The following is a 115,343-nucleotide window of genomic DNA, read 5'->3' on the forward strand; positions in this document are numbered from 1 at the left end:
GACATGCTGAACCTCGCCAATCTGATCGGCGACCGCACCTTCGAATATCTGGTGCCGCTGTCGATGGTTGGCCTGATCTTCCTCATCCTGACACTTATCTGCTCGGCGCTCATACGCCTGCTCGAACGCACACTTCCAAAGAACGGGATCGCTCTCAAATGACCCAGGAAATTATCCGCTTTCAGGACGTAGCCAAGCGTTTCGGCGCACTGACTGTGCTGGATCAATTCAATTTCTCGGTCAAGACAGGCGAGAAAGTAACACTGATCGGCCCATCAGGATCGGGAAAATCGACGGTGCTCCGTATTCTCATGACACTGGAGCCGTTTCAGGAGGGTACGCTCGAACTCGCAGATATGTCCTATCACCAACCAAACGGCAAAGGACAGTTTCGGGCGAGCGAAGCCCACTTGCGTAGAATCAGATCGCATGTCGGTATGGTGTTCCAGAGCTTCAACCTGTTTCCGCACATGTCTGTGCTGCGCAATATCATCGAAGCGCCAGTACACGTTCTCGGTATGAAGCGGGACGAAGCCGAGGCACGTGCACTCGATCTTCTCGCTCTTGTCGGCCTGACAGACAAGAAAGATCACTACCCTTCACAGCTGTCAGGTGGCCAGCAGCAGCGCGTTGCGATTGCGCGTTCATTGGCTATGCGTCCGCGTGTTCTACTCTTTGACGAGCCTACATCGGCACTTGATCCGCAACTTGTCGGCGAAGTTCTGGCGGTCATTCGCAGTCTGGCACAAGAACATGATCTGACAATGCTCCTCGTCACCCATGAGATGCGCTTTGCACGCGAAGTGTCTGATCGTGTCTGTTTTTTCGACAAGGGACGCATCTGCGAACAGGGCACGCCCGAACAGATATTCCAGTCTCCGACCGAAGAGCGGACGAAAGAGTTTCTGCAGTCAGTTCTATAGCGCTCAGGCTATAGAACTGACATCATAGACCGGCGGCAGTTGCGCGAAGGTTTCGCGAATAGTTTCAAGAGCTGTCTGCAAGGCAGATCGCGAAAGCCTTCCGCCGAGGCAAATGCGGATGCCCCCATCCCCCCGCTCACCGCCCGCCACGAACGGATCAGAAGGTGTGACAGCAACGCCTTTGCTTGCCAGAGCACGGACCAGACCATCCTCCGACCAGTTGCGCGGGATCTTCAACCACGCACAAAGCGACAGCGGATTGCTGCCTGCAATGTGCGGTTCAAGAATATCGGCTACCAATGTCTGCCTTGAACGCAATTCGCTACGCTGAATATCCAGAAGCCCGGTCGCCGTTCCGTCCTCGATCCAGCGGCTGGCCATCTCTGCAACGAGATTAACGCCGCTCCAGCTCGTGACGCGCAAAATCGACGTTACGCGGATGGAATAATGCGCAGGCACCACAAGATAGCCTGTCCGCAAGCCGGTCATAACCGTCTTGGTGAAGCTGGTTACGAAGAAGCCCAGTTCTGGCAGCAGTTCCGGCATTGATGGCAGAGGCTCTTCAAGGATCGGCTTATAGACTTCATCCTCGATGACACAAACGCCGTATCGCCGGGCAATATCCGCAACAGCAATGCGCCTTTCAGCGCCCATCAAATGACTGGTCGGATTGCCAAGTGTCGGGATGAGCACCAACGCCCTTACATCTCCCGCCTTACATGCAATTTCAAAAGCATCGGGCAGAATACCTTCTCTATCCGTCGGCAGCGCACGCAGCGTGAAGCCAAGCACATTGGCAAGACCAATGATTCCATGGTCGGTCAGGCTTTCCGTCAGTACCACCTCTCCCGGCTGGACGACAGCAGCGACGGCAAGAAACAAGCCATGAGCAGCGCCATTCGTAATGATGATCCGGCCCGGATCGACATCCACGGAAAGACCACGCAACCAGTCCCGCGCGACAGCACGATGCCGATCCAGCCCCGCAATCGGACGGCAAGGGCGCATGAAGCTCGCATTGTCCGACTGGCTCATTTCCTCCAGCAGACGACGCGATGCATTCTCGTGGGCTTCTGTATAGACGGCGCGAATGATCGACAGATCCGCCGTCCCGCTCGGATCCCGATCAAGCATGAAGCGATCAGCCCGCTCCGTCACCCGGTTACAAACATAGGTTCCCCGGCCGACTTCGCCGCGCAAATAGCCGCGCCGCTCGGCTTCCTTGTAGCTGATACTGACCGTCTGTACCGAAAGCCCGAGTTTGTGTGCCAGATCGCGATGGGTCGGCATACGCGTGGCGGGCAAAAGAACACCCTTCTCGATGTCGTCGACAATTTTATCTGTCAAAAGCCTATGCTTGGTGACGCCCTTGCGCATTTCCAACATGGGTTCCCACATGCGTCTACCAACTCCATCATGACATATCCAGAATTGTCCTATTATACTGAAATTTATTCATGACAATCTAGTCAAAACAGCGTTCAAGGAGAAGTTCTTATCGCTGGCAATGACAAGCACCGAGACGATGGAAAGCATGCCTCAGCGAGTACGTGCGGAGCGCAATAAAAACCGTTCGAAATGGTATCTGAAAATATCGATTCAACATCATAAAAGATGACAAGTCCGTTAAAACAAGCTATTGATAGATAAAGCGAATTCTAGCTTTTTCCCGTACACATCGTTCCTCGCTGCCGGACGAAATACGCATGAATGAAAAACGGAGCCCGCAGGCTTCCAAGCCGCAAAATCCAGCCAAATCGTTCTTTGAAAATGAACGTCCAACGCTGAAGACAATTGCATTCATGACCGGCCTTGGCGTGACCACGGTTTCGCGTGCTTTAAAGGATGCACCGGAAATCGGTCCGGAAACACGAAAACGCGTACAACTGATCGCCCGACAGATCGGCTATCGTCCCAATCGTGCCGGTGTGCGCCTTCGAACCGGCAAGACGAATGTCATTGCCCTTGTCCTGAACACACAGGACGAGATCATGGGCTTTACCAGCCAGGTCATTCATGGCGTCGCGGATGTTCTTGCCGAAACGCAATACCATCTCATTCTGACACCCTATTTTCATTCGCGGGCACCAATCGAACCAATCCGCTACATCGTGGAAACGGGTTCAGCCGACGGTATTATTTTTTCGCGTACAGAACCGGACGATCAGCGCGTTCATTATCTGACGGAACATGATTTTCCGTTTGCCACCCATGGTCGCACTGATACGGGCATTGAGCACCCTTTTCACGACTTTGATAATTTCACTTTCGCGCTGGATATGGTTGGCAAACTGGCGGCGCGCGGACGAAAGCGGCTCGCTTTACTGACTCCACCCGCGCATCTCACCTATTACCGGCATATGGTAGGTGGATTTTATGAAGGTCTGCGTGCCTTTCACTGTGGTGGATCGCCGCTCGAAGACGTTGATCTCGATACACCGCTTGAGGATTTGCGACAGCATATAGCTCAATTGATGAAAAGACCTGATCGACCGGACGGTATCATCTGCTCTGGCAGTGCAGCCGCTCTGGCAATTGTTGCCGGTGTAGAAGATGCGGGATTGAGTATCGGTAATGAAGTCGATGTCGCAGCCAAACAATCGACGCAGATTTTGCATTGGTTTCGCCCGGGGCTGATTGTCGTCGAGGAAAGTTTCAAGCTGGCCGGGCAGCAGCTTGGCAAAGCCATTCTGGGCCGGATTAACGGCATCGATGTGAGGTCCTTGCAGACCATCGGATAAGAATGGGCGGAGGCCACTCCGGACCCGTGAGCCCTGAATAGCCTCCTATCGCTCGGGAGGAGCGATGCAAAATCAGTTCGCCGCCCGTTTTTCTCGGTTTTCTGCTGGTCGAAGCAAAGCTTCTGCCGCGGCAATATCCAGTGCCTCCGGGCGCGTACAGCGCGTTTCGATGTCAATGAAACGCTTTTCCTCGCCTGATCTCAAAATAGCCAGCATGACATCGACCCCATGCAGTGCACGCTCCAGTGAACAACGTATATCGCGGCCATTCAGAATAGCAGCCGCCATATCTGCCAGACCAGCCGTTCTATAGTTAGCCATCATACCTTGAGAATGCTGTTCATTGGCAACACCAAATGGATGCTCCCAATTTTTAACTGGCTCTACTGGTTCGCCCGGCTTAGCCATTTGAACTTCTCCGCCAAAAAAATTGGGATCGGGCAGGTAAAGCGATCCTTCGGTGCCATACAACTCCATGTTCGCATGGCGATGCGCCCAGACATCCCAACTGGCTGATAGTGTTACTGTTGCGCCCTGTTCGAATTCCAATAATGCGTGAATGGTCGTCGGCGTCTCCACAGGAATGGCTTCGCCCTTGCGTGGTTCAGAGCTAATCGTCCGCGTCGGTGTAGCTGCAGAAGTCAAAGCGGCGACGCGCTTCACGGGGCCAATCAGATTAACGAGATTGGCGATGTAATACGGTCCAAGATCAAGGATCGGCCCACCGCCCTTTCGGAAGAAAAAGTCGGGATTCGGATGCCAATGTTCCATGCCATGGCTCATGACATGGCATGTACCGGAGGTGATGCGACCGACATTACCATTATCGATTTCGCGCCGCGCAAGCTGATGGGCTCCACCCAGAAACGTATCCGGCGCGCACCCCACTTTCAGGTTGCGACCGTCAGCAAGCGCCTTCAGTTCCAGCCCCTGCTCCATCGAGAGAACCAAAGGTTTTTCTGAGTATGCATGTTTGCCTGCGGCCAGAATTTGCTTCGTGACAGCATAATGAGCATCGGGAACTGTCAGGTTGACGACGATATCAATGCCGTCATTCTGAAGCAGCTCGTCGATAGTCTGCGCCTTTACACCAAACTCGTCTGCGCGCGCTTTTGCTGCAGCAGGATTTATATCCGCGCACGCCATTATTTCGATACCTCGAAACATGGGAGACAGTCGCAGATAGGCAGCGGATATATTACCACAACCGATAATGCCGACACCAAGTGTCTTGGTCATTTCGTTCTCCAACTCAGAAATTCTTTACGGTTTCGATGGAACGGCTCGCAAATCGGGTGTCGTCCGACGGATTATCGTGTTCCATGATGAAATAGCGGACGGGCGTCTTGCGCAAAGCCGTAAACAATTCAGCCCAGTCCACAGTGCCATGTCCGACGTCTTCCCAGCCGTCTTCGTCGGTTTTTTCACCGGCTATGGCGATATCTTTGACATGGACCGCAAGGATTCGGTCGCCATAGCGCCTGATCCATTCAAGCGGGTCGGCACCACCTTTGATAATCCACGCAATATCCGCCTCCCATGCAAGATCGGGGGAAGCATCGAGGATATGTTCCTGTGGTACGGAACCGTCGGCCAACGGGCGGAATTCGAAATCATGGTTGTGCCAGCCAAATGCATAGCCCGCCTTGCGATAATGCTCTCCAGCGATAGCAAGGCGTTTTCCGAACTCCTGCCAACCGGCAACACTATCCGGGCGGCGGTCTGCATCGAGATATGGGCAGAAAATAGCCTTCATATCGGCGACCTTGGCAATCTCCAGAACACGGTCGACTTCGTTCTCCAGCATATCCAGACCAAAGTGCCCGGTAGGCATGGAAAGTCCCAATGCGTCGAGGTCCTTCTTTAATCGAACAGGATCACCATAAATCCCCCCATAGCCTTCCACCCGACGATAGCCGAGATCCCGCAGCATGGTGAGCGTTCGTTCCAACGGTTGGAAGTTGCGGGAGCTGTAAAGTTGATAGGAATATCCGTTCATGTCCTCGTCCTCAGAACTCTATCCAGAATTGTGTCGGGCCTTGTTGCGAGCAAAAAATCCCCGCACGGTCCGAGGCAAGCCCTCGTGCCGTCCATTGAAAGCCAATAGCCTCGCCTCTCGCAGGAGAGGCTCTTAAGGGGAGCGTTCTTCGCTATTCATCTAAAGCCTCTCCTCCGTTTGCGCATCGAAAAGCGACAGGGCATCCGGCTTGAAACCGATCCTGACCTTCTCACCTGCCCGATAGCGCTTCCCCGCTTCCACCCGTGCGGATAGCGAATGTCCGTTCAGGCGAAGCCAGACCAAACTGTCGGCACCCATCGGCTCGTCCAGATCGACGGTCGCCTCAAAACCATCTTCGACATCAAGTCTAGTATGCTCAGGACGAACCCCGAGAGTGGCCTTACGTCCGGGTGTCAGCCCACCGTCATATCCATCAAGCTGAACGGCGGTCTCGCCAACATGGAAGACTGGCTTGCCATTTGTAGCCGTAATTTCTCCCGTAAAGAAATTCATCGACGGCGAGCCGAGAAAACCCGCTACGAACCTGTTCTTTGGGCGATTGTAAATCGTCGACGGATCAGCCAGTTGTTGGACCACCCCACCTTTCATGACTGCGATGCGGTCCGCCAATGTCAGGGCTTCGATCTGGTCGTGCGTGACGTAGATCATGGTATTGCCGAGTTTCTGGTGAAGGCGCTTGATCTCAACGCGTAACTCAGAACGTAATTTTGCATCCAGATTGGAAAGCGGTTCATCGAACAAAAACACGTCGACATCGCGCACCAGCGCACGACCGATCGCAACACGCTGACGTTGTCCGCCGGACAGGGCTGAGGGTTTACGTTGCAGCAAAGGTTCGATCTGGAGAATTTCAGCAGCACGCTTGATACGCTTATCGATCTCTCCTTTGGGCAGCCCGGCAACACGTAAACCAAAGGAAAGGTTCTTTTCGACAGTCATCTGCGGATAAAGCGCATAGGATTGAAACACCATGCCGATACCGCGATCCTTCGGTTCTTCCCACGTAACGTTACGCCCCTTGATGAAGATGCTGCCTTCCGAAATATCGAGAAGGCCCGCCACGCAATTGAGCAGCGTAGACTTGCCGCAACCGGAAGGCCCAAGAAGCACGAGGAATTCACCCTCCCCGATCTCCAGATTGAGATTTTGCAGCACATTGACCGAGCCGAAGCCGAGCGATAGGTCCTGGATGGAAACGCTGGAGTTCATCAGTTCATCCTTTCACTGCGCCAGCGGCAATGCCGCGTACAAAATACCGACCAGAAACAAAATAGACGAGCAATGGCACAGCCCCGGTAAGAATGGTGGCGGCCATATTGACGTTGTATTCCTTCACGCCCTGCATGGCGTTGACGATATTGTTCAGCTGGACGGTCATCGGAAAATTCTGGGTTCCCGCAAATACCACGCCGAACAGAAAGTCGTTCCAGATACCGGTCACCTGCAGAATGATTGCAACCACGAAGATCGGCAGCGACATCGGCAGCATGATCTGAAAGAAAATGCGCCAGAACCCGGCTCCGTCGACACGCGCTGCCTTGAAGAGTTCCGGCGGCAGGCCGGCGAAATAGTTGCGGAACAACAACGTCAAGATCGGCATTCCAAAGATGGTATGGATGAAGACAACGCCTGTCAGTGTACCGAATATGCCAAGCTCGCGGGTTATGATCACGAGCGGATACAGCATGACCTGATACGGAATGAACGCCCCAAACAACAAGACTGAAAAGAATATTTCCGATCCTTTGAACTTCCAGTTGGCCAGCGCGTAACCATTGACCGAAGCAATGGTGATGGAAACGATCACGCTCGGCACGGTGATCTTGATCGAATTCCAGAAACCCGCGCTAATGCCTTCACAATAAAGGCCGGTACAAGCCTGACTCCATGCCTTGACCCATGGCTCAAAGGTGATTTCGACTGGCGGTGAAAAGATGTTGCCGAGCCGGATCTCCGGCATACCCTTCAGAGAAGTGACTACCATCACGTAAAGCGGCAACAGATAATAGACGGCAGCAACGAACAAAATGCTGTAGAGCATGATGGTGGCCGGTGCAAAGCGCCGTTTTGGCTTACGACCCCACGGCTGCGAAGCCCGCTTTTGTGCCGGACGAGCCTGGGCTGCTACAGCCTCAGTTTCGGCTGGCCTCTTCCTGTTGAGGACAGCTTCAGTCATCGCGCTTTCCTCCGACTATATTCCAGCATTGTCCAAGGAACGAGAATGATCAGAACCGTGGTCAGCATGACGGTAGAAGCAGCAAGCCCCTGCCCCAAATTGGCCCAGCCGAACATGAAGTCGTAAACATATTTTGCTGGTACTTCCGACGCTATGCCGGGTCCGCCATTGGTCATGGCAACCACCAGATCGTATAGTTTGACGATGCCTGTCGCGATAAGAACGACGGTCGTCACCAGAACGGGGCGCATCATCGGCAGGATGATGAAGAGATAGGCTTTCCACTTCGGAATGCCGTCAACTCGTGCAGCCTTCCAGATTTCATCATCGACATTGCGCAGCCCGGCCAGCATCAGAACCATGACCAACCCCGTCATCTGCCAGAGCCCGGCAATGACAATTGCATAGATGACGTAGGTGCGGCTCGACAGGATAGCCATCTGGAAGTTGTCGAAGCCTATATCGCGAATGACTTTCTCCAGTCCGAGTTGGGGATTGAATATCCACTGCCAGACAAGGCCCGTCACAATGAACGACAGGGCATAGGGATAGAGGAAAATCGTGCGAAATGTGTTCTCGAAGCGGATTTTCTGGTCCATCAGGGCAGCAAGGACAAACCCCGCCACAAGGGAAAAGCCCATGCAGAGGACGCCATAGATCGCCAGATTGCGGACTGACACATGCCAGCGGGTCGCAGAAAACAGGCGCGTATATTGATCGAAGCCGACAAAATTCAACATAGGCAGCGATTTGGAGGACGTGAAGGAATAAACAACCGTCCAGAGCGTGCAGCCAATGAAGACCACGAGAACCGTCGCGATCATCGGAAGTGCTGCAACCTTTGCATTCAGATTGCGAAATATTCCCGACGGCTTTCCACGACTGCCCTCTTCCATGACGGCCATGATACTCCTCCCTGTTCCGGTTCTCGGAGTGTCCTGTACCGTCGTCCTCATCGACAGCGCAGGACTTGAACGTGACTATTGTGCCTGTTCGATAATCTCCGCAAAACGTTCCTGAATATCATCGACCGTCATGTCTGGATTGGAGAAAAACTCGGCAGCCAGACTTTCGATTTGCCCTTGGGTATCCGGCGCACGCAACTGCTCCACAGAGGGAACGATGTTGTCCGGGTTCTTCAGAATATCGATACCCGCACGCATGCAGCTCGAGGCTGAATCGAGATCCACATCGCCACGGATCGGCAGCGAACCCTTGGCCAGATTGAAGGCAACCTGCGTCTCCTTGGAAACGAGCATGCTTGCCAGCTTGAGCTGTGCCTTGGTGACTTCCTGATCCTTGTTCTTCGGGAAGTAGATCGCATCACCGCCAGTATCCAGATATTGATGAACGCCGAGTCCTGGCAAGCAGTCATAATCCTTGCCTGCAACCTTGCCTGCTGTCCCAAACTCGCCTTGCGCCCAGTCTCCCATGATCTGCGTACCGGCGCGGCCGGTCAGCACCATGTTGGTCGCCTCGTTCCATGAACGGCCCACATAACCCGGGTCAGCCAATGAGCGCGCCTGAGCCAGCGCTTCAAAAACCTTCTTCATTTCAGGACCGCGTGCCGCATCGGCGTTCTTGTCCTTATTGACCTTTAGATAGAGGTCCTTACCGCCAATCGCAGTTGTCAGGACAGTCAGCATGCCATTCACCTGCCAACCGTCACCGGTCGCCAACGGCACAATGTTCTTTTCCTTCAGCTTGGGAGCTGCAGCTATAAGGTCATTCCAGTTCTTTGGAGGTTCGGTTCCGGCCTCGCGAAAGGCTTGCGGATTGATCCACATCCATTCCCACGAGTGAATATTCAGCGGTACACAGTAGAGGCGCCCTTCATAAGTACAGGATTCCAAGAGACTCTTCGGGCGAATGAAGTTGGCCCAGTCTTCCTTTTCGGCGAGCTCGGTCAAATCCGTCATCAATCCGCCCTGAACCAGTTCTTCAGCCTGCCGTCCATGATTGAGCTGGGTCGCTCCCATTGGATTACCGCCGAGAATACGGCTGATAATGATCGGGCGGGCTGTAGCGCCGCTACCGGCAATCGCCCCATCGACCCACTTGTCGCCGCCGAGCGCATCATATTTTTCAGCGAGAACTTTGACAGCTGCCGCTTCACCGCCAGATGTCCACCAATGCGTAACTTCAAGATTAGCCGCAGAAGCTGAAGCTGCCATTGTCAACGTTGTCATAGCGAGACAAACGGATGTGGTGAGAACTTTTGCTCTTTCTGGTAACATTCCATATCCTCCCAAATCTGAAACGTTACAGATATGGTATTCAAAACGATTTCGCTTGCAAGTCCTTAATTTCCAACGAGTGGAATCTAGCGCTCAGGAAGAGTTTAACATATTGATATTCTGTTATTTTCCTGAAAGAGATTTTTCGGCGCGAAAGGATCATCTTGTGTTTTATATCGTTTGATATTCAGTATGAAACACTCAAGATCTATGAATCTGTAACGTTACAGTTTGAAACAATCACAAACGAAAAGGGCGCTCGTGAGAGCGCCCTTCCTGCATTTCGAAATCGACTTGAATCAGGCCACCTTGCTCAAAAGGCCATGCGGATCGAGAACGAATTTCTTCGCAGCGCCCTGATCGAAACTTTCATAGCCCTTCGCCGCGTCTTCAAGTGAAATGACCTGAGCGTTTACGATCTCGGCGATATTCAGGCGCCCATGCAGGATCGCCTGCATCAGCTGGCGATTGTACTTCAGAACCGGTGTCTGTCCGGTATGGAATGACTGCGCCTTGGCCCAACCGAGGCCAAAGCGTAACGACAGGCTGCCTTGTTTCGCAGCATTGTCGACAGCACCTGGGTCTTCGGTGACATAAAGCCCCGGAATACCGATTGCCCCGGCGGGACGAGTTATCTCCATCATCTGGTTCAGCACGATCGCCGGTTGCTCGCCACCGCTATGACCGCGCGCCTCGAACCCAACAGCATCAATAGCACTATCCACTTCGTTGCTGCCTGTGACTTCTGCAATCATGTCGCCGAGACGATCACTTGCCGAAAGATCGATTGGTTCGAAACCCACTTTCCGCGCGTGATCGAGCCGTTCCTTGTTGAAGTCACCAACCATAACGACCGCAGCGCCCAGAATGCGAGCGGATGCCGCAGCAGCAAGCCCCACCGGTCCCGCACCCGCGACATATACAACCGAACCAACCCCGACGCCGGCTTTCACCGCACCGTGAAAGCCGGTCGGCAAGATGTCAGAAAGCATCGTCAGGTCGCGGATTTTTTCCATCGCCTGCTCGCGATCGGGGAACTTGAGCAGATTGAAATCGGCATAGGGCACCGTGACATAGCGGGCCTGCCCACCAATCCAGCCTCCCATATCAACATATCCATAGGCGCCCCCGGCACGCGACGGGTTGACCGTCAGGCAAACACCTGTGTCCTGGGATTTGCAGCAGCGGCAGCGACCGCAAGCGACATTGAACGGGACTGAAACGATGTCGCCCACATCGAGCATCTCAACATCGCTGCCTTTTTCAATAATTTCACCGGTAATTTCATGCCCCAGCACGAGACCGGGCATCGCAGTCGTGCGTCCGCGAACCATATGCTGGTCGGAACCACAAATATTTGTCGAGATTACCTTCAATATAACGGCGTGGTCCAGCTTCCTCCCGTCCGGTGCCGCTAACGCTGGATCTTCAATATCGCGTACTTCGACTGTCCCGGGCCGCAAATAAACGACGCCACGGTTCTTGCTCATGTCTACCTCCTCCAGGTCGAACAACACTGACAGATTTCAAACAATGCAATGATCGATGGTCTCCGGACGCAAATTGACAACGCCCGTTTCAGGGAGGTTACAGACGGAAAGCGAGCGGCTCAGTCCCAATCGCGACACGTCTCATTCAAATTGAACTTGAGGATTTGGTGCATCACCGTCAGTGTGCAGTAAGCTTCATGTTTCCCGCGCCGTCATCAAAAATGAAGGCAGGGCCGACAACACGTACACTACGGTCTGTTATGGGAGCAAAAGACGCCGCTGAAGCAGCTGTGTCATCACTACGAGTCGGTCGAGCATTTGGCATGGGAACAACGACATTTTTGAGCGCGCGACCGCCCTTGCTACTGGCCCGCAGCTCACTGATCTTGTCGACATAACCGGCCCAGTTGCATCTTCTGAAATCGCCGCTTCCCTGATAGTTATATGCGGTAGACAACTCGACATAGGGCTTACCGTTCGAGACCGACACCATATCGGCCGTTTCGCCGTTCGGATCATTCAGAACGTAGAGATCGACATTCTCCCCCTGACAAATAAAACGGCATTGTGCCACTGTTTCCGTCACGCTGTCGGACTTCTGAAACTGTGAATGCGGAGCTGGGAAAAGATAACCATCCGACAAACGCACACAATAAGTCAGGGCGCCTTTGATACCATTCGGCACCCATGGCTTGTCGTTCGTTGCGACAGACGCAACTTTGGGACGGTCAAGTTTCACTTTTGCTGCCGGACTGGCAGCCGGTTGCTCTACGCATGATCGGGAAGAAAGCGAACTGGATGAAAGCTGCCGCTGTATTTCAGCTATTCTTTGAGAAAGATCGCGGCAAGGATTGAAAAAACCGCCGCGTTCGTCGCCACCCTTGCAACCACGGCTGCGTTCCAGCGCGCGCAGTGCCGAAAGCTGGCGCTGCGTCATCATATCCGCAGCACCGGCTGCACGCGTGCAGGACGCGGCAGCCAATTGCGGGAAACAGAACAGTCCAATCAAAAGAAGCAAGGCGAAAGATTTTGCCACCACAACACCTTTGAAACCCATAACTTTTGATGATCACCTCACCGACAAGAGCTGACGAGGTGCTTCCATTTCTGAACTCCCTCGTTTGGAGTTCAGCACTTGATCCGGATCCATTTCCGATACCAAAGCGGCCAATGCCAATCGAAGATAAAGCGGCGCATCAGTGCGATCTATCGCTTTCAGCGCAACTCGCGAAATACCGAGAGAGTGGGCCAGCTCCTGCTCGGATGTGTTTAGGGATGCACAGATTCTCGCGAGCTTTTCGTATGCACGTCTACCCATTACCGTTGTTCCCTCCTCTGTCATTACAGCGATCATCTCCGATCGCCATTGCCTTCACCATTTTATATTCAGCCCCAAGTTACCCTCCCATATCCGGTTGCGTTCGCCACCAAGATTGGTCGTGTAGTCCGCAGTCGCAAACAAACTGGCTTTCTCGGTAATATCCAAGGTCAGCCCACCACCCAGTTCCAGCGATGTGCCCTTGAGATCAGTCACAATCGGATCGGTGGCAAAACGCACAGTCTGATCCGATGAAAAATTCTGCCAAAGATTGGCTTTCAGATATGGCCGTAATTTCCCGACCGAAGTTTCTTGTTCACCCTGCAATCTGAACCCGATCCGGCCCGTCCACGCATTATCTGTATCAAACGCTACCGAGGAATAACGATCAGCTTGATCATCAAGCGAGAGATGCTGCCAGATCAGTTGCGCCTGCGGCTCCAGTGTCCAGCTTTCGCTTAGGGCGACAGGATAGCCTCCTTCGAGCGAAGCCGTAACCCCATGCCCGTCGAGGTCAATACTCTGACCTTCATTCGAGGTTGCATCACCACCGAACCACGTTCCCATAAGTATGGCGTCGAGATACCAGCCTTGCGGCCCGATATGAGTCCAGTACCCGCCGAAACTCGTACCCGTAACTTCGAGATCGCCAACAGCGAGATCGTTCCAGCCGAGCGCTTGCCCGGTGATATCACCTGTTGCGCGGGCATAACCGAAAAACAGACCGAAACGGTCAAAATGTCCGCCATCCGTTTCGCGACCCAGAATATCCTGTCCCGCCTGAATACCAAAGAGCTTTCCGTCGAGACCCGGTGCAACCGTTCCTCGCCATTTCATATCAATATCCTGCCCGAAGACTCTGCCCCAGCTCGCAGGCAGATATCCGGCAGTTTTCAGCAAATCCTGCTCGCCACGACGTTCATGAAACGTACCGAGAGTAGAAAGCGCCAGATGGTACGCCACAGGCGGCAATGCTGAATAAACCGGCACTTCCTTGCGATAGAGAGAAATCACGTCGCCCTTAACCCTCGTTGCACCAGGTGAAGGCGGAACTGCTCCGTCGAATGGAAGGACAACATTCCGTTGTTGACCCGTCGTATTGTCGGGTGGATTAGGAGCCTCCGCCGATACGGGAGGTGGAGGCGCATCGGGAGCAGAAGCATCTTCTGTTACCGGCGTTTCTGTATCCGGGTCGACAGGCAAAGCCGCTGGAGGCTGCTCGAGTGCGGGTGGCGGCGCAGTTGTTTCGGGCTCTTCCGGCGAAACGGATGTTCCCCCCGTCGAAGCAGGCGGCTCGCTTCCACGAACCAAAGTTGATCTCAGATACCAGTTCTCGGTGGTATTCGCCGTTACCCCGCCCTTGAACAGAAAATATTCGTAGGCACCGGCAGCAGCACGACCGTTCAGCGAAAAAGCATTCTGACTGGTGGAACCACCATTCAATGCTTGTACGACCATAATGCCGTCCGCATTTGTTGCAGCGCCTGCCCCACCCGCGTTGGTAACCGCAATGGCGGTGTTACCTGATGCAACACCTGTATCGATCACAAGCTTGTCCGAAGGAGCGCCATCAGAAGCCAGAACGGTATCTAAAAACAGAAGACCGTTCTGCCCGACGTAATTGCCCTTGATCGTAAATGTGTCAGTAGTGCTCGTCCCTCCATTGGTGAGGTCAATACGCCCGGCGTTGAAGACACTAGCCAGTTGGCTTACTGCGAACGGGTTCACACTACCCATTGCAGCACCGCCATAGACGGTGCTCGTCGCATCGATATTGAGCGTCCCCGTTCCCGTTCCGGCGTCGCCCAACGTAAGAGCGCTGTCGAAAACAAGGCGCGTATCGTCAGTAAGGTTGATTGTTTCCCAGCTGTCAAAACGGGAGACTTTTCCTGTTTTCACATTATTGAACGTGAGAACATCATTCCCCTCGCCGCCGCTAAGCCGTGCAGTAGCGCCTATATTGGCATCGGTAAGGTTGGCAAGAACGGCCGTATCGTTATCCGGGCCAAGATCAATCTTCCCATAGATTATGCCGCCACCACTCCATGAAAACTGATCATTACCGAAACCGAGCAGAACATCACCTGCAACCGTGCCGCCCGTCATGGTTACACTGTCGGTTCCACTACTGATGCTTATATTGCCGCCGATCATACCGCCAGAAACGATAATCGTATCATTACCAAGTCCGGCAATCAGGTTGCGGTCAATTGTTCCGCCAGACATGTTGAAATAATTATCATCTAGCTTGAGATTGACGCGTCCGATGCGTCCATCCGTCATCACTGCATAATCGCCATCGTCAAAGGCATCGACGATACGTCCACCCGACATAAAAAATTGGTCGTATCCGTTACCCTGATTGAGCGAACCAATCTCGCCGCCCGTTATACGGAACTCGTCAATATCATTTCCCTGACGAACATTGCCTGTAACGCTTCCGCCCGTAATGAGAAAGCTGTTGAGACCATCGCCCTGATTGACATTCCCTACAATCGAACCGGAATGGACTTCCACGCGGTCCACACCGGAGCCGAACGCTACATCTCCGCTGACGGTGCCTGTCCCTCCAGTCGGCAAAAGCAATGTATTGTTACCATTGAGGTCGGTAAGACCGCCGGGAGATGTGCCGCTGTCGCAAATGAATGTGTCATCACCTAGCGTCGGCGAAAACGAACATGCAGCCATGCCGGGAGTGCTTTGTAGCAAAACCGTTCCTAAGGATATGAGCGCTGTGCTGGACAGAAAACGGATGGCGCGCGAGCCGATGTTGCGACAATGCATTGAAACCCCTCAGCTCTTTGCAGTGCTCTACTCAAAACAATAGAAGGGTATTTTCTTTCATTAGGCAACGTAAAATATCACTTCAAAAGTGAAACTACTTCCACAAAACAAAGATAATCAAAAGTTCAAAGCAACCATATCGATTACCAAAATATGACACCTTTTCTTCCGAGTAAAATAGTATGAAATATATTTTATAGCGTAAACTGCTAATTTTGCTCATATATTCGCCTTGCCCCCCCTGAATAGGGGGATTCACACGCTACCGCACACAGCGCGCTCTGGTTGAAATTGGTGTAAGCAACCGAATACCAACTGAATGTGATCGAAACCTTCTAAAAGAGCCCAATATTAGCTTTATCTACGAAACCCCTGTCAGCCGGACAGATTTGAACGTCTCTTGACCCAGAATCCGAGAAGCGGATTCATTAACAATTAAATCAATGTAGATTCGCGGGCGAGATGAACGGCAGCACAATGACGAGCAAAGCGGACTTGATCAGAATTAGAACATTCCAGACGGGCGACGCGGACAGTGTTTTTGCTGTAATCTTGCCAATACAACAATGCGAGTTCGACATTCCGATCAGCGCAGACGACCAACCTGATATACGAGACGTGGAGGGGTTCTATCGTCAGGGAAGCGGTGAATTTTGGGTAGCCGAAGCCGATGGTCACATCGTCGGCACCATAGCCCTCAAGGATATAGGGCAAGGTCAGGCTGCTTTGCGGAAAATGTTTGTCGCCAAGGCTTATCGCGGTTCCGAATTCGGTACTGCGCACAAATTGCTTGCAACGCTCATTTCGCACGCTCACGAACGAGGCGTTACCAAAGTATTGCTTGGAACGACCGAGAAGTTTCTGGGCGCACATCGGTTTTATGAAAAGAACGGCTTCGTGGAAATCTCCCATACAGATTTACCGGAAGATTTTCCGCGGATGGCTGTCGATACAAAATTCTATGCAATAGAATTATCTTGAAGCACGCGACCACTCGCCTGCTTCAAGATAAGAGCAGCTTTCCGTCAGCTATGCTTGCGTTCTAGAAGTCGTCCCTATGCCGTATCGATTGCACATAAGCGTAGGCAGTGCCCAGAAGCACAGGAACGATTACCAAAGCGGTCCAGAATAGAATGTTGCTCATCTCTGCCCTCCCTCCCGTGGTGCGTAGCGATGTGCTTTCTGCATTTCTGCAGGCTCTATTCTAACACGTAAGAAGCCATCTTGTTCCAAATTCTTAATGAGGGGTTAACGGCCTCAATTGTTCTGACGGGCGAGTATCATGGCAATCCAGTCGATAAATACCCTGACCCGGGGAGAAAGTTGCCGATCGCGCGGATATACAACAGATACCGGTGAGGAGCTGGGCGGATAAGCGTGGAGTATCTGTACTAATTTTCCATCCGCAATATGTCGTATCGCATGATAGCGAGGTATCTGAATGATCCCAAGGCCCAAGCTGGCCGCAGCCGTATAGCTTTCAGCGGCATTGACCGAAACCGGAGCCGGTATCGTCACTGTTCGCAATTTGCCGTCGACCATAAACTCCAGGGGCATACGGGCTATGCTGCCGCTGGCTCGGAAGCCGATCATCTGATGGCCATCAGTCAGTTGATCTGGATGTCGGGGTTCCCCAAATCGTGCAAGATAGGCAGGAGATGCGACGGTAACCTCATCCAGCATCGCAACACGCCGGGCAATCATGTCGCTATCCTGCAGGAGACCCACACGCAGAACGCAATCGATACCTTCCCGAACCGGATCAACGAACCGATCGCCCTCGGTCATATAAAGTTCAATATCCGGATACTTTTCCAGAAAAGCTGGCAATTCCGGTAGCAGAAAATGCCGCGCAAGCGTGCCCTGCACTTCCACCCGAAGCAAACCTCTCGGCATTGCGCCAGAAAATCCGCCTTCGGCATCCTCGATACTAGCTATGATTTCTATGCAGCGCTGATAATAGGCCTGACCATCAAGCGTTGGATTAACGTGACGCGTAGTGCGCAAGAACAATTGCGTGCCCAATCGTCTTTCGAGCTGCTTGATCGCGTCGGTGACGGTTGAACGCGGGATCCCTAGATCTTCCGCCGCCAATGTGAAACTGCGTCGTTCCAGTACACGGGTAAAAACCCGCATCGCATCAAACCGGTCCATCTGATTGTTCGCTACTTTCGGATAGTAATGACAAATAATGCCGGATTAAACGGTGTTAGGAAAGTGCGATCTTGCTGTGGGTTGTACAAACCCAAACCACCGGAACGGAGCAGACAATGTCCGATATGAAAAACAAGGTTGCCATCGTCACTGGAGCATCGCGCGGCATTGGCGCTGCCATTGCCGAAAGACTGAGCCACGACGGTTTTACTATCATCGTTAACTATGCAGGCAATGCCGCTCTCGCCGACGCCGTCGTCAACAAGATCGAGGCTTCGGGCGGCATTGCGCGAGCAGCACAGGCTGATGTTGCCGATCCTGCCGCAGTAAAGAGAATGTTCGATGCGGCCGAAGACGCTTTCGGCGGCGTGGATGTTCTCGTCAACAATGCCGGTATCATGACCCTGTCGCCTCTCGCCACAACAGAGGACGTAGATTTCGACAAGCTCGTTTCGGTCAACCTCAAGGGCACCTTCAATACCATGCGGGAGGCTGGTAAACGACTGCGCGACAATGGGCGTATTATCAATTTTTCCACCACTGTCGTCGGCCTGAAATTGGAAAACTACGGTGTTTATGCCGCAACCAAGGCCGCAGTCGAAACCTTGACGGCGATCATGACCAAGGAAATGCGCGGTCGAAACATCAGCGTCAATGCCATTGCGCCCGGCCCCACTGCGACCGATCTCTTTCTCGATGGAAAATCCGAAGAGCTGGTCGCACGCATGGCCAAGATGAGCCCGCTCGAACGTCTGGGGACCCCGGAAGACATTGCAGGGGTGGTTGCGTTCCTGGCCGGACCCGACGGTGCATGGGTAAATGGCCAGATATTGCGCGCCAATGGTGGGATCATCTAGATTACCCGTGCACGCTCTGCGAGGCATTTACCTCGTAGAGCGTATTATTCCCTAAACTTATCCTAATAGTTGTAGATAATCCCTATTCGCCTTGACAGTTTGTCGCGGTGAGGCTTCACATGAGCCGGATTCTTTTCGCCTTTTCTAATAGAATTGGAAATGGCACCGGTCGTCGTGAGGGGATGCAAATGCTTATTGGTTTCAACCGGCTTTTCTGGGCCTTTGCAGTCACAGCTTGCCTGTCGGCAGCTCCACACACTACACAAGCGGCCGAAACCCGGCGGATAGAGATCACCAAAGATAGCGATTATTTCGGCTTCGACTTGCGTACGGAAAAGAATGTCTCGCTCGACCAGTGCAAAAACATTTGTCTGGGCGACAATGCATGCCTCGCCTTCACCTATAATCCGAAGGTCAAGTGGTGTTTCTTGAAATCCGATTTCAACAAGCTCAATCAGTCCGTTGGCTCTATTGCGGGTAAGGTCGTCACGCAATCCGCTGCAGCCCGCGAAGTAGAAGATATTGGCGCTCCGCCCAGCATCTCGTTCTTCGCCGCCAATCTGATTGACGAAGCCCGTCGTCTGAAGCGCGCAATCAATGGCCTTGAAAGCTCCGACAGCCTGCGCACTTTGCGAAATGAAGCAGGTGCAGCGGGCCTAAATGGCGATCCGCGCACGGCAATGGAAAAGTTCCGCCTGGCTGCCAGCATGTCGCCGGATGAAAGCGAAATCTGGACCGGATATGCGCTTGCAGCGCTTGCGACCGAGCCGTCCAACGGTCAGGAACGTTCCAAGTTCCAGCGCGATGCGACGTCGGCCTCGTGGTTTGCCTACCAGACCTCACGCACCAAGGATGAGCGCGCGCAAGCGCTTGCCGTCATGGCGCAGGCACTGGAAAAGCGCGATGCATCGCGCCCGGCTTTGCAGGCTTATGAAGCGAGCCTTGATCTCGTCAATTCCGCATCTGTTCGTGCAGTCTATGAAGATCTGAAAGCCCGCAAAGGCTTCCGCATCGTCAATAATACGGTCGATAATGATAATGCCGCGCCGCGCATCTGCGCGCAGTTCTCCGAAGAACTGGTGAAAAGCGGTGTCGATTATTCGAGCTTCGTTACACTCGATAATGGCGCGCCAAAAGCTGTTGACGCCAAGGACCGCCAGATTTGCGTCGAGGGTCTGGAACATGGCCGCAATTATACGGTGACTTTTCGTCAGGGTTTGCCATCGGCTGTTGGCGAAGTGCTACCAGCTCCGGTCAATCTTTCGATCTATGTGCAGGACCGCGCGCCATCGGTGCGCTTTACCGGCGACAGCTTCGTGCTGCCTGCGAAAGCCCGTCGCGGCATTCCGCTGGTCAGCGTCAATTTGAGTGCAGCCAAGGTCAAGCTCTACCGCGTCGGCGACCGTTCGCTGGCACAGCTTCTCTCCGGCTACCAGTTCCTGCGCCAGTTGGACAGCTACGACATCAGCACGGTTTCCGATCAGATGGGTGCGCCTGTCTGGGAAGGTGAAATCGAGGTTGCAGGCAATGAGCTGAACAAGGAAGCAACGACCAGTTTCCCGGTTGATGAAGCACTGCCGGAACGCAAGCCCGGCGTCTATGTGTTGACCGCTGAACCTCTGGTTCAGAAGTCCGATGACGAATATGGCACCAAGGCAACGCAGTGGTTTGTTGTTTCCGACATCGGCCTTTCGACCTATACCGGACAGGACGGCATCAATGTGTTTGCCCGTTCGCTGGAAAGCGCAGAGCCGCTTAAAGGCGTGAAGCTGACGCTGCTTGCACGCAACAATGAAGTGCTGGGCGAAGCGACCACCGACAGCGATGGCCGTGCGACGTTTACGCCGGGACTGACACGCGGCACGGACGGCATGGTGCCAGCGGTGCTGATGGCAAGTCAGCATGATGAGGATTTCACATTCCTCGATATGGCGCGCGCCGGTTTCGATCTTTCCGATCGTGGTGTGACGGGCCGTGCCGTGCCGAAAGCGCTTGATCTTTATGCATGGACAGAGCGCGGTATCTACCGCGCTGGCGAAGTTGTGCATGTAGGCGCGCTTGCGCGTGACGACACCGCAACCGCAATTGAAGATCTGCCGCTCACCTTCATCTTCACGCGTCCCGATGGCGTGGAAGATCGCCGTCTCGTTTCCGACAGCAAACTGGCCGGTGGTCATGCCATCGACCTGACCTTGCCGTCGAACGCCATGCGCGGCACCTGGTCTGTATCGGTCTATACCGATCCCAAGCAACCAGCGATTGCCACGCAGATGTTCCTGGTTGAAGATTTCGTGCCGGACCGGATCGAGTTCGATCTGAGGTCTGACAAGCCGGAAATCGCTGTTGGCGAAACCGCCAGTATCACCGTGGACGGTCGTTTCCTCTATGGTGCGCCAGCCGCCGGTCTTGCGCTTGAAGGCGAAGTCACGCTTTCGACCAAACGCCAGTGGGACCGCTTCAAGGGCTATTATTTTGGCCTCGCCGATGAAGAACAGGGCGAAGCCACACGTCTGCCGCTCGATGGTCTGTCGAAGGTTGATGACAACGGCAAGGCGACTTTCCCGGTTGCAGTCGATGAAATGCCGTCAACGACGCGTCTCGTCAATGCAGCCGTCACCGTTCGTATGCGCGAAACCGGCGGTCGTGCGGTTGAGCGTAAGATCGATGTTGCCATTCAGCCGGAAACCGATCTCATCGGCATTCGTCCGGATTTCGCTGGCGATGAAGTTCCGCAGGGTGGCACTGCAAAGTTCAGCCTGATCGCCTCTGACAGCAAGGGTGATCGCAAGGCGCTTGATGGCGCACAATGGTCGCTGGTCAAGATCGAGCGTAATTATCAGTGGTATCGCAGTGGCAACAGCTGGAACTACGAGCCGGTCACTTTCACCAAGGCGATTGCCAACGGCAAGATTGACCTTAAAACCGATAGCGAGGCTGAAATCAGTCTGCCGGTCGATTGGGGTCGTTACCGTCTGGAAATCGAAACAGCTGATGCTTCGGGTCCGGCCACAAGCTATGAATTCGATGCGGGCTGGTTTGTCAGCTCAACCTCGACCGAAACGCCGGACGGGCTGGAAATCGCGCTCGACAAGGAACATTATGCGGCGGGTGACACGGCAGAACTGAAAATCTCCCCGCGTTTTGCCGGTGAGTTGCTCATCACCATTGGTGCAGAAAAGCTGCTCCAGACCATCACCGCCAGCGTGCCGGAAAGTGGTACGACCATCGATATTCCGGTGGGTGAGGATTGGGGTGCCGGCGCCTATGTTACGGCAACGCTGTTCCGTCCGGGTGAGGCGATTGAAAGCCGTATGCCTGCGCGTGCGATTGGTCTTAAATGGCTGAAAGTCGATCCTGCCGACAAGCAGCTTGCAGTCAAGCTGACCCCGCCTGAAAAGATCGCGCCGCGTTCCACACTTTCCATCCCGGTTTCGGTTGAAAATGCGGGTGGCGAACAGGCCTATGTCATGGTCGCGGCAGTCGATGTCGGCATTCTTAATCTGACACGTTATCAACCGCCGAACCCTGAAAACTGGTTCTTCGGCCAGCGTCAGCTGGGCCTTGAAATGCGCGATATGTACGGTCGCCTGATCGATGGCTCGCTCGGTGTCACCGGCAAGCTGCGCACAGGTGGCGATGGTGGCAATATGGCAGCCGAAGGCAGTCCGCCCACCGAAAAGCTGGTTGCGCTGTTCTCCGGTCCGGTTGAACTCGACAGCGACGGCAAGGCAACAGTCACTTTCGACATACCGCAGTTCAACGGCACCGCGCGCGTCATGGCGGTTGCATGGACCAAGAAGGCAGTCGGCCATGCGGTGACCGATGTCATCATCCGCGATCCGGTGGTCATCACCGCTGGTCTGCCACGCTTCATGGCCCCTGGCGATCAGGCCAATATCCGCTTCGATATTGCCAATACGGATGCACCGGACGGCGATTATCGTGTGAGCCTTGAGACCACCGATAATCTCGGTGTCGAGGTTGGCTCCTACCCTGAAAGCATCGCGCTTAAAGGTGGCAAACGACAGTCGATCACCGTTCCGCTCAATGCTGTGGCAACGGGTGCCGGTGGTGTGACGATCCGGCTTTCCAACGATGCAGGTCTCAATGTTGAACAGGCTTTGGCATTGCCGGTGCGTCCGGTCGATCTGCCGGTCACGAGCCGCCATGTCGTCAATCTCACGGCCAATGGCGGAAGTGTGCGAGTCGATGGCGGCCTTCTATCTGAAAGTCTGCTTGATGGTGCTTTTGTCAGCGTTGGTGTGACGCGAAGTGCCGCATTTGATGTGCCAGCTTTGTTGATGGCGCTCGACCGCTATCCGTATGGCTGCACCGAGCAGACCACCAGCCGCGCGTTACCGCTGCTCTATTTGAGCGAAATGGCGGCAGGCACAAAAGCCGCAGCGGGTCTGGAAAGTCAGGAAGAGCTCAAGAAGCGCGTACAGGATTCGATCTTCCGCGTGCTGAACAACCAGTCTTCAAGCGGTTCGTTTGGCCTGTGGTCGCCGGGGTCGGGCGATCTCTGGATGGACGCCTATGTGACCGACTTCCTCACGCGTGCCCGCGAAAAGGGTTATGACGTGCCGCAGCAGGCGATGCTGTCCGCACTTTCTAATCTGCAAAATGCGCTCGGCTATACCACCGACGTCAAGGAACGTGGCAACGACATTGCCTATGCGCTTTATGTTCTCTCCCGCAACAAGAAGGCTTCTGTTGGCGATCTGCGTTACTTCGCCGATACCCAGCTCGAAAACTTCGCAAGCCCGATGGCCGTCGCCCAGCTGGGTGCAGCATTAGCACTTTATGGCGATCAGCCGCGCTCGGAACGAGTGTTCAATGCGTCGCTCCAGCTTGCAACCAACCAGTCCAGCTACGACTATAACCGCTCCGATTATGGTTCGCCGCTGCGTGACGGTGCGGCCATGCTGGCGCTTGCTGCGGAAACCAAGCCTGCACCGAAAGTGCTGCCGTCGCTGATTACGCTGGTCGAGTTCCAACGTGAGCGCGCGCGTTATCTGAGCACGCAGGATCAGGCATGGATGCTGCTTGCAGCACGTGGGCTTCAGGATGACAGTGGTGTAATCAGCCTCGACATCAATGGCACCGCGCATGAAGGTGCGTTCTCCGAGCGCCTCAATGGTGCAGCCCTTGAAGCGCAGCCTCTCGTCGTCACAAATATCGGCAAAGGCTCGGTCGATGCGGTCGTCACGGCTGTTGCTGCACCCGCTCAGTCACTGCCTGCGGGTGGTGAAGGTTTCAACATCGAGCGCACTTATTATACGCTTGATGGCGAACCGGCCAATGTCACCGGCGTCAACCAGAATGAGCGCTATGTTGTTGTTCTGAAAATCGACGATCTGCAGGAATGGCAGTCGCGTCTGCTTGTGACCGATCTGCTGCCAGCCGGTTTTGAGATCGACAATCCGGGCCTTGTTTCCAGCGCTGATCTTGGCAATTTCTCATGGCTCGAAAGCACGCAAGCGGCCCATCTCGAATTCCGCAATGATCGTTTCGTGGCTGCTTTCGACCGCTCCGCAGGCGAGAAGAAGCCGATCACACTCGCTTATGTGGTGCGTGCGGTGACGCCGGGTCTTTACACGCATCCGGCGGCAACGGTTGAGGATATGTATCGTCCGCAATTTGCAGCGCGCACGGCAACGGGCATGATGGAGGTGGCCGCGCCATAGCGCGGCCAGACGAATGAAAAGGCGGTGGAAAATAGTGATTGGCGGTGCCGTGTTTCTCGGCATCGCCGCTGTAGGAACGGTTGCTGGGCTTGACTGGCTCGACCGCGCTTATCCTCCGCCTTTGCCGGAACGGCTGACCATTTCCATCGAAGTCATGGATCGTGACGGCGCTTTGCTCCGCGCCTATGCAACGCCGGACGGCTATTGGCGGCTCAATACACGGATTGAGGATGTCGATCCGAAATTCGTGAAAATGCTGATCGCCTATGAGGACAAGCGGTTCTACGATCATGGCGGTATTGATGGCTGGGCGCTGTTGCGTGCCGCTTATCAGCTTGCAGGGAGTGCTCGTATTGTTTCCGGCGGCTCCACACTGTCCATGCAACTTGCCCGCCTGATAGAACCGCGCGAAAGCCGCAGCTTCGGCTCCAAGTTCCGGCAGCTGGCGCGTGCAGTTCAAATTGAGCGACGGCTGAGCAAATCTGAAATTCTCGAACGTTATCTGACACTCGCGCCCTATGGCGGCAATCTGGAAGGCGTACGGTCGGCATCATTAGCCTATTTTGGCAAGGAGCCGCTGCGCCTCACCATATCGGAAGCAGCGCTTCTTGTGGCTTTGCCGCAATTGCCGGAGCGCCGCCGCCCGGATCGCGAGATGGAGAACGCGGTTGCTGCGCGGGATCGCGTTCTAAAACGCATGGTTTCGTCTGATGTTTTCACGAGCGAAGAAGCCGAGCGTGCATCGCGTGAGCGCATATCCGCGACGCGTCATCCCTTGCCTTCATTGGCCGCTCACTTTGCCGATCTCGCTTTGAAACAGGCGCCGACCGAGGCCCGGCATCAGCTGACGCTTAAGAAGTCGGTGCAGGCTGGGCTTGAAGTTGTGGCACGCGAAGCTGCTGCGAAGCTTGGGCCAAAAGTATCGGTCGCCATGGTGCTGGCCGACAGTCGCAACGGCAATATCTTAGGCGAAGTCGGCTCCGCTGATTACTTCGATGGCAAGCGGCAGGGCTGGATCGATATGACCCGCGCCGTGCGCTCGCCGGGTTCAACGTTAAAACCTTTCATCTATGGGCTGGCCTTCGAGCAGGGACTGATTGCGCAGGAAACCATCATCGAGGACCGCCCGCAGGATTTTGCGGGTTATCGTCCGCGTAACTTCGATATGAGCTATCAGGGCGATGTCAGCATCCGCCAGGCGCTGCAAATGTCGCTGAATGTGCCGACCATCAGCCTGCTCGATGCAGTCGGTCCAGCACGGCTCACCGCGCGTATTCGTCAGGCGGCGGTTAATCTCCAATTGCCGAAAGGCGAAGCGCCGGGCCTTGCCATCGGACTTGGCGGTGCGGGCATCAGCCTGCGCGATCTGGTGCAGCTTTATACAGGCCTTGCCAATGGCGGTCGCAGTGCAGCCCTTCGTGACGGCACCGAAGGCTCAGAGCCGGTGCAGCCATCGGCCCCTATTCTCACCGAGCAGGCATCGTGGCAGATTGGCGATATTCTGGCCGGTGTCGTGCCGCCGCAGGGTGCTAAACGCCTCGGCCTCGCTTACAAGACCGGCACGTCCTATGGATATCGTGATGCATGGTCGGTCGGTTATGACGGGCGTTATGTGCTGGGTGTCTGGGTCGGGCGTGCCGATGGTGGCTCGGTGCCGGGCCTTGCCGGTTATGTTTCGGCAGCACCCATCCTGTTTGAAGCCTTTGTGCGCTCAGGCGTTGTTTCCGTGCCGTTACCGCGTGCGCCTGCTGGCGCATTTCGCACAGCACGCGCCGATCTTCCTGTAACGCAGATACGCTTTTCGTCTGCGAGCGATCCGCTGCCGGTTCTCAAAGCCACGATTGAGCCTGCGCCGCGCATCGTGTTTCCACCTGATGGCGCGCATGTCGAATTGAAAGCCCTGACCGATAATGCCTCGCCATTGGTGCTGAAATTACAGGGCGGACGCGCACCGTTTCGCTGGCTTGCCAATGGCAAGCCCATTGCTGAGATTGAGCGGCGGCGGACAACAAACTGGCAACCGGACGGAACCGGATATTCGACGTTGACCGTGGTCGACGCTGCCGGACGGGCCGCCAGCGTCAACATTTTCGTAGAATAACAGCTACTGGGCCGCTTCTGATAGAACAGCGCTTACAGCAGCCTTCTTCTCCAGCGACATGACTTTCAAATTGCCGGAAAACAGGATGCCGGTTATCGGAAGCACCGGCTCCACAGGCAGTTCCTCGTGATGGGCACTATCTTTGGGAACATGCAGCTTATGTTCCACGCCCTCTTCGGCACCAGATAGAGTAAGCGCCACATTCCCGCGTGCTTCCAGCAATTTAGTGCCGTAAAGAAACTCGAAACTCAGCATCGAAACCAGAAACTTGTAAGTTCCGTCGCGTACGCCGCCCTTCATCATTGCCGCGCGATGCACCTCCCCGCCCATCGCCACATCGAGCGGTGGAATGCGCGGATCACAGACATAGCCAAGCGCCAGCAGTTGTCCGTTATCAACTTCAAAGCGCATTCTGTCTGAACCGAGATCGAGAGCCGAAATCGAGAATCGGCGATTGCTGTATTGGACCGGCACGCGCCCCAGCCGCTTGCAAAGCTGCTCGCCGCTCAAAGCGCGTGCATTGGCGAAATGGTCCGGGTCGATAGCGAACGGCAGCGCTTTTGGACGATGTGGAACAGACAAGGCCGGTTCGAGAACATCTGCAATCAAGTTCGCAACGATGGTTGTCGAAACTGGGCGCGCATAATGACCCTGATCGAGATAGAAAGCCGGATTGCTTACGACATCACGGCCATATTGTTGCATCAGCATTCGCGAGACATCGGCTGAGATCGTTCCATACCATTGCGAAATGTAGTTGATGCCTGCATCAATAGAGGGAACGGAATTCAGAAATGAGCCATTGCGTGCGCCGAACACAAGCGTTGCAATACGCAAGTTTGGGTTGCGCTCAAGCGCGTAACGAATGATCCCTTCGTAAAACCGTGCCCAATGACGGAATGGACGCCGTTCATCGCCATAAACGAAGGCATCATTGATCGCATATTCGATCAGCAACAGCTCACACTCTTCGAGCTGTTCGAACTGCTTGAGCTGATAAAGGCCAAGAGCACTCGTCGTGCCCCCAACCGCGAGATCAGCGACGATGTCGAGTTCCACGCCGCGTTTCGCCATCGTCGATAAAAGCGTCGGCAGATAGCCGGGCAGCATGACGGTGTTTGAACCACCGATGATTACAGTCTTGAGTTTCATTTCGTCACCGTTGCAGCCTTACCGGCTGGCGTTAGCGAACCGCAACGCCACACACCGTAAGTGCTTGCATCCCAATCAAAATAATAAGCGGCTGCGATCTGGCCGCTATCCATCATCTGCCGAAAACGGTCGCGTGCTTTCTCGACCAGTTGTTCGCGATTATTGTCATTGGCCGGGCAGGCCTTGGACGTATTGGCAAAGCCCCATTCCGTGATCCAACAAGGCTTGCCATCCGCCCCACCGCAGAACGAAAGCGCATTGCTGATGTGCTTTGCACGTGCGGCCCGCGTGCCACTGCTGCCCGGATAGATGTGAATGCCGTAGCCGTCTGCAGCGCCATCCAAACCATACTTCTTGAGAAGATCAGTAAAGGCGGCGGGTTCGACAGTGTCGATTCCGCGCCGGTCGGCATCGATGAAGGGGATGTCGGACAAACCCGCAGATACAACCTTTGCCTCGGTGCTATGCTTGGTTTTCGCCAGCTCTGCCCGGACAATACGCAAAAGTTCAACGTATTTCTCTGCGCCTTTTTCGACCAGAGGAATCTCCTCCATCTCGCTTAAAGAGCGGGCAGTCTTCATCTTTTCCTTGGGCAGAATGGCAAGATCGCCATTATAAGCACCCCAGTTGATCTCATTGCCGGGTTCAATGGCAACGAGCGGAACCCCCAGCGCATCAATCTTTTGCAAGGCGGCACCCATTACCTGCTGAAAGTGCTCGGGGGATATGTCGGAAAGCCGATACATGTCCCAGATACGCCCACGCCCGGAACGGGGCTTCGTTCCTTCAGGATAGAAGTCTGCATTGTTGAGCGATATTTCGAGCAGAATAGCGAGGCCTTTTTCATGGGCAAGGCGTACGGCATCGATGCTTTGATCGAGCGGTCGTGTGAGTGACAGCCGAACCGCCACCACACCGTTCTCAATCATCTGATTGAAAATCAGCTCGCGCTCTGCCGGCTTGAGCCAGGCCATGTTGACCCTGTTGACGCCAAAGCGCGTATCGGCAAAAGCGCTCTCAGATTGGGCTGCTAACAACATGCCGCCTAAAAGCGCCACCGCTGCCACCACCCCACTCCCGATGCTCTTGCAGGTTTCCATCATCGGATACCGATATCCTTCAGCACGCCGTTGAAATTGGCTTCACATTCCGAATAACGATTGATGGCCGCTGGCACATCGATCCTGGAAAGGAAGTCGCGCAGATAGGCTTTTTTCTGCGGCTCGCGATTCCAGACGCTCGCATCGATATGCGGGAAGCCAACAAAACCGAGCATTTCGCGCATGCGATCATCGACAGCGATCATCAGTCCCGGGACACCCGACTGCATTCCGATGATCGTGCCGTGGAAACGGCGGCTCAGGCCGAAATCCTGACTGGAAATCCAGCTGCGCCATTTGTGCGTATCAAAGAACACCAGCAGCTCGTTCTTGCGCTGCCATTTTTCCATGTGTTTGTAATCGACCGGCGCCGTGATGCGGCTTGCGGCCTGATCATAGGCTTCGGAATGATCTTCACCCGCCATGTTCATGTTGTAGACGATGACCTCATCCTGAATGACATAGCTTGCAACGCTGTCCTTTTCGAGCAGTGCATGGGCATCAACAATCGTATCCGCCACACTGCCAAGATAGCCGCCGAAGGAAATTTTCTGCGCGTCTGCAAGGCTGGGATCGGCAAGGCGGCTCAGCGAGAGCTTCATCTGATCCGGCGCATAATAAAGCGATGGGCAGCCCGTCGGACGGACATATTTCATGCCCGCATCTTTCAGGAACTCTTCGGTGAAATGCCCGCGCGTGAGGAAAAAGCTCTCCTTGCGGCGCAGAATTTCGAGGAAACGGCGCGTACCTTCCGGCAACTCCGCTTTCAGATTTTCCTTCTTCTGAATACCGATGCCCATGACCACAATCGGCATGTTCAGCTTTTCAAAGACGAAGGATTCCGTCGTTGCCGCATAGCCGGGCCGCAGAAGATTGGCTGAGGCAAACAGGCAAAGATCAAAGCTTTCGTTGAGCTTCGCATAGGTATCCGGTGAATTGAGGCTGTTGGCCAGATGCCAGAACGGCACATAGGTCACATCATGGCCGCGCACTGCATTAGCTGCACCCTCACCGATGAGATAATTGCCCGTATTGGCAATCTTCTTGACCTGATCGATCACATCCTTCTTCGTGCGGATGGGTTCGAAATAGGGGCGATGCTTGACACTCGCCCCTGAAACGCTTTCGACGGTCCGCATCAAATAGGACGGGATGCCGGTGATCATTATGCGCATGGTGATCCATCTTCGCTGGAGTTAAGGCATGTCTCCCAAAAGTGGGAACCGGTTTTGGGACAAAGACATGCGAACAATAAAAATCTGAAGCCTGCTTCAGACCGAGGTGGACTGGGAGTTATCCAATGCCGATTTCTGAAAGCACGCTTCGGAAATTGCGTTCTCGCGCCGAGTAGTTTTCGATGACTTCGGGGATATTCATCGCGGCGATGTGGTCGCTCACGAAAGCCCTCCGATCGTTGGCCGCATTGAGATCGCGCGCGTCGATCTTCGGCAGACCGGAGAAATTCAGCATCTCTCGCATACGATCATCGACAGCGACCATCAGGCTCGGCACACCAGCCTGCATGGAAATAACATTGCCGTGGAAACGACGACCGAAGGAGAAATCCATAGTCGAGCACCAGGCACGCCATTGATTAGTATCGAGGAAGGCGTGAACGCTGATCTTCTTCTTGAGATCGTCCGAGCCCTTGTAGGTCAACGGACCGACGAGTTCGCCGGTTGTGGAATCGTAGGCGCGGCCATTGGCATCGGATTCAAGCTGCATGTCGAAGTGCAGCAGCTCATCTTGAACCACATAGGCTGAACGACCGTCATCCGAACTCAGCGCGTTCATATCGCCAATGGTTTCAAGTTCCGCCCCCATATAACCGGTGAAAACGGTACGGCCCTCGCCCACCTTCACATCGGGCAGACGGCTGATCGCCTTGCGCATATTATCCGGACGGAAATAGAGCGACGGACAGCCGACCGGACGAACATAGGAAAAGCCTTGATCGCGGAGATATCCGGCAGCATTTTCACCGCGCGTGAGGAAATAATGCTCGCGGGATTTGAGTACTTCCAAAAGCTTCTTCGTGCCCGCTGGCAGGCCGTCTTCGCCTTCAATGTCAGGACGGTTCTGGATGCCGATGCCGAGCATGACGACGGGCATATTAAGTTTGGATAGAACAAGCGCTTCCGCATCTGCGGACAGGCCCTTGCGCAGAAGGTTTGCGCAGGTGAAGACGCAGATATCGAAATCCTTGTTGACCTCTTCGAGACCCGTTCCATTGTTCACGCAATTATAGAGATGCCAGAACGGGATGTGCTTGGCGCTCGGCAGAAGCGCCGTCATCGCACCTTCGCCGATCAGATAATTGCCAGTATTGCTGATATTCTTCAGCTCCTGGATGAAATTATCCCTGGATTCGGAATCCCGCTGTTTTTCCGAATAATGGACCTGCGCTTTATCCGCACGTTGGATAAGGCGCGTCAGATGGCTCGGAATGCCTGTGACGAGGATTCTTGGATTGGTTGGGCGGCTCATAGGTCGACCTTTCTGATATAATCAGGCAACTGCACGGCCGGGAAGAGCGGCGATCGTGCTGGCAGCATCTGCAACATCCGGCTGGGAAGACCGGGATTTCGGATAAGCGGGGCGTATTTCATTCGCCCAATCGGTAAATTCGGAGAAAGCCGAGCTCCATGTGCGGTGAGCAGCGGAGGCGAGCGCACCTTCAGCGGTTCGCATCAGGGCTTCGCGATCCTGCGCAAGAATGGTCAGAATGCGCGTCATGTCGGAGACGATCTGCGCATCGTTGCCATTGCGGATGAGAATGCCATCGCGGCCATGATTGATCAGCTCATCGACAGCACCAACCGCCGTCGCAACCGGCACGCAGCCAAGCTGCTGTGCTTCGGCAATCATCAGCGGCGCACCTTCCCAGCGCGATGGCATCAAGAGAACATCAGCCCATGCGAGATGGTTCGCAATGTCCTTGCCGTCAAAGACTGGTGGCGAGACTTTCACACCCGCATCCTTCAGGCGCGTCATCCAAGAGGCACTTGGATCGTCGGAGAGGATTTCGCCGCCAATTGCCTGCGCTTCGAAGGGAATACCCTGCTCTTTCAGCTTGACGATTGCATCATGCAGCCTGTCGATACCCTTTTGGCGATCGAGACGCCCCATATAGAGCATTCGCATCGGTTCGCCCTTGCGGCCTTGCTTGCGCGCTGCGGTGACTTGCGCACGCAGTTTTGTATCGATTGAAAAACTAGCTCCGTTTGGCACGGAGAACACTTTTTCATACGGCACGCCAAAGCTGTGCAGATAGATTTTCAATTGATCCGAACAGGTCAGGAATGCATCATAGGCATGTTCAAAGGCAATCGCGGCATAGGGCTGCCCCGCCTGGCGGCGGAAGACCGTTTCATCCACCACATGCAGATAGCAGGCGGTGCGCGTGCCTTCAGAGCGAAGTTTACCCATCAACGGATGCGCCGCCATGACGTGATTGTTCACGACAAGGTCGAATCCTGAAAGCTGGCCACGCAGGATGCCCCAATCAAGCGGATGATCGTCGGTGATAAAATCCTGCCCCAAGAAGCGATTTGTGTCTCCCCAGGCGGGAATGCCATCCTTCCAGAAATGCAGGTAGTCGAAGGACTGGTCGAACTCGTCCAGCACATCCATCCGCTCATTGCCAAGCACGAAGAGGTGGGTTTCAAATCCTTGGTTTTTCAACTCACGCCCGGCGGCATAAGCAACCTTCTCCGCCCCGCCGAACGAGGCATTCGGCACCAGAACGGCAGCCGTTTTCTTCCTTGCTGCATTATGCGCAAGTGGCAGCACCGGCCCGCCACCAAGTTCATTGCGCAGCACCTGATACATCTCAGAAAGTGCGGGCAGGCGACGCGGACGCCATGTCCAGCGCATGGCCGCACTTTGCTTGAGCGGGCTGGTCGCAATCGACGTCACCAGATTGAGCATCGATTGTTCAGGCCGTGACAAGGCCCGGCGCTGACGCACACGCGGGAACGGGAAACGCACTTTCATCCGCGCTGATGTGGGCCACAATTGCTGCGTGCCCAATGATGCGAACCAATCCAGCGCATCGTTTTCGATGATGTCCTTGATCAGTTTCGTCGAGACGAAAATCAGATCAGCGTGCGGCTGGCGCGTGCCGGAAGGCATGATCTCAGTATCGATGCGCCGCTCGTCTTCGACATTGGTGAGTTCCACAAAGACGATATTGGCCTGTTCAGAAAGCTTTTCGAGCCGCGACAGGATATTCGGCAACAGTCGTGAACGCGCCAGAAGTTTCAATGTCTCTGTATTCGAAGAGGCTAGAAACGGCGGAAAGTGAAAATTGTCCGGTTCGGACACACTGCCCCAGAAGGCGCGAATGGCATCATCAAATTTAAGATCTGAGGTGCCAAGGCTGAGGTCGGTGAAAAGGCTGACCGTCCCCTCGCCTGCGCGGATCACGCCATAGCGCGGACATTCTTCATGCTCGAAACCCACAAGCGTCGGGCGACGGAACAGCGCCTTGTGCCGCTTGCGCAGGAAACTGATTGAGCCGGAGCGGTCACGATTGGCTTCCTTGAAACGGCTCTCCGCGCGCAGGCGATACTCGAAGCCGGTATCGTGGCAAGGCGCACCGACAAAGCCTGCCTCAATGGCGGACAGCCAGAACTCCCAGTCTTCAAAGCCATTTTGACGATCATCATCAAAACGGACACCGCTGCGGAAAACCTCCGCAGAAATCATCGATCCGGTATCGCAGATATTATCAGTGATGCAGTGGATCAGGCGCGAATAGCTGTCGCCATAATGAGCGCGCCAGTTGACCGAAAAGGTATCGATATTGGTGTAAACCCAGCCCGCATTCGACGCCAAAAGCTTGCGATAGAGCGTATCGATGGTGTGGGGCTGTACCCGGTTGTCGGCATCAACGAAATAAACCGCTTTAACATCCGGCATCTCTTCGAGAATATAGTCGACAGCACGATTGCGCGCCCCGCCGGGCCCTGCATTCTCGCCGAAGATGATGTGAATGTTTGGATGAGCCGCCGCATAAAGCGTCAGGCTATCAAACACTTCGCGGCGCGGATCACCATCGACGGACACCACGATCTGCGTGCGGAAAACCGTTTCTGACGCGAGAACGGTTTCCAGCGCTTCGAGAGCCAGCGCCGCATGACCATAGAGTGGCATGGCGACAACGATCAAATCTTTCGACCTATCGTACATTCGCGGCCTCTTTGGTTATTTCCTGACTGGGGCGCGCCTCAATGTGCTTGACCAGCCGGAAGTTGAACACTTTGAGCCAGGAAAAATCCACGGAACCTGCTGCGGCTTTGCTCAGGACGACGAGATCCATCGTGCGGTCGATCGGTTCCTCAAGCATGAAGTTGATGTCGATCGGACGATTGGGTGCAACTTCCGACCAGCCGCTGAACAACACCTGTTGGCGGCGGCGGTCGAGGCTGGAAATCGCATCGATTTCTTCCTTCACATCCGACGCCAGATTGACCAGCAGCAGTCCCACTGCGCAGGGCTGGCCTTCGGGATGATCAATCACAGCCCGCGCTGAAACTCGTACTGTGCCCGGCGCGACCACACGACGGATTGCAGCTGCGGTGACCCCCTCCTCAAGCGGATGGCAGCCGATGGCATCTTCATGTTCCAGAAACCGCACAGTCGGAAAGTCGGGCGTAATAGGTGTGACGGACACGTTGGCCACGTTACGCAGCAATTCAACGGGCAGACGGTAATCATCAACCTTGCGGCCATTGATCAGCGCAGTCGGTACAATGGCATTCGGCAGCGATGCCGGACGGACGCCCGGCAGGCCGGTGAAAATCCGCAATGCCAGAGGGCGCATGTCAAGATCAGCATGTGGAATACGCGCACGCGCCGCATAACGCTCATTGGCGATCACATTGCCCAACGACAATTCTGGTGGAACCCCGCCCGAAGCTGAGATGCGCAGACGCAATGTCCGATGGCTGCCATCGCACGCCTTCGGAAGCGAGAAGAAGTTCCACTCCGAATGCAGCGCACCGTAAGGCACCAGCCATTCGGCGATCCCTTCACCGTTTTCAAGATAGTCCAGCGTAACGATCAGCTGGCCATTGCGATTAGCAGGCAACTCACGGAAATGCAGGGCAAAACCGGAAACGGCATAGCTCGAAACCGGGAAAAGCTGTTCGATCTCCGATTCGCGCAGCAGACGCGCAAAGCCTTCGTCCTTCGGGTCGACCAGAGGGGCATGGCTGAAGATTTCCGTTGAGGAATCCCAGTTGCGAGCGTGAAACGCGTCTTCAATCGCCCGGTAATTCTCAAACATTGTCTCACGCTCGCGACGCAGCATGGCGAGCTCGGTGTGAACCTTGCTGACGTGGCCTACAAGGCGATCCAAACTGCTCTCAAGCAGTTGGGTGACCAGCAGGGGAACGGTTTCCGCCGTCGCATCGTCGATTCGCACAACGGGAAGTTCCGGAATGGTGCTCAGACGATAAACCTGTTGCAGAACCGTCTTCAGTTCGTCCTCGCCCTCTTGCGAAGCAGCAATCGCGATGAGCGGAAATGTATTCGCCAGCCGAAGACGTTTTCCATCCCCTTCAACAAAAGTGGTCAGCCCGCCCAGAGACGTCGCTTCCAGCGCTTCACGATCACGCATCGAAGCAATGGCATATCGGCGGGATTTCCGCGCCGAGATCGCAGGAAGTGGTGTGCTCAACATAATCATCCATTGTGTGATGGCCGACTTGGGAGTCTCGGCCTGCACTTGCAATGAGAAAATACAGTCAATGTATTGTCAACAGCCTTATAGCATCAACTATATGATAATATTGCGAATATTTGGAACAAGTTTAATTCAAAATTTGAAACAATGTGCATATATATTGCGTTTACGTCGTAAACACGCAGAAATACGGCATTTTATATTTTAGTATCACTGTTTGCACGCCCGATTGTCGCCACATACTGACTATCTCCCGTTCAATACTGCATCGATCAAGGTTTTTTGCTGCTGTAAACAATCCGACAGCCTGAACCGATTTTCGACTGTCCGGCGTGCGGCTGCACGCATCTGGAGGCATGCATCGGGATCGCGAAGGACATTCATGATCACTTCCGCCAACACATCCGAGTCAAAAAACGGCACGAGCAGCCCGTTTTGACCTGAGCGGATCACTTCCCGAACAGGCGGCGTGTCCGAACCGATGATAAGCGCGCCGCAGGCCATCGCTTCCACCACCGACCAGGACAGGACGAACGGATATGTCAGATAAATATGTGCGGTGGATATCTGGTAGAGCTTACGGAGTTGGGCGTGCGGAATTGTACCAGGAAATACAATGCGATCCGGCGGCAGATCCAAATTCTTGACCAGATGCTCGCGCCACGATCCGCCACCGGGCGGCGGCGTTCCATAGCTGACGCCATCACCGCCGACAAACACGAAGATCGCATCATCGTTCTGCCGAACGACCTTGGCAGCGGCTTCGAGTGCTTGCGGAAATCCACGATAGGGTTCGAGATCGCGTGCGACGAATGTAATCACGCGCGATTCTCCTGCCTTCAGCGTGCGTCCATCGGGTAGCTGAATCGTGGCGTGACGGTCTGGATAGAAGAGTTTTGTATCCACCCCTTCGTGCACCACGGCGATGCGATTCTGCACGGAACGCGGGTAGAGGCTTTTCTGCCAGTGTGTCGGGCTAAACCCACCATCGATTCCTTCAAGGGTGACGAGCTGGGCCATGTTGCGCAAACGCAGACGCTTGCGAGTTTCGATGTCTGGTCGGTCGCCGGGCGCAAATCCTACATCCGCACCATTGGCACGGTAGAAAAACTCGCAATAACCAAGAGCTGGTGCTGAGGGCAGCACGTCCTTGACGAACATCATGCTGCCCCAACCAATATGACCGATGACGATATCGGGCGCCTGGCCTTGATGAGCCATGGTTTCCAGGGTTTCGGCCACACGGTACCCGATCCTCGTATGATGATCGGGTACTTCGAGATATCTGGCCATCGCACCGCCGGTACGAGGACCAGATTCCACTCTGTGGCGGATGACGCGGACCGCTGGGAGGCGACGGTCCACTGTCTCGCAGATCAGGCTTACATCATGTCCGCTGGTAGCCAGACTTTCGGCTAAAGCAGCAAACTGGCCGAAACCGCGCCTGTGCACAAATGCTATACGCATGTTACGAAACGTGCTCGGCTAGTGCCGAAAAGCATCGCAACATATCAAATGCCAAATCGTGCGGCGTTACCCCACACGAGTTCCAGTCTGTGCAGAGTCTGATAGGCGATCTCGAGATTTCTGAGATCGTCATCATCGCGAGTGAGGATATGGTTGTAGGCCCGGCTTGCATTCCGCAAGCTTGCACACAGCCGCTCACCCTTGTCCGTCAGGCGGATACGGGCAGACCGTTTGTCCCTCTGCGAGGCGACACGATCAACATACCCACCATCGGTAAGCTGTTTAAGATAATAGGAAATGTTGGAACCGACGTAATGTCCGCGATCCAGTAATTCACCCACAGTGAGCTCGACATCGCCGATAGCCATCAGAACCAGGGTCTGGGCCGGGCCGATATCTTCCACGCCCAACTTCGTCAGCTCGGTTTTTAGCAAGCTCACAAAGCGGCGGTTTACTCGTTCTATCATCCGGGCCAGTTCGAAATGCGTGATAACGACTGTATGGACCGGATGTCTGCGTTCCTGTTTTTCGGCGGTAACTTCAGGAAAATCAACGGCAGTAAAGCCATCGACTGATGTTTCGACTTCCACTCCCTCGTGTAGAAGTTTTTGCATCTTTTGCTCTCCATTTTCAATTTTACTTCAAATTTTGAAGAAATTTGCAGTTATATTTTCTTTGCTCCTTTCGCATTTCCCCGCCGTAAGAACCTTTTTTCTGTCACATTCTCTGCAGTATTACTTTACTGATCTTGAGAACTAGCACACAGTTTTTAGGGATATCCGCCACCTGTGACCATTCCAAGGCAGATAGCGTATGAATGATACTCGCGAATTCAAATCGATTGGCAAGAGCCCTGCGCACAAAAAGGGGCAGGACGATTCGGTAACTACGCCCAAAGGCCTGATTTTCAAGGCCCGCCGCGTTTTCCTGTCGGGACTACTTTATGCAGTGCTGCTGAGCGCCTGTATCAATTTGCTACAACTCACTGTACCTCTCTATATGTTGCAGGTTCATGATAGGGTGCTGAACAGCCGAAGCATGGACACGCTCACCATGCTGACCGTGCTCGCCATTGGTGCGATGCTGGTGTTCGGCGTGCTGGAATATATCCGCTCGCTTTCCTTCCAGGCCATGGGCAGCGCGCTCGTGCGCCGCCTGAACCTCGCGGTTCTGACAGCAGCGGTGCAGGCCTCTGTGAATCAGGGGATGCCGAAAGCGACGCAGACGTTGCGCGATCTCAACGAGTTGCGCAGTTTCCTTACATCCCCGGCCATCAATGCTCCGCTCGATGCGGCATGGTCGCCGATTTTCCTCGGCGTTCTGTTCCTGCTTCACCCGATGTTGGGCGTGATCGGTCTCGTCGCCGTCATCATTCTGGTGGCGTGTGGTCTGCTCACCGACCTTTTGACCCGAAATCTGATTCAGGAGGCGAATCAAGCTAACATCGAAGCGGTTTCCAAAATCGGCAGCAGCTTGCGCCACGCCGAAGTCATCGAAGCCATGGGCATGCTTCCAGCGCTCGCTCGTCGATGGCGAACGATGCAGGTTCAGGCGCTGGAAGTACTCGATCTTGGTGGAACACGCGCCCGTGCCCTATCCTCGATTGCCCGCACGGCACGTTTCATCATCCAGATTGGATCGCTCGGTATCGGCACGCTGCTTGCCATGCAGCAGGAAATCACTCCCGGCGCCATGATCGCAACCAGCATCATCATCGGTCGTTTGCTGATGCCGTTCGATCGAATCGTTGAAAACTGGCGCCAGTGGGTCAGCGCAATTGCCAGCTGGAAACGCGTTCAGTCATTGCTTTCGGAAAATCTGGCCGTTCGCCAGACCATGCCAACACCGCGACCCAACGGCGATCTCGTGATCGACAAGCTGATCTATGCAGCGCCGGGCGTCGACGTTCCGATCATCAAGGGCATCTCCTTCTCGATTTCGCCAGGTGAAGTGCTGGGCGTCGTCGGTCCTTCGGCTGCCGGTAAATCAACGCTGGCCCGACTGTTGATCGGTATCGTCAAACCCACGTCAGGCGGCGTTTTCCTCGACGGCAATAACGTTTATCTCTGGGAACGTGGCTCTTTCGGAGAGATTGCCGGCTATCTGCCGCAGTCGGTCTCACTTCTTGATGGAACCATCAAGGACAACATCGCCCGCATGGGTGACAGCGACCCGCATCGCGTGCTGGAAGCCGCGCGCCTTGCCGATGTGCACGAGATGATCGGACGCATGCCGCTCGGCTATGACACGCCGGTCGGCGACGGTCGCCTCACCCTCTCTGGCGGTCAGCGCCAGAGAATCGGGCTCGCCCGCTGCCTCTACAACCGCCCGCGCCTGATCGTTCTCGATGAGCCGAATTCAAATCTCGACGCCGTTGGCGAACGTGCACTGATTCGAGCCGTCGAACATGCCCGCGACGACGGCGCCATTGTCATCATGATCGCACATCGGCCATCTATCATGCAGGTCGCCGACAAGCTGCTGGTACTCGAAAACGGGCGGATTTCGCAGTTCGGTCCGCGCACCGATGTCGTCGCATCACTGACACCTGCCAATAACGGCCCGCAAATGGGAGCAGCGAACGCATGATGGGTAAATCAGTCATTTCTCGTCGTGTTTCCAGCCTGCTCGCACCGCGAGCAGAATCATCGGATCACAAAACTCTCACCCGTTTCGGCAGTGTCAAACCTGAATGGGCGCTTGATCTGGAACGAGAGGATTCGAGATCACCGCTGCGCGGTCTCATCATTGCAGGCCTCGCCACAATCGGTGTCGCTTTCGGTGGATTCTTCGCCTGGGCTTATTCCGCCAATCTGGGAAGTGCGGCAGTCGCAATGGGCACGGTGATTGTCGATTCCAAACGCAAGACAATCAGCCATCTCGAAGGTGGCATTCTTGATCGTCTGCTCGTGCAGGAAGGCGACATAGTCAAGGTCGGCCAGCCCCTGCTCCGGCTTGACGACACCAAGGCACGCTCCGATCTCCAATCTCTGGAGAGCAGGCGCATCGGCCTGATCGCAAAACTGGCCCGCCTGCGCGCCGAGCAATCCGGCGAAAAAGAAATCAGTTTTCCGGAAGGTTTCGCCGATGGCGGCGAGAATGCACAGAACGCCATTCGCGCCGAAAACATCTTCTTCCAGAAACGACTTGCGCAGAAACTGAGCAAGATCGACATCCAGCAGAAGACCATTGAGCAATATACTGAACAGGCCAAGGCCTCCACATCGCAGATAGCGGCAACCGACCGGCAGATCGAGCTTATCAGCGAACAGCGCAAGGCGATTGCCAGCCTTGTTGAAAAAGGCTTTGCCCAGAAATCGAAACTCACGGAAATCGATACACGCCTCAGCCAGCTTGCGGGCGACCGCGGTGAATATGCCGGTGACAAGGCGAAAGCCGAACAGGCAAAAGCCGGCGCAGAGTTCGCCCTGACAGGGATCGAAAGCGATCTCCAGTCGGAGATCGCAGGCGAAATCACCTCCAGTCAGGTCGAGCTTTCCGATGTGCAGGAACGTATCGTTGCCGCGAAGGACGTGATGCGTCGCGTGGAAGTTCGCTCGCCGCAGGATGGTATTGTCGCGAATATCCGGCTGCGAACACCGGGCGGCGTCATCGCACCCGGCGAGGCGATCATGGATATCGTTCCTGAGAACGAACCTTTGGTCGTTGAAATGAAGATCAGCCCGCGTGATATCGACAGCATCTCGGTTGGCGCAGGCGCACAGATCCGGTTAACTGCCTACAATCAGCGCTCAATGGCGCCGCTAGACGGCAAACTGACCTATATTGCCGCCGATCAATCACTCGATGAAAAGACAGATACCGCATTTTTTGTCGCTCGAGCCGAAATTACTCCGGCGTCACTTGCCGCAAATCCGACTGCCCGACTTTATCCTGGCATGCCCGCCGAGATAATCATCGTGCACAAGGAGCGTCGCGCCATCGATTACTTGGTCTCACCTATCACTGATAGTTTGAACCGGGCATTCCGTGAAGATTAATGATCAGATAATTTCAAAGTAAAACTCGATCATAGGTTGAAATTCTGAAAAGGAGGGACGCCGCGCATGACATTTCATGCGCGGCGTCATCTCATTGAAATATTTTCATTTTTCTTTTCATCACCTCGATATTTCAAATTTAGAACTATTTTCTCTGTAAATACAACTTAAATAGAAATTATAATGACTATAAATATCATTCATATTTTTGTTTACATAACTGTAATATAAATTAATGGTAATAATTTGTTACTTATCGTTGCCAAATTTATACCAATTACCAATGTTGCAATTCCAGTTAATGCAGAGCAGACTACTAAGAGCATAATGGTCGGAGCATTCCGGCTTGTGGAAACCCCATACAGGAACACAAGGAGAAGCAGATGGCCACTTTAGAAGGCGGCGCCTACGACGACGTGTTGTTCGGCTCCCGCTTTGACGATTTCATCCGCGCCCATGGCGGTGATGATCTCGTATTCGGAGGCGATGGTAACGACACTGTCTTCGGCGGTAACGGGAGTGACATCCTTTTCGGCGGCACGGGTAACGACACCCTGTTCGGCGAAAACGGGAACGACATTCTCTTCGGTAATGAAGGAAACGACGTCCTGAGCGGCGGCAATGGCAGCGACGTGCTGTATGGCGGCAATGGAGATGACATTCTCCAGGGCGGCAACGGCTCCGACCTGCTCTTTGGCGGCGCGCATAATGACATTCTCTACGGTGGGAATGGCAGCGATATCCTCGATGGCGGTGCCGGAAACGACGTTCTCATCGGCGGAAATGGCAGCGATACATTCCTGTTCAATGGTGGCGGCGGAAACGACGTCATTCTCGACTTCAATCCCGGCGAAGACATTCTGCAAATTCAGAAGGGTATCAATGGTCTTGATATCGCTTCCGCAGACGATCTTGCCGATCGTGTCACGCAGGTTGGTGGCAATGTCGTTGTCGATCTCGGCAATGGCGATTCCGTTACCCTCGTGAACACCAATGCAGACGATGTACAGGCTCATCCCGACCAGTACTTCACTGTTCACTGATTGAACAATTGAGAGCGTGCCCGGCAATCCTCCCGTCGGGCACGTTTCGTCTTTACCGGGCACGCATCTTCCCTAGTTTTGCGTGCCCGGAACTTCCTGCAAGCCGAACTTCCTGCAAGAATGAAAGGGCCTCACATTGAACCTCGATCATTCGGCGGACACTGAAAGCAAAACCGAGAACCTCTCTATTTGCCGTCTTTGCGCCGATGTCGCTGTGGTCATCTGGGATATCCCAGGCCCGGCTCGCACAACCACCAAATGTACATTTGAAATAGCGGTCCAGCCGGTTCCGCTGTTGAGCGTCGGCATTCCGCTCGAGAATGGCGGCCTACGCATGTTTTGGGCCATGCGCACGGGTAAAGAGCCCGTCGAACTTAGGCTCTCCGCAGGCTCTCTCGGCCCTACGGCTCAGGCTATCGTGTATCCGGCTAATGAGCTTGCTCCCTTTGACGTCGAGTATGTCGTGAGCGACCTCACCTTACCCGGCCACATCAAGCTTCTGACCAATATTCTGACCACGTGGCGCAGCACTTTCCGGCTGTCGCGAAACCAGACTTTCGCATCCCTCGTGCGTGACCTGACTTTCGCATTGACGCCGGAACCGCGCGAGGCCCAGCATTGCGGCGAACCGGTTCAGGGACATCACCTTCTTGAAACCGCAGTCGACCCGATGCTGGGCGAGATTTCGGCCATTTATGGCATCACACCCGGCAGCGTCACGGTTATTCCGCCACGATTTGTGGTGGGCAGGCAGGCTCGCAATGCCTGGCAGCCATGCCATTTTCTGCTGGAAGCAGCGCAAGACCTGCCGTCATCGCTGCTGCTGGTGTTCACCGGCCAGAAAGGCGTTGCCGTTCGCAAGCTTGCGGCAACGACCGGTGAACAAACAGATTTCGCCAAGTGGTGGACCAAATGGCAGGGCAATGGTGCTTTGCGGGAGTTTTTAGTTCGCCAGCTCGGCAAACTAAGCCCTTCCGGTGCTGCGGTCGCCATCGACCTGCAAACGCGCACTCCGCTCCCTGTTCGCCAGATAGCACAATCGGCCACCCATCCCGCAGCGGAAATCGATCTCGCATTGGCGCTCGATGGCGGACTGATTGTTGGCGGGTGGATGCATGACCCCGCCGCCATGCTTGCCGATATCGAATATATTCCCGAAAACGGAAGCGCACTGTCGCTGAAGCCGAACTTTCACAAGTTTCCAGCCAAAATTGCCAAGCGGGAAGATACGCCACAGCAGGACGTGACGGGCTTTGTCGCCTGGCTTCCTTCGGTGCAGAATCTTGGGCCGCTCTTGCAGCCGCGGTTCCAGATGCGTCTCGCGTCCGGCACCACCGCGCCCCTCGTCCCCGCACCGCAACCCTTCGAGCCATCGGCGCAGCGTAATCGCATCTTGCGGTCCGTGCCGCCGCAGCAGGCAAGGCCTCACGTCTTCTCGCATATTCTGGGACCAGCTCTCACCGAAGTTGAGAAGAAGCTCGCCGCAACGGTGCGGATATCCGAAGTGAAGGATTACGGGACAACGCCCGCCTCCGCACTCGCATCCATCGTTATTCCACTCTACCGCAACCTGGATTTTCTGCGTTTCCAGTTCTCGTCGATGGCGACGGACCCTTGGCTGACGGAGAATGCAGAGTTCATTTTCGTGCTGGATTCTCCTGAAATTCAGGACGACACCGAGCATATGCTGGGCGGCTTGCACATTCTGCACGATATGCCATTCAAGCTCGCCATCATGAACCGCAATGGTGGTTATGCGCGTGCCTGCAATGCAGGCGCCAGCATTGCGACTGGAGCGACTATCGTGATGCTGAATTCCGACGTCGTTCCTGCGGAACATGGCTGGCTGCAGCAGCTGATCCAGCCTCTGTTCGATCAGCCCAAGCTCGGAGCAATCGGTCCTCGCCTTCTTTTCGAGGATGGCTCGCTTCAACATGCGGGGCTTTATTTTGCCCGCGACCGTCAGGGTGTCTGGCTGAACCACCATTATTACAAGGGTATGCCGGGCAACTATCCGCCTGCGCTTCGTTCGAGGGAGGTGCCGGGGGTTACCGGTGCGTGCCTGATAACACGCAAGGATATCTTCGATCTCGTCGGCGGCTTTACGGAAGACTATGTTATCGGCGACTACGAGGACAGCGATCTCTGCCTGAAGATCAGGCAACTTGGCTTCCAGATATTCTATGAACCCGCCGTAGCACTTTACCATTTCGAGCGCCGTTCGATCCGCCGCAGCACGGATTACATGCGCGGCCTCGCCAGTCAATATAATTCCTGGCTCCACACACAGCGCTGGGATGATGACATTACCGAATTGATGGTCCTGCCCCAGGAACAGGAAGGCACTGCCGACCTGTCCAATGTGATCATGACCAAATCTGAAAGGAGCGCCGCTTGACGGACGTGGTAGCGCTGAAACAGCCAGAATTTGAAGCCAAACCAGCAATACCGGATGCGCAGATCGATTGGCTGATGCAGTCTGTTTTGAAGAACCGCTTTTTGCCCTCCCCCGACCCGAACAGCGTGTTCGTCGGCGACGGGGATTATCGTGCAGTCGGCGCCGAATTTCTCGGTCATTTCATTCGCAAGGGCGGGCTTCGACCCGATGCCCGTGTGCTCGATATCGGTTCGGGTATCGGTCGCATGGCAGTGCCGCTGACGCAATATCTCGACTCGGCAAAAGCGCGCTATTCCGGGATTGATCCCGTGGCAGGCGGCGTGAACTGGTGTCGCCAGAACATCACATCGCGTTATCCGAACTTCGAGTTCCGACACATCGATATTGCCCACGACCTCTATAACCCAAAAGGGGCGGTCAACGGGCTCAATCTCGTCCTGCCTTTCGCGGACAAGAGCTTCGACTTCATCATCATGACATCGGTGGTCACGCATCTGACGTCAGACGAGGTCAAGACCTATCTCGATCAGATTTCTCGCGTCCTCGTTCCCGGTGGAAAATTATTCATGACGGCCTTCGTCGTGGACGATGTGGCCGCGCGCGACCGCCTTGGCAAACGGGACAAACGACTTGCATTTGAACGCCATGGCAACGGACCGTGCTGGTTCGTACCGGAATTGCCGCCGCTTGCCGCGGTCGGGTTTGAAAACGGCTTTCTGGATCGTGCGCTTGCCGGCGCGAAACTGACACTAGAGACAAGATCCTTCGGTCACTGGCGCGGCATCGAAGCGGATCACTATCAGGATCTTTTCATCGCCTCGCGAGGTGCTGCCTGATGGCCCAGCGTGTGCTCATAGCAGCCCATAACCATCCATCTCTGCACCCTGGCGGAACTGAAATTTTCGCGCATGATCTATTCCGCGCCTATCAGCGCGCCGGTTGCGAAGCCATGTTCATGGGGGCCACTAACAAGGTGCATCGTGAGGCTCGTCCCGGTACGAGCTTTCAGAGCATCGGCAATGGCGGCGATGAAATCCTGCTCTGGTCCGGTCATTTCGACCGGTTCTACATGAGCCAGATCGACCTTTACGGGATCGTTCCCGACATTGTCGAACTACTGCAGGATTTTCGGCCTGATGTCGTCCATCTGCACCATCTGCTTTTGCTCGGCGCCGAATTCCCGCATATCGTGCGCCGAACTTTACCGGATTGCCGCATCATTCTGACTTTGCACGACTATTACCCCATCTGTCACCATGATGGCCTGATGGTTCGCACCACTGGAAAGGAACTGTGTCATGGGGCCGGTCCTGACCGCTGCCATGCCTGTTTCAAGGACATCGCGCTTGATAAATTCGTACTGCGTGAACGGCATATCAAATCGCTCCTCAGCGCAGTCGATGCATTCGTCTCACCGAGTGAGTTTCTGAAACAACGCTATGTCGAATGGGGACTTGCGGAAGAGCTGATCAGCGTCATTCCCAATGGCCAACCGGAACGCCCCGCAGCCGAAACGCGGCAGGTCGAGCGCAACAAACCGGTCTTCGGCTATTTCGGCAATCTCAATCCGTGGAAGGGCGCAACGGTCCTGCTTGAAGCAGCACAGCAACTTATTTCCGAGGGTTTCGATTTCGAATTGCGCGTGCATGGTGCAGCGCCATTTCAAAGCGAAAGCTTTGTCAGCGAAATCGACCGGCTCTTTGCCGAGACATCGCCGTTTGTCCAGCGTCGGGGTGCTTATCGTCGTGAGGACATTGCCCAGCTGATCCGGTCCGTCGACTGCGCCATCATGCCGTCGATCTGGTGGGAAAATGCTCCGCTCGTCATTCAGGAAGCACAGGGACAAAACCGTCCTGTCATATGCAGCAATATCGGCGGAATGGCCGAAATGATTGAGAATGAGGTCAATGGCCTTACCGTTCCGCCAAATGATCCGCTCGCGCTCGCCCAGGCGATGCGTCGAATGGCGGAAAACCCGGACTTGCGCCAGTCGCTCAGCGAGAATGCGCGTCATCCGGACACCATCGACACGACTGCTGCACGCTATCTCGATCTGATCGGGACACTGCGTATCGCGCGTGTCGAGGCAGCATAAGAGGTAAATCATGAACATCGCGACCAAAGTTCCATCCGAGGGGGAAACCAAACAGGCAGCGGCCCCCAATGCCGCTGCCGCGCCTCAAAGGACCGAAGCCATGAAAGGACGCGTTGACGCCATCGAGGAAGGCCGTCTCTATGGCTGGGCCTTCGATCCATCCGTTCCGACAGAACGGCTTCTGATCCGCGTTCTGCTGGACGATAAGCCTATTGCTGAAGCCCCCGCCGACAATGATCGCCCTGATCTGAAGCGCAACGGTATCGGCGATGGCAAGCATGCTTTTGAAGTGATGCTGCCGCAGTTTGCCGCTGCTCGGGCTGGCGAACTCGTTGTCGTCGCCGCCAATGCGTCTGGCGCGGAGCAGAAGCTACGTGTACCGAAGCCCGACGAACAGGCGGCCGAAGCGCTTATCGCCGCGCCGATGACGCGCATTCTGGACAAGCTCGACATGCTGATGGCAGCGCAGCGCCAGTTGCAAGTCAACCAACGTTCGTTGCAGCGCGTCGCGCCTACCCTTGATGCATCCGGCAATGCCGCCCCGGCAGAACTGCTGGACATTGCAAGCTCCGTCGACGGTCTGCGAACCGATCTCCATCAGCGCATGACCGAACTTGACGTGCACATCATGCGCATGGACGGCGTTGTTGCAGGATTGGAACAGCGTCTGGATGACGTGCGCAAGCGAAGCGGCGGCGACCTCAAGTTCCTGATCTTGCTGGCTGCCGTCTTGACGGGTTTTGTCGCAGGCGCATTGCTGACCCTTGCGGTCATGCCCTGAGGAAAAACCTTATGGCGCAAGACGAGAGACCTATCACGCAGCAGCCGACAGCAAGACCAACTCGTGCACCGGATCGCCCTCCCATGATGATGGAGGGTGAAATGGTCGTCGGCAGCGCGATCGAAGACACGCTGGCATTGGTGCTCGGCATCGGCAGTGCAACAAACGATCAGGTAACAGCGTTCCTGAATGGCGATCCTGCCATGAGCGTGAAGACGAACCTGATTACATGGCCACTCAGGGAGCCTTCACCTGCCGGAACACATGGTTTCGTCGCCATCGTGCCAACGGCTGCTTTGCGCCGTGGCACTCTCAAGACGATCATGTTCCAACACCGGGCAAAGGTCGCCCGCTACAATTTCGCATCGCGCTCCGCTTCTATTGCCGATTTTGTCGCCATGATCGGCGATCTAGCCGGACCGAGCTTGCCGGGCGTCATCGATGAACTGGTGGAAGGTCTGATTTCCGGCCCTATCAGCCGGAAGAAACTTTCGGCCATCACCGTTCTGCTGCAGGCGGGGGCCCGTTCTGACGGCTGCATCGAACTCATCGGCGGCAGCGATGAAGGCGAGATTTTCGTTCAGGGCTGGGCGCAGGATCTGACGCCCGCCGTAACCCGGCTGCTGATCAGCGGCAAGAATCCATCACTTGCGGAATGCGCAGTCAGCGTTTTCGCACGGCCAGATCTCAATGATGAAGCTTCCGGATTTGCAGGCCTTCTTCTTGCCAACGAACCGGTCGAACCGACTGATATCGAACGGCTTCTGTTTCGCGGGCGAAGGGGCTGGCGTTTTACCGAAGTCTACGACCGCAGGCTGCTGTCCGGCTCGCGTGAAACGCCGGGCCATATCCGGGCAATTCTGCCGCGGGTACGCAGCTCGACAGACATCCTGCTGCGCATGCGTTCCGCCGCAAACCGTTTCGATGGTGCCGACACGGTATCCAGCCTTCCCTTTCCTGTCCGGATGGGGATAGACAATGTCTTCCGGGTGGAAGGCAGCGGCATGCTGGTTTCGGGCTGGCTGCTCGATCCCGATAGCCACGTGGAAAGTGTGAAGCTGCGCCGTCATCGCGGTGAAATCCAGATCGATACCAGTTGGACCCGCATCGACCGGCCCGACGTCACCCACGAATTCGACAATCAGCCGCCATTCAATGCCGGGCTGGACCCCAGCCGTCACGCGCATGGTTTCGTTGCCTTTGCACCCGAGCTTGCAGGCGACAGCACATCGCCATTCTATCTAGAACTTGCAATCAGCGACGGACGGCGCGCATTTTTTCCATTGACGCCAACCCGTGTCACCTCGCGTGACGCTATCGTACGGCAAATCCGCGCGACCGATCCAAATGCATGGGCGCTGCGCCATATTGTCGACCAGCAGCTCGTGCCGCTGCTACGCGGCGTCAACCGTCCTGCGCCGGAAGTCTTTGGCGTAGTCGATCTCGGCCCCTTCGAAGATGCGATAGGGCCTGCGATCATCATCGGCATCGACGAGCGCGTCGAGGAAATCGAACCTTTGCTGGCGCTTCTCGCGCTTGATCCCGAAACCCGCATCGCGCCAATCGTAATCGCAGCTGCAACCGAGATCATCGACCGCATCGGCGTACAAATCAGGCGTCTTGCGGATTTCTACCGCCTGCGCATCAGGCTCGTTTCAGCTACGGGGTCGGAAGACCTCTACGATGCACTGGAAGTCGGCGCCCGCACGGTTTCGACAGATCAGGTCATATTTCTGGCCGGATCGCTGCTGCCGCGCCGCTCCGGATGGCTGAACAAGCTCATCAGCGCCTATGAAGCGCACAAGGACTGCGTGCTGTCTCCCACCCTTGCCTATGAGGATGATTCAATTCGCTGGGCGGGAACCTGGGTTGCCGGACCGCAATCCGGCATGTCGGCGGATCGCGCTCTGATTAGCCGCTACGCCGGTTATCCCATCGACGCCGTTTCAGGAATGTTCTTGACGGAAGTCGCAACGGCTACGTTCGAGTGCTGCATCCTTCCGCGTGAAGCCCTGTTTTCCGTCGGTGGTTTCACGCGCGGTTATCTCGGCACCCATGAAAAGGGACTGGATCTCGGATTGAAACTCAAACAATCGGGCTTGCGCTCCTATTGGTTACCATCAGCGCAGATGCTGGGAGCAGACGATACATCCGTAACTGACAGGGCATCGACCATAGCGCTCATTGAGCGCATTGACCGGCAGGTCTTCGATGCACGGTGGTCCTCCATTCTCGCTGGCAGGCGTAACGTACAGGTGGAGGAACCCGCATGAGCGATAAACTCCGTGTTCTCGTCATCTCGCACGCTCACCCATCGATCTCGCTCGGTGGCGGTGAAATCGCTTCCTACAATCTGCACAAGGGTTTGAACACCATTCCCGATGTGCAGTCAGTCTATCTGGCCCGAGCCGCTCATCCGATCCCTCGGCATGGCACGACGGCTCTCATGAGCATGCGGCGCGCCAGCGACGAAATCCTGTTCCATGCCGACGAATACGATCACTTCTATCTGTCGAACAAGAACACCGATGAAATCCGCCGTGACCTGCTGCGCTTTGTCCGCGACTTCGATCCGGACATCGTGCATTTCCATCATGTTCTCGGCCTCGGGCTTGAAACGCTCTATGCCATCCGCGAGGCACTGCCGGATCGCATCATTCTGGTAACGTTTCATGAATTCCTGTCGATCTGCAACAATGATGGCCAGATGGTCAAAGCTGGCACCTCCAAGCTCTGCAACGAGGCGTCCCCTATCGATTGCCACGGCTGTTTTCCGCAGATACCGCCAGCGCGTTTTCTCAAGCGCGAACGTTTCGTGCGCGGCATGCTGGAACTGGCCGACGCATTTGTGTCGCCGAGCGAGTTCCTTGCCAACCGCTATCTGGAATGGGGCCTCAACCCCGACAAGATGGCAGTCATCGAGAACGGCATCGCCATCCGTGATGTTACCCCTCCGCGTGAGCTGACCGGCCCGAACCCGCGTCGCAGTCGCTTTGCCTTTTTCGGTCAGATCAACCCGTTCAAGGGCATAGACGTTCTGGTCGATGCCGTATCGCGTGTGCCGGAACAGGTATGGGGCGAGGATTCCCGCCTGATGATCTTCGGCGGCAATCTGGAAAAGCAGCCACCCGCTTTTCAGGAACGCATGCAGAAATTGATTGAAGAGGCTGGTCCGCGTGTGCGTTTCTATGGTGCGTACCAGAATGCTGAAATGCCGCGCCTCATGCAGTCGGTCGACTGGGTGGTCATGCCCTCAATCTGGTGGGAAAATTCACCCATTGTCATTCAGGAGGCGCTGCACCATCGCCGTCCGGTCATCTGCTCGAATATTGGCGGCATGGCTGAGAAAATCCGCGATGGCGAAGACGGCCTGCATTTCCGTGTTCGCAGCGCCGAGGATCTGGCCGACCGTTTTACAGAAGTGCTCAGCGAGCCGAGCATATGGGATAGACTGCATCATTCCATCCGCAATCCGGTCCACTATGTCGATTGCGCAAAGGAACATCTGGACCTCTACAACCGGCTGCGTGGGTCAAAACCCCGCAGACAGAAACCGGCAGTTACGCAAACTGCTCTTTCTCAGGCAAGCTGAGCCTGGCTTGACCTTAGTGAAACAGAAGGAAGACCGTATGGCACGCGCCCTCGTCATGATCCCTGCGGGAGAAGTGTACGATCACGACAATGTCCGCTGGTATCGTCACACCGACGTTCAGGGCAGCATCAATCATTATCACAATATCGGCGATGCCTTCGTGTTCGAGTCATCGTTGAAACTGATGAATTACGAGAAGGCTTCCGAACTTCCGATCACCAATTTCTCACCTGAGAAAATTGATCAGCTGCGTGAAGAGTATGATTATGTGATCCTGCGCGGTTCGAACTATATCAACAAGGATATGAACTGGCGCGACACGATCCCGGTCTTGCAACGGCTTAAACTGCCGGTCATAGCATTCGGTATCGGAGCACAAGCGCCGGTCAGAGGGGAAATACAGCTTTCCGAAGAGACCAAGGCGGTCCTGCGCATCATTGCAGATTCGACGACATCCATCGGTGTGCGCGGCGCTTACACGGCGCAGGTACTGAACGATATCGGCATCCGCAATGTGCGCATCGTCGGTTGTCCGACTGCGTTTCGCCGCAACAACCAGCATTTGCGTATCAAGTTGCCACCACTGGAAAACGTGACTCAAGTCGGCGTTACGGTTCGCCGCGAGGTTTCACCAGCCTATGCACAGGATATCGAGCAATATCTGACGCGTCACCGCGACCTTATCAAAACCATGGCCGGGCGCTTCGATGTGACCTTGATGGCTCAGGGCGAGATCGATGAGAAGAAGATGGTCTTCGGCACTGCGGAGCAGAAGGAGGAGGCCATTGCAGCGCTCAAGAACCATCGCTGGACAGCAGACTGGTATTTCGACGAGACAATAGAAAACCTCTATCGCCATCGCATGTTCTATTCGGATGTCGTTGCCGATTACGAGGAACTGGTGCGCAGGCAACAGCTCGTTCTCGGCTATCGCTTGCATGGTAATCTGATGGCGCTGGCCAACGGCGTACCGTCCATCTATTTCACCTATGACAGCCGTACAGCCGAATTTGCCGAAACCTACAAGATACCGAGCTATGACGTCTTCAGCGACAAGCCTTTTCGGCTGGAAGACTATTGGGATCAGTCGTTGTTCGACAAGTATAACCGGGCATGGTTCGAGACCTATGCCGAAATGAAGCAGTTTCTCGATGAAAATGGTGTCGACAACAAGATGACCGAAACCGGACTTCCCATCGCGGAACTGAAGGTCGCGTAAGATTTAGTTCTTTGGCAGTTGAGCGGAGCTATTCCCCTTCTGCTCTTCTGCCAGAAGCGACCACGCAGCAATGAACATCGCGGCAATCAGCGGCCCGACCACAAAACCATTGATCCCGATCAGTGAAATGCCCCCAACCGTGGAGATCAGCACGACATAATCCGGCATGCGGGTGCCTTTTCCGACCAGAGGCGGGCGCAGGAGATTATCGACCAGTCCGATCACGAATACGCCCACGAAAACCAGAATACCTCCGCTGATCCATTCTCCGCTTGCAAAGAACCAGGCCGCTGCCGGCACCCAGACCAGTGCTGCGCCGACCGCTGGCAGCATGGAAAGGAATGTCATCAACACGCCCCAGAGCAAAGCCGCCTCGACGCCCAAGGACCAGAAAGTCACACCGCCGATCGTGCCCTGAATGATGGCAATGATGATATTGCCTTTCACCGTCGCGCGGATGACAGCGATGAACTTTTCCAGAAACTGCCGCGTGTAATCATCGTTGAGCGGAATGGCCTGCCTGATCTTCCGTCCAAGGTCCGCACCGTCGCGAAACAGGAAGAACAGCAGATAGAGCATGATGCCGAAGCCGATGAAGAATTGCAGCGTGTTCTGGCCGAAGCTGACCAGTTTTCCGGCAAAAAGCTGACTACCCTGCATGATCGCAGACGATATGCGCGCCCGCCATTCCGCGAAATCACCCAGCTCGAACCGGGTCAGCCACTCCTCCAGCGAATCCGGCAAGGCGCCCAGAACGCGTGAGATATAGCTGTTCAGATCAAACTCGCGACTGCTCAGGCGTTGATAGAGAGAATTCCCCTCCTGTACCAGCGAACCGAAAATCGCGAGCATTGGAATGATGACCAGACAGATGCACATCAGCACGGAAAGCAGAGCGGCAATGTTTTTCCTGCCGCCGAGCAGACGTTCCAGGCGCTGTTGTACTGGCGAAAAAACCACGGCGAGAATGACTGCCCAGAGAACCGCCGAATAATAAGGCAACAGCAGCCATGCAAAGGCGATGGTGACCAGTGCCAGTAGAATATAGAAGCTCGCGCGCTGGACGGACATAATCACCTGCTGCAGATTTCCGGGTCAGGAAACCCTGCCCGGAAAACCATTCCAATTCAATAGAGAAGCGCAGGCCCGGCAGGTTATGCCGCTTTCAGAGGCGCCCGCTTTTCATCGGGAAGTGAACGCGCGAGTGTGCTCAGAAGATCGCTTTGCGACACCAAACCAATGATGCGGCGCATTTCATCAACAACCACGACAGCATGCGCCAATCCATCGGTCAGGCTGGGCAGAAGGCTCATCACCGGATCGGCTTGCGCAGCGGTGGGCGCTTCCACGATATAGTTTCTGAAATCGTCACCCGGATGCATCAATTCGCGCAAACCGACTACGCCTTTCAGGCGACCGTCGGCCGTGTGTACCGGCAAGGTCAGTAGATTATGCCGCAAGATCAGGTCGCGCGCCTGGCTCGCCGTTGCGTCTTCATCGATACTGACGACATCACGAGACATAATATCGGCGCAGGTCAGGTCGCCGTGGGAACGAATGGACACTTCAAGCTCCACTTGCCGCAGCAGACGTCCAAGATCGTTGCGATCGATATCGAAGCTTTCATCCAGTGCAAGCAAGGCGCGGTCGATATCTTCCTCGCGGATACCCATCCGGACCGAAGGCGGCAAATCTTCGGTGCTGTGCTTGTTTACCGGCGCAGCCGCCGCCACGTGCGGATATTTCCGACGCGACAGTTTGTGAAAAAGGATACCAAGGCCGACCAGAAGGCAAGAGTTCAGCGCGACCGGCACAAGCGGAAACAGCAATCCCCACTTGGCAACCGCAGAACCACCCAGAACTGCAGTCAGCGCCGCTGCGCCGCCGGGCGGATGGAGGCTACGGGTAACCGACATTGCCGCGATGGCGAGCGCCACGCCAAGGCCGATCGCCAAAGCCGGATCATCAACAAACTGGGTGACGGCCAGTCCCACAAAGGCGGAAATCGTGTTGCCACCGATGATCGACCACGGCTGCGCCAGCGGACTGGTTGGAACTGCGAAAAGCAGAACCGCCGAAGCACCGATTGGCGCTACGATCAAAGGCAGATGCGGACCGCTTCCCAGCAGCATGCTCGATATGAATCCGGTCAGCGCGATACCAATCAAGGCACCGAGGCAAGCAATCGAACGTTCTCGCAGCGTTGCACCGGCAAGAACCGGCTTGAACAGTCGGAGCGCACGCGACTGGTGTTGTTCTGGATCTCTCTGGGTCATTCCGTCAATCAGGCCGATGATAGGGGACGCTTCAGCGAAAACCCGTTGAAGCTAAAGACTGTTCTCTTGGAGGTGAGACAATATCCTGCCCTTGCCGGATTCGAACAAGAAAGCAAATCAGCATCCGCTTGCCGGAATAGAAAAATTGTTCCCCGTTCATCAACTCATCGAGAACAATGGTCTCAATGTCATTTCAAGCCCGAGGATCATAAGGCCGATCAGAAACCATCGACGGAAGTTTTCCGGTCGGATTTTGCGGCGACAAGCCTGCCCTAGGAACATGCCAACCAGTGAAGGAACAATGGCCAGAACAGACACCAGCAGGAGATCACCGGAATATGCCTGCCTGCTCGAAAGCCCGATCGCAAGTGCAGCAGTCGAGACAGTAAAGGAAAGCCCGAGCGACTGCACAAGATCATCTTTTCTGAATCCTAGCGATTGCAGATAGGGCACAGCCGGTATGACGAATATCCCTGTAGCGCCCGCAATCAAGCCGGTCAGCAGCCCGATGACAGGTGACAGCAGGCGTTCAAGCTTTTCCGACACCTGTAGCTGGCGGGCGAACAACGTGTAGGCTGCATAGATAACGAGCGAAAAGCCCAGCATCGATGTGGTGACTGCAATGTTCCCCCCGACCAGAACCGCAGTTCCCGCAATGGTCCCGACTGCAATGGCAAGCATCATGCTCCAGAGACGGAGCATAAGCTGACCGAAGCTAGGCCCCGCCAGAAGCTGCCAAAGATTGGTGATGAACGACGGAATAATCAGCAGGCTTGCAGCTGCGAGCGGAGATATCAGCGCGCCCAATATGCCCATGGCGACTGTGGGCAGCCCCATTCCTGTCACGCCTTTGACAAAGCCGGCACCGAGGAATGTAACCGCAATCGTCAGGATCAAGGATAAAGAATAAGTCATGCCCCTGCTATAGCGACTTGGCCATCAGACGGAATGCGGAAGTTCCTTATCGAGCCTTCGGCTTTCCCATAGGCAGAATTCGCGCTAACATTGCTTATGCGCTTTGATCTTACCGACCTTCGCCTCTTCCTCGCTGTCGCCGATACCGGCAGCATCACTCATGGTGCGGCTGAAGTCGGCCTGTCGCTTCCAGCGGCAAGCGAGCGCCTGCGTGACATGGAGGCCTCCGGGCAGGTTTTGCTTCTGGAGCGGGGACGACGCGGCGTTGCCCTTACCGAAGCAGGCGAAGCCCTTGTCCATCACGCAAGAGCGGTCATGCGGCAGATGGCCGACCTGCATAGCGAATTGGGCTCACATGCCAAAGCCATGCGCACAGCCATTCGCGTCGCGGCCAATACCGCTACCGTCACCGAATATCTTCCGGCAAAACTCGCCGCCTGGATGGCAAAAAATCCTCGCATCGATGTGGAGTTGAAAGAACGACAGAGCAGCGATATTGCTCGTGCCATTTTGCGCGGTTTTGTAGAGATCGGAATTTTATCGGATGCGGTGGAAACTGCGGGTTTGGAACTGGTTCCTTTTGCAATAGATCAGCTGGTACTGATCACTGCCAGAAGCCATCCGCTGGCTGAACATAAGCGCGTGAGTTTCTCTGACATCCTGCAGGAACAGTTCATCGGTCTATCAGCTGGCGCACTGCAGGAGCACCTCGAAATTCAGGCAACCCGGCTAGGCGGCAGGCTTAAAATCAGGACGAAACTCCGCACGTTTGAAGGGGTCGGTAATATGGTGGCTGCCAGCGTAGGTGTTGCGATCATTCCGCAGACCGCCGCCCGACGCCTTAGAAAGACACTCCCCATTGCAACGGTCGCTATCTCCGATGCTTGGGCAAGAAGAAATCTGGCAATAGCGGTGCAATCCTTAGAAGAACTAACCACACCGGCCAGGAGCCTCGTCGATCACCTCGTCTTGAATGCTGAGCTTCCCGCAATCAAAACTGCATAAGATTAGCCCCGATCAGAAAGAACCTTCAAGACGATACGCCAGCGCACAGCGAAAACATGACAAGCGAGCTACCCAGACTTTGGTAGTACAAGCGCTTTCATTGAAGGTCAGGCATTGGCAAGCCGCCGGGATACATCTACATTCTTTTTCAAGCGCACCGAATAATTCTGCCGATTCAAGAGCAACAACGGTGCAGAAACATTTTATTGCAGTCATTGAATAGTATCGCATCTGATTGCCCGAAGCGCCCAAAGAGGCGTGGGGAACCAAATTCAGAATACCGGCACGCCCGCCGCAACATAGTCTGGGAGGACGCTATGATGAAAACTATCGCCGCTCTGGCGACAACACTTGCTATTTCCACCGCAGCTTTCACCGCACAGGCACAAAATTATCCGGAACGGACGATCACCATGGTCGTGCCTTTCTCAGCCGGTGGGCCTACCGACACTGTCACGCGACTTGTGGCAGAATCCATGTCCAAGGATCTCGGACAACAGGTTATCGTCGAGAATGTTGGCGGCGCAGGTGGAACACTCGGTGCCGGGCGTGTCGCAACCGCCGATCCGGATGGCTATACGCTTCTGCTTCACCATATCGGCATGGCCACAAGCGCCACGCTTTACCGCAAGCTCGCCTATGACACGCTGAACGCGTTTGAATATGTCGGTCTTGTCACGGAAGTTCCGATGACGATTGTTGCACGCAAAGACCTTGAGCCAACCGATCTCAAGGGGCTGATCGAATATGCCAAGGCCAACAAGGATACGGCGACGGTCGCCAATGCCGGTATCGGCGCGGCATCGCATCTTTGCGGCATGTTGTTCATGAGCGCGATTGAAACGCCGCTCGTCACAGTTCCCTACAAGGGAACCGGCCCGGCCATGACCGATCTTCTCGGTGGACAGGTCGACATCATGTGTGACCAGACCACCAACACGACGAAGCAGATTCAGGCCGGCACGATCAAGGCTTATGCCGTTACCTCGCCTGAACGTCTGGACGTGCTGAAAGACCTTCCGACTACCAAGGAAGCCGGTCTGGACGGCATGGAAGTGGGCATCTGGCATGGCATCTATGCCCCCAAGGGAACCCCGGCGGAAGTCACCGAACGTCTGTCGAAGTCGCTTCAGGTGGCCTTGAAAGACCAGAATGTGGTTGCCCGTTTTGCCGAACTCGGCACAAAGCCGTCTCCGGAATCCGATGCGACACCGGCCGCGTTGAAGGCCAAGCTCGAAACCGAAATCGCGCGCTGGAAGCCGATTATCGAAGCCGCAGGACAATACGCGGACTGATCGTACAGGAAACAATCAAGGCATGTCATCTGACGCGCCTTGATTGTCGTTTTCCCTTCGGCTGCACATCAAACTGCAGTCGACGGGATACACGACCGACGTCATATGCCGATCTTCCGGCATAGCCCTTTCAACGGCAAATCCGAAAGACGATTGGCCATGAACGAGCCCTCAAGGAAATTCTCAATAGATCCGACCAACGGATTGTGCGGTGCACTGCTCGCACTGACAGGTGCCTTTTTTGCCTATCAGTCGCTTGGTCTGGACCTCGGCACATCGTTACGTATGGGACCGGGATATTTCCCACTTGTCCTTTCCGGTGTGCTAATCCTGCTTGGACTGGTCATCCTTATTCAGGCTACACGTGTCTCCGGCGAGCCTATCGGCCCGATCGCTTGGCGCGGCCTGTTCTTTATTCTGCCTGCGCCGATATTCTTCGGCCTGACCGTGCGCGGCCTCGGCTTCGTACCGTCGCTGTTTCTGACCTGTCTCATCGCCTCTTTCGCCTCGATGCGTATGAAACCACTTGCAGCAATCATTCTTGCCGCTGCAATCACGGTCTTTTCGGTCATTGTCTTCAGCTACGCGCTCGCGCTGCCATATCAGCGTTTCGGGCCCTGGTGGCCGTTCTAAAGGGGGCACGAGCATGGAGCTTTTCAACAATCTTGCGCTTGGCTTCTCAACAGCATCGACGCTTGCCAATCTCGGCTTTTGCCTTATCGGCGTATTGCTTGGCACGTTGATCGGCGTTTTGCCGGGCATCGGTGCCACCGCGACCATTGCCATGCTTCTTCCGATCACGTTCCAGATTGGCGATCCGGTTTCCGCACTGATCATGCTTGCTGGCATCTATTACGGTGCCCAATATGGCGGGTCGACAACCGCAATTCTCATCAACATGCCGGGAGAATCCTCGTCGGCGGTGACGGCCATCGACGGCTACCAGATGGCGCGCCGCGGGCGTGCCGGTGCAGCACTTGCAATCGCGGCAATCGGTTCATTCTTCGCCGGCACTGTCTCCACCTTTCTGGTGGCGATCTTCGCTCCGCCACTCACAGAAATCGCCCTGAAATTCGGCTCGGCTGAGTATTTCTCGCTGATGGTCGTCGGGCTGGTGTCGTCCGTGGCACTGGCGCACGGTTCGATCATCAAGGCTCTGGCGATGGTTGTACTGGGGCTGCTGCTCGGTCTTATCGGTACTGACATCTACACCGGCACACCGCGTTTCACGCTCGGCATTACAGAATATGCGGATGGCCTCAATTTCGTTGCCGTTGCTGTCGGCGTGTTCGGCATCGCTGAAATTCTGCGCAATCTCGAAAATGAACATGCGCGCGAAGTGCTGATGGCCAAAGTCACAGGACTGATGCCGACGCGCGACGATTTCAAGCGCATGACTGCGCCAATCCTGCGCGGAACGGTCATCGGTTCGGCGCTTGGTATCCTGCCCGGCGGTGGTGCCATTCTGGCGTCTTTTGCTTCCTACACGGTGGAAAAGCGTATTTCCGATACGCCGGAAGAGTTCGGAAAGGGCGCGATAGCAGGCGTTGCAGGACCGGAATCCGCCAACAATGCCGGTGCGCAGACATCCTTCATTCCGATGCTCACACTCGGCATTCCAGCCAATCCGGTCATGGCATTGATGATCGGCGCCATGATTATTCAGGGCATCGTGCCAGGCCCGAATGTTGCAACAGAACAACCCGCCTTGTTCTGGGGTGTGATTGCGTCGATGTGGATCGGCAATCTCATGCTCATCATCTTGAACCTGCCACTGATCGGCCTGTGGGTAAAGCTTCTGACAGTGCCCTATTATGTGCTTTTTCCGATTATCATGACTTTCTGTTCAATCGGCGTTTATAGCGTCAATTCGAATGTCTACGATCTCTACGCAGTCGCCTTCTTCGGCTTCATCGGCTATCTGCTGGCCAAACTGCGCTGCGAACCCGCCCCCCTGCTGCTTGGCTTCGTTCTCGGCCCGTTGCTGGAGGAACATCTGCGACGCGCCATGATCCTGTCACGCGGCGACCCGGCAACCTTTTTCACCCGCCCGATCAGCGCCATTCTGCTCGCCATAGCTGCGGCCGTTCTCGTGGTCGTGCTGCTTCCATCGGTACGCAAGAAGCGCGACGAGGTGTTCGTCGAGGAAGGTTAACCTAGGTTAAGCCAAAAGATGACGCTGGAGCATTGATATGCTATAGGAACCGGGGGCTTGGCCGGGGGCCTGTATTGTCGTTTGAATCGCCAGCACAGAGGGAGGTGTCATGGCGGACGAACAGCGTCGAAGCTTCCGGCAGCGACTGGCTGCCATCGTCATTGCGGGTATCGGCACGGCCGCCGCAAGCGTATTCTCCTATGCAGCAGCAATTTATGAAGCAGCCAATCCTGAGCCTATGCGGGAACTGAACCCCGGCGAGACGGTCGATACTGGACGCTGGCACGTGGCGATAACCGGCGCGCGCTTTAGCTCTGTTCCACCGACCGGTGTGAAACCTTACGAGCCCAAGAACTACCTCATGGTCGATGTCAATCTGGACAATCGCTCCGCGTCGTCAGCCTATGCATCGCGAAGGCTCCTCACCCTCGATCCGCCAAATCCGGCGCTGAAAGACCCAATCGTTTACATCATCAAGGACAAATGGATTGCGAGCCCGATCAATCCCGGCATGCCGGAAAAGCTGACCGTAGTATGGGAATGGCCGCAAGGTGAAACTCCGCCGCAGAAAGTGCGGCTCCTCATTGGCAGTGAAATCTACAAGAAGCGGGATAATCTCTATGGGGCCTCTACATGGCTTGATCGGGACCCCATCGCGGTCATCCAATTGCCTGTTCATATGTCATCTGCCGAGAGCGAAGGATGATGGGCTGGCTCAAAAACACTCTCATGCTGTGCGTGGCCGCCGCCGCGCTATATGGCATGCAGCATTCCACCCCCTATTACAGCGATATCTTTTCCTCCGTAACCATTGAAGGACAGCAGGGAAAGCCAGCAGAAACCAGTCGTTTTGTCGTCGGCATCGTGAATGTTTATCGGGCCCGGCAACTGACGACACCCGGCATCGGAAGCACCCGCGCCTATAATACGGATGGCGAATGGCTGGTCATCGAGGCCGCAGCCAAAGCAAAGATCGAGAGCCTTGGCCTCGCGGCTGTCGAATGGCTTGGGCCGAACGGTATCCGCTACGCCATGAGCAAACGTCCGACTTATGCGCCCGGTATAGTCGGCTCAGAACGACTGGAGCCGGGGATTCCACGTCCTATACTGATGGTGTTTGAATTGCCGCGTGACCAGATCGCAGGTGGAAAGCTGCTCATTGCCGAATCTTCACTGACCCCTCTTTCAGAACAGGTGCAGATCAGCATGAACTCCACGGCGCAGGACAATGTCAGCCAGTCAATCGCGATCAAACGCATGGGGACCATCATGCCCTGGCAATTGGAGGTCAGCCAATGAGTGAAGCAGCCTCTTCAGGCGAGCGAAAATCGTTCTGGATATGCCTTGCTCTCCTGATTATCGCCCTGCCCCTTGCTGTTTTCGTGCGTTCCGACGGCGGTTTGTTGCGATGGATCGAGCAGAACCTGCAAGAGCCGATTGTCGTGCCGCGTGGCGATGTGCAGACTTATGCTGGTGCCAACTGGAAACTGGTCGCATTGGACAAGTTTCCAGGCACATTGCCAAAGACGAATATCGTGCTTGCAGAAATCGAAGTGACTATTCAGGACGGTGAACAGTTGAAACAGTTGATCCCCTGTTTCGTAACTGCGACGGACACTGAAGGCCGCAGCTGGTCGACGTTGTATGTATCCAATCAAGTAATCCAAAAACTGAAACCGGAAGCCGCCGACAAGCCGAAATGCTACGATCTTGCCAATGAAAATGGCAGCGCCCCGGTTCGTATCGTCGAGAGCTTTCTTGTTCCCGAAAACGTCGGAGAGCTTTCGCTATCGCTCTCTATGCTGGGGAAACAGCCTGAGCATCTGGTTCTAAAATAGCCCTGTTCTTCTGGCTCACCAACGCATATTCGAGGACTGCCGCCAGAAGTGCGATACGTATTGCGTCAAGCAGGATGCCGCCATCAAGCTCCGTCGGGCTACCGATCAGAATAGCCAGAACATTGGCGATGCGTTGCCAAATTTCGATATCGTATGGTCCAAGATAATGGGTCGTACCGTACCAGATCCATGCGCCGGTCCAGCTTATGGCACGGTAGAGAACGATAAACGACAGCAGGGTTCCAAGCCCTGCCCCGACGACCAGTTTCAGGCAGGTCCATACAGGCCGGTAGCGGCTGCGATAACCGCCCAGATAATGTGCAGTGAAGTCGCTCAACCACTTCCGGAAGGTCGTTCCGCGAGATGGGGCTGGCGGAACCGGTGCTTTCCTGGCGGACAGATCATAGCCGTAGATGATTGCGGCCATCACCAGCCAGACCATCGGCAGGAGCGCATAGAAGAACAGATTCTGCGCCTGTACCCAGAAGCTCGGTTGCTGGAACTCCACGGGCACAAAATTTTCGGCAGCGTAAGCGCTCATCGAAAACCATGCAGCACTGACATCGAAACTGTCGAGCAGGGACCCGGCCCCAATCCAGCGGATGAGATCATCCTTCCACTTGTCGAGCGCAAACAGACCTATGAATATCCAGCTTGCGTCGGCGCCGACAATCAACAGCCGCAACCAAGGTGAATGGACTTTCTCATTCGCCCGTTTGGCAATCCAGCGGATCAGCCAGCAGACGAAAATTGCCGCGATCAGGCTACCGGAACGCACAAGGTCGAATATGTGCATCTTCTCGCCAAAGGCTGTGCGCTCAAAAGCAAGCCGCGAATATTCGCGCACTGTGTCGCCAAGAAAGCCCCATGCGGCGTAATAGGCGAAGAACGGCAGAATGACGGCTGCCGTCACCATCAGCATACGGTCGGCCTTGCGATTGTCGGGCGACGGTGCGGTTCCTGCCGTAGCGGTTTGGCGCAACGAAGCAAGCGCTGGCAATCCGGGGCGCAGCGTGGCGAACATCGTCACCACGACGAGCAGCTTCACAAGTACGACCAGCGAAAGCACGACCATTCCGGCGAGCGGAAAGTATCCGCCCGCGCGTACCGCAGCATCGAGCAGCAAGTCGCGTGCAATATAGCCCAGCGTACCGATAAGCAGCAGCTGGGGCCAGAACCGTGCCAGAAGACGGGCTGTCAGAGCGAGCAGACCGCCGATATCCTTGAGCATCGTCATGGCCGCAGTTTAGCCAGCTGATTGGTAGGGCTCAATATATTTTATTTGTCTAATATATAGACCCGCACTTATCCACGCCGCGTGCCGGAAGATACGATGTCGAGATAGACAGCCAGAACAAGAATGCTGCCCTTGATGATCTGCTGCCAGAACGTATCGACGCCGAGCATGGACATGCCGTTGTCGAGGCTCGACATGATGAGCGCGCCGACCAGTGCACCCAGCACGGAACCAACGCCGCCGCGCATGGAGGTGCCGCCGATGAAACAGGAGGCAATGGCGTCAAGTTCGCCGCCCATGCCTGCCGATGGCGTGCCTGCCGCGAGGCGTGAGGTCGTTGTCAGGCCAGCCACCGCCGCCATCAACCCCATCAGTGCGAAGACGGCCATTTTGACGAAATTGACGTTCACGCCGGAAAAGCGCGTCGCTTCTGTGTTGGAGCCGACCGCATAGATGTGGCGACCGAACACGGTCTGTTTTGCAATGACAGTGAAGACGCCAAGGATCACCAGCAGGATCAGCACCGGAACCGGCACACCCTGATAGCTGTTAAGGATCAGGATAAAACCGAGGATCAGGATACCAATACCGAGAAGCCTTGCGACTTCCATTCCGGATGAAAGTGTCTGGAGATTATGCTTGCGCTTGCTGGCCCGCGTGCGCAGTGTCATCAGGATCAGCACGCCGAACAGGGCAATAGCGCAGAGATTGCCAAGCCAGCCCGGCAGATAGCCCTGCCCGATATATTTGAACTCCGGAGAGATCGGCGCAATGGTGACGCCACCCATAATGCCGAGCACGATGCCGCGAAACACAAGCTGGCCGCCAAGCGTGACGATGAAGGACGGTATGCCGAGATAGGCAGTCAGCCAGCCGTTAAAGGCGCCAAGCGCCACGCCGAGAACCAGAACCGTGCTGATCGTCGCCCATAAGGGCCATCCGTAGATCACGTCGAGAACGGCGGCGATGCCGCCCAAAAGCCCCAAAAGTGCGCCAACCGAAAGATCGATTTCACCGGCAACGATGACGAAAACCATCGCCGATGCGAGCATTCCGGTAATGGCCATCTGGCGTAGAAGATTGGAGAAGTTGCGTGCCGTCAGGAACTGCGAACGTCCCATTTCAGGATCGTAGGTAAGGATCGCAAACAATGCCCAGATGAGCGCAACCACAATCAGCAGCGCGACAATCTTATAATCCGCCAGAAACTTCCGAAGGCTTTTGCCCGTCAATGTCATATCATGCACCGGTCAAATTTGAGCATTTCCAGCAAAGATGTGAAACGGTTTTGCATAAGGAAAATGCGTGAAAACAAAGAGTTATTCGAGGATCAGGCCGCATTGGTCATCGGTTTGCCGATTGCAGCGGCAAGCACCTTCTCCTGGGTAAGATTTTCATTGGGGAAATCGCCACGCAGCGTGCCCTCACCGATCACGAGAACACGGTCGCTGATGCCAAGAACTTCCGGCATTTCGGAAGAGACCATGAGCACCGCGACACCCTGTTTCGCGAGTGCGAAGATCAGTTTGTAGATTTCATATTTCGCACCAACATCGACGCCCCGCGTCGGCTCATCGAGAATGAGCACCTTGGGGTCTGGCAGCATCATCTTCGACAGCACCGCCTTCTGCTGGTTGCCACCGGACAGGGATGCAATTTCCAGCATCGGATCGGCAGTCTTCACCTTGAGGCGCAGAATTTCGCGCTGGATCGTGGCCAGTTCCGCTTCCTTGTCGAGCAATCCGCGCAAGGAAAAGCGATCCAGCACGGAGACCGTCATATTATAGCCCACAGGCATGATCGGCAGGATGCCATCCTTCTTTCGGTCCTCCGGCACCATGCAGATGCCCTGTCGAACCGCATCACGCGGTGTGCGGATCTTCAGCTCCTTGCCTTCCAGAAAGACTTGCCCGTCATGCGCTCCGGGCCAGACACCGAACAGGCTGGACACCAGTTCCGTGCGCCCCGCGCCCACCAGCCCGGCAATACCGAGAATTTCACCGCGTCGCAGCGCGAATGAAACATTGTCGACCACCTTGCGATCCGGATTGGTCACATCCCAGCAGTTGATATTGCGCGCCTCGAAAACAACCTCGCCAATATCGTGCGGCTCGCGCGGAAACAGGTTTTTCATCTCGCGCCCCACCATCATGGTGATGATGGCTGGCGTGGTGAGTTCCGCCATCGGCTTCGTCGCGATATGCGTTCCGTCGCGAATGACCGTCACCGTGTCGGAAATTTCGGCCACTTCATCCAGCTTGTGGGAGATGTAGACACAGGCCATGCCTTGCGCCTTGAAGTCCTTGATGAGATCGAGAAGGACGCGTGTTTCGGATGCCGTCAGCGCCGATGTCGGCTCATCCAGAATGAGCAGTTTCGCATTCTTGTTGATCGCCTTTGCGATCTCGATCAACTGCTGCTTGCCACCCGGATAATGATAGACCGGAAGCGCGACATTGATGTCATGGATCTTGAGGCGCGCCAGAAGTTCCGTCGCACGCGCATTCATCTGGTCATAATCGATGAAGCCTCCGCTTGTCGGCTCCGATCCCAGAAAGATGTTTTCCGCAACCGACAGATGCGGCACCATCATGAGTTCCTGATGGATGATGACGATACCCGCGGCTTCCGTATCGCGGATGCCCGTCGCCTTCAGTTCCTGGCCTTCCCAGAAAATTTCCCCGCTCCAGGTGCCATGGGGATAAACGCCGGAAAGCACTTTCATCAGCGTGGATTTGCCCGCGCCGTTCTCACCGCAAAGGCCGACACACTCCCCCGCGCGCACTTTCAGGTAAATACCGTCAAGCGCTTTCACGCCGTTGAAGTCCTTACCGATATTGCGCATCTCTAGAAGATATTCGGACATCGCATATGACCTTGCAGTAACGCAGCAGAATGAGCCGTCCGGTTTCAAACCACACCATCTTCAGGCGGAAATGTTCCGGACAACGCTGTCACAGACAGCATCGACAAGTCGGTGAGGCCAGAAGCTGGATCATGATTTCCAGACTTCCGGCCCCACTATTCTCTCAAGGATAAGTCGCCGGAAAAGCTTACTTCCCTTCAATCTGCTCCTTGGTGTAGAAGCCGTCCTGAACGTAGATGTCGATATTGTCCTTGGTCACGGCAGTCGGCGTCAGCAGAAGCGTGTCGACCTGCTTGCCGCCATTGTCGAGCTTGGAATTGAACTCAGGCGTTTCACCCTTGACCATCTGGACGGTCAGCTTGGCAGCTTCCGAAGCAATGAGTTTCAGCGGCTTGTAGACCGTAACGGTCTGCGTACCGTCAATCAGACGCTTGACGGCGGCAAGGTCGCTATCCTGACCGGAAACAGCAGTCTTTCCAGCCAGTCCCTGCGCGGCAAGAGCCTGAATGGCGCCGCCGGCGGTGCCGTCATTTGAAGCGACAACCGCATCAATCTTGTTCTGTGCAGCCGTCAGAGCATTTTCCATGATGGAGAGCGCTTCCGTCGGGCTCCACTCCTTCACCCACTGCGAGCCAATGACCTTCACCTTGCCGGAATCGATAGCTTCTTTCAGAGCCTTTTCCTGTCCGGCACGGAGAAGCTTGGCGTTGTTATCCGTCGGCGAGCCGCCAAGGAGATAATAATTGCCTTCCGGCTTGGCCTTCAGGACGGCTTCGGCCTGCATGAAGCCGACGCGCTCATTGTCGAACGAGATATAGGCATCGATATCCGCATTGAGGATCAGACGGTCATAGGACAGAACCTTGATGCCGGATGCCTTGGCGTCAGCCACGACCGCATCGAAAACCTTGGAGTTCATGGGCACGATGACGATGGCGTCAACACCCTGCGCAATCAGGTTTTCAACCTGCTTGACCTGCTTTTCCTCGTTGCCGTCAGCCGACTGTACATTGACCTTGGCGCCCAGCTTTTCTGCTGCTTCAATGAAATAGTCGCGGTCACGTGCCCAGCGCTCGACGCGAAGATCGTCGATGGAAAAGCCAATGACCGGGTTTTCCGGCGAAGCATAGACCGGCGTGGACGCCATGGCGCCAATGCCCAAAGCCGCGGCAACCAGCGCGCCGGTCAGAAAATTACGACGTTTCATGCAAATCTCCTCCAAACAACACCGGCTTGCTACCGGCTGATACCAAACCGCGCCCCCGAACGTATTCCGCCCCCGGAGTTCGGCACGATAAAACAGCCCTCTTCAGAGCTGCTTATTCCTTGAATGGCCGATCCTCCCAAAGGCGCGTTACGCCAAGATCACTCCATCGGGACAGCATGCAAAAGACACACTGCCCCATCCTCGGGAACCATTGATACGTGAAGAAAAATGAATAGCAAGCATTTTTTGATTTACGTACCTCATTTTTGATCTTATGGTCCGCATCGAGGAGCGAGGATGAAACCTACAGTCCATGATATAGCCAGAACAGCGGGCGTCAGCCTTGCCACGGTCGACCGGGTGCTGAACGAACGTCCGGGTGTGAGAGCGAAGACGCGCGACCGGGTTATGGAAGCGATGAACACGCTCGGCTATGTGCGCGATGTGGGCGCTGCCAATCTCGCACGCGGACGGCTTTATCAGTTCGATTTTATTTTGCCGGACAATGAAAATACCTTCATGCTGAGCCTGCGCGCGGAACTGCAATCCGCGACAGAACGGGCTTTGGCTGAGCGTGTGCTGGTCAATGTCGTACTCGTTCCGGCCTTCGATGAAGCAGCACTTGTCGCAGCACTGGACGAATGTGCCTCACGCAAGCCCGACGGCGTTGCATTCGTGGCAGTCGACACCGATCCCGTGCGCGAAGCCTGCGCCCGATTGGGTGAGCAAGGTATTCACGCCGTCACGCTCGTATCCGACCTTGGGCATTCCACACGAACGCATTATGTCGGCGTCGATAACGGCGCAGCCGGACGCACGGCAGCGCGGCTTCTGGGGCTCTTTGCCAACGGAACGGAGGGGGCTCTTGCGGTGGTCGCCGGCTCGTTGAAAGTCCGCGATCATCAGGAACGTTTCGACGGTTTTACGGCAGCCATGAAAGCAGACTTTCCGGGCCGTGAGATATTGCCCGTTCTGGAAGGATTCGATGAAGGATCGCGGGTGGAACAGCTTGTCGGCAAGCTGCTTGACGAGCGCAGCGACATTGCCGGGATCTATAGCCTCGGCGCTGGCAACAGCGGTCTTGTGAAGGCGTTGGCTGAACATACATCCAATCGACCGCTCGTCATCGCGCACGAACGCGACAGCGTGACCTCAAAAGCGCTGACAGATGGCATTATCCATGCGGTGCTGGCGCAGGATGCGGGCCATGAAATCCGTAGCGCCATCCGGGTTCTCAAAGCATCTGCGGATCGTCTGGCGATCGTTCCGGGACAGGAACACATCCGCATCGAAATTTTCCTTAAAGACAACCTGCCGCATTTCGACTGACGCGCGGGCCACAACGCCTTTCCAACAGGAGTAAATATGTATCTCGGGCTCGATCTAGGAACATCCGGTGTCAAGGCGCTATTGATCGACCACGCGCAGACGGTGATCGGTTCGGCCCATGGCGAACTGGACGTGTCCCGCCCCCATCCGGGCTGGAGCGAACAGGACCCGGTACAGTGGATCAAGGCCTGCCGCACTGCAATTGATGGCCTGCGCGCGGCCCATCCGAAAGAGTTTTCGGCGATTGCCGGTATCGGCCTTTCCGGCCAGATGCATGGTGCCACCCTGCTGGACGAACAGGATCAGGTATTGCGTCCCTGCATCCTCTGGAACGATACGCGCAGCTATCGCGAAGCGGCCAAACTCGATGCCGATCCGGCGTTTCGCGCCATCACCGGCAATATTGTCTTTCCCGGTTTTACCGCACCGAAGCTGGTTTGGGTTGCCAATAACGAACCGGATATTTTTGCGCGCATCCGCAAGGTGCTGCTGCCGAAGGACTACCTTCGCCTCTGGCTGACCGGGGAATATGTCTCCGACATGTCGGATTCGGCAGGCACGAGCTGGCTCGATACCGGGGCACGCCATTGGTCGCGCGAGCTTCTGGACAAGACCAACCTCGATGAGAGCCAGATGCCGCGCCTTGCCGAAGGCACGGACGCAACCGGACGGCTGCGGGCCGAACTTGCCGCCGAATGGGGTATCGCCGGTCAACCGGTCGTGGCGGGCGGCGCTGGCGACAATGCGGCCTCGGCCTGCGGCATGGGTACGGTCAAGCCCGGCCATGCCTTCGTTTCGCTCGGCACATCAGGCGTACTCTTTGCCGCAAATGGTGCCTATCAGCCGAAGCCTGAAAGTGCGGTTCATGCCTTCTGTCATGCCTTGCCCGACACATGGCACCAGATGGGTGTCATCCTGTCCGCGGCAAGCGCGCTCGACTGGTATGCACGGCTTGTCGGCAAAACGGCACATGAACTCGATAAGGAACTCGGCGACACGCTGAATGCGCCGGGCAGCGCGACATTCCTGCCCTATCTCTCGGGTGAACGCACCCCGTATAACGATGCGAAGATACGCGGCGTATTTTCAGGCCTTGAGCATGAATCCGATCAGCGCGCATTAACGCAAGCCGTTCTGGAAGGCGTCGCCTTCGCTATCCGTGACAATCTCGCCGCGCTGCAATCGGCTGGCACCGATATCAAGTCGCTGACCGCCGTCGGTGGTGGCTCGCGCTCCACCTATTGGCTGAAGGCAATCGCGACCGCGTTGAATGTACCGATTACCTTGCCGGAAGAAGGCGACTTCGGTGGCGCTTTTGGTGCCGCACGACTGGGCCTCATTGCGGCAACCGGCGTCGATCCATTTGCCGTCTGCACGCCACCGCGTACGGAGCGCACGATAGAGCCGGAAGCCGCCCTGCTCCCTGCCTATGAGGAAGCCTATCAGCGCTATCACGCCCTTTATCCGGCACTTCACGCCCTCGCCGGTTAGTGACGCTGCCGCAAACAATCAGACATGACGACATTCGAACGGGAGGACACAATGAGCACCGGATTTTTCGGCGACATTCAAAAGGTTAAATATGAGGGGCCGGACAGTGATAGCCCGCTGGCATTTCGCCACTATAATCCGGATGAAATCGTGCTGGGCAAGCGCATGGAAGACCATCTGCGCTTTGCGGTCGCCTACTGGCACAGCTTTGCCTGGGAGGGTGGCGACCCGTTCGGCGGACGTACCTTCGACCGTCCCTGGTATTCCAACGAGCTGGATGCGGCAAAGCTCAAGGCTGACGTGGCCTTCGAGTTTTTCTCCCTGCTTGGCGCGCCCTATTATTGCTTCCACGATGCCGATGTGCGGCCCGAAGGGCGCAACTTTGCGGAAAACACGCGATATCTCAATGAAATTGTCGATATCTTCGAGAATAAGCAGGCCGAAACCGGCGTAAAGCTGCTCTGGGGCACAGCCAATCTCTTTTCCAACCGCCGCTATATGGGCGGGGCCGCAACCAATCCAGATCCCGATGTGTTCGCCTTTGCCGCAGCGACCGTAAAAAGCTGCATCGACGCGACGAAACGGCTCGGTGGTGAGAACTACGTGCTCTGGGGTGGTCGCGAAGGCTATGAAACGCTGCTCAACACCGATCTTGGACGCGAACTCGACCAGATGGGACGGTTCCTCAATCTGGTGGTCGAATACAAGCACAAGATTGGCTTCAAGGGCACGATCCTGATCGAACCGAAGCCGCAGGAGCCGACCAAGCATCAATATGATTACGACGTCGCGACGGTTTATGGCTTCCTGAAGCGTTACGGCCTCGAAAACGAAGTGAAGGTCAATATCGAGCAGGGCCACGCCATTCTCGCCGGTCACTCGTTCGAGCATGAACTGGCGCTTGCTCGTGCACTTGGCATTTTTGGTTCCATCGACATGAACCGCAATGACTATCAGTCGGGCTGGGATACCGACCAGTTCCCGAACAATGTGCCGGAAATGGCGCTCGCCTATTATCAGGTCCTGCTTGCGGGCGGCTTCACCACCGGCGGCACGAATTTCGACGCCAAGCTGCGCCGTCAGTCGCTCGATCCGCAGGATCTGCTGATCGGCCATATCGGTGGCATGGATTGCTGTGCACGCGGGCTGAAAGCAGCCGCCGCAATGCTTGAAGACGGCGCATTGTCCAAGCCGCTCGATGAACGTTATGCAGGCTGGAACGGCGATTTCGGCAAGAAGCTTTTGACTGGCCTCTCGCTGGACCAGATCACAGCTGAAGTCGAAACGAAGGACATCAATCCGCAGCCGAAATCCGGCCGCCAGGAGTATCTCGAAAACGTCGTCAATCGCTACGTTTGAAGCCAATAATCGACGGATACAAAAAAGGGCGCCACCAGCGCCCTTTCTTCTATTACATGTCAATTTCTAAAGCTTGACCCAGCCGCCGTTTTTCTGTGACGAGCGCACGCAGGCATCGATGAAAGCAACGCCCTTCAATCCGTCATCGACGGTCGGATAGATCACGGCACTGTCCGGCTTTTTGCCGTTGCGATGAGCTTCGATGGCATTGGCCGCTTCCGAATAGATCGTAGCAAAAGCTTCCAGATAACCTTCAGGATGCCCAGCCGGCACGCGGGTCACGCGGGCGCTCGCAGAGCCAGTACCGGCACCACCCCGCGTGATGAGCCGCTTTTGCTCGCCAAAAGGCGTGAACCAGAGATAGTTCGGGTCTTCCTGCGCCCATTCGATGCCGCCCTTTGTGCCATAGACGCGCAGGCGCAGCGCATTTTCATTGCCGGGCGCAACCTGACTGCACCAGAGCATGCCCTTGGCGCCGCCCGCAAAACGCAGCATCACATGCGCATTGTCGTCCAGGCGACGTCCCTCGACAAAACTGTCGAGATCGGCGGCAAGGCTATCAAGCGTCAAGCCGGTCACGAAGGAGGCGAGATTGAACGCGTGCGTGCCAATATCGCCGGTCGCGCCGCCTAGTCCCGATTGCGCCGGATCGGTGCGCCAGACAGCGCCCTTGGCACCGGTTGCCTCAACCGCTTCGGTCAGCCAGTCCTGCGCATATTCCACCTGTACGACACGAAGATCACCAAGATCGCCATTGGCGATCATCTCGCGTGCCTGCCGCACCATCGGATAGCCGGTGTAATTATGCGTCAGAACAAACAAGGCGTCGCTTTCATCGGCAACCTTTTTCAGCTTCTTCGCATCGGCAAGCGTCGAGGTCAGCGGCTTGTCGCAGATGACGTGAATGCCGCGCCGCAGAAACTCCTTGGCAGCTTCATAGTGAACGTGGTTCGGCGTTACGATGGAAACGGCTTCAATGCCGTTTTTCAGCCGCGCCTCACGAATGGCCATGTCCTTGTAGCTGGAGTAGATGCGGTCTTCGGCCAGCCCCAGTTCACGCCCCGAGGCCTGCGCCTTTTCCGCTGATGACGACAAAGCGCCTGCCACCAGTTCGAACCGGTTGTCGAGCCGCGCCGCCATACGGTGAACGCCGCCGATAAACGCGCCAGCCCCACCGCCCACCATGCCGAGGCGGATACGGGGAGCAGCAGTTTCCGTGGTCTTTGCTTCGATGGTCATTGCGTCCTCATAATCCAAGCATACGGCGATTGGCAGCGTCATCGGTGCCGCCGGATGCGAAATCGTCAAATGCCTTGTCGGTGACGCGGATGATATGCGCCTTGACGAACTCCGCGCCTTCACGCGCTCCATCTTCAGGATGCTTCAGCGCGCATTCCCATTCGACAACGGCCCAGCCGTCAAAATCGTTCGCGGCCATCTTGGAGAATACAGCGCCGAAATCCACCTGCCCGTCACCGAGCGAGCGGAAGCGGCCTGCACGATTGACCCAGCCCTGATAGCCGCCATAGACACCTTGCCGCCCGGTCGGATTAAACTCCGCATCCTTGACGTGAAACATCTTGATGCGGTCCTTGTAGATGTCGATATTGTCCAGATAATCGAGGCACTGCAGGACATAATGCGACGGGTCGTAAAGCATATTGGCCCGCGGGTGATTTTTGACCTGCTCCAGAAACATCTCGAAGGTCACACCATCGTGCAGGTCTTCGCCCGGATGGATTTCATAGCAGATATCGACCCCGTGCTCGTCGGCATGATCGAGGATCGGCTTCCAGCGTCGGGCGAGTTCCTCAAATGCGGTTTCGACCAGACCGGCAGGACGCTGCGGCCATGGATAGACAAACGGCCAGGCCAGCGCGCCGGAAAAGGTTGCATGCGCGCCGATGCCGAGATTGCGCGAGGCGCGGATCGCCATCTTTACCTGCTCAACCGCCCAGGCCTGACGCGCCTTGGGATTGCCGCGCACTTCCGGCACTGCGAAACCGTCGAAAGCTTCATCATAGGCCGGGTGCACCGCAACGAGCTGGCCCTGCAAGTGGGTCGAAAGCTCCGTGACTTCGACGCCGTTCTGGCGAGCGACCCCGGCGAATTCGTCGCAATAATCCTTCGATTCAGAAGCCTTTTTCAGATCGATCAGTTGGCTGGCCCATGTGGGAACCTGAACCCCGGCATAGCCTTTTTCGGCAGCCCATTTGGTGATGCCATCCCATGTGTTGAACGGCGCTTCATCGCCTGCAAACTGCCCAAGAAAAATCCCGGGGCCCTTGATCGTCTTCATCAAATTTCTCCTGAATATGCTCGGACCCCGCCATCAACCGGCATCGAGCAATTTGAGAGCGCGATTCGCGCTGCATATCGGGAATGAAAAGAAAAGCCGTGCGCCCGCTTAGACAGGCGCACGGTCTTCAAGCACCTTAGAACGGCGAATCCGGGAAATAGAAATCCTTCGCATTGTCCTTGGTGACGAGTGTTGCATCGAGGATGTAGCTGCCGCTCACAGGAATCTGGTCATAGAAATGACCGGCGGCGAGTTCCATGGCAGTTGAAACCATTGCTGGCGGATAGAGAACATCAACCGGCACAAGCTTGTCGCCATCCATCACCTTCTTGATCATGTCCTTGGAGCCTGCACCGCCCACAACATACTGGATGTCGCTGCGGTTGGCCTGCTTGATGGCTTCGAGAACGCCGACAAGCATGTCGTCATCCTGTGCCCAGACCACATCGATCTTCGGATATTTGGTCAGGAAGTCCTGCATGACACGGAAAGCATCATCGCGGTTCCAGTTGCCATACTGGCGATCCAGAACCTTCACGTTGGAGCCTTCAATGCCCTTGTCGAAACCGTCCTGACGCTGCTGATCGATCGGGATCGGCAGGCCGCGAATGACGACGACCTGGGCATCGGGCGTGGTCTTCTTGATATATTCGCCGGCGACCTGTCCGAGCGCCGGATTGTTACCGGCCACATAGAGATCGCGGATGGAATTGTCGTTGCTGCTCGGTGCGCGGTCGACCAGAGCGACAAAGGTTCCCTTGTCCTTGATTTCCTTGATGGCGTTGACGAGCGGATCGGGATCGGTCGGCAGAACAACCAGCCCGTCGAGGCCCTGTACGGCCAGATCCTGCAACGCATTGGCCTGCGATGCCGCATCGGGCGACGTCTTGACGATGACGTTGAGGCCCGGATGCTCAGCCATCAGAAGCTTCGCCACACGTTCGGCATGATAGACGACACCTGCCGTCCAGCCATGATCGGCAGCCGGGATCGACACGCCGATCGTCACTTTCTTGTCCTGTGCGCTTGCTGCACCGCCAAAGGCCAGTGTACCCGCCGTCAATGCGGCGAAAGCAAGCTTCATCAAATTCCCTCGCATAGTCTTCCTCCCAGTAAACACGGGGCTCTCATTCCTCTCAGGCTGGAATCGCCCCAACAATTCCGCCAATCCTTAAAGCGTGCCGCATTTCATCGTACTCGTAAGACACGCTTTAAGCTTTTGTTTTCATGCATGTCTTTATCCCAAAACCGCTTCCCGCTTTTGGGAGACACACATTAGACCTATCTTCGCGACAGCGAACGCTGCACCAGCATGGCGATAATGATGATCGCGCCCTGAATAGCCCCGAGCAGATATTCGCTGACGAAGTTCGACAGGATCATGATGTTGCCGATGATCTCCAGAATGAACGCGCCGCAGATCGTGCCCCAGATACGGCCCACCCCGCCGCGTAGAGCTGTTCCGCCAACAACGACGGCGGTAATCGCCTGCAGTTCCCACATCAGGCCGGTCGTGGCCGAGGTAGAACCCAGACGCGGCACATAAAGAAGCACGGCCACAGCGACGCAAAGGCCCTGAATGATGAAGGCTATAGTGCGCACTTTCTTGACGGAAATGCCGGAATAGCGCGCTACATCCTCGTTCGATCCGACTGCAATGACATGGCGGCCATAACGGGTCCGATAAAGGACGAATGCCGCAAGTGCCGCCGTCACGAAGATCACGATAACCGGCACCGGCACGCCAAGAATAGAACCAAAATAGGCCGGGCGATAAAGCGCCTGAATGTCCGGATTGCGCAAGGTGATCGCGCCACCTTGCGACAACCATGTGGTGAGACCACGATAGATGCCCATAGTGCCGAGCGTGGCGATAAAAGGCTCGATGCCGCCAACCGTCGTTATCAGACCATTCAACAGGCCGCAGGCTGCACCGACAATCAGCGCCAGCATCACGGCCGCAATCAACATCATCACCGGATCGGCAATCACTCCACTATTCATGAACAGGATCATGATACTGGCGACAAATGCCACCATTGCACCCACGGATAGGTCGAGCCCGCCGGATGAAATCACATAGGTGGCACCAAGCGCGATAATGGCTATGAAAGCGCTACGCGTTGCGACATTGAGAAGATTGTCGATGCTGATGAAGTTCGGGTTGGCAATCGTGCCCAGAACAAGCAGCAGGGCGAGCGCGATGAACGGGGCAATTGCCCGCAGATCCCAATCCTTGGACGTCCTCGCCACTGAGCTTTTATCGGTCGCAACCTGTGTCATCTACTTCCCACTTTATTGTTTTTATGCGGCATTTTCGGCTTCAACGCCGGTTGCAAGCACGACGATGTCATGTTCCGTCATACGGTCGCCTGTCACCTCACCGGCAACCCGCCCCTCCCGCATCACGACGATGCGGTCGCAGATACCGATCAGTTCCGGCATTTCCGACGAAACGACGATGATTGATTTCCCGTCATCGGCCAGATTGGCGATGAACTGATAAATCTGTTCCTTCGTGCCGACATCGATGCCACGTGTCGGTTCATCAATGATGACGATGGACGGATCGAGCATCATCATCTTGGCAAGCAAAAGCTTCTGCTGGTTTCCGCCCGAAAGCTGACCTGCCAGAATGTCCTTGCGGCCTGTGCGAATATCGAACTCGCGGATCGCATCATCGAGCGCGGAGCGTTCCCGATTGCGATCAATCTGCAAACCGCTCACGAATTTCTTCAATGAAGCTAGCGTGAGATTGACGCCCAAGTCCTTGGACAGAAGCAGCCCTTTGCCCTTCCGATCCTCACTGAGATAAACAATCCCCGCCTTCTGGCTTTCATGCGCATTGCGGAAATGGACCGGCTTGCCATTGTGGCGTGCATCCCCCTTACCGGGTCGCAGACCGACGATCCCTTCCATCAGCTCCGTGCGTCCGGCGCCGACCAGACCGGCAAAGCCGAGTATCTCGCCCCGGTTGAGATGGAAGCTCGCATTTTGCACGTAGCCGGGTACGCTGAAGTTATCGACTTCGAGAATGGCAGCGTTGTCATGCTGGCTTGCGCGGTCAGGATAAAGCTTTGAAACGTCACGACCGACCATCAGGCGGGCCATGTCGGACGGCTGTAATTCCGAAGACAGATGTGCTGAAACAAGCTTGCCGTCGCGAAGCACAGTCACGCGATCGGATATTTCCTTCACTTCCGGCAGACGATGCGAGATATAAAGAACAGCGACGCCCTTTGCGCGAATGTCGCGAATGACTTTCAGCAGCGCCTCCGTCTCAAACGGTGTCAGCGAAGCGGTCGGTTCGTCAAAAATCACCACACGATGCGGCACCAGCAGCACGCGGGCGATCTGGACCAGCTGGCGCTGCGCAATCGACAGGGAGCCGACAACCGCATCCGGATCGATATCGGCGCCCAGATCATGAATGGCCTTGCGCGCACCTTCGCGCATCGATTTATCATCGACAACCAGTCCACGGTTAAGCTCGCGACCAAGATAGATGTTCTGCGCGACGGTCAGATCGGGTGCGAGGAGAATTTCCTGATGCACCAGCACAATGCCCTGCGCTTCGGCCTCCACCGGCCCCGAGAAAGTAACCGGCTTGCCGTCGATGCGGATTTCTCCGCTCGTAGGACGCTCATTGCCTGCAAGCAACTTCATCAGCGTCGATTTCCCGGCTCCATTCTCGCCGATGATCGCATGGACTTCGCCGCCGAAAATGCGCAAATCGATATTTTTCAGAACCTGAACAGGACCGAATGATTTGGAAAGCGACACAGCTTCCAACAGTGCTGGCCGGTCATCTTTATCTGGCGCACTCATGCGCAACCGCCCACAGCGAACTGCCGCATTTTTTGCGTCTTTAATATGCTCTTTGCCGATAGTTCTGGCTGCACGTGAACTCCTCCCAAAGCGTCACGATAAAAAGCTTAGCTTTCGTTTTGAGGTACGTAAAGCAAAATATGCACTCCAAGGTGTTATCAAACCGGAGGAGCCCTGACCTTACAAGGCTTCTGCCGTTAAACAGAAAGGTTCTGATCAATCATCCTGATGGATCGGTTCATCGACAAATGTACCGCCCTGATAGACCGCGAGTGCTGAATCCGGCGCTGGTCGCGGCGTTGTCTTCTCCAGCTCGACCCGGAAACGTTCCGCATTGTCCTTGGGGTGCCAGCCGAGAAAACGGGCATGGCTGTTGTTCCACCACGCCGAATCGTTGTTCGAAACACCCCAGATAACGGGACATCCCAGCATCGGCGCCCGGAAAACACACTCAATCAGACCGGCGAAATCGTCATACGACATCCAGGTCGAAAGCATGCGATGATTGCGCGGCTCCTCAAAACAGGAGCCGATGCGAACGATTGCCGTCTCCTGACCGAACTTGTCATGATACATGCTGGCAATGGACTCACCGAAGCATTTTGAAATGCCGTAAAGACCGTCTGGACGTGTGGGCGCCTTTGCGTCGATATATTCGTCCTGTCTATAGAAACCGATCGTATGGTTTGAGCTGGCAAAAATGATACGCGGATGGCCATGCGCCCGCGCAGCTTCATACAGATTGTACATCCCGACGATATTTGCGTTGAGTATTTTGCTGAAAGACGCCTCGGTCGAAATACCACCGAGATGCAGAATACCGTCGCAACCTTCGACAAGACGCATGACTGCATCTAAATCGCCGAGGTCGCATTGAACCAACTCTTCATTGAGTTTGGCTTTGCCGAGATCGGCAACGTCGGACAGGCGCAGCAGCTCGGCTTTGCCGGCCAGTTTATCTCGCATTACGCGCCCGAGTCCGCCCGCAGCACCGGTAATCAGAAGTCTTTTCACGAAAATCTCCAATCGGACGGGATAGGGCAAAATTCGACCGTTCGGCTTGTGGGCGTCAGAGCCCTCGTGAACGGTTATCTTAAGGATGGAAAAGCAGCGTCCCCTCCCAGGTACGTCGCCGCGACAACCATCATACATGTCCAAAAGTGACGGTCAACGCCGACACAGCCAGCAAACTATCGCTTCCGGCGACGGAACGGACATGATTACTGATCCGGCAACAGGCTAGTCAGATTATCGATGAGCGGCGACCGGTTGTTCTTCATCGAAACCAGCCCCAGCCGAGCCAGAAGCGGCTCGCCTTCGATTGGACGGTAAGTCACTCCGGCCAGCTTGATCTGGGCAATGGCAGCGGGAACAATCGAAACGCCAAGATCGGCGGCGACCAGGTTTACGACCGACGGCATCTGCGGTGCTTCCTGCGCGACGATCATTTCAAAGCCTGCATTTCGGCAAGCCTCAACCACATCGTCGTAAAGGCTAAGCCCCACAATGCGCGGGAAAAGCACGAATGCCTCATTTGCCAGAGCTGAAATCGGCAGCTTGGGATGGACGGCAAGCGGATGATGGCTCGGCAGGGCGATCAGCATCGGCTCATCAGCCAGCCGTTTCATGCGCACATCCTTGGGGTTTTCCAAACCGGGTCGGATGAAGGCGGCGTCCACTTCCCCCCTGACCAGCTTTTCCATCAGAAGATGGCTATTCATCTCCGTCAGGGTCAGCCGGACATCGGGCCATCTGGCGCGAAATTTACGGATCGTGCCGCTGACGACCGGATTGAAGGCAGACGAAGCGGTAAAGCCCAATGCCAGCCTGCCGGTTTCTCCCCGTGCCGCGCCTTGCGCTGCGAGCTTCGCCTTCTCGGCGGCAGCAAGAGAAGCCTTCGCTTCATCGAGGAAAGCCGTTCCTGCTGCGGTCAGTTCGGCTCCATGCGGCACGCGATGAAATAGCGCAACACCGATCTCGTTTTCGAGGTCGCGTATCTGCTGGCTGAGCGGTGGCTGGCCGATACCGAGCTTCGCAGCCGCGCGTGTAAAATTGCCCTCTTCGGCCACGGCCAGAAAATAACGCAGATGACGCAGTTCCATCGCCATATCCAAAAGCTATTACAATCGTCACTTCCATATATTGGACAAATGAAACATCTTTGACTAGATCAAAAAGCGGGAGGATTTGAAAAGGCAAAGTCATGTCACGCCTCGCAGAACGCAGCCTCGACAGCGTCAGAACACCGGAAAGCCAGCTCAAGCTCGTTTCAGCTCCCACGGCAACCGAACAGAAAAATTATCTCGTCAAGGGCACGCCGGCATTCCGCAATGCGAGCATCGCGCTGTTCCTGTCCGGCTTTGCGACCTTCTCCCTGCTTTACTGCGTCCAGCCGCTGATGCCGCTTTTCGCGCATGATTTTAACATCACGCCTGCAGCCAGCTCCTTGTCGCTTTCTGTTTCGACAGGCTTTCTAGCCTTTGCAATTTTCTGTGCCGCAGCTGTATCCGAACGCTTCGGACGCAGGACACTGATGTTCGCCTCGCTTCTCGGCTCCGCACTCTGCACAATAGCCAGTGCATTGGTGCCGGACTGGCATATGCTGCTCGTCATTCGCGCCCTGCAGGGCCTGCTGCTTGGCGGCGTGCCTGCGGTCGCCATGACCTATCTGGCAGAAGAAATCGACCCGCGTGGCCTTGGCGCGTCAATGGGACTTTATATTGCTGGCAATGCATTCGGCGGCATGGCGGGCCGTGTCATCGCCGGAACGCTCGCAGAGTATTTCTCCTGGCGCGTCGGCCTGGCAGGTATGGGCCTGCTGGGACTAGCCGCATCCATTGGTTTCCTCCTCCTGCTGCCCGCCTCGCAGAACTTCGTCCCGCGTCCCGGCTTCAATGCACGGTTTCACCTCGGCGCGTGGATCGGTCACATCCGCAACCCGGCCTTGCCACTGCTCTTTGCCATTGGCTTTCTCGTGATGGGTTCGTTCGTCACCATCTATAACTATATCGGTTTCCGCCTCGTGACGGCGCCTTATAGCCTCAGCCAGACAGCGCTCGGCGCCATTTTCACGGTCTATCTGTTCGGCATTGCAGCTTCATGGCTTGCTGGCAGAATGGGCGACAGGCTCGGCTATTTCACCGTGCTTCCCATCGGGCTTGCCATACAGGCTGCGGGCTGTCTTCTGACCCTCTTTGCACCGCTGCCTGTCATCATTGTGGGTATCATCCTCGTGACAGTCGGCTTCTTCGTCAGCCATTCGGTCGCCAGCGCTCTGGTCGGTCGGCTGGCACTCCACACAAAGGGACATGCGTCATCGCTCTATCTGCTCGCCTACTATCTCGGCTCCAGTGTTGCCGGTGCAGCAGGCGGCTATTTCTGGGTTGCGGATGGATGGTCTGCGGTTGCCGAATTCACCTTTGTCATGCTTGCCATTGCGTTCGCAGCGGCACTGGGTGCAGCCCGCCTGTCAAGCCGGAACTGAGATTGGACAAAAAGATAAAATTTTATGGAACCATCTTCATTCCAGCGCGTTCATGCGGCTCGGAAGGAGAATGATTGCATGCAAATTGTCGATGCTCTGGTCAAAAGATGCGGCAAGGAAAATTCCTATCAGGTAGAATTCATCGGTGAAGATGGCGAAACTGTTTGCGTATCCTTCCGCCACGATTCCGAGGAAGAGTTGAGCCACCACGACGCCATTGCGAGCGCGCTTGCCAAGATGGCGCCGCTCACAGCTTATGGTGCAGCGTTCATCAGCATCCTGTCGGCCAACAAGTTGAACACGGCCGCCACAGCGGCCTGATAAGTTCCAATAGGAAAGCCCTGCGCTCCAGCTGGAGCGCAGGGCTTTTTGTGTCTCTTGATCTGCCTTTTTGAACCGCTTTGGGATTGATATCCTTCTGAAAATTGCCTAGCTGCTTGACAGGAGCGAAGCAATTGACGGAGGTTCGGACATGAGCGAATTGGCCGACTGGCTATCGGACACACATCCGGTCACACGAAAGAATGCGGCTGAAGTTGTATTCGACGATATTCGCTCGGCCATCACATCCGGTCGCCTTGCCGTGGGCACCCGCCTGCCCTCTGAAACTCAACTCGCTGGCCGGTTCGGTGTCAGCCGCCCAATCGTGCGCGAGGCGCTGCGGTCACTACAGACACTGGGCCTCACCCAGACCCGGACAGGTAGTGGCACCTATGTCCTGAATGCTTCCCCCGCGAGCGAACTGAATTATGGCGGCTATTCCGCGCGTGATCTGATCGAGGCACGCCCATTCATCGAAGTGCCGGCGGCAGGCTGGGCAGCTTTACGACGCAGCGCCGAACAACTCGCCAACCTGCTTAAACTTTGCGACAAGATGGACCGCCAGACGGACCCACAGAAATGGGAATTGCTCGATTCCGAATTTCACTGCGCGATTGCCGAGGCTTCCGGAAACACGGTCTTCTCCAAGATTGTCGCTGATGCCCGCGAGGCGCTGATCCAGCAATCTGAACTCGTCAACCTGATGTCTGGCCGCCGCGAAGCTTCGAATGTCGAACATCGCCTGATTGTCGAAGCTATTGAGGCGGGATCGGAAACTGATGCCCGCGCTGCGATGGAAGCGCATCTGAGCAAAGTCAAGACTGCTGTAACGACGATCATCGGCAAGGATGAGGTCTGACACCACAATTGCAGGACCACTGCTTTACACAGGATTCGCGCAGATTATTCATGCCAATCTGGCTTGGCGCGGCATTTTCATACCAGATAAGCACATGCCGGTAACACTTTATTCCTGCTGATTTTTTCCCTGCCAGCCTATTTCGGAAATGCATGCGATGCTTCTCATTTGAAGCCGAATACTTGACGCGCGTTCTGCGATATGCGTTAAAACCGGCTTCAAAATCTGTCATGCAGCTTTACAGAATGCCCATCAAATAGGGATGAATTCCATACCCTCATTGAATGACCGGCGGCGCGCCCTAATTGGCCTTTCACGCCGAACGGTCGCCTGTCGAAACCGCGCTCTCAGGGAGGAGCAATGCCGATCGAAACCATGAAGGCCACCCCGGCCGAACGCGAAGTGTTCATTGAAGAGGACCGTGGTTATCACAAAGCCCTGAAACCGCGTCAGATCCAGATGATCGCCATCGGCGGCGCGATCGGAACAGGGCTCTTTCTCGGTGCAGGCGGACGCCTCGCAATGGCAGGTCCGGCCCTGGTCTTCGTCTATGCCCTCTGCGGCTTCTTTGCCTTTCTGGTGCTGCGTGCACTGGGCGAGCTCATCATGCATCGCCCCAGCTCCGGTTCCTTCGTCTCCTATGCCCGCGAATTCTACGGTGAAAAACTGGCGTTCGTGGCAGGCTGGATGTACTGGCTCAACTGGGCCATGACGTCGGTCGCGGACGTAACGGCTGTCGCGCTCTATATGAATTTCTTCAAGCACTATGTGCCGTGGCTGCAAGGCATTGACCAATGGGTGTTCGCACTGACGGCCCTTGTCATCGTGTTGTCGATGAACCTTCTGTCGGTGAAAGTGTTTGGCGAGCTGGAATTCTGGTTCAGTCTCGTCAAGGTCATTGCGCTCGTGACCTTTCTGGTTGTCGGCATTTACTTCGTTGTCTCCGGCACGCCGATTGACGGTCATTCGGCTGGCTTCAGCATCATCACGGATAGCGGAGGCCTTTTCCCGAACGGCATATTGCCTGCATTCATCATCATCCAGGGTGTGGTTTTCGCTTATGCATCCATCGAGTTGCTGGGTACCACAGCGGGAGAAACCGAAGACCCGCGCAAGGTCATGCCCCGCGCAATCCGCACCGTGGTCTTCCGCCTTCTCGTCTTTTATGTAGGTTCTGTTCTGCTGCTCTCGCTGCTTCTTCCCTACACAGCCTATTCTGCTGGCGAGAGCCCGTTTGTGACCTTTTTCGGCAAGATTGGCGTAGAGGGTGCGGATATCATCATGAACCTCGTCGTCCTGACCGCGGTTCTGTCGTCGCTGAATGCCGGGCTTTATTCCACAGGGCGCATCCTGCACTCCATGGCCATTTCCGGCTCGGCACCAGCCTCGCTGGCCAAAATGAACAAGAATGGCGTTCCCTATATGGGCATCGCGGTTACCGCTGTCGTCACTGTCATCGGTGTTGTTCTCAATGCTGTCGTGCCTGCGGCAGCTTTTGAAATCGCGCTTAATCTCTCCGCACTCGGCATCATCACGGCATGGGGTGTTATCGTCCTTTGTCAGCTGAAACTTTGGCACCTTGCGCGTCGCGGCGAAATCGTGCGCCCGGATTTCCGCATGTTCGGTGCACCTTACACCGGCATCCTCACACTCGCATTCCTGCTTGGCGTGCTTGTCCTGATGGCGCTCGACTATCCAGTCGGCACATGGACGATTGCTTCACTGGCAATCATCGGCCCTGCCCTCATCCTCGGCTGGTATATGATGCGTGAACGCATCCATCGACTTGCTACCGAACGTGCTGTAGACGCCAGCATTCCCGGTAAGTGAGAGGATTCGGAAATATGACGCTTGCAAAGCCTTCCATAGCGGTGATCGCCACTGGCGGCACCATCGCCAGCAAGCGTGGGAAAGACGGAGCAAGCACACCGGTCCTGTCCGGTGAGGATCTGCTGGAATTCGTACCGGGCCTTGAAGCGGAGCTTCGCCCGGTCGACCTGATGGCGAAGGATTCTGCAAGCCTCACCCTTTCCGACATGCAGCGCATCAGCGATGCCGTCGGTTCCTGCCTCAAGGATGGCGACGTCGACGGCATCGTCGTCCTGCACGGAACGGATGCCATGGAAGAAACGGCGCTGCTGGTGCATCTGCAGCGCCGCATCAGCAAACCCGTGATTTTCACCGGAGCACAGTTTACCGCCGACCACCCGCAGGCGGATGGGCCGGAAAATCTCGCCACCGCCATTCGGCTTGCCTGCGATCCGGCCAATGCCGACAAAGGCGTCCTTATTGCCTTCGGTGGACGGATCGTACCGGCTTGGGGGGCATACAAGTTCAGCAGCGACAGCGCCGACGCCTTCCGCTCTGCACGTATGATCCCTATCCAGAGCCCGACGCTTCCCGCTCCTGTCGGTGACCGCCGGATCGACACGATTGCCATTTATCCCGGCTGCGATGCCCTCCACATAGAAGCGAGCATTGCAGCCGGTGCCAGCGGCATCGTTCTTGCAGCGCTCGGTTCGGGCAATACCACACCCTGCGTTGTCGAAGCTGTCCGCGAATGCTCGCGCCGCAATATTCCCGTTGCAGTTTCAAGCCGCGTACCGGAAGGCCTATTGACACCCGGCTATGGCGGCGGCGGCGGCGGATATGATCTTGGCGAAGCTGGAGCCATTCACGCACATACGCTTCGCCCGGGTCAGGCGCGCATCCTGCTTGCCGCATTGATCGCGAGTGGCAGCTCAAAGGATGCGATGGTTCACGCTTTCAGCGACGACCGATAAGCAGGTCAACCCGGAAACTGGCGGTAGCATTCTTCCGCCACCTGCCGCAGCCGTTCGCGCGAAATCTCGCCGCTTACTGCATAACCAAGATCGTTGTCGATCCAGTAGAATGTTTCGACACCATCGCTTGAAGCAAAACGGAAACTCGTATCGCGGTTATCCGGATTGCGACCGACGATCACCGAAAGCCGTTTTCCTGCCTCGTCCTCATACATGAAGAAGGCGCCCGCATTGCCGTCAACCGGCAACAGGCGCCCACCGACAAGCTGAAAGCCCAACGAGCGGAGATCGGGAACACGAAGGTCGGGTATGTCGAGCCGTTTGCCAAGCCATGTCGCAAGATGCGCCTCTTCGTTGGAAAAGACCTCAACCGGATGCCGTACTTCGCTGGCATAGATGAGATATGCCGCCTGCGACTGCTGTGGCAGAGTCTGCACGCTCGCCAATTGCGGCTCGGCTTCCGCAAACAGGCGCGCACCTGCAAAGCCGCCTGCGGCGCCGATCAACAAGGCCGCCAGAACCGCTGCGGCAACAGCGCTGCGATAGGTGCGCGACTGGCGTATCCCCGCTGAGCGGATCATTCCGGGATCGTCGTTCTTTGCCTCGGCATAACCGGAAAAGAGTTGCCTGATACCTTCGTTCTGTCTGCGCCATTCGGCAGCCAGCGCCGCCTGCTCGGGGTTGCTTTCAAGAAGCCCGGCAATGCGCGCATGTTCTGCTTCGGACAATTGCCCGTCGACAAAGCCGAGCAGTTCCGCTTCGGTTATGGGAGAATTGCGTTCTGTCATCGGTTTCTCCGAAGCGTTACAATATTCGAGCCGCTCATATGTTCGGCAACGCGATGTCTTGCCCGTGAAAGCCGCGACATGACCGTTCCGACAGGTATGCCCAGCATTTCCGCCGCCTCGCCATAGCTGTAGCCTTCGACGACGATGAGCATCAGCACCGCGCGGTTATCGTCCGGCAGGGTGTTGATCGCCTCTTCAAGCTGCTGCAGCTGGAACGGATCCGTCTCCGTCGCAGCGACACTGACATTTTCAGCGGCATCCAGCGTTTCATGTCGGGTCCGGGCGCGGCTTTTGTAGCCATTGCGATAGAGGTTGGTCATCATCGTGAGTATCCACCCACGCAGATTGAGGCCACGCCACTGGCCGCGCCGCGACAACGCCTTCGCCACGCAATCCTGCAAAAGGTCCTCGCCTTCGGCATCGGACTTGGCAAGGCTACGCGAATAACGCCGCATGACCGGCAGGAGGGCCAGAAGCTGGCCCTCGAAACTTTCGGGAGCGGGATGGCTCACATCGGCCTCATGGCTTTGCTGCGTGCCAGACTCCATTAACGCCGTCTCCGGTGACATCGCCGGGCTTCTTGTCCTTCACCCAGTAATAGAGCGGCATTCCGTCTTTCGCCCATTGCTCGCTGCCATCCTTGCGCTTGACCAGCGTATATGCGCCGGAAGCCTTTGCTCCCTTCATCGCCATGAAGGGCGGCCAGTTCTTCGCGCAAGTATCATAGCAGCTGGATTCACCCTTGCTATCCTTGTCGAAAGTGTAGAGCGTCATATCCTTGGCGCCTGCCAGCACCTGCCCCTTCGAGCTTTCCATCGTCTTGACGGATGGCGCGGCCAGCGCGGCTGACGCCGCCACGGTAGCGATTGCCAGTACGGACATAAAACCAAACGTTTTCATGATCTGCCTCACGGGGTTCCAATCGCGACATGCGATATGGAGATAAGACAATCGACGACCGCGATTTATTCCCGAAGCCGCAAATATTTTTCCGTTCCTGCATCTGAGTGCCATCAAACCCATTGATTAGCAGGTTCTAAACATTATATATAGCTACACATATAATAGATAGCTATACAATGTCTCAGTCAAAACATGATCTCGAAGCGGCTTTCACGATGGAGCTTTCCACGGCCGCGCGCAAAATGCGTAACCTGTTCGATTCCCGCGTCCGGGAACGCGGGCTGACGCTGGCACGTGCCCGCATACTCCTGCTTCTCGCCCAGCAGCGCGACTGGAATCAGCGCGAGCTGGCAGATGCTCTGGAAATCGAGCACCCTTCCGTGGTGCGCCTTCTGGATGGGCTTGAAAAGCAGGGGTTGATCTATCGCGCCGCGGTTGAAAGCGATCGCCGCGCGAAACGTATCGAGCTGACGGGTGAAGCGCAGGCGCAGGTGCGCGAGCTGCAGGAAATCACCCGCAACATTCGGTCGGAGCTCTTGCAAAAGTTCGATCAGAAGTCACTTGAAACTGCCCTTACTGTTCTTCAGGAAATCAGCCAAACGGTGGAAACGACACTCGCGGGGAAAGACCGCTAGAACCATGTCGGAAGAAGACAACGATCAGCAAGGACAACAGGCTTCCCCGGCAAGCCAACCGGCTGCAACGCCTGCCGTTCCGCATATGCCGGTTTACATGTCCGCTATCTACATCGCCGCGTCTGTCCTCATGTGGTCGACGCGCGGTCTCAGCATGTATTTCATCTCGGCCAACACGCAGCAGATACAGGGATCACTCGGCGCAACGCTGACGGAAACCTCGTGGCTTATCGCAGCCTATATGGCTCCCTATGCCAGCCTGACGATCCTTCTCATCAAGATACGCACCCAGTTCGGTCTGCGCCGCTTTGCGGAAATCGCGATTGCCGTTTTCCTGATTTCTTCCCTGCTGCATCTGCTTGTCTATGATATCTGGTCGGCGATCCCGATCCGCTTCATTGCGGGCGCTGCTGCGGCGCCGATCTCGACCATCGGCTTTCTTTACATGCTCGAAGCCTTTCCGCCCGCCAAGAAAATGACTTGGGGCCTCAGCCTTGCGCTCACCTGTTCGGCTGCAGCAGGCCCACTGGCGCGTGTAATCTCACCGCTACTTTTCGATATCGGCCAATGGCAGCAGCTCTATATGGTCGAAATCGGCCTGTCGCTCGCAGCCTTCGCCGTGGTCTATATTTTGCCGATGACACAAGCGCCGCGTGCAAAAGTGTTGCACTGGCTGGATTTCGTCGCTTACGGACTGATTGCCATCGGCTTTGGGCTTCTCGCGGTCGTACTGGTTCAGGGCAAGAACTATTGGTGGTTCGAAGCCCCCTGGATCGGCATATGTCTGGCGATCTCAATCGCTGTTCTTGCCTGCGCTGCCGCAATCGAACTCAACCGCGAGCAGCCGCTGATGAACCTGCATTGGCTGTTCCAACCGGAAATCCTGCGCTTCACGCTGATCCTCTTCATATTCCGCATCGTGCTTGCCGAGCAGACAACCGGTGCGGTCGGCCTCTTTCAGGCATTCGGCCTGCAGGACGGCCAGAGCCGTGGCCTTTATCTCGTCATTCTCGCTGCATCCTTGGCGGGGGGCATTACCTGCGGCATGTGGATGAAGCTTGAACGCGTATCGTTCATCTTCGGGCTGGCGCTGGTCTTCATCGCGGTCGGTGCCTTTCTGGACAGCCATGCCACAAACCTGACCCGCCCGCACAACGCCTATCTCAGTCAGGGCCTGATAGCCTTCGGCGGCGCTCTGTTCCTGCCCCCGGCCATGCTTGCCGGCATCACCAAGGCGCTGAAACAAGGACCGACCTACATGACGAGTTTCATCGTCATCTTCCTGTTCACGCAGAACATCGGCGGTCTTATCGGCTCTGCCGTGTTCAGCACATTCATCGCGATCCGCGAAAAGTATCATTCCGCCTATCTGGTAGAGCAACTGGTCATGTCCAACCCCGTTGTCGCCCAGCGCGTTCAGGCGCTCTCCGGCACCTATGCAAAGGTTCTGGCTGATCAGGGACTGACGAAGGCCGAAGGGCTGGCGCTTCTCGGACAACAGGTCACCAAGGAAGCGACGGTGCTGTCCTATAACGATGCTTTTCTCGCAATCTCCGTCATTGCGGGCCTCTCACTCGTTTGCCTGATCGCCTATCGCTTCTATGAAAACATGCACACCCACCATAACGCTACGGTGGCTGGTTAAATCGACGAGTATTTGAAAATGTCAGTTGGAAAACAGTATATTCGCGGCGGCCTCGCCCTCATCATCGGCCTTGCAGGCGTTCTGATGGTGCTGTGGGCGTGGCAGTTGCCGCCTTTCAAACACACCGTCGAGACAACCGATAACGCCTATGTCCGTGGACAGGTGACGGTTATCAGTCCGCAGGTCGCCGGTTATGTCACCAAGGTCAATGTCAACGACTATCAAACAGTAAAACAGGGCGACCTACTGTTTGAGATCGACAGCCGCAGCTATCAGCAGAAGCTGGATCAGGCGCTGGCCGCACTCAACAGCAAGAAGGCAGCCCTGGCCAATTCAGAACAGAGCCAGCGTTCGGCTGAAGCGACGATCCAGTCGCGGCAGGCACAGATTTCCGGCGCCAAGGCAGCACTTGAGGTGGCCGAAGCCAATGCAAAGCGCGTCGAGGCTTTGCTGCCGCGCGGTGTGACCACGCAAAGTTCTGCCGATACGGCTCACGGCACCCTGCTTCAGGCGCAGGCCTCCGTCGAGGAAGCTCAGGCAGCGCTGGCCGTCGCACAACAGGACCTGCAGTCCATCATCGTCAATCGCGACAGCCTCAATGCCGATATCGCCAATGCGGAAGCAACCGTTGAACTGGCGCGGATCGACCTGCAGAACACCCATATCATTGCACCGCGTGACGGCACACTCGGCGAAGTGGGCGTGCGTCTCGGTCAATATGTGACAGCGGGAACGCAGCTCGTCTCCGTCGTACCGAAGATCAAATGGGTAATGGCGAATTTCAAGGAAACTCAGCTCTACGGCATGAAGATTGGCCAGCCGGTCACATTCACCGTCGATGCGCTGCGTCACGCAGAGCTGAAGGGGCACATCGAAGCCTTCGCGCCTGCTGCCGGTTCCGAATTCAGCGTCATCAAATCCGACAACGCGACCGGCAACTTCACCAAGATCACGCAGCGCCTTTCCGTTCGCATCGCAATCGATGAAGATCAGCCGGATGCGGCACATCTGGCGCCCGGCATGTCGGTGGTCGTCCGTGTCGACACCAATGCAGAGCCAGTTACAAACTAAAACAACCGCAGCTTACGGGCATGAAAAGCCTCGGCGTAGGTCTCAGGTGCACGGCATTCCATGCCGCGTAGCCGGGCAAGCCCGCGAAAGGTTTCCGCGTCAAACCAGTCCTTCGAGCGCTGCGTGCCGAAGTGTTTCATCAACAGGTCGATCTTGCGATCCATGATCGCAGCCGGTAGCGCCGAATAGGCGTTGGGCTGGCCCAGATCGCCATCCCATTTCGGGATTTCATATTCAAGGATCACCTGATCCCGAAACAGGTTCCATGTCAGCTCGTTGACCGTGCGGTGGTCCTGATGCGCATCGCCATGGCGATGAGTAAAGACCATATCCGGCTGCCCTCGCCCGCGCTGTTCGATCAGCCATTGCTTGATCTCACGGCTTTGCGCCGGGAAATAGCTATCCTCGAACGAGGCAAGATGAATGTTGAAACGGTCTATCCCGCGCAGAAAATCGCGCGCGGAAGCCTCTGCCTCCGCGCGCCTTTCCTCGTTTCCCGACAAAACACACCACTCCACATGCAATGGCGTGCCGCTCTCGATCAGGCTCAGAAGCGTGCCGCCGCAACCAATTTCGATATCGTCGGAATGCGCGCCCAGACAAAGCAACTGCAGCGGACGGCTCTGATTTGCGAGCGAGCGCAGATCGATCATAGCGCTATCGCGACATTGGTAGCGCGTCGTTCGGCCTCTTCCGCCTTGTGCCTCTTCCAGGGCATGTCGCCCTTTTCGACCATGTCCTCAAGCGTCTGCCAGTCGCGCAGCGTATCCATCGAGCGCCAGAAGCCCTCATATTTATAGGCCATCAGCTGGTTTTCGGCGATCAGACGGCCGAATGGCTCAAGCACCAGTTCCTCGCCTTCGCGCATATAGTCGAAGATTTCCTTGCGGAAGAGGAAGTAACCGCCATTGATCCAGATATCGGAGGTGTTCGACGTCCGGAAAGCCCGCACGTCGCCGCCTTCGGCAATATCAGCAAGATGATAGGTCAGCGGCGGGCGGACGGCGAGGAAACAGGCAATCTTGCCGCTGGCACGGAAACGTTCCGTCATGTCGTCGAGATCGACATCACTGAGCCCGTCACTGTAATTGGCAAGGAACATATCCTCATTCGCCACATGCGACCGCGCACTCCAGAGCCTCTCGCCGATATTGCGCCAGATCCCCGTATCGAGCAGCGTCACGCTCCAGTCACGATCCACTTCCTCAAGCAATTGCACATTGCGCCCGCCATCGGAAACCACACAGTCCGCGAAGGTCTGCGGGCGGATCGTCAGGAAGAAATCCTTCACGACATTGGCCTTGTAGCCCAGGCACAGAACGAACTCGTTGTGCCCGTAGTCGCTGTAATATTCCATAACGTGATGCAGGATCGGCTGATGGCCGAGCGGAATCATCGGCTTCGGGATGTTCTCCGAATATTCGCGGATTCTGGTTCCAAGACCGCCGCAGAACAGAACGACTTTCATGACTTACCGCTCCTCTGTGAGTAGTGCCGGGTCAATCAACGTGACGTGTGGGATCGGAATGATGAACTTTGCACCCCATTCGACCACGTGCTGCATCTGCCGGATGATCTCGTCCTTGAAGTTCCACGGCAGGATGAGGATGTAATCGGGCCGGTATTTGTCGATCGCCGACACATCGTAGATCGGAATGTGCATGCCTGGCGTGAAACGCCCGTGCTTGTACGGATTGCGATCGACTGTGAAATCCAGGAAATCCGTGCCAATGCCGCAATAGTTCAGAAGCGTATTGCCCTTGCCCGGCGCGCCATAACCGCAGATGCGCTTGCCGGCATTCTTGGCTGCAATCAGGAAGGACAGGAGATCGCGCTTGGTGCGCCGGGTCTTTTCGGCAAACTGCTCATAGGTCGAAATCTCGTTGAGGCCGAAACTCTCTTCGCGCTTCAGAAGGGCGGCCACACGCGGTCCTGCCTTCCGCTTGCTGCTGTTATGCGCAAGATACACCCGGAGCGACCCGCCATGGGTTGACAGTTCCTCCACGTCGATGACCTTCAGGTGATGGCGGTGCGCCATGTACCGGATCGTCAGCAACGAGAAATACGAGAAATGCTCGTGATAGATCGTGTCGAACTGGTTTTGTTCGATAAGATTGGCGAGATGCGGAAACTCCAGCGTAATCACGCCTTCCGGCTTCAGCAACAGCTGCAGACCGCGCACAAAGTCATTGAGATCAGGGACTTGCGCCAGAACGTTGTTACCGATCAGGAGGTCGGCCTTGCGTCCTGTGCCGACCAGTTCGGCAGCGAGCGTCGAACCAAAGAAATCCACGCGCGTCGGCACGCCCTTGGCAATGGCCGTTTCTGCCACATTGGCCGCCGGTTCGATGCCGAGGATCGGGATGCCCTTCGGCAGGAAATGCTGCAGGAGATAACCGTCATTGCTGGCAATCTCGACCACGAAGCTGTTTTCGTTCAGTCCCAACCGCTCGGTTATCTCGTCGCAATAGGTCTTCGCATGGCTGACCCAGCTGGTGGCGAAAGACGAGAAATAGGCATATTCAGTGAAAATCTCGGCAGGCGAGAAATACTCCTTCAACTGCACCAGATAACAATGATCGCAGACAAGCGCGTAGAGCGGGTAGTAAGGCTCCATGCGGTCGAGGCGATCCGCCGTAATGAAGCTTTCGCAAGGCGGCGACATCCCAAGATCAACAAAGGTGTGTTTGAGTAGTTTACCGCACAGGCGACAGCCGGTCTGCTCTTGCGCCATGCTCGTGCTCCGCGAAATATCCGGCGTCTGGATGGTCATACGTCGTTCCTCGCCTCAACGAACCTTCGGACTGGTCCGTTACGGGTTGATGGGGTTGAACTCCGATCCACGTCGGATAATCAAAACTACTAAGCGGCCTAAAAATTGCCGAGACTGTCATCAGGGGCGAGCCGTACATACGATCGGGCGCAACATTCACCGGACGGACTACGAGGAGTAGGTACCCGATCTTCACCCTATGGCGACGTGGGCGTAGGCACCTACCTCATTCGGACAGGTTGGCCTCGCCCGGAAGGCTATTTGGATGCATCGAAGAAACTTCTATCGCCCGATAATCCCGCTGTCAGAATGCGCATGTATGGAAATCGGAGCAAAACATGCGTTTCACTTCGCTCAACATCGATGGCGCCTGGTCTATCGAGCCGGAAAGGCTTGAGGACGAGCGCGGCTGGTTCGCGCGGGTCTATTGCGAAGCCGCCTTCGCGGAGCGACAGATGGAAACACATTTTCCGCAGCACAGCCTGTCTTTCTCACGCGAAGAAGGAACATTGCGCGGCCTTCACTACCAGAACGAGCCACATTCGGAGACCAAACTCGTCACCTGCCTGCAGGGCGTCATCTGGGATGTTCTGGTCGATCTGCGCCCGCATTCACCCACCTACAGGCGCTGGGCCGGCGTGGAACTATCCGCCGAAAACGGCGTCCAGCTCTACATCCCCGAAGGCTGCGCACATGGCTTCCAGACCCTGACATCTGACGTCCTCGTGCGCTACATGATCTCGAAGCCCTATGCACCTGATTATGCGACAGGCTTACGCTATGACGACCCGTCGCTCGGCATACCATGGCCGAACAGGCCCAGCGTCATTTCCGATAAGGATCTGGCCTGGCCGCTGCTTTAGCTCTCCACCAACAAGCCTGCATCGCGGAGCCGGTCTGCGGCATCGGCAAGGGTTGCGAATGGCAGTTTCGCACGTTCTGCCATATCGAGAATGGAGTGCTCGCCATCCGCCAGATTGAGCACCCACAGCAGCGCCATGGCGTTTTGCGCGGCGCGACTGTCTCCGCCCATGTTTCCATAAAGGCCACGCCGCCCGAGCTGCGGCTCCCCCTTTGGCGACGTGTTCAGCGGAAGCCAGTTTCGCTCAGCAATTTCAACAGCCTGCAAGACCATGTTGAACGATTGCTCAAGATAGTCCGGTTTGATGAAATCGAGATTGTCGGCTGATGTGTGATATTCCGGAAAGGTGGCATAAAGACTGCGCTGGAACATACCGACTGGCAGGTTGAATCCCGGAGAACAGAACTGGCGCTCATCATAGCCATAGGGCCAGAAATCATGAAGCGTCGCATTGGTACACTCGGCAAGAACATGGCCCATGATGCGATCAATCTCCGCATCACTGCGACGGCTGCGCTTGTAATTCGGCCCGCCAGCATCGCCGACGCAAGACAGGACCAGCCCGTGCCGGACCAGCCCCAGTTGCTCTTCATTCTGCTTTAGCCATGCAAGAGCGCCGAAAGTCGCCGGGCCGAAAAGCAGCCGATAGGTCAGGCGCGTGCGCTGTGATTGCAGCACTTCGCCAAGACGCGCCAGCAGCGCCAGCCCGGAACAATTGTCGTTGGCCAGCGACGGGTGGCAAAGATGAGCCGACAGGATGAACGTCTCGTCGGTTTCCCCCCGGTGAATGAACTCGCCGAAGGTCAGAAAACCGTCGCGGCGCTCCGCATCGATCACGACATCATAGTCGCCGTCCTGCATCGACAGAAACCCGTTATGCGTCATGCAGAAGCCCCAGCCCTCCGCATGGTAACAGGTGCGATAGGGAATGAGGTCCGGCTGGTCGGGCAGTGTATGAATATGCTCCTTCAACGCGCTGAGCGGTATTCGCGCCCGTACAGGCACGCTGAAATTCACCACATGCAGATTATGCCGGGCAAAGTCGACAATACGCCTGCCGTTCATATCCGCGATATAGGCCTCACGGATGATCCATTCCTGCGGCGCTTTCCAATCATAAAGCGGAGTGCCGGTTGGAACCTGATGAACCGTCAGCGGCAGATGGTCCCCGATGATGGCAAGCGTTTCACGCACGCCATCACCGGCGAGACTGCGGCAGACTGGATAGAGGCGGGCAGCAAGATCGTAGATGGCCATCCCGTTCGACAACGGCGGAATGGCAATTTCAATGCCCCTGTGCCCTGCCCCCGTATCCATCACGCCGTTGCCCGAAGCGGTTGCGGTTCATCGTCGGCGCGCCGCAGATCGGCATCCAAGACCCCTTCCGCAATCAGCTTGCGAATATGCGCGATGCGCTGGAAGCGCGGGCCCTCAAACTCCTCAAGTGTCAGCGTCGAGCGGCTATAGGCGGCAAGCAGTTCGCGTGTACCAGCAACGGCATCCCATTCCGGTTTTGCCTCTGGCAGCACCCGCGCCAGCTTTTCAAAACTGACGCGATAGGAACGCGTATCCGGTCCGGCATCATCCGCATATTCAATACGGCAATCGGGAACATTGTCGGCGACAATGCCCGCAATGTCGCGGATGCGGTAGTTATGCTCCGTCGAACCGACATTGAAAGCTTCGTTCCAGACTTTTTCGCGCGGTGCTTCCATAGCCGCCATGAAGGCGCGGGAAATATCGCGGATATGCACGATGGGTCGCCATGGCGTGCCATCCGATTTGAGATAGATCAGCCCCTTCGTCACCGCCCATGCCACGAGATTGTTGAGCACTATGTCGAAGCGCAGGAAAGGCGAAACACCGTAAGCCGTTGCTGGACGCAGATAGACCGGGCAGAAGCTTGCATCCGCCAGTTCCCGGATCTCCTGTTCCGCCCGCACCTTGGACCGGCCATAGGCCGTTACCGGTTTCAACTCTCCAGTTTCGTCGATCAAATCAGCATCGCTGATGCCGTAATTGCTACAGGATGATGCAAACAGAAAACGCCCGACACCTGCCCGTTTGGCCGCTTTCGCCACGGCGACACTTGCCCGGTGATTGATGTCGTAGGTCAATTCCTCATTGAGATTACCCAGCGGATCATTGGAGAGTGCGGCTAGATGAATGACCGCGTCAAACCCCTCCAGATCGCGCGGCGACACATCGCGCACGTCCTTTCGGATGGTCGGCACGTTCATAACGGCACCGCCTTCTTCAAAGAGGCAATGTTCGTAAAGGCCGATGTCATAGCCGGACACTTCATGCCCCGCATTCATGAGGACCGGTACCATGACCGATCCGATATAGCCCTGATTGCCCGTAACCAGTACTTTCATGTCCGACTCCTCAAGCTTTGATAAATGCATGTTAGCCAGAGAGGACAGGAGCGACGACTTGACCGAAGGCATGCCCGATTAGGACAAGCGTTTATGAAAAGCGTGAAAGGACGTATCGCCTACCTCTTTTGGATGGGTCGCAGACGCTCGTTGCTGCCGATCAGCAGAAGCCAATCGGTTCCGCCGCCGGAATTTTGCACCTGCTTTGGCGTGTAGGTGGCAATCGGCCCCTCCACCCTCGGCTGGCCTGCATCGGCAAACTTGCCGGAAACAGGGTCATACCAGACGGCCTTCCGGCCATCTTTCACGACATTTTTCTGTACCTTGAAATCGTTGGCGTCCCCGTAGACCACCGACAAAGTGCCATCAGGTAGTGATACGGCATAGCTTTTCGCGCTGACCAGAACAGCTCCTTCGCCATCTGGTTTAAGTTGCGGCCAGGGCAGTTTGTCGAAGAGCCTCTTCAACGCCGTCATCGACTGCGCGCCGGGGCTGTCGAGCGCTTCCTGCCAGCTGCGATCAGCAGTGAAAACACCCGGCCCGGTAAAATGCCAGATGGGATTATTGCCAAAGAACTGTCCGGCAGCACCGGCAAGCAAAGCACCATAGGCGTTGCGCCGGATCATTTGCGCGGTCGTCTCCCGCTCGAACTCATAGCCCCCCTCTAGCAAAATGACGGGCATTTTGTTCGGTTTGCGCCGCTCAGAAACCGTGGCATGCACATCGTCATAGGTATAAACCGTATCGAAACTCAGCCAGGACTGATCGGCCCAGAGTTCCGCCGTATTCGTCTTGCGGCCAGAGTGCACCGTCTGGAGGGCGTCTGGATCAACGCGCGCTATACCCTCGGCCATTTCAGAGACAAGCCGCTGATCCGGCGCATTAAAATCACCGCCCAAGACCCAGACTATATTATGAAATTCCTTAAATCGTTGGGCGATCGTCTCGCCATAGACGCGCATTTTCTGGGGACCGGCAACCTCAGCCTTCGAGAACCAACCCTGACTGTTACCGTTCACGCCCAGATAGGCGGGAGCCAGAAAAACAACTATCCCCAATTGCTCCGCCCGCCCGATCACCCAAGCGGCGTGGTCAAAATATTTCGGGTTGAGATCGCCAAAGGCATCGCCCTTGAACGGTTTTTCACCATAGGCATTGGCGGGTGGATCACGGGAGAAATAGTGTTCGACAAGATTGACCAGAATGGCGTTGAAACCGCGCTTCCGGCGATCCTGCAGATAGATCTCGACATCCTCGCGCTTCAGTTCGGCGATCAGCGACCAGGCAGTATCGCCCTGCAGCAAAAACGGCTTACCCGTCGCATCCTCGAAAATGCGCCGATCCTGGCTGATCTTGATCGGGAACGAAGCAGCTGCATCGGACGATCCTGCTGCCATTAACAGCAGGATCGTGGCGATAATGGCGACTACAAAACGCTTCATCGCATCGTCGGCGGATAGGTCGGCGCTTCATTGAAGCGGCGATAGACCACCTGTGAAGGACGTCCGGTCAGATAAGAGCTTACACCGTCGTTCAACGCCCGGACGTAAACGTCGAGCGCACCGTCGATGGCATCCACCGTGCGCGCAATGTCGGTGTCACTGTGCGTATAGCTCACCACCAGCGATGGCATCAGAACGCCGCGCCGGATTGTCTCCTGAAGGAACAAAGTGCGAAATTCCTGCGACGGCTGCCCTTGCTCGTCGAGCGTTCCATAGGCAAGGCAGCACGGACGCCCGAACAGGCGAACATGGTTCTGCAGGCCGTGACTGGCAATCGTTACATTCACACCCTCTGCCAGTTTGGAACCTTGCTCATAGAGCCTTTCGATCACCGGTTCGTCGCGATAGATCGTCATCGTGGCAATCGCCGCAGCCATGGCATGGGTTTCAGCGCCATGGGTGGTCGAAAGCAGGAACACACGTGGATGGTCGGTCTGGGTCAGACCACCAAGCTGCATATATTCCGCCTTACCTGCCAGCGCCGATATTGCAAAACCGTTGCCCAGCGCCTTGCCGAAACAGGACAGGTCCGGCTCGACATCATAAAGCTTCTGCGCGCCGCGCATATGCCAGCGGAAGCCGGTAATCATCTCGTCCAGAATGAACAAGGCTCCGTTTTCATGGGCGATGCGCTTTGCTTCCTGCAGGAAGTTGTTTTGCGGCTCGTCAGCCTTTGCAGGTTCGAGGATAATGGCCGCGATACGCCCCGGATAATCCTCAAACAGTGCTTCAACGCTTGCAATATCGTTGTAACGGAAAGTTGCCGTCAAAGCCGAAACCGAAGCTGGAATGCCTGCATTCATCTTCGTCGTTCCAATGAACCAGTCATCGGTCGAGAAAAATGGATGATCGGCACAACAGGCAATCATGTCACGTCCGGTATAGGCACGCGCCAATCGCACCGCGCCGGAGGTCGCATCCGAACCGTCCTTGCAGAATTTCACCATCTCGGCGCCATCGATCAGCTCCAGAAAACTTTCCGCGCATTCGACTTCGATGGCACTTGGGCGCGTAAAATTACATCCGTCCTGCAAGGCGTCGCGCACGGCGCGCACGACGGGCGGGTAGGCATGGCCAAGCCCGACCGCACGATTGCCCATGCCATATTCGATATATTCGTGGCCATCGACGTCGAAGACATGCGAACCGGACCCGCGCTGGATGAACCCGGGCGCGAGTACCGGATACTGGTCGTCACCCTTGGCATAGGTGTGACAGCCGCCCGGAATGAGCGCGTGCGCCTTGCTGGCGAGCAACTGAGAATTGCGGAACTGCGATGTGAAAAGGTTCATGCCCCTTCTCCTTTCTTATTCACAGATCATGCTGCCGACCATCTCGTATGCAGGCGCTCGCGCACCTGACGCAGCCAGTTCTTTACCGGTTTTGGCAAGCGACTGCGCAAACTGGAATGAAGTGCGTTCGGCATCGACCATTGCGAAAGCGCCAGTGGTGGCGCAATGGCTGGGCGATCCTCCGCGAGATGTTCGAGAAGACCGGCATAGGCTCGACCAGCAATATCGTTGTCGAAGACCGTTTCCACTTTCTGCTGGGCGGCGGCTGCCATGCCGGCAAGTAGCTCTCGGTCGCGTGCAAGCCGGTTTATATGACGCGCAGCCTGACGGAAATCGCCGACGGGAAACAAGAGCCCGTCCTCGCCATCGGTGACAATCGTATCAGTCACACCAGCGATCTTCGAGACGACCGCCGGGCATCCCTGGCTCATCGCTTCAATGAGCGTCAGGCCGAAACCTTCAAAGCGTGACGGCATGATCATGACGTCATGCTGGTTCACCAGCCAGGGAACATCGGCAGGCGCAACCCAGCCACTAAAACTCACCTTGTCGCCGAAAGGCGCAAGACGATGCCGCAGCTGTTCCAGATCGGGACCATTACCGGCGACCGTCAGGTGATAGGAGCAATCGAGCTCGCGCAGAATATTCGGCAGCCAGAAAATGCCCTTCGAGTTGTCTTCCATCCGCCCCAGATAAAGCAGGCGAAGCGGGCCGGACTCATCCGGCTTTTGAACATTGCGCGACAAGTGAATGTCCCGGTTCAGTCCATGCGGGATGACAAGCGTGCGCGACGCATCGAAACCATGCTGGCGCACGAGATCGTCACGGCAGCGTTTTGAAACGCCGACAGTTGCGTGAACATGATCGCGGATTGCCCGCGCCGCCGCGTAGGTGCCGGGTGTGATATTGTGCACGATCATGATGCGCAGAATATCGGCGGGCAGATAGCGCGCCAGATTGGTTTCGAAACGGTTCGCAAGAACATTGACGAAAACGGCGTCGAAATGGTTTTCGCGCAGGAAGCTGATCATATGCCTTGCGCGGGTTTCTTCATCCAGCACACCCATGCGGTCGATGGCATCGCCCTTGCGAAGCGCATCATCAAGGCCCTGCCCTGTCGGCACATTGACCGTATCGCCAGCAGCGCCTGCAGCAAGCCAGCGAAGCTCTATGCCCGACTGGGCAAGCGAGGCGCGCAGACGCGTGAAAACCGAATAGGTCCCGCCTATGTGAGGACGGACAAAGTAAGCACATTTCATGGCCAGAACCTTGTTGCCACAGAAACACCTCAGGGGAGACAAGACTTCGAGGGAACAACTCCCTCGAAGCCTTACTCCGGTATATCGGGGGGCAATGGATATACCGCTGGCCAGTGTATCGAAATTGCTCTGCCACGCATTTCGGCTATGAGGGGTACACCCCATCCTACAATAGAGTATGGTGTTCACCCTTCTGCCAGTTTTCCTGCAGGTCGGTCTGGCCTAAGCTTGTCGGTGCAGCGGGAGACACGCGCATGAGAATAGGACTTTTCGGGCAGTTTGGTTCCGGCAATACCGGCAATGACGGTTCGCTGGAAGCCATGTTGCAACTCTTGAAGCGTAACTGTCCCGACGCCCAGCTTGTCTGCATCTGCTCCAAACCCGATATCGTTGCGCAGACATTCGATCTTTCGGCTCATCCGGTCTCCCAGCCCGATCCATCCAACTGGCTGCTCCGGGCAGCCAACAAAGCGATGCTGCATTTTCCCCGACGAACAGTTGGTTTCAGTTGCGCGCTTCTGCTTGCTTCTCAGCTCGATCTCATCATTGTGCCGGGTACGGGCATACTGGATGACTTCAACGAGAACCCCTTTGGCTGGCCTTTTGCAGTACTGCGTTGGTCGCTGGCGGCCAGACTGACCGGCACGCGCATGATCTTCGTGTCGATCGGCGCCGGACCGGTCGATCATCGATGGAGCAGGTTCTTCATCCGTCAGGCTGCAATGCTGGCGTCTTTTCGTTCCTATAGAGATCAGATCTCTCATGACTTCATGAAACAGCTGGGCGTAAAACCCGCTCAGGATTTCGTCAGTGCTGATATCGCCTTTGCATTGCCAACGGTTCCAGATCAGAACCGGGATAGCCCGGAACAATGTGTGGGCATCGGCGTGATGACTTATCGCGGGTGGAAAAAGATGGAGAAGGATGGCGATGCCATCTACAGGGACTATGTCTCCAAAGTGACGACACTGGTGAACAGGCTTCTGGCCAGTGGGCGTCAGGTGCGTCTGCTGATCGGAGACAAGGGCGACATAGAGGCGGCCCGCGATATACTGGAGCAGCTCGCTCCGGCGGAAGCGAACAAAGTCGCATTTGAACCATCCGCTTCCCTGCACGAACTCATGCAACAGATCGCCAGAATCGACGTCGTTATCGCAAGCCGCTACCATAACATCGTCTGCGCGCTGGCCATGGGACGCCCCACAATCTCCACGGCTTATGCGAGCAAAAATGACGCTTTGTTGCACGATACCGGACTGGCGGCATTCTGCCACCGGATTGACAGTTTTGATCCTGAAACAATCCTCTCCCAGGTCGACTTTGCTTTCGAGCATCGAACGATTTTGACCACGCAGGTGAAAGCCGGTGTGGAGCGCTATCGCAGCCGGCTGGCACGACAGGAAGAGCTTCTTCACACCACATTTCTCGACAATGTCAGGAGTACGGCTGATCCAGCCGTTCAGTCACTACGACCGAACTAGTACGTGTTTGGAAATGCCCTATCTTTTTTACACGCACCTTGATCCGAACATCGTTTCGGATTTCTCGGGATGCGTTCTAGGCGCCACGTCCGCTTCGCCACGCGGAACGCTTCAACAGATAGTCGAAGGGGGGTATGACAGCGAGCAAGGGCTCCCGCTTCAGCGCGAATGCCATCAGCGAACCCGCCACTTTCGGCCTCCGCGCCAGATTGGAGATCGCTGACCAATAAGCCCGTTTGGTAAGGCAATCCTGAACCATTGCAAACAGACGGTGTTGATGCGGCAAGCTGGCACCTTCATGATCGAAGAAGGACCGGAATCCAGCCTCGAACTCGCGGTTCCAGGACAGAATACCATTCACCGTCGCCGACCGGTTCTGGGGATGCGACCGCGCAAAAGCCTGTATCTGGCCGGTAGAGGCGACGGAACCGCGTGTGGCGATGCGAAGCCACATTTCGAGATCGTCAGTATGGGAAAGCGACGTGCGGTAATATCCCATCTGTTTCTGGATCGCAGTCCTCACAACCGCTGTCGGGCCTGTAACCGGGTTAAACGCATGCCTGCAGGCAAACTCAATGAATTCTTCCCCGGACCATATCCGCCACTCGTCCGAAGCGGGGGACGTGGCACCAGTCACGCGAGCTTCGCCATCGTCGGCTTTTATCCGGCCCGTCGCGCCATGCGCGAGATGAACGTCGTCGCGTTGCGACAGCATTCTTGTCGCCCTCTCCAGAGCTCCTTTCGCCAGCAGATCATCCGAACACAGGATCAGGAAATATTCCGATGCGGCCCAGTCTATGCCCTCGTTGAACGAAGCATGCGGCCCCAGATTTTTCTGACGGAGCAGCAGCTGGACACGGCTGTCGTCGGCCGCAAGGCTCTTTGCAACCTCGACGCTATTATCTGTCGAGGCATTGTCGATGATGAGCAGACGGACATTGACGCCTGATTGCTGCAAGGCGCTGTTGGCGCAGGCGGAAAGATAGCGACCATAGTTGAAGTTGGGAATAACAACGTCGATTGTCGGCTGTTCCAATTTGCATTTGTCCATGACAGGCCGTCCTATTCTGCAGGGGTCGACGCCGATCGGGGCATAAGCCGCGCCCGAAGCTTTCCGAAAAGCCAGCTCAGCGATGGCTCGACCTCGGCAGCGAAGGGATGGCGCACCACAAATAGCGCGCCCAGCCAACTCACCACCGCGATGAGGCCCATCACGACGCCTCTGGTCCAGGGGATTTCCAGCGAAAAACCATCAGCGGCAACCATTGCAAGCGGTATGGCCAGCGCAATCAGAGTCACAAGACCGCTTTTCAGCAATTCGCGACCAAGCACGGCATAGGAAAAGGCCACGTGCCTGCGCACGAAAACGATGGCTATGACCATCTGTATGGGCAAGCTGATGAACTGACCCAGCGCGACGGCAAGCAGCCCATAAAATGCAGCTGTGCCTATAACGGTGAGTGCGAGCAGCCGCGAAATGAGATTGGACAGGAAAGCTTCGCGGTTTTCACCCAATGCCATCAGCAAGGGATAGGTCAGAATCGCAGGAAACCAGAAGAGGCAGGCAAGGCTGAGGATCGCCACTATGGGCACGCATTCAGTCCAGTCGGGGCCGAGAACGATGTGCACTGCCGGATAGGCGAGCAGCGCCAGCAATGCCTGTGCCGGCCAGTAGGCGACGGTAATATAGGACAAGGCGCGGATGTATGACTGGCTGATATCCGCTCCGGCACGAACTTGCGCCGAAAGCATCGGGAACGCCACGGTGAAGACGGCTGAAAGGATGATGCGATCCGGCAGACCGCTCAAAGTGTCGGCACGGTTGTAAATGCCAACTGCCGATATGGGCATGAAACGCCCGAGCAATAGTTGCGGAAGCGTCATGCAGATCTTGTTCAGACCAGCATTGCCTCCAAGATAAATCCCGAACCGCCAGGCCGTGTCGAAACTGGCCAATGACGGGCGGAACAGATTCTTCAAAGGGTGGATCGAGACAGCCAGCCCCGTTGTTATCAACGCGCTTGCCAGCAGTCCGAAGGCAAAACACATATGCCCGAAACCGCTGAAGGCCATGGCAATGGTTACCAATGCGCCCAGACCGGCCCCGGCGGTGCGGATGCGCGCCAATGTTCCGAAGGCCATGTCGCGCTTCAGCAATGCGACAATCGGTAAGGACAGGCTTTCGACCAGCGCGGCCACAATCGTGATGCTGAGAAAAAGCTTCAACTTCGGATCGTTATAGGATTCGGCGAAGTATCCGAGTGCAAAATACAGGATCAGCGACAGCAGAACCGTTACACCCATCAGAAAAGTAAGCGAAGTCCGGATGTCCTGATCGCGTACCTTGTCGATCTTTATCAAAAATTCGGGACTGGCGAATTCGCGCAGCGAAAACACGACTGCCGTAAGGCTCAAGCCTATCACACCCATTCCGGTTTCGGCTGGCCCCAGAACACGTGACACCGCAGCCACCGTCACAAAGTTGAAGAGCAGCCCTGCATATTGTTCGAGCGCCGCCATGAGGAAACCCCTGCGACTGCCATTCATGATCCGCTCCAACAGGTATTCTCTGGCACCGCCAGCGTTTTCTGCATCATCGTTTCATCCCCCATTCATGACAGCGCGGGCAAAAGCGTCCGCAGGCGCAATTTTCCAATCCTCGCTCAGAATAATCCTTTGCCACAGGCACGAAATGTCGCCCTTGGTGTTAGCACCTGACCTGAAAGGAGTATGCGGCACGCTCTAAAGCCAAGTCGTGGATAGCAGTGTCAGTGCGTAAAAATTTCCGGAGTTTGATCTTTTGCACGCGCCTCGGAGGAGACATGACGAGTCTTTCCTGGATCACGCTTCTGGCCTTCGCTCTTTCCGTCGCTTTCTGCCTCGGCTTTCGGGGGCTGGCACGCGAATGGCATCTCATCGACATACCTGATGCCCGCAAGAGGCATGACGGGAATGTCCCGCTTTGCGGGGGCATTGCCATTTTCCTCTCGTTTTCCGCAGCCACGTTTCTGGCGTTTGGCGTTTCAGGACATGCCAATGCCATGGCCTTGCTGCCAGGGCTTGTGCTCATCCTCGTCGCCGGTGTTCTCGATGACCGTTTCAACCTGCCTGTCGCGCCGCGCCTTGCAATCCAGTTGCTCGCAGCCTTCCTGATAATTGCTATCACCGGGGTGACGCAGACCTATCTCGGGCTTGCTTCCGACGGCATCGAAACTGCCGCCACGTCCACTCCGGAAATGCTTATACAGGTGCTGACCGGACCGCTTTTCCTGATTATCGCGCTTGCTTTCATTGTCGGCCTTGTCAATGCGGTCAATATGAGTGACGGCGTGGACGGACTGGCAGGGTCGGCGAGTGCTGCCGCATTCTTCTGGCTGGCCGTCATCGGCTTCGGGATCGGCGAACATCGCCTCGGGCTTCAGGCGCTCGCCCTTGCTGCTGCCTGCCTCGGCTTTCTGGTCTTCAACATGCGGCATCGCTGGCGCGCACGAGCAAGCCTTTTCCTTGGCGATGGCGGCAGCACATTTCTCGGTGCAGCCCTTGCCGGATTTATCCTCATCCTTGCAAGCGGAACCGCCGCCGTCGCCTTTCCCGTCCTGATCTGGATCGTGATCGTGCCAGTCATTGATACGCTGAGCCTGATCGTGCGCCGCATGTCTGTACGCAGAAGCCCGTTCTCGCCGGACCGGCAGCATCTGCATCATCTGCTGATGGATGCGGGCCTTTCCTGCGGGCAAACAGCCGTAGCGGTCATGGCGCTCAATCTTCTGGCGGGAGCCATCGCCTACATCGCCATCCGGTTCGACATACCCGTCTGGCCGATGCTTCTGGCGCTGGCGATCCCTGCCGCAGCACACACGCTCTTCGTGCTGCGCATGACCAGAGGCGCACGTCCGATCGTTACCGCTTCGATGGCCGAGGCCAACCCGACCACCAAACCGAACATCACTTATCCAGGGGCAACTTCATGACTGTGTCCGTCCTCATCAGAACGCTTAACGAGGAAGTCAATCTACCTGCATGCCTCGCCTCACTCGACTGGTGCGACGATATCGTGGTGCTCGATTCATTCAGCACTGATCGTACCGTGGAAATCGCCAAAGCAGCGGGCGCGCGCGTCTATCAGCGCGTCTATGACACCGAGGACCGCCAGCGCATGTACGGGCTGACGGAAATCGAGTTCAAACATCTTTGGGTCTATACACCCGACGCGGACGAAATCACACCGCCGGACCTGCGAGATGAAATACTGTCGGTCACCGCTGATCCCGACCGACCGGAAGTGTTTTTCCGGCTTCGCTACAAGAACATGTTCATGGGGCGCTGGATACGCCATGCAAGCCTCTATCCGACATGGATCACCCGGCTGGTCAGGCCGGATCGCGTACGCTTCGAGCGTTCGATCCATGCACGCGCAACCGGAGGTCCGAGCGGCCAGTTACAGGCGCATTTCATCCATTACAGCTTCAACAAGGGGCTCGCCGCCTGGTACGACAAACACAATCTCTATTCCACCGTTGAAGCGGATTTGTCGGCAGCGCGGCTTCTTGAGCGGCGCGTCGATTGGGGTGGCCTCCTGTCGGGCAATCCGGAACGGCGTCGGCGCGCCATGAAATCCCTGTCCTACAATTTGCCGTGTCGGCCGACCTTGCGCTTCTTCTACATGTATGTGCTGCGCGGTGGTTTCCTCGACGGCAAGCCCGGCTATCTCTATTGCCGCTTGCTTTCGGCTTACGAGTTCATGATCGTGATCAAGATGGAAGAGCAACGCCAGCGCCAATCGGCGCTTCTGGCTGAATCTTCATCAGTCAGACGCCCTTTGGAAACCGAAGCACCAGAACGGCGTATGGTATGATGCTGCCCATTATTCTGCCCTGTGCCGTTTTGTTCGGACTGGTCGCCATGTTCTTCTCGGAACCTGTTCTGACCTTGCAGGATGATGGCGGCAGAGCTGATGTGATCGTCGTACCCGGCGGAGACGGACCACCCCGCGCGGCGGAGGCCGCACGTCTCTGGAAGGAAGGCCGCTCACCGGTGATCCTTGTTACCGGCGACGGGGATTGTCTCTCCAACAAACGGATCATGGTGCGCAAAGGCGTGACACCATCGGCGATTTTTGTGGAATGCCAATCGGGCAGCACCTGGCAGAATGCCCGATTTTCCGCGCCCCTCATGCGCGAAATACAGGCCAGAAGTGCGCTGATCGTGACCAACTGGTATCACTCGCGCCGCGCCATAGCGAGCTTTCGCGCCGCCTGCCCCCAGATGCGTTTCATCTCGTCTCCCATCGGCGGCGATGACGGTCGGCCCGGTTTTCCGACAACACCCACGGACATGGAACTCGTCGTCAAGGAATATGTGAAACTTGGCTGGTATCTGATTTCAGGCCGCATCTTCCCACACGACCTTTCCACGGACGAACCGGCACCCGATCTTTCGGATGTATGCGCTGATGCGGGGGTTACGCAATGAACCTCTCACTCACCTGGATTTTCGTCGGTTGCGTCCTCTGCCTTCTGGCTGGCGGTCTCTTCTCCAGACCGGAACGCATGTATCAGTTTCCGTTTCTTGCAGGGGTGATGACCTTCGGCTTCCTGCTGCCGCAGCTTCCCGCCCTCGTATATGATCAGTTTCTGCCTTCCGGCGCTTACGCCAAGACGATGATCATGGGCATTCTGTCGTTCGCAATGCTGATGCTTGGATGGCGTCTGACGAGAAAGCCGATTCAGTTTCTCAGCATGAGTTTCAGCGAACGCAGACTGCTCTGGGCTGCAGCCGGATTGTCGGCTTTCGGCGCTGTCTTCTATTTCCTCCTTAGCCGCCTTCCAGGAGACGTCTCCATCGGCGTACAAATGACTGGTATGCCGGTGGTGTACCTCTTCTTTGCACAGCTCATGCCCTATGGCCTGGCCATCGCCGTCCTGTGTTTCGCACGGCGGCCGTCATGGTTTGCCATCGCGATCATCCTGTTCGATCTGGTTTTCTATCTGGACCGTATTCTGGTCACAGGAAAACGCGCAGAGACCATCCAGCTGGTCCTCATGTTCCTTCTCGCCTTCTGGTTCTACCGACGGATTGTCGTACCTCGAACAATCATGGCAATCAGCATTCTGGCTGGCACATTTCTGATGACCAGTATGGGCGATTATCGACAGGTAACCCGTGCGGATGCGAGCTTTGTTCTCGATGAGATTCTGGAGATCGACTATGCCGCCAATTTTCGCGCTACCCTTGACCGTGGTGGTCCGGAAATGCGCAATGCCGTGCAACGTATTGATGAAATTGATCGGCGGCTCGAGTTTGATTACGGCAAATATCACTGGAACCGTATCGTCTTTACATTCGTTCCGGCGCAACTTGTGGGTAGTCGCATCAAGGAAGCGCTCTATCTCGATGTCCCGGAACCCAGCCGCGATTACAACCCTCTGACAGGCTCGACCGAAACGGGATTGGTCGATGCGTTCTTGTCATTCTGGTATTTCGGAGCCCTGAAATTCCTGTTGCTTGCCTGGGCCATGCGCAGACTTTGGGAAACGGCAATGGCAGGCGAGATGCTCGGACAATTGGTGTATATGCTTTCCATTGTTCCGGCCATGCACTCAATTTCTCATCACACGGATTGGGTCGTGCCTGTCTGGATTCACATGGCATTGTTCCTCATTCCCGTTCTGTCGTTCTGCGTAATCCGCAATCGATCAATCCAGCTCCCGCTTCCGCCATCACAAAGTGGCGCGATCAGCATTGCGGGGGCCAGGTTTCAGGAAGGATGGTCATCATGACCGTGACGTCAGACCACAAAGGGACGTTCGCCGGAGAAACCGGTAAATCGCGCCAACTGGATGGCATTTCAGGCAGAATGAACGCGTCGCGCCCCATGGAAGGCGGCGCGACCTTCACACTCGGACACCGTGTTCAGCGTCTGTGCTGGCAGGCAAGCTGGCTGTTACTGGCGGCATGGACGCCATCTTTCCTGTGGCGCTGGCGTGGCGCGGTGTTGCGTGCCTTCGGCGCGAAGGTTCACAAGACCGCCATCGTGCGCGGCAGTGCGCGTATCTGGTGGCCGGGCAATCTGACCATGGGTGCTCATTCATCGCTGGGACCGGGTGCGCTCTGCTATAACGTAGCGCACGTAACGCTTGCCCCATTCGCCATCGTTTCACAACGCGCGCATCTGTGCACGGCGGGGCACAATATCGATCAGGCGGATTTTCCCCTCATAGCAGCACCCATTCACATCGGGCCTTATGGCTGGGTTGCAGCTGAAGCCTTTGTCGGGCCGGGCGTGACCATCGGTGAAGGCGCAGTTCTTGGCGCACGCGGGGTCGGCTTCCGTGATATGGAACCATGGATGGTCTATGTCGGCAATCCGGCCAAGCCCGTGAGACCCCGACGGAAGCCCTGACAATCAGGAAGCAGGAACGGACCGGAGCGCCTTGCGGCCCGCAACGGCGCCGCTTTTTTGCGGTTGAAAGCTCTGATAGGCCGCAATTGTCTGGAGAGCGATGCGTGGCCAGGTGTAGTTGGCCCGCACAAGTCTGGCACCAGCCACACCCATGCGTTTCGCGCGATCCGGGTCTTCCAGAATTTGCTCAAGCGCTGAAGCCACAGCCATCGGGTCGAGTGAACAGACCACACCGGCACCGGCTTCAGCGACTTCCGGAAAATGGCACGCATCGGTAATCGCAACCGGTACGCCGCAGGCCAGCGCCTCGGTTATGGCGACACTGAATCCTTCCTGACGGCTTGGCAGGCAAAAACAGGCCGATTGTTTCAGGGCGGCGATCTTCGCCGGACCATAGAGCCCGCCTGTCATGTGTACCCGCGTCTCAAGCCCGTATTGACGAATACGCTGCCGAAAATCTTCTTCCGCACCACCATCGGGACCCGCGACAACCAGATCCACATCAGGGAACAAGGTGGCAACACGACGAAAGGCATCGGCAAGTATATCAAGACCTTTCTTGTAGTGCAGCCGCGACAGAAAAAGTATGTAGGGCCGTTCCGGCAATCCGCGCACGGCAATATCCTTGTCGCCCTCGACTTCATTGAGGAAAATTCCGTTCGGGATAATCATCGAGGGTGATTTCAGGCCAAGCGGCCGCATCAGCTCGATTTCATCCGCATTCAGTGCGTGGATGAAGGCCGCACCGTCGAGCATACGACGAAAGCCGAGCATCATCGCGATCTTCTTCTTCCATGCGCTCTGTTGCATGCTCCACACGTCGAGCATACCGCAACAACATACGCAATATGGCACACGATAGCGGCGGCAAAGCATTGATGCCCGCAACAGATTGGTTTCCCATATGCCATGAAGATGCACAAAATCTGCCGAGCGCAGCAGCATCTCCATTGCTTTTGCTGCAGCCCCGCCGAACAAGGTTTCCCGCAGGTCAGGCATTGGCAGAAGCAGGGTGCGCACCTTGTCGAAACCGGGGATTGTGGCCGTGGCGCTGACGGCGCGACCGCTCACTTCATCATCGCTATAGCTTACGATTGTCACTTCATGACCGAGCGTTGCCTGCGCTGCTGCAAGCCGCACCACGACGGCTTGCGGGCCGCCCTTGGCAGGGTCGTAGGAACCGATGACGTGGACAATGTTCATGCCGCCTTCTCCCGAAAGATTGCTGAGGTCAACCGTTCGCCATAACGCGATAAAGTAAAATCAGCCGCGCGTTCGCGGGCGCTTTCGCCCATCCGTTCCAGCGCTGCCGGATTGCCTGCAAGTTCCCGCAGGATTTCCGTTGTCTCCATGACATCCCGGATAGGCACGATATAGCCGTCGATACCGTTGCGAACGACACTGCCCGTATTCTCCGTACAAATTACAGGTAGCCCAGCGGCCAGCGCTTCATAAACGGAAATCGCCGACCCTTCGCATAACGAAGGCAACAGAAAAACATCGGCCCACTCAAATTGCTTGCGCATCTCGCTGCGCGGAATGGGGCCTGTCAATTCGACCGAGGCGGCGAGCTTCTTCTGTGCTTCCGGCAACAGTTCCAGCGGGCCGACCATCCGGAATTCCACCTCTCCCGCCAGTAATCGGGAAACCCCGCCGACATAAGGTGAACCTTTGCGCAAGCCAACCGCGCCCACTGTCAGCACGCGCAATTTGCCTGGTGCCCGTGGTTTCCGTTCAACCTGGAAACGCGTATCGACACCTGTCGGAACCACCACGATTTTTTCGGGAGCACAACCTTCTTCAACCACATGACGGGCAACAAAAGGTGATGGACACACAACCACATCGGCCAGCTGCCATTCAGCTCGTTCACGCTCCGCGAAAGCCTCGGAATATCCATCGCTTTCGAGCGGCAATTGCCAACCCGGGTTCAACAATTCCTCTTCATAACCAAGCTGGTCGACGATGGCGCGCGGCGCGATCACCTGATCGACCGCTGTCCAGAGACCCATTTTTCGTGCAGCCGACAACAGTTCAACAGCTTCACCGCTGAAGGCATAGACACCACTTGCGCCGTGAAATCCGCTTTCGGCGACCAGCCTTCCGAAGGTTTCACCAGCCCATATTGCATTGGCAGTGGATTTCGGCCCGGTCTGGTTCGCCAGTCTGCGTACTGCGGAATGCAGTCCGAAGCCCGGAAAGGTTGTCATCTGTTGTTGGGGAATTCCCTGGGGCTTGCGTCCAATCAATCTCCGAACAGAGGATGGGAGTGCATTGGAAGGCAAGCTGTTGAGGAAACGTGGCCATCCCTGAAAAGCGCATATGTCCGTATAAAAATGTGCCAGCTTCTGATTATTCGCAAAAATCCGCGGGACTGCATAGTGCCGGCGGGCGCCCAACTGGCTGACAACGACCGACCCATCCATCATAATTCCCTCGGCTGGAACTGCCGGTCGAGAACCGGCATGGCCTGTGGCACCACCTTTTCCTCAAGCCGCGAAATGGCCGATTGCCAGACGGCTGCGCCATATTCACGCGAATAGGCCGTTTCCATCAGATAGCGGGCATTGTTGCCCATCGACATGCGTCCCACCGGCGAATGGCGCAAATGAAGGATCGCGTTGATCAACGCATCGACATCGCCCGGTCTCAGCGCCATACCGCACTGAAAATCGCGGACAATCGTGCCGATCTCGCCTTCCGTATCACCGATGAAGATTGTCGGACGGGCCGCCGCAAGGACGCCATAGAACTTGCTGGGCACGATACAATGTTCCAGCTCCGGCTTCAGCGAAACCAGATGCACATTGGCCGCGCCAAGGCTCTCGGAGAGCTTTTCCACGGGCTGGAATGGTTTCATCATCACATTGGTCAAGCCGCGTCGCTTGACTTCACTTTCGACGAAACCACGCTGCTGCCCCTCGCCGATCATCAAAAAGACGATGCTTTTCATATGCCGGAGCCGCTCCGCAGCATCAAGCACCGTCTTGAACTCGTGTGCGCGCCCGAAGTTGCCCGAGTAACCGATGACGAATTTTCGACCAAGCCCCCAGCCACGGCGCAAGGGGTTCTGCGACGGCTCCACCGGAACGATTTCGTTGCGGTCGGCCCAGTGGTGAACCACGCTCAGGCTTTCCGCCGGAATATCCCGCGTCGAAAGATAATGCGCCATGCGTTCTATCGGACAGATTGTCAGTGCAGACTGGCGCATCGACCAGTTGCGCAGGATCAGGGCGAGCTTACCGGAAACGGTATCGGACTTGATGAGGCCGAGTTCCATCGCCGTTTCTGGAAAAAGATCCATCACCCAGTTGACCAGCTTTGCCCGTCGCAGGCGAACAGGCAGCGCTGCCGAAACGGAAAGAAGCGGCGGATCGGTACAGACGACGCAGACATCGTCCTTGCGGGCATTGGATGCAAACCAGGCGGCCGCGGACAGATGAAAGGTTGCATAATCGACCGCGCGCCCGACAAGCTTGCCCCGACCAAAGCCCGAGGTCCATATGCGATGCACATCTATGCCGTCGATCGTATCACGCGCGGGCAACACGTCCTTCCGCTTGTCGTGATAGCTGCGGCTTGCCAGCACTGTCGTCTCGATGCCTTCACGCACAAGCGTATGGGCAAGGCTCGTCACCATCCGGCTCGTCGCCGACTGGTCCGGGTAGAAGTAACGATTGGCAAGCACCACACGCATGATTTCACGTCCTGTTGTTCGATCCCGTTGAAACGAGCATCGCAACTGCGCAGCAGATACCGCAAGAAACACAAAGGCATGGCATGCACCGACACCGGGCGAACTGCCTACCTCTTTGGGTGAAACCGGACATACCGGGCGCGCCTCAAGCCTCATCCGAAGAGGGATGTTCCGGCCCGCAATTGCCGTTTTGGAGCCGTTCTGCCCACGCAGGAAATCGCTAACATGGTTTCATTGCAGCTTTGGAAAGCTTTGGTCGGAGGGAAGCCCTTGCAAGAGAAAACAGCTCTCATCGTCGGTGTGACCGGACAGGACGGCGCTTATCTAAGCGAGCTTCTGCTCAAAAAAGGCTATCGCGTACATGGTCTGAAACGGCGGTCTTCCTCGTTCAACACTGCGCGTATCGATCATCTCTATCAGGACCCGCATGAGGAGGACATTCGCTTCCGCCTGCATTTCGGTGACCTGACCGATGCAACCAATCTGTGCCGTGTCATTCAGGAAGTGCGGCCCGACGAGATTTATAATCTCGGCGCGCAAAGCCATGTTCAGGTAAGCTTTGAAACGCCTGAATATACGGCCAATGCCGATGCGCTCGGCACGCTGCGTCTGCTCGAATCCATGCGTATTCTGGGTCTCGGCAAGACATGCCGTTTCTATCAGGCTTCCACGTCGGAACTCTTCGGTAACAGCTCGCCCCAGGCACAGAACGAACAGACGCCTTTTGCCCCGCGCAGTCCTTATGCGACAGCAAAGCTCTATGCCTACTGGACGACGGTAAACTACCGCGACGCCTATGGCTTCCATGCCTCCAACGGCATTTTGTTCAATCACGAAAGCCCGCTTCGCGGCGAAACCTTCGTTACCCGCAAGATCACCCGTGCTGTCGCGGCCATTGAACGCGGCCTGCAAGACAGGCTTCGGCTCGGCAATCTCGATGCCCGTCGCGACTGGGGGCATGCGCGTGATTATGTCGAGGGCATGTGGCGTATCCTGCAGGAAGACACCGCCGACGACTACGTGCTGGCGACCGGCGAAACGCACACGGTGCGCGAGTTTGTCGAACACGCCTTCAAGGCCGTCGACAAGGAGATCGAGTGGCACGGTAACGGCGTGGAAGAAATCGGCCGCGACCGAAAATCCGGCAATTGCCTGATAGAGATTGATCCCCGCTATTTCCGTCCGAACGAGGTCGACTTCCTGCTCGGCGATGCATCCAAGGCGAAAAATCGCCTCGGCTGGCAGCATACAACGGGCTTCGACAATCTTGTCACCGAAATGGTCGACTGGGATTTGCGCAACATCATGCGGGAGGTTGGACGCAATGACTTCTACGGCTGACATCACCCCCGCTCCGTTTTATTCACTCGAAGGCAAGAAGGTGTTCGTTGCCGGGCACAAAGGCATGGTCGGTTCGGCCATTCTGCGCCGCCTGCAAGGCACGGATTGCGACATCATCACTGCAGCGCACAGCGCACTCGATCTGACCCGGCAGGGACCGACGGAGAATTTCATCAGCGGTCGCAAGCCGGATGTCATCATCATCGCTGCCGCCCGCGTTGGGGGCATCCTTGCCAATTCGCAATATCCGGCAGATTTTCTCTATGACAATCTCGCCATCGGCATGAACCTCATCCGCGCCGCCCATCAGAACGGTGTCGAACGCCTGTTGTGGCTCGGATCAAGCTGCATCTATCCCCGCGACGCAGCGCAGCCTCTCACCGAGGATGCCCTGATGACAGGCCCGCTGGAAGCGACCAACGAAGCTTATGCCGTCGCCAAGATCGCAGGGCTTGAATATGCTCGGGCTTGCGCACGGCAATATGGCAATCACTTCATGACGGCGATGCCGACCAATCTTTACGGTCCAAACGACAATTTTGATCCCAACACCTCGCATGTCCTGCCGGCATTGATCCGCCGGATTCACGAGGCCAAGGTGCGAGGGACCGACCATGTGACGCTCTGGGGCACCGGCAAGCCCTTGCGGGAGTTCCTGCATGTGGATGATCTTGCCGATGCCTGCCTGCACATGCTGCGTTTCTATGAAGGCGTCGAGCCGATGAACATCGGGACGGGTGAAGAGATTTCGATCAAGGATCTGGCACTGACCGTTGCCCGCGTCGTCGGTTACGAAGGTCGCTTTGAACACGACCTCAGCAAACCGGACGGTACACCGCGCAAACTCCTCGACACGTCGCGGATGCGGGCGCTGGGCTGGAAGCCGCAAATTCGTCTGGAGGACGGCCTGCGTGAAGTCTATCGCGATTGGTTGGAGGAAGCCGCCGATCCTGTCGCCGCTTGAAGCCCCCGGAAAGCGGGACCCGCTTTTCCGATCAAGCGCGACGTTTTCTTCGACATTGTCGATCCTGGACAAGTCTCCTCGGCATCCCTCATGCCGGGGAGACGCGCAGCGTCGTCCCGAAGCACGAAGAGACGCCCCGCCTTCCTAAGTTTCCATTGAAGTGAAACTCTCAACCTATGACGGCGAGCCGCCGACCCTGCTCATATCCAGCTCGACGCGCAGGATGTCACCCGGTTTGATTTCCGTGCTTTCGTTGGCGACGATATCCTGAAAGCTGCCATTCACGATACGACTGATCGAGAACACCAGTTTCTGGCGCAGCGTGGCTGCGGAAATATTACCGGAAGACTTGGCGATCTCGGCCATAGCCTGGAGTTGTGTATTGCTGCGGCGCTCCATGCGGGCAATGTTGAGGTCAATATCCTGCAAATTGGTAGCCGCTTCGCTTTTGCGAATTTCTTCCAGATTGGCGATGCGCTGCTCCATGGCAAGCTGGTTCTGTCTCGCCCGTGCAAGAAACGAAGCAAGCTCCAGCGCGGCTCGCCGTGTGGCCGACAGATCACGCTCCATATCGCGCAGGTTGGATTTTGCGGCCAGGCCGCGATCCACCAGCGACTTGCTGGAATCCACATTCTCCTGCAACAGCCCGATTTCGGTGTCGTGCAGCTTGATACTCTGCTGCAGGGTCTGGATTTCATCGCCATAGCTCGCTGCTTGCGCTTCAAGCGCCCGACGCTCGGCTGCAAGATTGTTGCGGCGGACGTTGAACACTGTCT

Annotated in this window: 94 protein-coding genes (2 of these 94 cut by a window edge); 44 read left to right on the forward strand and 50 right to left on the reverse strand. The window is 56.1% G+C overall.

Annotation, left to right across the window (positions count from 1 at the left end):
• Both ehuD and ehuA read left to right on the forward strand, forming a co-directional pair.
• On the forward strand, positions 1–162 hold the end of the coding sequence (gene ehuD, locus AC1RHM_RS14205; protein ID WP_010658662.1) for an ectoine/hydroxyectoine ABC transporter permease subunit EhuD. The gene continues 531 nt to the left of window position 1, outside the view; 162 of the gene's 693 nt are visible here — the last part of the coding sequence; its start codon lies off the left edge, out of view; the stop codon is at positions 160–162.
• On the forward strand, positions 159–923 hold the full coding sequence (ehuA, locus tag AC1RHM_RS14210; RefSeq protein ID WP_010658661.1) for an ectoine/hydroxyectoine ABC transporter ATP-binding protein EhuA: 765 nt from the start codon (positions 159–161) through the stop codon (positions 921–923). The genes ehuD and ehuA overlap by 4 nt, the downstream gene beginning before the upstream one ends.
• Positions 924–926: 3 nt before the next feature.
• On the opposite strand, the gene ehuR is transcribed toward ehuA, so the two are convergent.
• On the reverse strand, positions 927–2,321 hold the full coding sequence (gene ehuR, locus AC1RHM_RS14215; RefSeq protein ID WP_010658660.1) for a MocR-like ectoine utilization transcription factor EhuR: 1,395 nt from the start codon (positions 2,319–2,321) through the stop codon (positions 927–929).
• 308 nt (positions 2,322–2,629) lie between these two features.
• Here ehuR and AC1RHM_RS14220 point away from each other — a divergent pair, with 308 nt between their 5' ends.
• Positions 2,630–3,664 carry a LacI family transcriptional regulator gene (locus AC1RHM_RS14220; RefSeq protein ID WP_010658659.1) on the forward strand — a complete coding sequence of 345 codons (1,035 nt, stop codon included), beginning with the start codon at positions 2,630–2,632 and terminating at the stop codon, positions 3,662–3,664.
• Positions 3,665–3,736: 72 nt separating this feature from the next.
• On the opposite strand, the gene AC1RHM_RS14225 is transcribed toward AC1RHM_RS14220, so the two are convergent.
• From AC1RHM_RS14225 to AC1RHM_RS14265, 9 genes are all read right to left on the reverse strand, one after another.
• Positions 3,737–4,903: a Gfo/Idh/MocA family protein gene (locus tag AC1RHM_RS14225; RefSeq protein WP_010658658.1), complete on the reverse strand. Its 1,167-nt coding sequence runs from the start codon at positions 4,901–4,903 to the stop codon at positions 3,737–3,739.
• 13 nt (positions 4,904–4,916) lie between these two features.
• The gene (locus AC1RHM_RS14230; RefSeq protein ID WP_010658657.1) at positions 4,917–5,663 is read right to left on the reverse strand and encodes a sugar phosphate isomerase/epimerase family protein; all 747 of its coding nucleotides are present in this window, start codon (positions 5,661–5,663) and stop codon (positions 4,917–4,919) included.
• A 159-nt stretch (positions 5,664–5,822) separates the two neighbouring features.
• Positions 5,823–6,893, reverse strand: coding sequence for an ABC transporter ATP-binding protein (locus AC1RHM_RS14235; protein WP_010658656.1), 1,071 nt, complete (start codon positions 6,891–6,893; stop codon positions 5,823–5,825).
• Between the two features lie 4 nt (positions 6,894–6,897).
• Entirely contained in the window at positions 6,898–7,860 is a 963-nt protein-coding gene (locus tag AC1RHM_RS14240; RefSeq protein WP_010658655.1) for a carbohydrate ABC transporter permease, read from the reverse strand.
• Positions 7,857–8,765 carry a carbohydrate ABC transporter permease gene (locus AC1RHM_RS14245; protein ID WP_010658654.1) on the reverse strand — a complete coding sequence of 303 codons (909 nt, stop codon included), beginning with the start codon at positions 8,763–8,765 and terminating at the stop codon, positions 7,857–7,859. The genes AC1RHM_RS14240 and AC1RHM_RS14245 overlap by 4 nt, the downstream gene beginning before the upstream one ends.
• A 75-nt stretch (positions 8,766–8,840) precedes the next feature.
• Positions 8,841–10,097: an ABC transporter substrate-binding protein gene (locus AC1RHM_RS14250; RefSeq protein ID WP_029375936.1), complete on the reverse strand. Its 1,257-nt coding sequence runs from the start codon at positions 10,095–10,097 to the stop codon at positions 8,841–8,843.
• Positions 10,098–10,396: 299 nt separating this feature from the next.
• On the reverse strand, positions 10,397–11,587 hold the full coding sequence (fdhA, locus tag AC1RHM_RS14255; RefSeq protein WP_010658652.1) for a formaldehyde dehydrogenase, glutathione-independent: 1,191 nt from the start codon (positions 11,585–11,587) through the stop codon (positions 10,397–10,399).
• 178 nt (positions 11,588–11,765) lie between these two features.
• On the reverse strand, positions 11,766–12,524 hold the full coding sequence (locus AC1RHM_RS14260) for a DUF2865 domain-containing protein (protein WP_235691741.1): 759 nt from the start codon (positions 12,522–12,524) through the stop codon (positions 11,766–11,768).
• Positions 12,525–12,959: 435 nt separating this feature from the next.
• Positions 12,960–15,689: an autotransporter family protein gene (locus AC1RHM_RS14265; protein ID WP_010658649.1), complete on the reverse strand. Its 2,730-nt coding sequence runs from the start codon at positions 15,687–15,689 to the stop codon at positions 12,960–12,962.
• A gap of 462 nt (positions 15,690–16,151) precedes the next feature.
• Between AC1RHM_RS14265 and AC1RHM_RS14270 the strand changes: the two genes are divergently transcribed.
• On the forward strand, positions 16,152–16,670 hold the full coding sequence (locus tag AC1RHM_RS14270; protein WP_226622724.1) for a GNAT family N-acetyltransferase: 519 nt from the start codon (positions 16,152–16,154) through the stop codon (positions 16,668–16,670).
• A 276-nt stretch (positions 16,671–16,946) separates the two neighbouring features.
• On the opposite strand, the gene AC1RHM_RS14275 is transcribed toward AC1RHM_RS14270, so the two are convergent.
• Entirely contained in the window at positions 16,947–17,843 is an 897-nt protein-coding gene (locus AC1RHM_RS14275; RefSeq protein WP_010658647.1) for a LysR family transcriptional regulator, read from the reverse strand.
• 116 nt (positions 17,844–17,959) lie between these two features.
• Between AC1RHM_RS14275 and AC1RHM_RS14280 the strand changes: the two genes are divergently transcribed.
• From AC1RHM_RS14280 to pbpC, 3 genes are all read left to right on the forward strand, one after another.
• Positions 17,960–18,700 (forward strand): SDR family oxidoreductase, encoded by a 741-nt coding sequence (locus AC1RHM_RS14280; RefSeq protein WP_010658646.1) that lies wholly within the window; start codon positions 17,960–17,962, stop codon positions 18,698–18,700.
• Between the two features lie 182 nt (positions 18,701–18,882).
• Positions 18,883–24,387, forward strand: coding sequence for an alpha-2-macroglobulin family protein (locus tag AC1RHM_RS14285; RefSeq protein ID WP_010658645.1), 5,505 nt, complete (start codon positions 18,883–18,885; stop codon positions 24,385–24,387).
• A gap of 13 nt (positions 24,388–24,400) precedes the next feature.
• A complete protein-coding gene (pbpC, locus tag AC1RHM_RS14290; RefSeq protein WP_036563451.1) occupies positions 24,401–26,488 on the forward strand; it encodes a penicillin-binding protein 1C in 2,088 nt (695 codons plus the stop codon).
• A gap of 3 nt (positions 26,489–26,491) precedes the next feature.
• On the opposite strand, the gene AC1RHM_RS14295 is transcribed toward pbpC, so the two are convergent.
• The 8 genes from AC1RHM_RS14295 to AC1RHM_RS14330 form a co-directional block, all read right to left on the reverse strand.
• Entirely contained in the window at positions 26,492–27,640 is a 1,149-nt protein-coding gene (locus AC1RHM_RS14295) for a hypothetical protein (RefSeq protein ID WP_010658643.1), read from the reverse strand.
• Entirely contained in the window at positions 27,637–28,743 is a 1,107-nt protein-coding gene (locus tag AC1RHM_RS14300; protein ID WP_010658642.1) for a hypothetical protein, read from the reverse strand. Before AC1RHM_RS14300 ends, AC1RHM_RS14295 begins: the two co-directional genes overlap by 4 nt.
• Positions 28,740–29,915, reverse strand: coding sequence for a polysaccharide pyruvyl transferase family protein (locus AC1RHM_RS14305; RefSeq protein WP_036578860.1), 1,176 nt, complete (start codon positions 29,913–29,915; stop codon positions 28,740–28,742). The genes AC1RHM_RS14300 and AC1RHM_RS14305 overlap by 4 nt, the downstream gene beginning before the upstream one ends.
• Before the next feature lie 118 nt (positions 29,916–30,033).
• Positions 30,034–31,227 carry a polysaccharide pyruvyl transferase family protein gene (locus AC1RHM_RS14310; protein ID WP_010658640.1) on the reverse strand — a complete coding sequence of 398 codons (1,194 nt, stop codon included), beginning with the start codon at positions 31,225–31,227 and terminating at the stop codon, positions 30,034–30,036.
• Between the two features lie 21 nt (positions 31,228–31,248).
• On the reverse strand, positions 31,249–33,933 hold the full coding sequence (locus tag AC1RHM_RS14315) for a glycosyltransferase (protein WP_036578861.1): 2,685 nt from the start codon (positions 33,931–33,933) through the stop codon (positions 31,249–31,251).
• Positions 33,923–35,428: a DUF6212 domain-containing protein gene (locus tag AC1RHM_RS14320; RefSeq protein ID WP_010658638.1), complete on the reverse strand. Its 1,506-nt coding sequence runs from the start codon at positions 35,426–35,428 to the stop codon at positions 33,923–33,925. The genes AC1RHM_RS14315 and AC1RHM_RS14320 overlap by 11 nt, the downstream gene beginning before the upstream one ends.
• A 249-nt stretch (positions 35,429–35,677) precedes the next feature.
• Positions 35,678–36,898, reverse strand: a complete 1,221-nt coding sequence (locus AC1RHM_RS14325) for a glycosyltransferase family 4 protein (protein ID WP_151576816.1) — start codon at positions 36,896–36,898, stop codon at positions 35,678–35,680.
• A 44-nt stretch (positions 36,899–36,942) separates the two neighbouring features.
• Entirely contained in the window at positions 36,943–37,512 is a 570-nt protein-coding gene (locus AC1RHM_RS14330) for a MarR family winged helix-turn-helix transcriptional regulator (protein WP_010658636.1), read from the reverse strand.
• 199 nt (positions 37,513–37,711) lie between these two features.
• Here AC1RHM_RS14330 and AC1RHM_RS14335 point away from each other — a divergent pair, with 199 nt between their 5' ends.
• The 10 genes from AC1RHM_RS14335 (at position 37,712) to AC1RHM_RS14380 (ending at position 52,027) form a co-directional block, all read left to right on the forward strand.
• Positions 37,712–39,487, forward strand: a complete 1,776-nt coding sequence (locus tag AC1RHM_RS14335) for a type I secretion system permease/ATPase (RefSeq protein WP_012092860.1) — start codon at positions 37,712–37,714, stop codon at positions 39,485–39,487.
• The gene (locus AC1RHM_RS14340; RefSeq protein WP_010658634.1) at positions 39,484–40,899 is read left to right on the forward strand and encodes an HlyD family type I secretion periplasmic adaptor subunit; all 1,416 of its coding nucleotides are present in this window, start codon (positions 39,484–39,486) and stop codon (positions 40,897–40,899) included. The genes AC1RHM_RS14335 and AC1RHM_RS14340 overlap by 4 nt, the downstream gene beginning before the upstream one ends.
• A gap of 383 nt (positions 40,900–41,282) precedes the next feature.
• On the forward strand, positions 41,283–41,942 hold the full coding sequence (locus AC1RHM_RS14345) for a calcium-binding protein (RefSeq protein ID WP_010658633.1): 660 nt from the start codon (positions 41,283–41,285) through the stop codon (positions 41,940–41,942).
• A gap of 136 nt (positions 41,943–42,078) precedes the next feature.
• Positions 42,079–44,340 carry a glycosyltransferase family 2 protein gene (locus AC1RHM_RS14350; RefSeq protein ID WP_151576815.1) on the forward strand — a complete coding sequence of 754 codons (2,262 nt, stop codon included), beginning with the start codon at positions 42,079–42,081 and terminating at the stop codon, positions 44,338–44,340.
• Positions 44,337–45,176, forward strand: a complete 840-nt coding sequence (locus AC1RHM_RS14355) for a class I SAM-dependent methyltransferase (RefSeq protein ID WP_010658631.1) — start codon at positions 44,337–44,339, stop codon at positions 45,174–45,176. The genes AC1RHM_RS14350 and AC1RHM_RS14355 overlap by 4 nt, the downstream gene beginning before the upstream one ends.
• On the forward strand, positions 45,176–46,435 hold the full coding sequence (locus AC1RHM_RS14360) for a glycosyltransferase family 4 protein (RefSeq protein ID WP_010658630.1): 1,260 nt from the start codon (positions 45,176–45,178) through the stop codon (positions 46,433–46,435). Before AC1RHM_RS14355 ends, AC1RHM_RS14360 begins: the two co-directional genes overlap by 1 nt.
• Before the next feature lie 10 nt (positions 46,436–46,445).
• Positions 46,446–47,216 (forward strand): hypothetical protein, encoded by a 771-nt coding sequence (locus tag AC1RHM_RS14365; protein WP_010658629.1) that lies wholly within the window; start codon positions 46,446–46,448, stop codon positions 47,214–47,216.
• Positions 47,217–47,227: 11 nt separating this feature from the next.
• Complete coding sequence (locus AC1RHM_RS14370; RefSeq protein WP_010658628.1) at positions 47,228–49,489, forward strand: glycosyltransferase family 2 protein; 2,262 nt, start codon at positions 47,228–47,230, stop codon at positions 49,487–49,489.
• A complete protein-coding gene (locus AC1RHM_RS14375; RefSeq protein WP_010658627.1) occupies positions 49,486–50,808 on the forward strand; it encodes a glycosyltransferase family 4 protein in 1,323 nt (440 codons plus the stop codon). The genes AC1RHM_RS14370 and AC1RHM_RS14375 overlap by 4 nt, the downstream gene beginning before the upstream one ends.
• A gap of 37 nt (positions 50,809–50,845) precedes the next feature.
• Entirely contained in the window at positions 50,846–52,027 is a 1,182-nt protein-coding gene (locus tag AC1RHM_RS14380) for a polysaccharide pyruvyl transferase family protein (protein ID WP_010658626.1), read from the forward strand.
• Between the two features lie 3 nt (positions 52,028–52,030).
• On the opposite strand, the gene AC1RHM_RS14385 is transcribed toward AC1RHM_RS14380, so the two are convergent.
• The 3 genes from AC1RHM_RS14385 to AC1RHM_RS14395 all read right to left on the reverse strand — a co-directional run bounded on the left by AC1RHM_RS14385 (position 52,031) and on the right by AC1RHM_RS14395 (position 55,218).
• On the reverse strand, positions 52,031–53,098 hold the full coding sequence (locus AC1RHM_RS14385; RefSeq protein ID WP_010658625.1) for an AI-2E family transporter: 1,068 nt from the start codon (positions 53,096–53,098) through the stop codon (positions 52,031–52,033).
• Positions 53,099–53,181: 83 nt separating this feature from the next.
• The gene (locus tag AC1RHM_RS14390; RefSeq protein WP_010658624.1) at positions 53,182–54,303 is read right to left on the reverse strand and encodes an HPP family protein; all 1,122 of its coding nucleotides are present in this window, start codon (positions 54,301–54,303) and stop codon (positions 53,182–53,184) included.
• 159 nt (positions 54,304–54,462) lie between these two features.
• Positions 54,463–55,218 carry a sulfite exporter TauE/SafE family protein gene (locus tag AC1RHM_RS14395; protein WP_010658623.1) on the reverse strand — a complete coding sequence of 252 codons (756 nt, stop codon included), beginning with the start codon at positions 55,216–55,218 and terminating at the stop codon, positions 54,463–54,465.
• Positions 55,219–55,314: 96 nt separating this feature from the next.
• Here AC1RHM_RS14395 and AC1RHM_RS14400 point away from each other — a divergent pair, with 96 nt between their 5' ends.
• The 7 genes from AC1RHM_RS14400 to AC1RHM_RS14430 all read left to right on the forward strand — a co-directional run bounded on the left by AC1RHM_RS14400 (position 55,315) and on the right by AC1RHM_RS14430 (position 61,511).
• The gene (locus AC1RHM_RS14400; RefSeq protein WP_010658622.1) at positions 55,315–56,223 is read left to right on the forward strand and encodes a LysR substrate-binding domain-containing protein; all 909 of its coding nucleotides are present in this window, start codon (positions 55,315–55,317) and stop codon (positions 56,221–56,223) included.
• 317 nt (positions 56,224–56,540) lie between these two features.
• Positions 56,541–57,518: a tripartite tricarboxylate transporter substrate-binding protein gene (locus AC1RHM_RS14405; protein WP_010658621.1), complete on the forward strand. Its 978-nt coding sequence runs from the start codon at positions 56,541–56,543 to the stop codon at positions 57,516–57,518.
• A 159-nt stretch (positions 57,519–57,677) separates the two neighbouring features.
• Positions 57,678–58,151: a tripartite tricarboxylate transporter TctB family protein gene (locus AC1RHM_RS14410; RefSeq protein WP_010658620.1), complete on the forward strand. Its 474-nt coding sequence runs from the start codon at positions 57,678–57,680 to the stop codon at positions 58,149–58,151.
• Between the two features lie 13 nt (positions 58,152–58,164).
• Positions 58,165–59,673 carry a tripartite tricarboxylate transporter permease gene (locus AC1RHM_RS14415; protein ID WP_010658619.1) on the forward strand — a complete coding sequence of 503 codons (1,509 nt, stop codon included), beginning with the start codon at positions 58,165–58,167 and terminating at the stop codon, positions 59,671–59,673.
• Between the two features lie 109 nt (positions 59,674–59,782).
• The gene (locus tag AC1RHM_RS14420) at positions 59,783–60,379 is read left to right on the forward strand and encodes a hypothetical protein (RefSeq protein WP_010658618.1); all 597 of its coding nucleotides are present in this window, start codon (positions 59,783–59,785) and stop codon (positions 60,377–60,379) included.
• Positions 60,379–60,972, forward strand: coding sequence for a hypothetical protein (locus AC1RHM_RS14425; protein ID WP_010658617.1), 594 nt, complete (start codon positions 60,379–60,381; stop codon positions 60,970–60,972). Before AC1RHM_RS14420 ends, AC1RHM_RS14425 begins: the two co-directional genes overlap by 1 nt.
• Positions 60,969–61,511 carry a hypothetical protein gene (locus tag AC1RHM_RS14430; RefSeq protein WP_010658616.1) on the forward strand — a complete coding sequence of 181 codons (543 nt, stop codon included), beginning with the start codon at positions 60,969–60,971 and terminating at the stop codon, positions 61,509–61,511. The genes AC1RHM_RS14425 and AC1RHM_RS14430 overlap by 4 nt, the downstream gene beginning before the upstream one ends.
• On the opposite strand, the gene AC1RHM_RS14435 is transcribed toward AC1RHM_RS14430, so the two are convergent.
• The 4 genes from AC1RHM_RS14435 to xylF all read right to left on the reverse strand — a co-directional run bounded on the left by AC1RHM_RS14435 (position 61,471) and on the right by xylF (position 66,821).
• Positions 61,471–62,748: a hypothetical protein gene (locus AC1RHM_RS14435; protein ID WP_151576813.1), complete on the reverse strand. Its 1,278-nt coding sequence runs from the start codon at positions 62,746–62,748 to the stop codon at positions 61,471–61,473. The genes AC1RHM_RS14430 and AC1RHM_RS14435 overlap by 41 nt on opposite strands.
• A gap of 68 nt (positions 62,749–62,816) precedes the next feature.
• Positions 62,817–63,986, reverse strand: coding sequence for a sugar ABC transporter permease (locus AC1RHM_RS14440; RefSeq protein WP_010658614.1), 1,170 nt, complete (start codon positions 63,984–63,986; stop codon positions 62,817–62,819).
• Between the two features lie 92 nt (positions 63,987–64,078).
• The gene (locus AC1RHM_RS14445; RefSeq protein ID WP_010658613.1) at positions 64,079–65,614 is read right to left on the reverse strand and encodes a xylose ABC transporter ATP-binding protein; all 1,536 of its coding nucleotides are present in this window, start codon (positions 65,612–65,614) and stop codon (positions 64,079–64,081) included.
• A 187-nt stretch (positions 65,615–65,801) separates the two neighbouring features.
• A complete protein-coding gene (gene xylF / locus AC1RHM_RS14450; RefSeq protein ID WP_010658612.1) occupies positions 65,802–66,821 on the reverse strand; it encodes a D-xylose ABC transporter substrate-binding protein in 1,020 nt (339 codons plus the stop codon).
• Between the two features lie 297 nt (positions 66,822–67,118).
• Here xylF and AC1RHM_RS14455 point away from each other — a divergent pair, with 297 nt between their 5' ends.
• Genes AC1RHM_RS14455 through xylA form a run of 3 tightly spaced genes read left to right on the forward strand, consistent with a single transcriptional unit; the run spans position 67,119 to position 71,000 of the window.
• Entirely contained in the window at positions 67,119–68,150 is a 1,032-nt protein-coding gene (locus AC1RHM_RS14455; RefSeq protein ID WP_010658611.1) for a LacI family DNA-binding transcriptional regulator, read from the forward strand.
• Positions 68,151–68,186: 36 nt separating this feature from the next.
• A complete protein-coding gene (gene xylB / locus AC1RHM_RS14460; RefSeq protein ID WP_010658610.1) occupies positions 68,187–69,641 on the forward strand; it encodes a xylulokinase in 1,455 nt (484 codons plus the stop codon).
• 51 nt (positions 69,642–69,692) lie between these two features.
• On the forward strand, positions 69,693–71,000 hold the full coding sequence (gene xylA / locus AC1RHM_RS14465) for a xylose isomerase (RefSeq protein WP_010658609.1): 1,308 nt from the start codon (positions 69,693–69,695) through the stop codon (positions 70,998–71,000).
• A gap of 66 nt (positions 71,001–71,066) precedes the next feature.
• On the opposite strand, the gene AC1RHM_RS14470 is transcribed toward xylA, so the two are convergent.
• The 7 genes from AC1RHM_RS14470 to AC1RHM_RS14500 form a co-directional block, all read right to left on the reverse strand.
• Positions 71,067–72,239, reverse strand: a complete 1,173-nt coding sequence (locus tag AC1RHM_RS14470; RefSeq protein WP_010658608.1) for a Gfo/Idh/MocA family protein — start codon at positions 72,237–72,239, stop codon at positions 71,067–71,069.
• 7 nt (positions 72,240–72,246) lie between these two features.
• Positions 72,247–73,299 carry a sugar phosphate isomerase/epimerase family protein gene (locus tag AC1RHM_RS14475; RefSeq protein WP_010658607.1) on the reverse strand — a complete coding sequence of 351 codons (1,053 nt, stop codon included), beginning with the start codon at positions 73,297–73,299 and terminating at the stop codon, positions 72,247–72,249.
• 136 nt (positions 73,300–73,435) lie between these two features.
• Entirely contained in the window at positions 73,436–74,398 is a 963-nt protein-coding gene (locus AC1RHM_RS14480) for a substrate-binding domain-containing protein (RefSeq protein ID WP_010658606.1), read from the reverse strand.
• Positions 74,399–74,580: 182 nt separating this feature from the next.
• Entirely contained in the window at positions 74,581–75,582 is a 1,002-nt protein-coding gene (locus AC1RHM_RS14485; RefSeq protein ID WP_010658605.1) for an ABC transporter permease, read from the reverse strand.
• 21 nt (positions 75,583–75,603) lie between these two features.
• Entirely contained in the window at positions 75,604–77,127 is a 1,524-nt protein-coding gene (locus AC1RHM_RS14490) for a sugar ABC transporter ATP-binding protein (protein ID WP_010658604.1), read from the reverse strand.
• A 216-nt stretch (positions 77,128–77,343) separates the two neighbouring features.
• Positions 77,344–78,141 (reverse strand): NAD-dependent epimerase/dehydratase family protein, encoded by a 798-nt coding sequence (locus AC1RHM_RS14495; RefSeq protein WP_010658603.1) that lies wholly within the window; start codon positions 78,139–78,141, stop codon positions 77,344–77,346.
• 206 nt (positions 78,142–78,347) lie between these two features.
• On the reverse strand, positions 78,348–79,229 hold the full coding sequence (locus AC1RHM_RS14500; protein ID WP_010658602.1) for a LysR family transcriptional regulator: 882 nt from the start codon (positions 79,227–79,229) through the stop codon (positions 78,348–78,350).
• A gap of 101 nt (positions 79,230–79,330) precedes the next feature.
• Here AC1RHM_RS14500 and AC1RHM_RS14505 point away from each other — a divergent pair, with 101 nt between their 5' ends.
• The 5 genes from AC1RHM_RS14505 (at position 79,331) to AC1RHM_RS14525 (ending at position 84,574) form a co-directional block, all read left to right on the forward strand.
• Positions 79,331–80,611, forward strand: a complete 1,281-nt coding sequence (locus AC1RHM_RS14505; protein ID WP_010658601.1) for an MFS transporter — start codon at positions 79,331–79,333, stop codon at positions 80,609–80,611.
• Positions 80,612–80,689: 78 nt separating this feature from the next.
• Positions 80,690–80,932, forward strand: coding sequence for a hypothetical protein (locus AC1RHM_RS14510; protein WP_010658600.1), 243 nt, complete (start codon positions 80,690–80,692; stop codon positions 80,930–80,932).
• A 151-nt stretch (positions 80,933–81,083) separates the two neighbouring features.
• Entirely contained in the window at positions 81,084–81,791 is a 708-nt protein-coding gene (locus AC1RHM_RS14515) for a FadR/GntR family transcriptional regulator (RefSeq protein WP_010658599.1), read from the forward strand.
• A 360-nt stretch (positions 81,792–82,151) separates the two neighbouring features.
• A complete protein-coding gene (locus AC1RHM_RS14520; RefSeq protein ID WP_010658598.1) occupies positions 82,152–83,621 on the forward strand; it encodes an amino acid permease in 1,470 nt (489 codons plus the stop codon).
• Between the two features lie 14 nt (positions 83,622–83,635).
• The gene (locus AC1RHM_RS14525) at positions 83,636–84,574 is read left to right on the forward strand and encodes an asparaginase (protein ID WP_010658597.1); all 939 of its coding nucleotides are present in this window, start codon (positions 83,636–83,638) and stop codon (positions 84,572–84,574) included.
• A 5-nt stretch (positions 84,575–84,579) separates the two neighbouring features.
• Here AC1RHM_RS14525 and AC1RHM_RS14530 read toward each other — a convergent pair whose 3' ends face one another.
• From AC1RHM_RS14530 to AC1RHM_RS14540, 3 genes are read right to left on the reverse strand one after another with little or no spacing between them, the layout of a single operon-like run.
• On the reverse strand, positions 84,580–85,362 hold the full coding sequence (locus AC1RHM_RS14530; RefSeq protein WP_010658596.1) for an anti-sigma factor family protein: 783 nt from the start codon (positions 85,360–85,362) through the stop codon (positions 84,580–84,582).
• Positions 85,359–85,910 (reverse strand): RNA polymerase sigma factor, encoded by a 552-nt coding sequence (locus tag AC1RHM_RS14535; protein ID WP_010658595.1) that lies wholly within the window; start codon positions 85,908–85,910, stop codon positions 85,359–85,361. Before AC1RHM_RS14535 ends, AC1RHM_RS14530 begins: the two co-directional genes overlap by 4 nt.
• The gene (locus AC1RHM_RS14540) at positions 85,882–86,262 is read right to left on the reverse strand and encodes a COG4315 family predicted lipoprotein (protein WP_012092824.1); all 381 of its coding nucleotides are present in this window, start codon (positions 86,260–86,262) and stop codon (positions 85,882–85,884) included. Before AC1RHM_RS14540 ends, AC1RHM_RS14535 begins: the two co-directional genes overlap by 29 nt.
• A 179-nt stretch (positions 86,263–86,441) precedes the next feature.
• On the opposite strand from AC1RHM_RS14540, the gene AC1RHM_RS14545 reads away from it, so the two are divergent.
• Genes AC1RHM_RS14545 through AC1RHM_RS14555 form a run of 3 tightly spaced genes read left to right on the forward strand, consistent with a single transcriptional unit; the run spans position 86,442 to position 89,616 of the window.
• Positions 86,442–86,900 (forward strand): MarR family winged helix-turn-helix transcriptional regulator, encoded by a 459-nt coding sequence (locus AC1RHM_RS14545; protein WP_010658593.1) that lies wholly within the window; start codon positions 86,442–86,444, stop codon positions 86,898–86,900.
• Between the two features lie 4 nt (positions 86,901–86,904).
• Positions 86,905–88,545, forward strand: a complete 1,641-nt coding sequence (locus AC1RHM_RS14550; protein WP_010658592.1) for an MFS transporter — start codon at positions 86,905–86,907, stop codon at positions 88,543–88,545.
• Between the two features lie 18 nt (positions 88,546–88,563).
• Positions 88,564–89,616, forward strand: a complete 1,053-nt coding sequence (locus AC1RHM_RS14555; protein WP_010658591.1) for an HlyD family secretion protein — start codon at positions 88,564–88,566, stop codon at positions 89,614–89,616.
• Here the strand turns inward: AC1RHM_RS14555 and AC1RHM_RS14560 are convergent.
• Genes AC1RHM_RS14560 through AC1RHM_RS14570 form a run of 3 tightly spaced genes read right to left on the reverse strand, consistent with a single transcriptional unit; the run spans position 89,613 to position 92,389 of the window.
• Positions 89,613–90,269 carry a PIG-L deacetylase family protein gene (locus AC1RHM_RS14560; RefSeq protein WP_010658590.1) on the reverse strand — a complete coding sequence of 219 codons (657 nt, stop codon included), beginning with the start codon at positions 90,267–90,269 and terminating at the stop codon, positions 89,613–89,615. The genes AC1RHM_RS14555 and AC1RHM_RS14560 overlap by 4 nt on opposite strands.
• Positions 90,266–91,084 (reverse strand): sugar phosphate nucleotidyltransferase, encoded by an 819-nt coding sequence (locus tag AC1RHM_RS14565; protein ID WP_010658589.1) that lies wholly within the window; start codon positions 91,082–91,084, stop codon positions 90,266–90,268. The genes AC1RHM_RS14560 and AC1RHM_RS14565 overlap by 4 nt, the downstream gene beginning before the upstream one ends.
• 3 nt (positions 91,085–91,087) lie before the next feature.
• Positions 91,088–92,389, reverse strand: coding sequence for a class I SAM-dependent methyltransferase (locus AC1RHM_RS14570; protein WP_010658588.1), 1,302 nt, complete (start codon positions 92,387–92,389; stop codon positions 91,088–91,090).
• 338 nt (positions 92,390–92,727) lie between these two features.
• Between AC1RHM_RS14570 and rfbC the strand changes: the two genes are divergently transcribed.
• The gene (gene rfbC, locus AC1RHM_RS14575; protein ID WP_010658587.1) at positions 92,728–93,252 is read left to right on the forward strand and encodes a dTDP-4-dehydrorhamnose 3,5-epimerase; all 525 of its coding nucleotides are present in this window, start codon (positions 92,728–92,730) and stop codon (positions 93,250–93,252) included.
• Here the strand turns inward: rfbC and AC1RHM_RS14580 are convergent.
• The 5 genes from AC1RHM_RS14580 to AC1RHM_RS14600 form a co-directional block, all read right to left on the reverse strand.
• Positions 93,249–94,568 (reverse strand): DUF4910 domain-containing protein, encoded by a 1,320-nt coding sequence (locus tag AC1RHM_RS14580; RefSeq protein ID WP_010658586.1) that lies wholly within the window; start codon positions 94,566–94,568, stop codon positions 93,249–93,251. The two genes, rfbC and AC1RHM_RS14580, sit on opposite strands and share 4 nt — an antisense overlap.
• Entirely contained in the window at positions 94,568–95,629 is a 1,062-nt protein-coding gene (locus AC1RHM_RS14585) for an NAD-dependent epimerase/dehydratase family protein (protein WP_010658585.1), read from the reverse strand. The genes AC1RHM_RS14580 and AC1RHM_RS14585 overlap by 1 nt, the downstream gene beginning before the upstream one ends.
• 119 nt (positions 95,630–95,748) lie before the next feature.
• Positions 95,749–97,071, reverse strand: coding sequence for a glycoside hydrolase family 140 protein (locus AC1RHM_RS14590; RefSeq protein ID WP_010658584.1), 1,323 nt, complete (start codon positions 97,069–97,071; stop codon positions 95,749–95,751).
• On the reverse strand, positions 97,068–98,423 hold the full coding sequence (locus AC1RHM_RS14595) for a glutamate-1-semialdehyde 2,1-aminomutase (RefSeq protein ID WP_010658583.1): 1,356 nt from the start codon (positions 98,421–98,423) through the stop codon (positions 97,068–97,070). Before AC1RHM_RS14595 ends, AC1RHM_RS14590 begins: the two co-directional genes overlap by 4 nt.
• Positions 98,424–98,449: 26 nt before the next feature.
• Positions 98,450–99,682, reverse strand: a complete 1,233-nt coding sequence (locus tag AC1RHM_RS14600) for a glycosyltransferase family 4 protein (protein WP_010658582.1) — start codon at positions 99,680–99,682, stop codon at positions 98,450–98,452.
• 254 nt (positions 99,683–99,936) lie between these two features.
• Here AC1RHM_RS14600 and AC1RHM_RS14605 point away from each other — a divergent pair, with 254 nt between their 5' ends.
• Positions 99,937–101,163, forward strand: a complete 1,227-nt coding sequence (locus tag AC1RHM_RS14605) for a polysaccharide pyruvyl transferase family protein (RefSeq protein ID WP_010658581.1) — start codon at positions 99,937–99,939, stop codon at positions 101,161–101,163.
• A gap of 76 nt (positions 101,164–101,239) precedes the next feature.
• Here AC1RHM_RS14605 and AC1RHM_RS14610 read toward each other — a convergent pair whose 3' ends face one another.
• Together AC1RHM_RS14610 and AC1RHM_RS14615 are read right to left on the reverse strand one after the other, a co-directional pair.
• Positions 101,240–102,214: a glycosyltransferase family 2 protein gene (locus tag AC1RHM_RS14610; protein WP_010658580.1), complete on the reverse strand. Its 975-nt coding sequence runs from the start codon at positions 102,212–102,214 to the stop codon at positions 101,240–101,242.
• Between the two features lie 11 nt (positions 102,215–102,225).
• On the reverse strand, positions 102,226–103,710 hold the full coding sequence (locus tag AC1RHM_RS14615) for an oligosaccharide flippase family protein (RefSeq protein WP_010658579.1): 1,485 nt from the start codon (positions 103,708–103,710) through the stop codon (positions 102,226–102,228).
• Between the two features lie 275 nt (positions 103,711–103,985).
• Between AC1RHM_RS14615 and AC1RHM_RS14620 the strand changes: the two genes are divergently transcribed.
• From AC1RHM_RS14620 to AC1RHM_RS14640, 5 genes are all read left to right on the forward strand, one after another.
• Positions 103,986–105,134 carry an MraY family glycosyltransferase gene (locus AC1RHM_RS14620; RefSeq protein ID WP_010658578.1) on the forward strand — a complete coding sequence of 383 codons (1,149 nt, stop codon included), beginning with the start codon at positions 103,986–103,988 and terminating at the stop codon, positions 105,132–105,134.
• A complete protein-coding gene (locus AC1RHM_RS14625) occupies positions 105,131–106,018 on the forward strand; it encodes a glycosyltransferase family 2 protein (RefSeq protein ID WP_010658577.1) in 888 nt (295 codons plus the stop codon). The genes AC1RHM_RS14620 and AC1RHM_RS14625 overlap by 4 nt, the downstream gene beginning before the upstream one ends.
• Positions 106,015–106,635 carry a YdcF family protein gene (locus AC1RHM_RS14630; protein ID WP_010658576.1) on the forward strand — a complete coding sequence of 207 codons (621 nt, stop codon included), beginning with the start codon at positions 106,015–106,017 and terminating at the stop codon, positions 106,633–106,635. Before AC1RHM_RS14625 ends, AC1RHM_RS14630 begins: the two co-directional genes overlap by 4 nt.
• Complete coding sequence (locus AC1RHM_RS14635) at positions 106,632–107,942, forward strand: hypothetical protein (RefSeq protein WP_010658575.1); 1,311 nt, start codon at positions 106,632–106,634, stop codon at positions 107,940–107,942. Before AC1RHM_RS14630 ends, AC1RHM_RS14635 begins: the two co-directional genes overlap by 4 nt.
• Positions 107,943–108,019: 77 nt before the next feature.
• Entirely contained in the window at positions 108,020–108,565 is a 546-nt protein-coding gene (locus AC1RHM_RS14640) for an LbetaH domain-containing protein (protein ID WP_050897427.1), read from the forward strand.
• Between the two features lie 3 nt (positions 108,566–108,568).
• On the opposite strand, the gene AC1RHM_RS14645 is transcribed toward AC1RHM_RS14640, so the two are convergent.
• Genes AC1RHM_RS14645 through AC1RHM_RS14655 form a run of 3 tightly spaced genes read right to left on the reverse strand, consistent with a single transcriptional unit; the run spans position 108,569 to position 112,262 of the window.
• On the reverse strand, positions 108,569–109,768 hold the full coding sequence (locus AC1RHM_RS14645; protein WP_010658573.1) for a glycosyltransferase: 1,200 nt from the start codon (positions 109,766–109,768) through the stop codon (positions 108,569–108,571).
• Positions 109,765–110,991 (reverse strand): glycosyltransferase family 4 protein, encoded by a 1,227-nt coding sequence (locus AC1RHM_RS14650; protein WP_010658572.1) that lies wholly within the window; start codon positions 110,989–110,991, stop codon positions 109,765–109,767. The genes AC1RHM_RS14645 and AC1RHM_RS14650 overlap by 4 nt, the downstream gene beginning before the upstream one ends.
• Entirely contained in the window at positions 110,991–112,262 is a 1,272-nt protein-coding gene (locus AC1RHM_RS14655) for a glycosyltransferase family 4 protein (RefSeq protein ID WP_010658571.1), read from the reverse strand. Before AC1RHM_RS14655 ends, AC1RHM_RS14650 begins: the two co-directional genes overlap by 1 nt.
• Positions 112,263–112,532: 270 nt before the next feature.
• Here AC1RHM_RS14655 and gmd point away from each other — a divergent pair, with 270 nt between their 5' ends.
• Positions 112,533–113,603, forward strand: a complete 1,071-nt coding sequence (gene gmd / locus AC1RHM_RS14660) for a GDP-mannose 4,6-dehydratase (protein WP_010658570.1) — start codon at positions 112,533–112,535, stop codon at positions 113,601–113,603.
• Positions 113,587–114,567, forward strand: coding sequence for a GDP-L-fucose synthase family protein (locus AC1RHM_RS14665; protein WP_010658569.1), 981 nt, complete (start codon positions 113,587–113,589; stop codon positions 114,565–114,567). The genes gmd and AC1RHM_RS14665 overlap by 17 nt, the downstream gene beginning before the upstream one ends.
• 174 nt (positions 114,568–114,741) lie before the next feature.
• Here the strand turns inward: AC1RHM_RS14665 and AC1RHM_RS14670 are convergent, their stop codons facing one another.
• A protein-coding gene (locus tag AC1RHM_RS14670; RefSeq protein WP_010658568.1) for a polysaccharide biosynthesis/export family protein crosses the window boundary here: on the reverse strand, positions 114,742–115,343 show its final stretch. 646 nt of this gene lie beyond the right edge of the window; the window shows 602 of its 1,248 coding nt (coding positions 647–1,248); its start codon lies off the right edge, out of view; the stop codon is at positions 114,742–114,744.

It is taken from the genome of Brucella sp. GW823-FHT04E01, from assembly GCF_058796175.1.

Bases quoted from the DNA above. Each gene is read 5' to 3' on its own strand.
- AC1RHM_RS14275 (WP_010658647.1), bottom strand. From the start codon at position 17,843: ATGGACCGGTTTGATGCGATGCGGGTTTTTACCCGTGTACTGGAACGA.
- AC1RHM_RS14415 (WP_010658619.1), top strand. From the start codon at position 58,165: ATGGAGCTTTTCAACAATCTTGCGCTTGGCTTCTCAACAGCATCGACG.
- AC1RHM_RS14235 (WP_010658656.1), bottom strand. From the start codon at position 6,893: ATGAACTCCAGCGTTTCCATCCAGGACCTATCGCTCGGCTTCGGCTCG.
- AC1RHM_RS14580 (WP_010658586.1), bottom strand. From the start codon at position 94,568: ATGGATACGGGGGCAGGGCACAGGGGCATTGAAATTGCCATTCCGCCG.
- AC1RHM_RS14225 (WP_010658658.1), bottom strand. From the start codon at position 4,903: ATGACCAAGACACTTGGTGTCGGCATTATCGGTTGTGGTAATATATCC.
- AC1RHM_RS14570 (WP_010658588.1), bottom strand. From the start codon at position 92,389: ATGACCATCCAGACGCCGGATATTTCGCGGAGCACGAGCATGGCGCAA.
- AC1RHM_RS14595 (WP_010658583.1), bottom strand. From the start codon at position 98,423: ATGAACCTTTTCACATCGCAGTTCCGCAATTCTCAGTTGCTCGCCAGC.
- AC1RHM_RS14635 (WP_010658575.1), top strand. From the start codon at position 106,632: ATGAACCTCTCACTCACCTGGATTTTCGTCGGTTGCGTCCTCTGCCTT.
- AC1RHM_RS14285 (WP_010658645.1), top strand. From the start codon at position 18,883: ATGCAAATGCTTATTGGTTTCAACCGGCTTTTCTGGGCCTTTGCAGTC.
- AC1RHM_RS14375 (WP_010658627.1), top strand. From the start codon at position 49,486: ATGAGCGATAAACTCCGTGTTCTCGTCATCTCGCACGCTCACCCATCG.
- AC1RHM_RS14320 (WP_010658638.1), bottom strand. From the start codon at position 35,428: ATGTTGAGCACACCACTTCCTGCGATCTCGGCGCGGAAATCCCGCCGA.
- AC1RHM_RS14625 (WP_010658577.1), top strand. From the start codon at position 105,131: ATGACTGTGTCCGTCCTCATCAGAACGCTTAACGAGGAAGTCAATCTA.
- AC1RHM_RS14405 (WP_010658621.1), top strand. From the start codon at position 56,541: ATGATGAAAACTATCGCCGCTCTGGCGACAACACTTGCTATTTCCACC.
- AC1RHM_RS14260 (WP_235691741.1), bottom strand. From the start codon at position 12,524: ATGACGCAGCGCCAGCTTTCGGCACTGCGCGCGCTGGAACGCAGCCGT.
- AC1RHM_RS14500 (WP_010658602.1), bottom strand. From the start codon at position 79,229: ATGGAACTGCGTCATCTGCGTTATTTTCTGGCCGTGGCCGAAGAGGGC.
- AC1RHM_RS14220 (WP_010658659.1), top strand. From the start codon at position 2,630: ATGAATGAAAAACGGAGCCCGCAGGCTTCCAAGCCGCAAAATCCAGCC.
- AC1RHM_RS14470 (WP_010658608.1), bottom strand. From the start codon at position 72,239: ATGACCATCGAAGCAAAGACCACGGAAACTGCTGCTCCCCGTATCCGC.
- AC1RHM_RS14395 (WP_010658623.1), bottom strand. From the start codon at position 55,218: ATGACTTATTCTTTATCCTTGATCCTGACGATTGCGGTTACATTCCTC.
- xylB (WP_010658610.1), top strand. From the start codon at position 68,187: ATGTATCTCGGGCTCGATCTAGGAACATCCGGTGTCAAGGCGCTATTG.
- ehuA (WP_010658661.1), top strand. From the start codon at position 159: ATGACCCAGGAAATTATCCGCTTTCAGGACGTAGCCAAGCGTTTCGGC.
- AC1RHM_RS14560 (WP_010658590.1), bottom strand. From the start codon at position 90,269: ATGATCGATCTGCGCTCGCTCGCAAATCAGAGCCGTCCGCTGCAGTTG.
- AC1RHM_RS14345 (WP_010658633.1), top strand. From the start codon at position 41,283: ATGGCCACTTTAGAAGGCGGCGCCTACGACGACGTGTTGTTCGGCTCC.
- AC1RHM_RS14270 (WP_226622724.1), top strand. From the start codon at position 16,152: ATGAACGGCAGCACAATGACGAGCAAAGCGGACTTGATCAGAATTAGA.
- xylA (WP_010658609.1), top strand. From the start codon at position 69,693: ATGAGCACCGGATTTTTCGGCGACATTCAAAAGGTTAAATATGAGGGG.
- AC1RHM_RS14280 (WP_010658646.1), top strand. From the start codon at position 17,960: ATGTCCGATATGAAAAACAAGGTTGCCATCGTCACTGGAGCATCGCGC.
- AC1RHM_RS14365 (WP_010658629.1), top strand. From the start codon at position 46,446: ATGAACATCGCGACCAAAGTTCCATCCGAGGGGGAAACCAAACAGGCA.
- fdhA (WP_010658652.1), bottom strand. From the start codon at position 11,587: ATGAGCAAGAACCGTGGCGTCGTTTATTTGCGGCCCGGGACAGTCGAA.
- pbpC (WP_036563451.1), top strand. From the start codon at position 24,401: ATGAAAAGGCGGTGGAAAATAGTGATTGGCGGTGCCGTGTTTCTCGGC.
- AC1RHM_RS14610 (WP_010658580.1), bottom strand. From the start codon at position 102,214: ATGGACAAATGCAAATTGGAACAGCCGACAATCGACGTTGTTATTCCC.
- AC1RHM_RS14550 (WP_010658592.1), top strand. From the start codon at position 86,905: ATGTCGGAAGAAGACAACGATCAGCAAGGACAACAGGCTTCCCCGGCA.
- AC1RHM_RS14330 (WP_010658636.1), bottom strand. From the start codon at position 37,512: ATGCAAAAACTTCTACACGAGGGAGTGGAAGTCGAAACATCAGTCGAT.
- AC1RHM_RS14605 (WP_010658581.1), top strand. From the start codon at position 99,937: ATGAGAATAGGACTTTTCGGGCAGTTTGGTTCCGGCAATACCGGCAAT.
- AC1RHM_RS14600 (WP_010658582.1), bottom strand. From the start codon at position 99,682: ATGAAATGTGCTTACTTTGTCCGTCCTCACATAGGCGGGACCTATTCG.
- AC1RHM_RS14505 (WP_010658601.1), top strand. From the start codon at position 79,331: ATGTCACGCCTCGCAGAACGCAGCCTCGACAGCGTCAGAACACCGGAA.
- AC1RHM_RS14475 (WP_010658607.1), bottom strand. From the start codon at position 73,299: ATGAAGACGATCAAGGGCCCCGGGATTTTTCTTGGGCAGTTTGCAGGC.
- AC1RHM_RS14630 (WP_010658576.1), top strand. From the start codon at position 106,015: ATGATGCTGCCCATTATTCTGCCCTGTGCCGTTTTGTTCGGACTGGTC.
- AC1RHM_RS14265 (WP_010658649.1), bottom strand. From the start codon at position 15,689: ATGCATTGTCGCAACATCGGCTCGCGCGCCATCCGTTTTCTGTCCAGC.
- AC1RHM_RS14590 (WP_010658584.1), bottom strand. From the start codon at position 97,071: ATGAAGCGTTTTGTAGTCGCCATTATCGCCACGATCCTGCTGTTAATG.
- AC1RHM_RS14515 (WP_010658599.1), top strand. From the start codon at position 81,084: ATGAGCGAATTGGCCGACTGGCTATCGGACACACATCCGGTCACACGA.
- AC1RHM_RS14540 (WP_012092824.1), bottom strand. From the start codon at position 86,262: ATGAAAACGTTTGGTTTTATGTCCGTACTGGCAATCGCTACCGTGGCG.
- AC1RHM_RS14430 (WP_010658616.1), top strand. From the start codon at position 60,969: ATGAGTGAAGCAGCCTCTTCAGGCGAGCGAAAATCGTTCTGGATATGC.
- AC1RHM_RS14585 (WP_010658585.1), bottom strand. From the start codon at position 95,629: ATGAAAGTACTGGTTACGGGCAATCAGGGCTATATCGGATCGGTCATG.
- AC1RHM_RS14245 (WP_010658654.1), bottom strand. From the start codon at position 8,765: ATGGCCGTCATGGAAGAGGGCAGTCGTGGAAAGCCGTCGGGAATATTT.
- AC1RHM_RS14295 (WP_010658643.1), bottom strand. From the start codon at position 27,640: ATGAAACTCAAGACTGTAATCATCGGTGGTTCAAACACCGTCATGCTG.
- AC1RHM_RS14655 (WP_010658571.1), bottom strand. From the start codon at position 112,262: ATGCGTGTGGTGCTTGCCAATCGTTACTTCTACCCGGACCAGTCGGCG.
- AC1RHM_RS14250 (WP_029375936.1), bottom strand. From the start codon at position 10,097: ATGTTACCAGAAAGAGCAAAAGTTCTCACCACATCCGTTTGTCTCGCT.
- ehuR (WP_010658660.1), bottom strand. From the start codon at position 2,321: ATGTGGGAACCCATGTTGGAAATGCGCAAGGGCGTCACCAAGCATAGG.
- AC1RHM_RS14530 (WP_010658596.1), bottom strand. From the start codon at position 85,362: ATGACAGAACGCAATTCTCCCATAACCGAAGCGGAACTGCTCGGCTTT.
- AC1RHM_RS14545 (WP_010658593.1), top strand. From the start codon at position 86,442: ATGTCTCAGTCAAAACATGATCTCGAAGCGGCTTTCACGATGGAGCTT.
- AC1RHM_RS14445 (WP_010658613.1), bottom strand. From the start codon at position 65,614: ATGTCCGAATATCTTCTAGAGATGCGCAATATCGGTAAGGACTTCAAC.
- AC1RHM_RS14420 (WP_010658618.1), top strand. From the start codon at position 59,783: ATGGCGGACGAACAGCGTCGAAGCTTCCGGCAGCGACTGGCTGCCATC.
- AC1RHM_RS14665 (WP_010658569.1), top strand. From the start codon at position 113,587: ATGACTTCTACGGCTGACATCACCCCCGCTCCGTTTTATTCACTCGAA.
- AC1RHM_RS14325 (WP_151576816.1), bottom strand. From the start codon at position 36,898: ATGCGTATAGCATTTGTGCACAGGCGCGGTTTCGGCCAGTTTGCTGCT.
- AC1RHM_RS14360 (WP_010658630.1), top strand. From the start codon at position 45,176: ATGGCCCAGCGTGTGCTCATAGCAGCCCATAACCATCCATCTCTGCAC.
- AC1RHM_RS14400 (WP_010658622.1), top strand. From the start codon at position 55,315: ATGCGCTTTGATCTTACCGACCTTCGCCTCTTCCTCGCTGTCGCCGAT.
- AC1RHM_RS14510 (WP_010658600.1), top strand. From the start codon at position 80,690: ATGCAAATTGTCGATGCTCTGGTCAAAAGATGCGGCAAGGAAAATTCC.
- AC1RHM_RS14310 (WP_010658640.1), bottom strand. From the start codon at position 31,227: ATGAGCCGCCCAACCAATCCAAGAATCCTCGTCACAGGCATTCCGAGC.
- AC1RHM_RS14240 (WP_010658655.1), bottom strand. From the start codon at position 7,860: ATGACTGAAGCTGTCCTCAACAGGAAGAGGCCAGCCGAAACTGAGGCT.
- AC1RHM_RS14410 (WP_010658620.1), top strand. From the start codon at position 57,678: ATGAACGAGCCCTCAAGGAAATTCTCAATAGATCCGACCAACGGATTG.
- AC1RHM_RS14390 (WP_010658624.1), bottom strand. From the start codon at position 54,303: ATGACCCAGAGAGATCCAGAACAACACCAGTCGCGTGCGCTCCGACTG.
- AC1RHM_RS14455 (WP_010658611.1), top strand. From the start codon at position 67,119: ATGAAACCTACAGTCCATGATATAGCCAGAACAGCGGGCGTCAGCCTT.
- AC1RHM_RS14340 (WP_010658634.1), top strand. From the start codon at position 39,484: ATGATGGGTAAATCAGTCATTTCTCGTCGTGTTTCCAGCCTGCTCGCA.
- AC1RHM_RS14485 (WP_010658605.1), bottom strand. From the start codon at position 75,582: ATGACACAGGTTGCGACCGATAAAAGCTCAGTGGCGAGGACGTCCAAG.
- AC1RHM_RS14565 (WP_010658589.1), bottom strand. From the start codon at position 91,084: ATGAAAGTCGTTCTGTTCTGCGGCGGTCTTGGAACCAGAATCCGCGAA.
- AC1RHM_RS14525 (WP_010658597.1), top strand. From the start codon at position 83,636: ATGACGCTTGCAAAGCCTTCCATAGCGGTGATCGCCACTGGCGGCACC.
- AC1RHM_RS14435 (WP_151576813.1), bottom strand. From the start codon at position 62,748: ATGACGATGCTCAAGGATATCGGCGGTCTGCTCGCTCTGACAGCCCGT.
- AC1RHM_RS14640 (WP_050897427.1), top strand. From the start codon at position 108,020: ATGAACGCGTCGCGCCCCATGGAAGGCGGCGCGACCTTCACACTCGGA.
- AC1RHM_RS14535 (WP_010658595.1), bottom strand. From the start codon at position 85,910: ATGGAGTCTGGCACGCAGCAAAGCCATGAGGCCGATGTGAGCCATCCC.
- AC1RHM_RS14385 (WP_010658625.1), bottom strand. From the start codon at position 53,098: ATGTCCGTCCAGCGCGCGAGCTTCTATATTCTACTGGCACTGGTCACC.
- AC1RHM_RS14300 (WP_010658642.1), bottom strand. From the start codon at position 28,743: ATGATGGAAACCTGCAAGAGCATCGGGAGTGGGGTGGTGGCAGCGGTG.
- xylF (WP_010658612.1), bottom strand. From the start codon at position 66,821: ATGAAACGTCGTAATTTTCTGACCGGCGCGCTGGTTGCCGCGGCTTTG.
- AC1RHM_RS14370 (WP_010658628.1), top strand. From the start codon at position 47,228: ATGGCGCAAGACGAGAGACCTATCACGCAGCAGCCGACAGCAAGACCA.
- AC1RHM_RS14335 (WP_012092860.1), top strand. From the start codon at position 37,712: ATGAATGATACTCGCGAATTCAAATCGATTGGCAAGAGCCCTGCGCAC.
- AC1RHM_RS14615 (WP_010658579.1), bottom strand. From the start codon at position 103,710: ATGAATGGCAGTCGCAGGGGTTTCCTCATGGCGGCGCTCGAACAATAT.
- AC1RHM_RS14440 (WP_010658614.1), bottom strand. From the start codon at position 63,986: ATGACATTGACGGGCAAAAGCCTTCGGAAGTTTCTGGCGGATTATAAG.
- AC1RHM_RS14380 (WP_010658626.1), top strand. From the start codon at position 50,846: ATGGCACGCGCCCTCGTCATGATCCCTGCGGGAGAAGTGTACGATCAC.
- AC1RHM_RS14520 (WP_010658598.1), top strand. From the start codon at position 82,152: ATGCCGATCGAAACCATGAAGGCCACCCCGGCCGAACGCGAAGTGTTC.
- AC1RHM_RS14480 (WP_010658606.1), bottom strand. From the start codon at position 74,398: ATGCGAGGGAATTTGATGAAGCTTGCTTTCGCCGCATTGACGGCGGGT.
- AC1RHM_RS14490 (WP_010658604.1), bottom strand. From the start codon at position 77,127: ATGAGTGCGCCAGATAAAGATGACCGGCCAGCACTGTTGGAAGCTGTG.
- AC1RHM_RS14425 (WP_010658617.1), top strand. From the start codon at position 60,379: ATGGGCTGGCTCAAAAACACTCTCATGCTGTGCGTGGCCGCCGCCGCG.
- AC1RHM_RS14645 (WP_010658573.1), bottom strand. From the start codon at position 109,768: ATGAACATTGTCCACGTCATCGGTTCCTACGACCCTGCCAAGGGCGGC.
- AC1RHM_RS14305 (WP_036578860.1), bottom strand. From the start codon at position 29,915: ATGCGCATAATGATCACCGGCATCCCGTCCTATTTGATGCGGACCGTC.
- AC1RHM_RS14315 (WP_036578861.1), bottom strand. From the start codon at position 33,933: ATGTACGATAGGTCGAAAGATTTGATCGTTGTCGCCATGCCACTCTAT.
- AC1RHM_RS14555 (WP_010658591.1), top strand. From the start codon at position 88,564: ATGTCAGTTGGAAAACAGTATATTCGCGGCGGCCTCGCCCTCATCATC.
- AC1RHM_RS14650 (WP_010658572.1), bottom strand. From the start codon at position 110,991: ATGGATGGGTCGGTCGTTGTCAGCCAGTTGGGCGCCCGCCGGCACTAT.
- AC1RHM_RS14230 (WP_010658657.1), bottom strand. From the start codon at position 5,663: ATGAACGGATATTCCTATCAACTTTACAGCTCCCGCAACTTCCAACCG.
- AC1RHM_RS14620 (WP_010658578.1), top strand. From the start codon at position 103,986: ATGACGAGTCTTTCCTGGATCACGCTTCTGGCCTTCGCTCTTTCCGTC.
- rfbC (WP_010658587.1), top strand. From the start codon at position 92,728: ATGCGTTTCACTTCGCTCAACATCGATGGCGCCTGGTCTATCGAGCCG.